103 protein-coding genes, 6 pseudogenes and 1 riboswitch (1 of these 110 cut by a window edge) are annotated in these 112,366 nt (G+C 72.5%); of the genes and pseudogenes, 57 read left to right on the plus strand and 52 right to left on the minus strand.

All coding sequences use genetic code 11. The features are described from left to right. Positions 1–291 precede the first annotated feature (291 nt). The 3 genes from ACZ4Z3_RS25195 to ACZ4Z3_RS25205 all read right to left on the minus strand — a co-directional run bounded on the left by ACZ4Z3_RS25195 (position 292) and on the right by ACZ4Z3_RS25205 (position 5,041). The gene (locus ACZ4Z3_RS25195; protein WP_468503120.1) at positions 292–2,250 is read right to left on the minus strand and encodes an ABC transporter permease subunit; all 1,959 of its coding nucleotides are present in this window, start codon (positions 2,248–2,250) and stop codon (positions 292–294) included. 5 nt (positions 2,251–2,255) lie between these two features. Further along, complete coding sequence (locus ACZ4Z3_RS25200; protein WP_468503121.1) at positions 2,256–3,761, minus strand: ABC transporter substrate-binding protein; 1,506 nt, start codon at positions 3,759–3,761, stop codon at positions 2,256–2,258. A gap of 1,067 nt (positions 3,762–4,828) precedes the next feature. Continuing rightward, the gene (locus ACZ4Z3_RS25205) at positions 4,829–5,041 is read right to left on the minus strand and encodes a hypothetical protein (protein WP_468503122.1); all 213 of its coding nucleotides are present in this window, start codon (positions 5,039–5,041) and stop codon (positions 4,829–4,831) included. Between the two features lie 127 nt (positions 5,042–5,168). Here ACZ4Z3_RS25205 and araB point away from each other — a divergent pair, with 127 nt between their 5' ends. From araB to ACZ4Z3_RS25230, 5 genes are all read left to right on the plus strand, one after another. Continuing rightward, entirely contained in the window at positions 5,169–6,851 is a 1,683-nt protein-coding gene (gene araB / locus ACZ4Z3_RS25210) for a ribulokinase (protein ID WP_468503123.1), read from the plus strand. Between the two features lie 63 nt (positions 6,852–6,914). After that, the gene (araA, locus tag ACZ4Z3_RS25215) at positions 6,915–8,432 is read left to right on the plus strand and encodes an L-arabinose isomerase (protein WP_468503124.1); all 1,518 of its coding nucleotides are present in this window, start codon (positions 6,915–6,917) and stop codon (positions 8,430–8,432) included. Between the two features lie 49 nt (positions 8,433–8,481). Continuing rightward, complete coding sequence (araD, locus tag ACZ4Z3_RS25220; protein WP_468503125.1) at positions 8,482–9,207, plus strand: L-ribulose-5-phosphate 4-epimerase AraD; 726 nt, start codon at positions 8,482–8,484, stop codon at positions 9,205–9,207. 948 nt (positions 9,208–10,155) lie between these two features. After that, positions 10,156–10,821 (plus strand): hypothetical protein, encoded by a 666-nt coding sequence (locus tag ACZ4Z3_RS25225; protein WP_468503126.1) that lies wholly within the window; start codon positions 10,156–10,158, stop codon positions 10,819–10,821. A 582-nt stretch (positions 10,822–11,403) separates the two neighbouring features. Further along, positions 11,404–11,610, plus strand: coding sequence for a hypothetical protein (locus ACZ4Z3_RS25230; protein WP_468503127.1), 207 nt, complete (start codon positions 11,404–11,406; stop codon positions 11,608–11,610). Positions 11,611–11,677: 67 nt separating this feature from the next. Here ACZ4Z3_RS25230 and ACZ4Z3_RS25235 read toward each other — a convergent pair whose 3' ends face one another. Beyond that, entirely contained in the window at positions 11,678–11,968 is a 291-nt protein-coding gene (locus ACZ4Z3_RS25235; RefSeq protein ID WP_468503128.1) for a hypothetical protein, read from the minus strand. A gap of 211 nt (positions 11,969–12,179) precedes the next feature. Here ACZ4Z3_RS25235 and ACZ4Z3_RS25240 point away from each other — a divergent pair, with 211 nt between their 5' ends. After that, on the plus strand, positions 12,180–14,258 hold the full coding sequence (locus ACZ4Z3_RS25240; protein WP_468503129.1) for a SpoIIE family protein phosphatase: 2,079 nt from the start codon (positions 12,180–12,182) through the stop codon (positions 14,256–14,258). 24 nt (positions 14,259–14,282) lie between these two features. Here the strand turns inward: ACZ4Z3_RS25240 and ACZ4Z3_RS25245 are convergent, their stop codons facing one another. Further along, positions 14,283–14,693 (minus strand): winged helix-turn-helix transcriptional regulator, encoded by a 411-nt coding sequence (locus tag ACZ4Z3_RS25245; protein ID WP_468503130.1) that lies wholly within the window; start codon positions 14,691–14,693, stop codon positions 14,283–14,285. A gap of 149 nt (positions 14,694–14,842) precedes the next feature. On the opposite strand from ACZ4Z3_RS25245, the gene ACZ4Z3_RS25250 reads away from it, so the two are divergent. Next, the gene (locus ACZ4Z3_RS25250; RefSeq protein ID WP_468503131.1) at positions 14,843–15,688 is read left to right on the plus strand and encodes an SDR family oxidoreductase; all 846 of its coding nucleotides are present in this window, start codon (positions 14,843–14,845) and stop codon (positions 15,686–15,688) included. Positions 15,689–15,791: 103 nt separating this feature from the next. Next, positions 15,792–16,361 (plus strand): AMIN-like domain-containing (lipo)protein, encoded by a 570-nt coding sequence (locus ACZ4Z3_RS25255; RefSeq protein ID WP_468503132.1) that lies wholly within the window; start codon positions 15,792–15,794, stop codon positions 16,359–16,361. A gap of 80 nt (positions 16,362–16,441) precedes the next feature. Here ACZ4Z3_RS25255 and ACZ4Z3_RS25260 read toward each other — a convergent pair whose 3' ends face one another. From ACZ4Z3_RS25260 to ACZ4Z3_RS25275, 4 genes are all read right to left on the minus strand, one after another. Continuing rightward, positions 16,442–16,678 carry a hypothetical protein gene (locus ACZ4Z3_RS25260; RefSeq protein WP_468503133.1) on the minus strand — a complete coding sequence of 79 codons (237 nt, stop codon included), beginning with the start codon at positions 16,676–16,678 and terminating at the stop codon, positions 16,442–16,444. A 341-nt stretch (positions 16,679–17,019) separates the two neighbouring features. After that, the gene (locus ACZ4Z3_RS25265; protein ID WP_468503134.1) at positions 17,020–17,823 is read right to left on the minus strand and encodes a rod shape-determining protein; all 804 of its coding nucleotides are present in this window, start codon (positions 17,821–17,823) and stop codon (positions 17,020–17,022) included. Then, positions 17,820–18,188, minus strand: coding sequence for a TraR/DksA family transcriptional regulator (locus ACZ4Z3_RS25270; protein WP_468503135.1), 369 nt, complete (start codon positions 18,186–18,188; stop codon positions 17,820–17,822). The genes ACZ4Z3_RS25265 and ACZ4Z3_RS25270 overlap by 4 nt, the downstream gene beginning before the upstream one ends. A gap of 54 nt (positions 18,189–18,242) precedes the next feature. Beyond that, entirely contained in the window at positions 18,243–18,572 is a 330-nt protein-coding gene (locus ACZ4Z3_RS25275) for a TraR/DksA family transcriptional regulator (RefSeq protein WP_468503136.1), read from the minus strand. 235 nt (positions 18,573–18,807) lie between these two features. On the opposite strand from ACZ4Z3_RS25275, the gene ACZ4Z3_RS25280 reads away from it, so the two are divergent. From ACZ4Z3_RS25280 to secD, 4 genes are all read left to right on the plus strand, one after another. Next, positions 18,808–19,788, plus strand: a complete 981-nt coding sequence (locus ACZ4Z3_RS25280) for a HAMP domain-containing sensor histidine kinase (RefSeq protein ID WP_468503137.1) — start codon at positions 18,808–18,810, stop codon at positions 19,786–19,788. After that, positions 19,763–20,566 carry a response regulator gene (locus tag ACZ4Z3_RS25285; protein WP_468503138.1) on the plus strand — a complete coding sequence of 268 codons (804 nt, stop codon included), beginning with the start codon at positions 19,763–19,765 and terminating at the stop codon, positions 20,564–20,566. Before ACZ4Z3_RS25280 ends, ACZ4Z3_RS25285 begins: the two co-directional genes overlap by 26 nt. A gap of 158 nt (positions 20,567–20,724) precedes the next feature. After that, positions 20,725–21,147 carry a hypothetical protein gene (locus tag ACZ4Z3_RS25290; RefSeq protein ID WP_468503139.1) on the plus strand — a complete coding sequence of 141 codons (423 nt, stop codon included), beginning with the start codon at positions 20,725–20,727 and terminating at the stop codon, positions 21,145–21,147. 72 nt (positions 21,148–21,219) lie between these two features. Continuing rightward, the gene (gene secD, locus ACZ4Z3_RS25295) at positions 21,220–23,499 is read left to right on the plus strand and encodes a protein translocase subunit SecD (protein ID WP_468503140.1); all 2,280 of its coding nucleotides are present in this window, start codon (positions 21,220–21,222) and stop codon (positions 23,497–23,499) included. Positions 23,500–23,983: 484 nt separating this feature from the next. On the opposite strand, the gene ACZ4Z3_RS25300 is transcribed toward secD, so the two are convergent. Continuing rightward, entirely contained in the window at positions 23,984–24,622 is a 639-nt protein-coding gene (locus tag ACZ4Z3_RS25300; protein WP_468503141.1) for an HAD family hydrolase, read from the minus strand. Between the two features lie 278 nt (positions 24,623–24,900). Between ACZ4Z3_RS25300 and ACZ4Z3_RS25305 the strand changes: the two genes are divergently transcribed. After that, entirely contained in the window at positions 24,901–25,551 is a 651-nt protein-coding gene (locus ACZ4Z3_RS25305; RefSeq protein WP_468503142.1) for a restriction endonuclease, read from the plus strand. 127 nt (positions 25,552–25,678) lie between these two features. Here the strand turns inward: ACZ4Z3_RS25305 and ACZ4Z3_RS25310 are convergent, their stop codons facing one another. Next, positions 25,679–25,939 carry an inner-membrane translocator gene (locus ACZ4Z3_RS25310; RefSeq protein ID WP_468503143.1) on the minus strand — a complete coding sequence of 87 codons (261 nt, stop codon included), beginning with the start codon at positions 25,937–25,939 and terminating at the stop codon, positions 25,679–25,681. Between the two features lie 325 nt (positions 25,940–26,264). On the opposite strand from ACZ4Z3_RS25310, the gene ACZ4Z3_RS25315 reads away from it, so the two are divergent. Next, complete coding sequence (locus ACZ4Z3_RS25315; RefSeq protein WP_468503144.1) at positions 26,265–26,825, plus strand: snapalysin family zinc-dependent metalloprotease; 561 nt, start codon at positions 26,265–26,267, stop codon at positions 26,823–26,825. A gap of 240 nt (positions 26,826–27,065) precedes the next feature. Here the strand turns inward: ACZ4Z3_RS25315 and ACZ4Z3_RS25320 are convergent, their stop codons facing one another. Next, positions 27,066–31,229 carry a hypothetical protein gene (locus ACZ4Z3_RS25320; protein WP_468503145.1) on the minus strand — a complete coding sequence of 1,388 codons (4,164 nt, stop codon included), beginning with the start codon at positions 31,227–31,229 and terminating at the stop codon, positions 27,066–27,068. Between the two features lie 740 nt (positions 31,230–31,969). On the opposite strand from ACZ4Z3_RS25320, the gene ACZ4Z3_RS25325 reads away from it, so the two are divergent. After that, the gene (locus ACZ4Z3_RS25325; RefSeq protein WP_468503146.1) at positions 31,970–32,773 is read left to right on the plus strand and encodes a VOC family protein; all 804 of its coding nucleotides are present in this window, start codon (positions 31,970–31,972) and stop codon (positions 32,771–32,773) included. A 23-nt stretch (positions 32,774–32,796) separates the two neighbouring features. Here ACZ4Z3_RS25325 and ACZ4Z3_RS25330 read toward each other — a convergent pair whose 3' ends face one another. Further along, on the minus strand, positions 32,797–34,044 hold the full coding sequence (locus ACZ4Z3_RS25330; RefSeq protein ID WP_468503147.1) for an MFS transporter: 1,248 nt from the start codon (positions 34,042–34,044) through the stop codon (positions 32,797–32,799). A gap of 219 nt (positions 34,045–34,263) precedes the next feature. Between ACZ4Z3_RS25330 and ACZ4Z3_RS25335 the strand changes: the two genes are divergently transcribed. After that, a complete protein-coding gene (locus ACZ4Z3_RS25335) occupies positions 34,264–34,875 on the plus strand; it encodes a calcium-binding protein (RefSeq protein ID WP_468503148.1) in 612 nt (203 codons plus the stop codon). Positions 34,876–34,988: 113 nt separating this feature from the next. Here the strand turns inward: ACZ4Z3_RS25335 and ACZ4Z3_RS25340 are convergent, their stop codons facing one another. Then, positions 34,989–35,645, minus strand: coding sequence for a DUF4389 domain-containing protein (locus ACZ4Z3_RS25340; RefSeq protein WP_468503149.1), 657 nt, complete (start codon positions 35,643–35,645; stop codon positions 34,989–34,991). Between the two features lie 277 nt (positions 35,646–35,922). Here ACZ4Z3_RS25340 and ACZ4Z3_RS25345 point away from each other — a divergent pair, with 277 nt between their 5' ends. Beyond that, the gene (locus tag ACZ4Z3_RS25345; protein WP_468503150.1) at positions 35,923–36,234 is read left to right on the plus strand and encodes a DUF1876 domain-containing protein; all 312 of its coding nucleotides are present in this window, start codon (positions 35,923–35,925) and stop codon (positions 36,232–36,234) included. A 116-nt stretch (positions 36,235–36,350) separates the two neighbouring features. After that, positions 36,351–37,280 (plus strand): pyridoxamine 5'-phosphate oxidase family protein, encoded by a 930-nt coding sequence (locus tag ACZ4Z3_RS25350; protein WP_468503151.1) that lies wholly within the window; start codon positions 36,351–36,353, stop codon positions 37,278–37,280. 246 nt (positions 37,281–37,526) lie between these two features. Here the strand turns inward: ACZ4Z3_RS25350 and ACZ4Z3_RS25355 are convergent, their stop codons facing one another. The 8 genes from ACZ4Z3_RS25355 to ACZ4Z3_RS25390 all read right to left on the minus strand — a co-directional run bounded on the left by ACZ4Z3_RS25355 (position 37,527) and on the right by ACZ4Z3_RS25390 (position 43,878). Continuing rightward, the gene (locus ACZ4Z3_RS25355; RefSeq protein ID WP_055542578.1) at positions 37,527–37,877 is read right to left on the minus strand and encodes an ArsR/SmtB family transcription factor; all 351 of its coding nucleotides are present in this window, start codon (positions 37,875–37,877) and stop codon (positions 37,527–37,529) included. A 289-nt stretch (positions 37,878–38,166) separates the two neighbouring features. Further along, complete coding sequence (locus tag ACZ4Z3_RS25360) at positions 38,167–38,592, minus strand: ATP-binding protein (protein ID WP_468503152.1); 426 nt, start codon at positions 38,590–38,592, stop codon at positions 38,167–38,169. After that, the gene (locus ACZ4Z3_RS25365) at positions 38,589–40,223 is read right to left on the minus strand and encodes a SulP family inorganic anion transporter (RefSeq protein WP_468503482.1); all 1,635 of its coding nucleotides are present in this window, start codon (positions 40,221–40,223) and stop codon (positions 38,589–38,591) included. The genes ACZ4Z3_RS25360 and ACZ4Z3_RS25365 overlap by 4 nt, the downstream gene beginning before the upstream one ends. A 232-nt stretch (positions 40,224–40,455) precedes the next feature. Next, complete coding sequence (locus ACZ4Z3_RS25370; protein ID WP_468503153.1) at positions 40,456–41,037, minus strand: Rv1733c family protein; 582 nt, start codon at positions 41,035–41,037, stop codon at positions 40,456–40,458. A 396-nt stretch (positions 41,038–41,433) separates the two neighbouring features. Then, the gene (locus tag ACZ4Z3_RS25375) at positions 41,434–42,012 is read right to left on the minus strand and encodes a universal stress protein (protein WP_468503154.1); all 579 of its coding nucleotides are present in this window, start codon (positions 42,010–42,012) and stop codon (positions 41,434–41,436) included. Between the two features lie 99 nt (positions 42,013–42,111). Beyond that, a complete protein-coding gene (locus ACZ4Z3_RS25380) occupies positions 42,112–42,429 on the minus strand; it encodes a hypothetical protein (protein WP_468503155.1) in 318 nt (105 codons plus the stop codon). Positions 42,430–42,624: 195 nt separating this feature from the next. After that, positions 42,625–43,518 carry a universal stress protein gene (locus ACZ4Z3_RS25385; protein ID WP_468503156.1) on the minus strand — a complete coding sequence of 298 codons (894 nt, stop codon included), beginning with the start codon at positions 43,516–43,518 and terminating at the stop codon, positions 42,625–42,627. A 153-nt stretch (positions 43,519–43,671) separates the two neighbouring features. Then, entirely contained in the window at positions 43,672–43,878 is a 207-nt protein-coding gene (locus tag ACZ4Z3_RS25390; RefSeq protein ID WP_468503157.1) for a hypothetical protein, read from the minus strand. 348 nt (positions 43,879–44,226) lie between these two features. Here ACZ4Z3_RS25390 and ACZ4Z3_RS25395 point away from each other — a divergent pair, with 348 nt between their 5' ends. The 3 genes from ACZ4Z3_RS25395 (at position 44,227) to ACZ4Z3_RS25405 (ending at position 46,445) form a co-directional block, all read left to right on the plus strand. Next, positions 44,227–44,469, plus strand: coding sequence for a hypothetical protein (locus tag ACZ4Z3_RS25395; protein WP_468503158.1), 243 nt, complete (start codon positions 44,227–44,229; stop codon positions 44,467–44,469). Between the two features lie 137 nt (positions 44,470–44,606). Beyond that, the gene (locus ACZ4Z3_RS25400) at positions 44,607–45,515 is read left to right on the plus strand and encodes a universal stress protein (protein WP_468503159.1); all 909 of its coding nucleotides are present in this window, start codon (positions 44,607–44,609) and stop codon (positions 45,513–45,515) included. Positions 45,516–45,635: 120 nt separating this feature from the next. Next, complete coding sequence (locus ACZ4Z3_RS25405) at positions 45,636–46,445, plus strand: universal stress protein (protein WP_468503160.1); 810 nt, start codon at positions 45,636–45,638, stop codon at positions 46,443–46,445. Between the two features lie 148 nt (positions 46,446–46,593). Here ACZ4Z3_RS25405 and ACZ4Z3_RS25410 read toward each other — a convergent pair whose 3' ends face one another. After that, positions 46,594–47,298, minus strand: coding sequence for a CBS domain-containing protein (locus tag ACZ4Z3_RS25410; RefSeq protein WP_468503161.1), 705 nt, complete (start codon positions 47,296–47,298; stop codon positions 46,594–46,596). 375 nt (positions 47,299–47,673) lie between these two features. Between ACZ4Z3_RS25410 and ctaD the strand changes: the two genes are divergently transcribed. Together ctaD and ACZ4Z3_RS25420 are read left to right on the plus strand one after the other, a co-directional pair. Beyond that, complete coding sequence (gene ctaD, locus ACZ4Z3_RS25415) at positions 47,674–49,374, plus strand: aa3-type cytochrome oxidase subunit I (protein WP_468503162.1); 1,701 nt, start codon at positions 47,674–47,676, stop codon at positions 49,372–49,374. Between the two features lie 3 nt (positions 49,375–49,377). Beyond that, a complete protein-coding gene (locus ACZ4Z3_RS25420) occupies positions 49,378–49,959 on the plus strand; it encodes a hypothetical protein (protein ID WP_468503163.1) in 582 nt (193 codons plus the stop codon). A 12-nt stretch (positions 49,960–49,971) separates the two neighbouring features. Here the strand turns inward: ACZ4Z3_RS25420 and ACZ4Z3_RS25425 are convergent, their stop codons facing one another. Further along, positions 49,972–51,546: an oleate hydratase gene (locus ACZ4Z3_RS25425; RefSeq protein WP_468503164.1), complete on the minus strand. Its 1,575-nt coding sequence runs from the start codon at positions 51,544–51,546 to the stop codon at positions 49,972–49,974. A gap of 291 nt (positions 51,547–51,837) precedes the next feature. Between ACZ4Z3_RS25425 and ACZ4Z3_RS25430 the strand changes: the two genes are divergently transcribed. Both ACZ4Z3_RS25430 and ACZ4Z3_RS25435 read left to right on the plus strand, forming a co-directional pair. Beyond that, positions 51,838–52,461 carry a hypothetical protein gene (locus ACZ4Z3_RS25430; RefSeq protein WP_468503483.1) on the plus strand — a complete coding sequence of 208 codons (624 nt, stop codon included), beginning with the start codon at positions 51,838–51,840 and terminating at the stop codon, positions 52,459–52,461. 60 nt (positions 52,462–52,521) lie between these two features. Continuing rightward, positions 52,522–53,010, plus strand: a pseudogene (locus ACZ4Z3_RS25435) (pyruvate formate-lyase-activating protein); the annotation flags it as partial. A gap of 102 nt (positions 53,011–53,112) precedes the next feature. Here ACZ4Z3_RS25435 and ACZ4Z3_RS25440 read toward each other — a convergent pair. The 6 genes and pseudogenes from ACZ4Z3_RS25440 to ACZ4Z3_RS25465 form a co-directional block, all read right to left on the minus strand. Next, a complete protein-coding gene (locus ACZ4Z3_RS25440; RefSeq protein WP_468503165.1) occupies positions 53,113–53,823 on the minus strand; it encodes a CBS domain-containing protein in 711 nt (236 codons plus the stop codon). A 51-nt stretch (positions 53,824–53,874) separates the two neighbouring features. Then, positions 53,875–56,568, minus strand: coding sequence for a pyruvate, phosphate dikinase (gene ppdK, locus ACZ4Z3_RS25445; protein WP_468503166.1), 2,694 nt, complete (start codon positions 56,566–56,568; stop codon positions 53,875–53,877). Positions 56,569–56,623: 55 nt separating this feature from the next. Continuing rightward, positions 56,624–57,634: an alcohol dehydrogenase AdhP gene (gene adhP / locus ACZ4Z3_RS25450; RefSeq protein ID WP_468503167.1), complete on the minus strand. Its 1,011-nt coding sequence runs from the start codon at positions 57,632–57,634 to the stop codon at positions 56,624–56,626. Between the two features lie 205 nt (positions 57,635–57,839). Next, positions 57,840–58,163, minus strand: coding sequence for an HAD family hydrolase (locus ACZ4Z3_RS25455; protein ID WP_468503168.1), 324 nt, complete (start codon positions 58,161–58,163; stop codon positions 57,840–57,842). A 36-nt stretch (positions 58,164–58,199) separates the two neighbouring features. Beyond that, entirely contained in the window at positions 58,200–59,210 is a 1,011-nt protein-coding gene (locus ACZ4Z3_RS25460; protein ID WP_468503169.1) for an LLM class flavin-dependent oxidoreductase, read from the minus strand. Positions 59,211–59,321: 111 nt separating this feature from the next. Beyond that, positions 59,322–59,600: pseudogene (locus ACZ4Z3_RS25465) on the minus strand (hypothetical protein); the annotation flags it as partial. 175 nt (positions 59,601–59,775) lie between these two features. Here ACZ4Z3_RS25465 and ACZ4Z3_RS25470 point away from each other — a divergent pair. After that, positions 59,776–60,537, plus strand: a complete 762-nt coding sequence (locus tag ACZ4Z3_RS25470) for a DeoR/GlpR family DNA-binding transcription regulator (RefSeq protein WP_468503170.1) — start codon at positions 59,776–59,778, stop codon at positions 60,535–60,537. Positions 60,538–60,553: 16 nt separating this feature from the next. Here the strand turns inward: ACZ4Z3_RS25470 and ACZ4Z3_RS25475 are convergent, their stop codons facing one another. After that, positions 60,554–61,129: a hypothetical protein gene (locus ACZ4Z3_RS25475; RefSeq protein WP_468503171.1), complete on the minus strand. Its 576-nt coding sequence runs from the start codon at positions 61,127–61,129 to the stop codon at positions 60,554–60,556. A gap of 87 nt (positions 61,130–61,216) precedes the next feature. Here ACZ4Z3_RS25475 and ACZ4Z3_RS25480 point away from each other — a divergent pair, with 87 nt between their 5' ends. Further along, on the plus strand, positions 61,217–61,765 hold the full coding sequence (locus ACZ4Z3_RS25480; RefSeq protein WP_468503172.1) for a YciI family protein: 549 nt from the start codon (positions 61,217–61,219) through the stop codon (positions 61,763–61,765). A gap of 65 nt (positions 61,766–61,830) precedes the next feature. Here the strand turns inward: ACZ4Z3_RS25480 and ACZ4Z3_RS25485 are convergent, their stop codons facing one another. Both ACZ4Z3_RS25485 and ACZ4Z3_RS25490 read right to left on the minus strand, forming a co-directional pair. Continuing rightward, the gene (locus ACZ4Z3_RS25485) at positions 61,831–62,496 is read right to left on the minus strand and encodes an SDR family NAD(P)-dependent oxidoreductase (RefSeq protein WP_468503173.1); all 666 of its coding nucleotides are present in this window, start codon (positions 62,494–62,496) and stop codon (positions 61,831–61,833) included. Positions 62,497–62,758: 262 nt separating this feature from the next. After that, complete coding sequence (locus ACZ4Z3_RS25490) at positions 62,759–63,457, minus strand: helix-turn-helix transcriptional regulator (RefSeq protein WP_468503174.1); 699 nt, start codon at positions 63,455–63,457, stop codon at positions 62,759–62,761. 63 nt (positions 63,458–63,520) lie between these two features. Here ACZ4Z3_RS25490 and ACZ4Z3_RS25495 point away from each other — a divergent pair, with 63 nt between their 5' ends. Next, complete coding sequence (locus ACZ4Z3_RS25495; RefSeq protein WP_468503175.1) at positions 63,521–63,955, plus strand: hypothetical protein; 435 nt, start codon at positions 63,521–63,523, stop codon at positions 63,953–63,955. 31 nt (positions 63,956–63,986) lie between these two features. On the opposite strand, the gene ACZ4Z3_RS25500 is transcribed toward ACZ4Z3_RS25495, so the two are convergent. Together ACZ4Z3_RS25500 and ACZ4Z3_RS25505 are read right to left on the minus strand one after the other, a co-directional pair. Next, the gene (locus tag ACZ4Z3_RS25500; protein ID WP_468503176.1) at positions 63,987–65,192 is read right to left on the minus strand and encodes an MFS transporter; all 1,206 of its coding nucleotides are present in this window, start codon (positions 65,190–65,192) and stop codon (positions 63,987–63,989) included. A gap of 101 nt (positions 65,193–65,293) precedes the next feature. Beyond that, positions 65,294–65,971 (minus strand): class I SAM-dependent methyltransferase, encoded by a 678-nt coding sequence (locus ACZ4Z3_RS25505; protein ID WP_468503177.1) that lies wholly within the window; start codon positions 65,969–65,971, stop codon positions 65,294–65,296. Between the two features lie 125 nt (positions 65,972–66,096). On the opposite strand from ACZ4Z3_RS25505, the gene pgm reads away from it, so the two are divergent. Next, positions 66,097–67,737: a phosphoglucomutase (alpha-D-glucose-1,6-bisphosphate-dependent) gene (gene pgm / locus ACZ4Z3_RS25510; RefSeq protein ID WP_468503178.1), complete on the plus strand. Its 1,641-nt coding sequence runs from the start codon at positions 66,097–66,099 to the stop codon at positions 67,735–67,737. Positions 67,738–67,824: 87 nt separating this feature from the next. Here pgm and ACZ4Z3_RS25515 read toward each other — a convergent pair. After that, positions 67,825–68,433: pseudogene (locus ACZ4Z3_RS25515) on the minus strand (zinc-binding dehydrogenase); the annotation flags it as partial. 149 nt (positions 68,434–68,582) lie between these two features. On the opposite strand from ACZ4Z3_RS25515, the pseudogene ACZ4Z3_RS25520 reads away from it, so the two are divergent. Beyond that, positions 68,583–68,786, plus strand: a pseudogene (locus ACZ4Z3_RS25520) (winged helix-turn-helix transcriptional regulator); the annotation flags it as partial. A gap of 378 nt (positions 68,787–69,164) precedes the next feature. Next, complete coding sequence (locus ACZ4Z3_RS25525; protein ID WP_468503179.1) at positions 69,165–70,130, plus strand: Rieske (2Fe-2S) protein; 966 nt, start codon at positions 69,165–69,167, stop codon at positions 70,128–70,130. A gap of 72 nt (positions 70,131–70,202) precedes the next feature. On the opposite strand, the gene ACZ4Z3_RS25530 is transcribed toward ACZ4Z3_RS25525, so the two are convergent. Continuing rightward, positions 70,203–71,366 (minus strand): PP2C family protein-serine/threonine phosphatase, encoded by a 1,164-nt coding sequence (locus ACZ4Z3_RS25530; protein ID WP_468503484.1) that lies wholly within the window; start codon positions 71,364–71,366, stop codon positions 70,203–70,205. Between the two features lie 213 nt (positions 71,367–71,579). Next, entirely contained in the window at positions 71,580–71,909 is a 330-nt protein-coding gene (locus ACZ4Z3_RS25535) for a WhiB family transcriptional regulator (protein ID WP_420823707.1), read from the minus strand. A 329-nt stretch (positions 71,910–72,238) separates the two neighbouring features. Between ACZ4Z3_RS25535 and ACZ4Z3_RS25540 the strand changes: the two genes are divergently transcribed. From ACZ4Z3_RS25540 to ACZ4Z3_RS25555, 4 genes are all read left to right on the plus strand, one after another. Next, positions 72,239–72,697: an SRPBCC family protein gene (locus tag ACZ4Z3_RS25540; RefSeq protein ID WP_468503180.1), complete on the plus strand. Its 459-nt coding sequence runs from the start codon at positions 72,239–72,241 to the stop codon at positions 72,695–72,697. Between the two features lie 471 nt (positions 72,698–73,168). Next, a complete protein-coding gene (locus tag ACZ4Z3_RS25545; protein WP_468503181.1) occupies positions 73,169–73,744 on the plus strand; it encodes a hypothetical protein in 576 nt (191 codons plus the stop codon). Next, entirely contained in the window at positions 73,741–74,382 is a 642-nt protein-coding gene (locus ACZ4Z3_RS25550; protein WP_468503182.1) for a vitamin K epoxide reductase family protein, read from the plus strand. The genes ACZ4Z3_RS25545 and ACZ4Z3_RS25550 overlap by 4 nt, the downstream gene beginning before the upstream one ends. Before the next feature lie 72 nt (positions 74,383–74,454). After that, positions 74,455–76,839 carry a glycoside hydrolase family 65 protein gene (locus ACZ4Z3_RS25555; RefSeq protein WP_468503183.1) on the plus strand — a complete coding sequence of 795 codons (2,385 nt, stop codon included), beginning with the start codon at positions 74,455–74,457 and terminating at the stop codon, positions 76,837–76,839. 66 nt (positions 76,840–76,905) lie between these two features. On the opposite strand, the gene ACZ4Z3_RS25560 is transcribed toward ACZ4Z3_RS25555, so the two are convergent. Then, a complete protein-coding gene (locus tag ACZ4Z3_RS25560; RefSeq protein WP_468503184.1) occupies positions 76,906–78,633 on the minus strand; it encodes a SulP family inorganic anion transporter in 1,728 nt (575 codons plus the stop codon). A gap of 681 nt (positions 78,634–79,314) precedes the next feature. Here ACZ4Z3_RS25560 and ACZ4Z3_RS25565 point away from each other — a divergent pair. The 5 genes from ACZ4Z3_RS25565 to ACZ4Z3_RS25585 all read left to right on the plus strand — a co-directional run bounded on the left by ACZ4Z3_RS25565 (position 79,315) and on the right by ACZ4Z3_RS25585 (position 83,837). Continuing rightward, positions 79,315–79,869: a TMEM175 family protein gene (locus ACZ4Z3_RS25565; RefSeq protein ID WP_468503185.1), complete on the plus strand. Its 555-nt coding sequence runs from the start codon at positions 79,315–79,317 to the stop codon at positions 79,867–79,869. A 221-nt stretch (positions 79,870–80,090) separates the two neighbouring features. Next, positions 80,091–80,996: a universal stress protein gene (locus ACZ4Z3_RS25570; RefSeq protein WP_468503186.1), complete on the plus strand. Its 906-nt coding sequence runs from the start codon at positions 80,091–80,093 to the stop codon at positions 80,994–80,996. A 39-nt stretch (positions 80,997–81,035) separates the two neighbouring features. After that, positions 81,036–81,929, plus strand: a complete 894-nt coding sequence (locus tag ACZ4Z3_RS25575; protein ID WP_468503187.1) for a universal stress protein — start codon at positions 81,036–81,038, stop codon at positions 81,927–81,929. A gap of 41 nt (positions 81,930–81,970) precedes the next feature. Next, complete coding sequence (locus tag ACZ4Z3_RS25580; protein ID WP_468503188.1) at positions 81,971–82,495, plus strand: flavodoxin domain-containing protein; 525 nt, start codon at positions 81,971–81,973, stop codon at positions 82,493–82,495. 328 nt (positions 82,496–82,823) lie between these two features. Further along, positions 82,824–83,837 carry a 2-hydroxyacid dehydrogenase gene (locus tag ACZ4Z3_RS25585; protein WP_468503189.1) on the plus strand — a complete coding sequence of 338 codons (1,014 nt, stop codon included), beginning with the start codon at positions 82,824–82,826 and terminating at the stop codon, positions 83,835–83,837. A 26-nt stretch (positions 83,838–83,863) separates the two neighbouring features. On the opposite strand, the gene ACZ4Z3_RS25590 is transcribed toward ACZ4Z3_RS25585, so the two are convergent. Beyond that, the gene (locus ACZ4Z3_RS25590) at positions 83,864–84,328 is read right to left on the minus strand and encodes a cyclic nucleotide-binding domain-containing protein (protein WP_468503190.1); all 465 of its coding nucleotides are present in this window, start codon (positions 84,326–84,328) and stop codon (positions 83,864–83,866) included. Positions 84,329–84,412: 84 nt separating this feature from the next. Between ACZ4Z3_RS25590 and ACZ4Z3_RS25595 the strand changes: the two genes are divergently transcribed. The 3 genes from ACZ4Z3_RS25595 to ACZ4Z3_RS25605 all read left to right on the plus strand — a co-directional run bounded on the left by ACZ4Z3_RS25595 (position 84,413) and on the right by ACZ4Z3_RS25605 (position 87,319). Beyond that, positions 84,413–84,853, plus strand: a complete 441-nt coding sequence (locus ACZ4Z3_RS25595) for a hypothetical protein (protein WP_468503191.1) — start codon at positions 84,413–84,415, stop codon at positions 84,851–84,853. 132 nt (positions 84,854–84,985) lie between these two features. Then, entirely contained in the window at positions 84,986–85,441 is a 456-nt protein-coding gene (locus ACZ4Z3_RS25600) for a DUF4383 domain-containing protein (RefSeq protein WP_468503192.1), read from the plus strand. A 363-nt stretch (positions 85,442–85,804) separates the two neighbouring features. Next, positions 85,805–87,319: a glycoside hydrolase family 43 protein gene (locus tag ACZ4Z3_RS25605; protein ID WP_468503193.1), complete on the plus strand. Its 1,515-nt coding sequence runs from the start codon at positions 85,805–85,807 to the stop codon at positions 87,317–87,319. A gap of 130 nt (positions 87,320–87,449) precedes the next feature. Here ACZ4Z3_RS25605 and ACZ4Z3_RS25610 read toward each other — a convergent pair whose 3' ends face one another. After that, entirely contained in the window at positions 87,450–87,920 is a 471-nt protein-coding gene (locus ACZ4Z3_RS25610; RefSeq protein ID WP_055512289.1) for an Lrp/AsnC family transcriptional regulator, read from the minus strand. A 126-nt stretch (positions 87,921–88,046) separates the two neighbouring features. Here ACZ4Z3_RS25610 and ACZ4Z3_RS25615 point away from each other — a divergent pair, with 126 nt between their 5' ends. The 4 genes from ACZ4Z3_RS25615 (at position 88,047) to ACZ4Z3_RS25630 (ending at position 93,791) form a co-directional block, all read left to right on the plus strand. Beyond that, positions 88,047–89,432 carry a pyridoxal phosphate-dependent decarboxylase family protein gene (locus tag ACZ4Z3_RS25615; protein WP_468503194.1) on the plus strand — a complete coding sequence of 462 codons (1,386 nt, stop codon included), beginning with the start codon at positions 88,047–88,049 and terminating at the stop codon, positions 89,430–89,432. A gap of 338 nt (positions 89,433–89,770) precedes the next feature. Then, positions 89,771–91,204: a glycoside hydrolase family 43 protein gene (locus ACZ4Z3_RS25620; RefSeq protein WP_468503195.1), complete on the plus strand. Its 1,434-nt coding sequence runs from the start codon at positions 89,771–89,773 to the stop codon at positions 91,202–91,204. Between the two features lie 128 nt (positions 91,205–91,332). Continuing rightward, the gene (locus tag ACZ4Z3_RS25625) at positions 91,333–92,490 is read left to right on the plus strand and encodes an ArsR/SmtB family transcription factor (protein WP_468503196.1); all 1,158 of its coding nucleotides are present in this window, start codon (positions 91,333–91,335) and stop codon (positions 92,488–92,490) included. A 53-nt stretch (positions 92,491–92,543) separates the two neighbouring features. Continuing rightward, on the plus strand, positions 92,544–93,791 hold the full coding sequence (locus ACZ4Z3_RS25630) for an MFS transporter (RefSeq protein WP_468503197.1): 1,248 nt from the start codon (positions 92,544–92,546) through the stop codon (positions 93,789–93,791). A gap of 79 nt (positions 93,792–93,870) precedes the next feature. Here ACZ4Z3_RS25630 and ACZ4Z3_RS25635 read toward each other — a convergent pair whose 3' ends face one another. After that, the gene (locus ACZ4Z3_RS25635; protein WP_468503198.1) at positions 93,871–94,113 is read right to left on the minus strand and encodes a hypothetical protein; all 243 of its coding nucleotides are present in this window, start codon (positions 94,111–94,113) and stop codon (positions 93,871–93,873) included. Between the two features lie 282 nt (positions 94,114–94,395). Here ACZ4Z3_RS25635 and ACZ4Z3_RS25640 point away from each other — a divergent pair, with 282 nt between their 5' ends. Next, a complete protein-coding gene (locus ACZ4Z3_RS25640) occupies positions 94,396–95,706 on the plus strand; it encodes a phytase (protein ID WP_468503199.1) in 1,311 nt (436 codons plus the stop codon). Here the strand turns inward: ACZ4Z3_RS25640 and ACZ4Z3_RS25645 are convergent. From ACZ4Z3_RS25645 to ACZ4Z3_RS25660, 4 genes and pseudogenes are all read right to left on the minus strand, one after another. Continuing rightward, positions 95,699–96,095, minus strand: a pseudogene (locus tag ACZ4Z3_RS25645) (FadR/GntR family transcriptional regulator); the annotation flags it as partial. The gene ACZ4Z3_RS25640 and the pseudogene ACZ4Z3_RS25645 overlap by 8 nt on opposite strands. A 2-nt stretch (positions 96,096–96,097) precedes the next feature. Beyond that, positions 96,098–97,138 (minus strand): ABC transporter permease, encoded by a 1,041-nt coding sequence (locus ACZ4Z3_RS25650; protein WP_468503200.1) that lies wholly within the window; start codon positions 97,136–97,138, stop codon positions 96,098–96,100. Positions 97,139–97,140: 2 nt separating this feature from the next. Continuing rightward, positions 97,141–98,832 carry a sugar ABC transporter ATP-binding protein gene (locus ACZ4Z3_RS25655; protein ID WP_468503201.1) on the minus strand — a complete coding sequence of 564 codons (1,692 nt, stop codon included), beginning with the start codon at positions 98,830–98,832 and terminating at the stop codon, positions 97,141–97,143. A gap of 53 nt (positions 98,833–98,885) precedes the next feature. After that, on the minus strand, positions 98,886–99,938 hold the full coding sequence (locus ACZ4Z3_RS25660) for a sugar ABC transporter substrate-binding protein (protein ID WP_468503202.1): 1,053 nt from the start codon (positions 99,936–99,938) through the stop codon (positions 98,886–98,888). A 439-nt stretch (positions 99,939–100,377) separates the two neighbouring features. Here ACZ4Z3_RS25660 and ACZ4Z3_RS25665 point away from each other — a divergent pair, with 439 nt between their 5' ends. The 6 genes and pseudogenes from ACZ4Z3_RS25665 to ACZ4Z3_RS25690 all read left to right on the plus strand — a co-directional run bounded on the left by ACZ4Z3_RS25665 (position 100,378) and on the right by ACZ4Z3_RS25690 (position 104,960). Further along, positions 100,378–101,229, plus strand: a complete 852-nt coding sequence (locus ACZ4Z3_RS25665; protein WP_468503203.1) for a fumarylacetoacetate hydrolase family protein — start codon at positions 100,378–100,380, stop codon at positions 101,227–101,229. Positions 101,230–101,240: 11 nt separating this feature from the next. Further along, positions 101,241–102,578, plus strand: a complete 1,338-nt coding sequence (locus tag ACZ4Z3_RS25670; protein ID WP_468503204.1) for an L-fuconate dehydratase — start codon at positions 101,241–101,243, stop codon at positions 102,576–102,578. Beyond that, positions 102,575–103,330, plus strand: coding sequence for an SDR family NAD(P)-dependent oxidoreductase (locus tag ACZ4Z3_RS25675; protein ID WP_468503205.1), 756 nt, complete (start codon positions 102,575–102,577; stop codon positions 103,328–103,330). Before ACZ4Z3_RS25670 ends, ACZ4Z3_RS25675 begins: the two co-directional genes overlap by 4 nt. Next, on the plus strand, positions 103,327–104,397 hold the full coding sequence (locus ACZ4Z3_RS25680; RefSeq protein ID WP_468503206.1) for an aldo/keto reductase: 1,071 nt from the start codon (positions 103,327–103,329) through the stop codon (positions 104,395–104,397). The genes ACZ4Z3_RS25675 and ACZ4Z3_RS25680 overlap by 4 nt, the downstream gene beginning before the upstream one ends. Beyond that, a pseudogene (locus ACZ4Z3_RS25685) lies at positions 104,394–104,743 on the plus strand (L-rhamnose mutarotase). Before ACZ4Z3_RS25680 ends, ACZ4Z3_RS25685 begins: the two are co-directional and overlap by 4 nt. Before the next feature lie 61 nt (positions 104,744–104,804). After that, positions 104,805–104,960 carry an amidohydrolase family protein gene (locus ACZ4Z3_RS25690; protein WP_468503207.1) on the plus strand — a complete coding sequence of 52 codons (156 nt, stop codon included), beginning with the start codon at positions 104,805–104,807 and terminating at the stop codon, positions 104,958–104,960. Positions 104,961–104,980: 20 nt separating this feature from the next. Here the strand turns inward: ACZ4Z3_RS25690 and ACZ4Z3_RS25695 are convergent, their stop codons facing one another. Genes ACZ4Z3_RS25695 through ACZ4Z3_RS25710 form a run of 4 tightly spaced genes read right to left on the minus strand, consistent with a single transcriptional unit; the run spans position 104,981 to position 107,648 of the window. Further along, positions 104,981–105,838 carry an energy-coupling factor ABC transporter ATP-binding protein gene (locus ACZ4Z3_RS25695; RefSeq protein WP_468503208.1) on the minus strand — a complete coding sequence of 286 codons (858 nt, stop codon included), beginning with the start codon at positions 105,836–105,838 and terminating at the stop codon, positions 104,981–104,983. After that, positions 105,835–106,584, minus strand: coding sequence for a cobalt ECF transporter T component CbiQ (gene cbiQ, locus ACZ4Z3_RS25700; RefSeq protein ID WP_468503209.1), 750 nt, complete (start codon positions 106,582–106,584; stop codon positions 105,835–105,837). Before cbiQ ends, ACZ4Z3_RS25695 begins: the two co-directional genes overlap by 4 nt. 6 nt (positions 106,585–106,590) lie before the next feature. Next, positions 106,591–106,953, minus strand: coding sequence for an energy-coupling factor ABC transporter substrate-binding protein (locus ACZ4Z3_RS25705; RefSeq protein WP_468503210.1), 363 nt, complete (start codon positions 106,951–106,953; stop codon positions 106,591–106,593). Next, entirely contained in the window at positions 106,950–107,648 is a 699-nt protein-coding gene (locus tag ACZ4Z3_RS25710; protein ID WP_468503211.1) for an energy-coupling factor ABC transporter permease, read from the minus strand. Before ACZ4Z3_RS25710 ends, ACZ4Z3_RS25705 begins: the two co-directional genes overlap by 4 nt. Before the next feature lie 30 nt (positions 107,649–107,678). Beyond that, positions 107,679–107,862, minus strand: a riboswitch (cobalamin riboswitch). 239 nt (positions 107,863–108,101) lie between these two features. On the opposite strand from ACZ4Z3_RS25710, the gene ACZ4Z3_RS25715 reads away from it, so the two are divergent. Together ACZ4Z3_RS25715 and ACZ4Z3_RS25720 are read left to right on the plus strand one after the other, a co-directional pair. Next, positions 108,102–108,839, plus strand: a complete 738-nt coding sequence (locus tag ACZ4Z3_RS25715; protein ID WP_468503212.1) for a DUF1775 domain-containing protein — start codon at positions 108,102–108,104, stop codon at positions 108,837–108,839. Positions 108,840–108,908: 69 nt separating this feature from the next. Further along, positions 108,909–109,172, plus strand: coding sequence for a hypothetical protein (locus ACZ4Z3_RS25720; RefSeq protein ID WP_468503213.1), 264 nt, complete (start codon positions 108,909–108,911; stop codon positions 109,170–109,172). Between the two features lie 52 nt (positions 109,173–109,224). Here ACZ4Z3_RS25720 and ACZ4Z3_RS25725 read toward each other — a convergent pair whose 3' ends face one another. Then, positions 109,225–110,541, minus strand: a complete 1,317-nt coding sequence (locus ACZ4Z3_RS25725) for an MFS transporter (RefSeq protein WP_468503214.1) — start codon at positions 110,539–110,541, stop codon at positions 109,225–109,227. A gap of 232 nt (positions 110,542–110,773) precedes the next feature. On the opposite strand from ACZ4Z3_RS25725, the gene ACZ4Z3_RS25730 reads away from it, so the two are divergent. Then, entirely contained in the window at positions 110,774–111,133 is a 360-nt protein-coding gene (locus tag ACZ4Z3_RS25730) for an ArsR/SmtB family transcription factor (RefSeq protein ID WP_055540448.1), read from the plus strand. Between the two features lie 26 nt (positions 111,134–111,159). Here the strand turns inward: ACZ4Z3_RS25730 and ACZ4Z3_RS25735 are convergent, their stop codons facing one another. Further along, a protein-coding gene (locus tag ACZ4Z3_RS25735) for a glycoside hydrolase family 43 protein (protein WP_468503215.1) crosses the window boundary here: on the minus strand, positions 111,160–112,366 show its 3' portion. It continues 884 nt past the right edge of the window; only the last 1,207 of its 2,091 coding nucleotides appear in the window; its start codon lies off the right edge, out of view; the stop codon is at positions 111,160–111,162.

Consider the following 112,366-nt stretch of genomic DNA (forward strand, 5'->3'; position numbering starts at 1 on the left):
GCGCATCGTGTCGTTGATGCTGAACTTGATCAGCGTGCCGTTCATGTCGAACGTCACGAACTTGGGCTTGGCATCGAATACCACTGGGTCCTCCTAGTGCTTCAGAGCGGAGCAGCGTGCCGCTTTGTCGATTGTCGACCAGATGTAATAAGAGTGGAGTAGATGGAAACGATTGTCAATACTTTACGTCGAGCGCCCTCGAACCGCATGCGCCTCTGTCCATCCTGGCTCCTGGACGAAGTGCCGAACGAAGACGATCGAGGCGAGGCATTCGCGGTCAACCGTCACCCGTCATCCGTCGGCCGCCAGGCCTGCGGGCGTATGACCTCCCTCGGTGGAGCCACACGCCTGAGCAGTGTCCATAGCGCATCTGGCACCAGCTGTGGGGGAGGCGGATACGGCGGTGAGAGTGGCGTCAGCACGCGGCGGCTCCGTGCCCGGCGTCACCCGCGGGGCGGCGGAGCCGGGCCGTGCGCCCGGCGGACGATTCGGATTCCGCCGGGGCAGACGCACACCGCCCGCCGCGGTCACGGCGAGCGCGCCGAGGAGGGCGAGGGCGGCGGCCGGGGCGAGGACGGCCCAGGGGGCACGTTCGACGTACGGCTGGTTCTCGGCGAGCAGCAGGCCCCATTCGGGGGACGGCGGCTGGGAGCCGAGGCCGAGGAAGCCGAGGGCGGCGAGACTCAGGGCGATGCCGGGCAGCCGGAGCAGGGCGTGGCGGACGACGGGTGGCAGGACGGCGGGGAGCAGGTCGTGCCGGAGCAGGTACCAGCGGCCGGCGCCGAGGGCGCGGGTCGCGGTCAGATGGAGGGTGGCGCGCTCCTGTCGCAGGAGGGAGGAGGTGTGGGTGGCCAACGGGGACCAGGCGACGACGACGACCGCGAGGGCCGGGGTCCACGGGCCGCTGCCCGTGATGCCGGTGACGAGGAGGCCGGCGAGGACGGGTGGTACGGCGTTGACGGTGTCGACCAGGGGCCCGGACAGGCGGGGCAACAGGCCCAGCAGGACGCCGGTCAGGAGGGCGGCGGCGCTCACCACGAGGGCGATGCCGAGGGTGTCGAGTGCGCCGTGTGCGACGCGGGCGAGGACGTCACGGCCGAGCGCGTCGGTGCCGAACGGGTGTGCCGTGGAGGGGGCTTGGAGTTTGGCGGTGGTGTCCAGGGCGAGCGGGTCGCGTGGCAGGCCGAGCCCGATGACGGTGGCGAGCACCAGCGCGTGGACGACAGGTACGACGCGCGGGGCGGGCCGGGCGGGCCGGTGCAGGGAGTGCAGGGCGCCGTCGCGCAGTGCGGGCCCCGTCAGCCACCGCACTCCCAGCCGGGCCAGCAGAGCCGCCGCTGCCGCTAGCGCGACGAGGGCGAGCGTGCCGGTCTGCAGGACGGGCAGGTCCTGGGCGAGCGCGGCACGCAGGGTGAGCCGGCCAAGTCCCGGGATGTCGAAGATCTGCTCGATGGCGACCGAGCCACCGGTCAGGCCGACCACGAACAGCCCCAGGTTGGGCAGCAGCCCGGGTACACAGCGGCGCAGCGCCTGCCGGGCCACGGATGCGGGTGGCACTCCGCGCGCGGCGGCGGCCAGAGCCCAGGGCTCGGCGAACGCCGCGGGCAGCAGATCGTCCAGCATGCGCCCGAGGAGGGCACCGGCGGGCAGGCCGAGGGCGAGCGAGGGCAGGACCATCCACTGGGGGCCGTACCAGCCGAGGGCGGGCAGCCACCCCAGCTGCACGCCGACGACCGAGGCCAGCACGGAGGCGATGAGGAACTCGGGCAGCGCGGCCAGCACCGCCGATCCGGTACCGCCCGGGCCGCCCGTGCCGAGGCGGCGGCGGGAGCCGAGCCTCAGAGTGCGGGCGCACACCACCGTGACGGTGGCCAGGGCGACCAGAACGGCCCCCGCCATCAGCAGCAGGGACACACCGAGTGCCTGTGCGGCGGCGGGCAGCACCTCGGTGTCGGACACCCACGACCGGCCCGCGTCCCCCTGCAGCAGCCCGCCCAGCCAGCGGCCGAGCAGTGCCACAGGGCCGTCGTCCAGGCCGAGTTGGTCCCGGATGGCCCGCAGCGTCTCGGGGGTCGGGTCGCGCTCCGCCGAACGGGCCTTGAGGACGGTCAGCGCGGGGTCGGTGCGTGCCAGCCACGGCAGCAGGCCGATCGCGCACACCAGCCCGGCGGTCAGCAGGGCCCGCCACAGCAGCGTGGGGGCGCCGCCCCGCGCGAGCGCGCGCAGGGCGGCGGGGATGGGTCTGGCCATGGGGTTCAGCGCCGGGTACCGGTGCCGACGAGCTGCCGCTCGTACGGATCGAGTACGACTCCCTCGACGGACGTACCGATCCCCGTCACGGCCTTCAGGTGGGCCAGGGGGACCACCGCGTCGGCGCCGAGGATCGCGGCCTCCGCCTTCATCGCGGCGTCCTGCCGCTTGCCCGGGTCGGACTCGGCCTGGGCGTCGGCGACCAGCTCGTCGACCTTCTTGTCGCACAGGAACGACAGGTTGTACGAGCCGTCGCAGGTGTAGTCGCTGGCCAGGACGGTGACCGGGTCGCCGGTGTCGAGCATCATGTTGCGGGTGGCGACAACGGCGTCGAACTTCTTGGCCAGCAGGTCGCTTTCGAGGCGTGCGTAGGTGCGCACCTCCAGCTTCACCTTGAACCCCGCCTTCCGGAGCTGCTGTTGCAGCACCTGGGCGGTCTCGGGCAGTTCCGGCCGGTCGTCGTAGGTGGCGATGCTGATGCTCCTGCCCTTGGGGCCGGTGGCCTTCGCCCGGCCGGTCGGCTCGGACCGCTTGCCGGACGCCCAGGTCAGCGCGGGGCCGAACAACCCCTTGGCGGGCTCGGCGTACCCGTCGTACACACCCTTGGCGACGGCGGAGCTGTCGAGCGCCTCGCGTACGGCGGCCCGCAGCCCGGCGTCGGTGAAGGCGCCCTTCTGTGTGTTGAGGTGGAGGCCGATGTTCCGGGCCGTGTTGACCTCGTGGGCGGTGCCCTTGTCCAGGGAGGCGACCTGGGCGACGGGGATCGATTCGGCGATGTCGACGTCACCGGTCCGCAGGCCGTTGGCGCGGGCAGTGCCGTCCGAGACGAACTTCACGTCGATGCCGGACGCCTGGGCGCGGCCGCCCCAGTAGTCGTCGTAGCGGTCGAGGGTGGCCGCCGTGTCACCGGTGATCCTGGTGAGCTCGAACGGGCCGGTGGCGGTGCCGACCGGGTTCACCTTGCCGTCCTTGCCGTACGCCTTCGCGGAGAACACCGCCAGGCTCGGGTTGGACAGCCGCAGGGGCAGCACCGGATCGGCGGCGGCGGTGGTGACCCTGACCTGGCGGTCGCCGACGGCCTCGGCGGTGAGCTTCACACCGGAGATGGCCGGCGGGGCGGGCTCGGCTGCGGTGGCGTGGGTCAGCGCGGAGGCGACGGCCTTCGCGGTGACGTCCGTGCCGTCCTGGAACTTGGCGTCCCGCAGGTTGAACACCCAGCTCTTGCCGCCCTCTTCACTGCTCCAGGACTCGGCGAGCGCGGGTACGGCGGTGCCGTTGGCGTCCAGGCGGGTCAGGCCCTCGGACACACCGAGCCGGGCCAGGCTGAAGGCGTCCTGACCGTACGGGGAGTAGTTCTGCGTGGGCGGGAAGGCGAGCGCGACCCGCAGGCGTCCGCCCTCACCGGAGCCGGGGGAGTCCGAGGACGAGTTCTCGCCCAAGGAGGAGAAACAGCCGACGAGCAGCGGGGTGAGCAGGAGGCCGGCTATCAGCCGAAGGCGAGGTGTTCTCATGATGTCGCGGCGTACTTTCGAGCTTGTCGTTGCATGCGAAGATCGGCCACTAGCGTAAGTGGTTATCGTTTCCATTTGAAGGGTCAAGGGCCTCGAAGTCAGGCTTCGCTTCCTGGAGTCCGGGTGGGGCCCGTCACCTTCGTGGTCTGCGTGGACGGCTTCCGTCTGCACGGGGCCCTTGATCCTTGGTGCCGCCGACGTCCTCGAACGCCGTCGGGCTGTTCCCGCCGAGCTGACCGCATGGGCGAGGGAGGGAGCAAGGCCGTGTCGTTTTCTCCCGTTGTTTCATCCCGGAACCCTGTTTGGTCTGCGGTGTCGGCATAGCGATATGGATCATGACTTCGGAGCGGGCGGGCCGGGTTTCGTAGTCGCGGGCCAGGCGGCGGTGGAGCGTGAGCCATCCATGTCGATGCCCATGCCGCGGCGTGCTCGACGAGGTGCTGGCGGTAGCCGCCGTCGACCTGCCTCCCGCGGATGCGGGGATGTCCGGCCGTGACGTGGTGCAGGAGCTGAGTGCCGGCGATGGAGTCCTGCACGCTCGCTGCGGTGACCGGCACGGCAGGGGCAAGGCCCATTGTGTCTGTGGCGATGCTCCGCTTCCTCCCGTTGCCTTGAGCTGTTGCGACTTGTGACTTGCGGCCTGCTGACCTGGGGCGATGTGTGGTGAACGGTGTCCGTGACGCTGTCGGTCGACGGGGCCCGATGACGGCGGAAGATTTCTTCTTCGGCGTGTCTCGGTTTCCCATTGCTGGTTCCGTTTGGTGGCGGCCCCCAGGCGCCGCAGCGGAGAGGCGGTGTGTCGGTCACGAGGAGCCGGTCGTCTCGGCTGGCGGCCAGATGATCCCCGGCCGGGCCGGCCGGGCCGGCCGGGCCGGGGGGAGCGCCGTCCTCATGAGGTGTGAGTGCTGCCCGGGTAACGGGTGTGGCAGGAACCAATCGGAACTTACTGGCCGGTTCCATTGACGGGCTTATGGCTGAAACTTATCTTTTCCCTCACGGTTCGAAGTTACGCACGCTGTTCGACATATCGGACAGCGCCGAAGGGGGCGGTACGTGTTCAGTGCCCGTCACTGGTCCACCAGTGTCACGCTCTGGCGTATGTCTCCGGCGGGGGTGGGCGGATGGCGGTCTCCCGGCTGGCGGCGGTACTCCTGGGGCTGCTCGAACTTCTGGGGCCTGGCGGTCCCGGTCGCGATCAACGCCGGCAACAGCATCATCACCTTCTTCAACTCCTCCACCTTCGCGCCCGGCGTCGACAAGGTGGCCGTCGCGCCGCTCAATGGTGGACGCCGTGCCGACAGGGGTGTGGCCTGGGCCCCGGTCGGCTTCCCGCCTTCCCGGATCTCACTTCTTCGCTTTGTCCGTCAATTCGAACGACGTACGAAATACCGAATAGAAAGACGATAGATGGTGACCGTCGAACACACGCAACAGCCGCAGTCCGACACCTACGTCATCGGAGTCGACTACGGGACGCTGTCCGGACGGGCCGTCGTGGTTCGCGTGTCCGACGGCACCGAACTCGCCTCAGCCGACCACCCCTACACCCACGCCGTCCTCGACCGGGAGCTGCCCGACGGGACCCCGCTGCCGCCCGACTGGGCCCTGCAGGTGCCCTCGGACTACATCGACGTCCTGCGTGTCGCCGTACCGCAGGCGCTGGCTCGAGCGGGTGTGCGGCCGGAGCAGGTCATCGGGATCGGCACGGACTTCACCGCCTGCACGATGCTGCCGGTACTCACCGACGGCACCCCGCTGTGCGAACTGCCGCACCTCACCGGCCGCCCGCACGCCTACGTCAAGCTGTGGCGCCACCACGCGGCGCAAGCCCAGGCCGACCGGATCACCGACCTGGCCGCGGAGCGCAAGGAGCCGTGGCTGAAGCGGTACGGCGGGAAGATCTCCTCGGAGTGGGAGTTCGCCAAGGCACTGCAACTGCTGGAGGAGGACCCCGAGCTCTACGAGCTGACGGACCGCTGGATCGAGGCCGCCGACTGGATCGTGTGGCGGCTGTCCGGCACCTACGTCCGCAACGCCTGCACCGCCGGTTACAAGGGCCAGTACCAGGACGGCACCTACCCTTCCCCCGAGTACCTCGCCGCGCTCAATCCCGGCTTCGCCGACTTCGTGACCACCAAGCTGGACCACCCCATCGGTCAACTGGGCGACCTGGCAGGCACGTTGACGGCCGAGGCCGCCGCGTGGACGGGTCTGCCCGAAGGCATCGCGGTCTGCGTCGGCAACGTCGACGCCCATGTGACGGCGCCCGCCGCCACGGCCGTCGAACCGGGCCGGATGGTGGCCATCATGGGCACCTCGACCTGCCACGTCATGAGCTCCGACCAGTGGGCCGAGGTCCCGGGCATGTGCGGGGTCGTCGACGGCGGCATCCTGCCGGGCCTGTGGGGCTACGAGGCCGGGCAGAGCGGCGTCGGCGACATCTTCGGCTGGTTCATCCGCACCGGCTTCCCCGAGTCGTACGCCAAGGACGCCGCCGCGCTCGGACGGAACGCACACGAACACCTGACGGCCCTGGCGGCCGAACAGGAGATCGGCCAGCACGGACTGATCGCTCTGGACTGGCAGAGCGGCAACCGCAGCGTCCTGGTCGACCACGACCTCAGCGGAGTCCTGGTGGGCCTGACCCTTTCCACCCGCCCGGAGGACGTCTACCGGGCGCTGCTGGAAGCCACCGCCTTCGGCACCCGCACCATCATCGAGACCTTCGAGACCGCGGGCGTGCCGGTCCAGGAACTGATCATCGCGGGCGGCCTGACGAAGAACGCGCTGCTGATGCAGATCTACGCCGACGTCACCCGCCGTCCCCTCGGTGTGATCGACTCCGCCCAGGGACCCGCTCTCGGCTCGGCGATGCACGCGGCTGTCGCGGCGGGGGCGTACCCGGACATCCGGGCCGCCGCCCAGGCCATGGGCAAGGCGCGTGCGGGCGTCTACCAACCCGACCCGGAGCGGGCCGCGGCCTACGACCGTCTGTACGCCGAATACCAGCTCCTGCACGACTACTTCGGGCGCGGCGCCAACGACGTCATGCACCGACTGCGCCGGATCCGCGCCGAGGCGTCCGCCTGAGCGACTCCCTGTGCCCGACGACCCCCGCCTCCCCGGTGGTCGTCACCCTGAAAGGAAACCCTCATGAACACCAGCACCACCCCCTACCCCGAGCACGAGATCTGGTTCCTCACCGGAAGCCAGGGCCTGTACGGCGACGACGTCCTGCGTCAGGTGGCCGACCAGTCCCGGAACATCTGCGAGACCCTCGGCCGCCCCGACAAGCTGCCGGTCAGGATCGTGTGGAAGCCGGTCCTCACCAACGCCGAGTCGATCCGGCGGATCTGCCAGGAGGCGAGCGCCTCCGACACCTGCGTGGGCGTGATCGCGTGGATGCACACCTTCTCGCCCGCCAAGATGTGGATCGGCGGACTCAGCGTCCTGGACCGGCCGCTCCTGCACCTGCACACCCAGTACAACCTGTCGCTGCCCTGGCCGAGCATCGACATGGACTTCATGAACCTCAACCAAGCCGCGCACGGCGACCGCGAGTTCGGCCACATCGAGTCCCGGGTGGGCATCGACCGCAAGATCGTCGCCGGGCACGCCACCGACCCGCGAGTCATCCGACGCGTCTCGGCCTGGGCCCGCGCCGCCGTCGGCCGTCACACCGCGCGCACCCTGCGCCTCGCCCGCTTCGGCGACAACATGCGCGACGTCGCCGTCACCGAAGGCGACAAGGTGGAGGCCCAGCTGCGGTTCGGCTTCTCCGTGAACACCTACGCCGTCAACGACCTCGTCGCAGTCGTGGACGCGGTCGAGGACAAGGTGGCGGCCGAACTCGCGGAGGAGTACGTCGAGTCGTACGACGTGGTCGCGGCGCTGCGCCCCGGCGGAATCCACCACGACTCCCTGCTCTACGCGGCCCGTATCGAGGCCGGCTTGCGGACCTTCCTCACCGAAGGCGGCTTCACCGCCTTCACCACCAACTTCGAGGACCTCGGCGGCCTGCGCCAGCTGCCCGGCCTCGCGGTCCAGCGGCTGATGGCCGACGGCTACGGCTTCGGCGGCGAGGGCGACTGGAAGACCTCCGCCCTGCTGCGCACGATCAAGGTCATGGGCGCCGGGCTGCCCGGCGGCACCTCCTTCATGGAGGACTACACCTACCACCTCGGCCCGGGCACCCCACGCGTCCTCGGCGCCCACATGCTGGAGGTCTGCCCCTCCATCGCATCCGCCCGCCCCAGCTGCGAGATCCATCCCCTCTCCATCGGCGGCCGCGAGGACCCCGTCCGCCTGGTCTTCGACGCGGCGCCCGGAGAAGCGGTCGTCGTCGGCCTCTCCGACCTCGGCGACCGGTTCCGGCTGACCGCCAACGCCGTGGACGTCATCAGCCCCAGCGAGCCGCTGCACCGTCTGCCGGTGGCCCGCGCCGTGTGGAAGCCCCGTCCCTCTCTCGCGGAGTCCGCCGAGAGCTGGCTGCTCGCCGGAGCCCCGCACCACACCGTGCTCAGCTCGGCCGTCGACATCGAGACACTCACCGACTACGCCGCCATGTCCGGCGTCGAGCTGCTCACCATCGACGAGAACACCAGCATCGAGCAGTTCGCCAAGGAAGTCCGCTGGAACGCCGCCTACCACCGCCTCGCCCAGGCCCTGTGACAGCGGTGCAGCCCAAGAACCGGATCCGTATCCAAGGAGACGACGACCGATGACCGTACGAGTCCGCGACGGCCTGCGCCAAGAGGTGCTGCACGCCAACCTGGCCATCCCCCAGGTCGGCCTGGCGACGCTGACCTGGGGCAATGTGAGCGGCGTCGACCGTGAGGCGGGCGTCTTCGTCATCAAGCCCTCCGGCGTGCCCTACGAGGATCTCGCCCTCGACCACCTGGTGACCGTCCGCCTCTCCGACGGCGAGGTGGTCGACGGAGACCTGCGCCCCTCCACCGACACCGAGACCCACCGCTGCCTCTACCTGGCTTTCCCCTCCATCGGCGGCGTCACCCACACCCACTCCACCCACGCCGTCGCCTTCGCCCAGGCCCGCCGGGAGATACCGGTGCTGGGGACCACCCACGCCGACACCTTCAACGGCCCCATCCCCTGCACTCCCGACCTCACCGCCGAGCAGTGCGCGAAGGACTACGAGTACAACACCGGCCGCGTGATCGTGGACATGCTTCAGGAGGACGACCAGAAGGCCGTGGAGGTACCCGCGGCCCTGGTCGCGGGCCACGGCCCGTTCACCTGGGGCGCCACCGCCCGCAAGTCCCTCGAACACGCCATCGTCTGCGAGGCCGTCGCCGACATCGCCCTCCACACCCTGGCCCTGTCTCCGACCGCCCCGCCGCCCCCGCACCTCCTCGACCGCCACTACACCCGCAAACACGGCCCCGACGCCTACTACGGCAACCCCACTCCCGCACCGGCCGGATGAGCGCAGCGGCCGTCCCCGCACGCCGGTGGACGTCGTCCGCCCTCGCCGCGGCCAGCACCGATCGCCCGGCCGGCCCTGTACGCCCCCATCACCGGGTCGTACGGGGCGGGAGGCCGGCCAGAGCCGAGGCCGCGAGGCCCGTAGGAAGCTCAGGTCGAACGTTGCGACAGCACCACCCTCCACAACGCCCGGCAGACACCCCGTCACCGGCGCCCAGCCATGTGAGAACAGCGCGCTGAAGAAGCCCTGAGCCAGGGGGAGTACCGAGCCGACCTCCACCGACCTCGAATGGACCGAGCTGGACAAGCGGGCCGTCGACACCGCCCGTGTCCTGGCCATGGACTGCGTGCGGAAGGTCGGCAACGGCCACCCGGCAACTCTCTCCGGGGGCGACAGCTGCGGCTGACGCCCGGTCGACGGTTCCGACGGCTCCTCAGTCCGAAGTATCGAGGTCGACTGGCGCCCTTACGCAGTACGAGTGAATGAACCGACGGTTTCGTACGGGGCCGGTGCCGGGTCATTACGGTTGCCGAAACGGACCCTGGGGTTGAGTGGGAGGCCCCGGGGCGGCAGACGGATGAAAGGGCGCGCCTGATGCCGGGGTTGGGGAAGGCACTGGGCGCGCTCAGGCCCTGGTCGGGCCGCCGCCGTCGGACCTGGGGCGCGGTCGGTGTGGCATGCCTCGTGGGAACGGCGCTGACGTTCGGCGGGTTGTGGGCCGCCGCCAGCGGGACGGCGCGGATGCTGGGTTTCGGGCCATCCCTCGCGTGCTGGGGGTTGGCAGCCTCCATGGTGCTCCGGGCGAAGGGAGCGGGCGGACGGGTACGAACGCGCCTGCTGTTGTTGGGGGGTTCCGCGGTCGCCGCGGGTATGTACCGGGGAGCGGTCGCCGTGCTGTCGTCCCGGCCCTCGGCTTCGGGATGGGACGCGCGATCGCTCCTGGGTTCGGTGGTCGTCACCGGAGTGACGCTGACGGTCGGCCTGGGGATGGCCGGCCTGGTGGTCGCGGCCGACGCCGGCACAGGCCGGCACGTACTGCTGCGCCGTGTGCTCGACGGGGTCGTCACCGCCGGAGCCGTCTTCATGACGGGATGGGTACTGTTGCGCGGAGCCGGTGACGGCTGGCGGCTGGGAACGGGACTGGTCGGTGTCCTGTGGACCGCGGAAGTCGTCTTCCTCAGCTTCCTGTTCGCCCTGCGCCGTCTCGTACGCAGCGACAGGAGAGCCACCCTGTGGGTCTCCATCGCCGGGTTGTCCCTCACCCTGGCCGGCGACACCCTGCGACTGTGGGCCGGCGGGCCGGACGGCAGCGGGCTGATGTCCGGCCCGCTGGTCGACGTCTGCGTCACCGTGGGACTTCTGGTGGTCGCTGTCGGCCCGTGGGTGCCTGGGGGGTCGAGCGCTCTCGGCACCGCTCAGCCAGCGCTGCGATGGGGGATGGAGGGAGCGGCGGCGTTCGTTCCCCTGACGGTGTGCACGGCCACAGCGCTGGGATACGTGCTGGCTCCGCTTGCCCAGGACCCGGTGCCGCTGCTGGCCGGCGGGACGGCACTGCTGTGCCTCTGGGCTCGCCAGAGGTTCCTGCCGAGCGAGAACGCCAGAAACGACGACTGACCTGTCGTACCCCGCCGCCGGCAGCACGCAGGAGCCCCAGCCCTGACCCGGACCGTCGGGCCGAGCTGGGGAAAACTCCTTCGTGGCGGTCCAATACTGCTCAGGGGGAGTTCGGGCTTCAGCCCGGACTCCTCCACGACCCGGGCGTACTCGGCGTCGATGTCGGGCACCTCGAAGTTGAGCAGGACGCCCTGGGCGGGGCGGCGGTAGGCGTCCGGGATCGTCTCGTGGGCCGCGTCGACCAGGGCGAGCTCGTAGTACGGGGGCTCCGGTCGGCGGAGGCCGACGTACCAGTCGTTCTCGAATCCGAGCAGGCCCACGTTCACGTCGGTACGCATAGGCGCCGGCGCGGGATGCCGCCACTGCGGACGCATCGCCGCAGGGGAGCGGCGACGGGCGGCCGGCCGGGCGCAGGCCGAGGCCGACATGCGCGCCGCGGGCTTCGAACCGCTGGAACCGTACCCGGGGGCCAGGGTCCGGTGGCCGTGCCCCCACGTCGTGTGCGGCCCTACCGTCCAGCCGAGGCTGTTCGGGATCCGCGCAGGCAAGGGCGGCTGCCGAGCCTGCGCCGGGCGGGCCCCGGTGGACCGCGCGGCGGCCGAGGCGGAGATGCGGGCGGTCGGCATGGAGTCGCTGGAGCCGTTCCCCGGACGGGTGCGGGACCCATGGAGGTGCCGCTGCCTGACCTGCGGTCACATCGGCACACCCGCGCTCAACAACATCCGCCGCGGTCAGGGCGGCTGCTACGCCTGCGCACACCGCGCGGGCCGTCCCCTCGACGTGGCCTGACCGGCCCGCCCGCCCGCACCAGCGAGGTGCCCCGCCGCGTGCGCGCGCGGCGGGGCACCGGCCCGTTTCAGGTCACCCGGAGGGCCTGCAACATCGCCACCAGGGCGTTCTGCGTGTCGTCGAGGTCGGCGGGGTCCTTCGAGGCGGCCAGCCACAGTGCCGCCTCGTTCATCGCGCCCGACAGCAGATGGGTGAGGGCTCGACCGGCTGCGCGGTGATCGCCCCCCTCGATCAGCCGCCCGAGCACCTGCGCCAGGTGCCGCCCCGACGTCGTCTCGTTCATGGCCCGCCACTCGCTCCAGCCCAGCACGGCAGGACCGTCGACGAGCATGATGCGCTGGATCGCCGGGTCCGTCATCCGCTTCCCCCGTCGTTCACGTACTGAAGGTACGTGGACTTTCCCCGCATGGTGATCCACCCTCCGGACCGTTCCGATCCTCGCGACGGTGCCGAGCCCGCTCGGCATGGACGGTGATGGCGTGCGGTGGCGCGGGGTCGGAGGTATGACTGACAGGGGGCCCGGCAGCAGGGGACCGGTTCCCGTGCTGCCGCCGGAAGGAGCGTCCGGTATGCCCGAGCGAGAGACCCGGGCCGACAGCGGCTGGCAGGACGGCGTCACGGCCGCGCCCGGCGGGCTGCTCGACGTACTGCGCGTAGCGGCGCTCGTCCTGGGCAGCGACGGCCGGATCGCACTGTGGAGCCCCGAAGCGGAGTCACTCCTCGGATTTCCCGCCGAGGAGGCGCTGGGCCAGGACGCGGGCGCGCTGCTCGTCGCCCCGGAGAACCAGGAGCGGGCGCGAGAACTGTTCAGAAGCGTCCGCACCGGGGCGCGCTGGGCGGGGGTCTTCCCGGTGCGGCACAAGGACGGCTCAACCCGCCGTGTCGAGTTCCGCACCATGCAGCTGCGCGACGCCGAGGGCGACATCTTCGCCCTCGGCCTGGGCGCCGACGCGGAGACCGTCCGCAACGTCGAACGCGACCTGGCGATCTCGCACATCCTGGTCAGTCAGTCGCCGGTGGGGATCGCCGTCTTCGACCCGGACCTCCGATGGCTGCGCGTCAACCCGTCGCTGGAACGCATCAACGGAGTGCCCGCGGAGGCCGTGCTGGGCCGCCGCGTCGGCGAGGTGCTGCCCGCCCTCGATGTCGACGCCATCGAGTCGCGGATGCGCTACGTCCTGCGAACGGGTGAGCCGCTGTTGGACCAGCAGACGGTCGGTCATACGGAAGCCGACGCCGAGGAGCACGCCTTCTCGGAGTCGTACCACCGCATCGAGGACCCGAACGGGCGGGTACTGGGCCTGGCGATCTCCGTCCTGGACGTCTCCGAGCGGGAGCGGGCGGCGGCCGAGGTCGCGCAGGCGCGCGAGCGGCTGGCGGTGATCGCCGACGCCGGCGTCCGCATCGGCACCACGCTCGACCTGCGCCGGACGGCACGCGAGCTGGCGGACGTGGCCGTGCCCCAGCTCGCCGACCTCGCGGCCGTGGACGCCCTCGCCGCCGTCGTCAACCCGGGCGGCTCGGCCGCGCCCCGCGCGGACGGTTCCCTCGACTTCTGGGCCCTCGCCCTCAAAGCGAGCCACCCCACGGACGCGGTCGAGGCCGCCGATCCGGTGGGGCAGCCCGCTCTGTACAGCCCGTCCCGGATCGTCACCCAGTGCGTCCGCGAGGCACGCCCCATCCTGCGGGAACACGTCGACGACACGGTGCTGCGGCGCATCGCCCGCGACGACGCCGCGGCCGAGACCCTGCGGAGCGCCGGCGTCCACTCCTATCTGGCCGTGCCCCTGATGGCCCGCGGCGAGGTCCTGGGCACCCTCAGTCTGTGCCGCACGGTCAACCCCCGCCCGTTCGACGACCAGGACGTCACCCTCGCCGTCGAACTGGCGGCGCGCGCCGCCATCAGCATCGACAACGCGCGGCTGTACGGACGGGAACGGGACATCGCGCTCACCCTCCAGCGCAGTCTGCTGTCCCAGGCGCCGCCGCACCACGGCGGCATGGAGGTCGCCTCGCGCTACCGGCCCGCCATCAGCGAGGTGGGCGGGGACTGGTTCGACGTGCTGCCTCTCCACGACGGCAAGATCGGGCTCGTCGTCGGGGACGTGATGGGCAAGGGGGTGCACGCTGCGGCGATCATGGGCCAGCTCCGTACGGCCACCCGCGCCCTGGCCCGGCTCGACCTGCCCCCCGCGGAGCTGCTGCACCACCTGGACGGCCTCACCGCCTCCCTCGGCGACTCCGACACCCTGGCCACCTGCCTCTACGTCGTCTGCGACCCTCGCCGCGGCCGCTGCGAACTCTCCCGTGCGGGCCATCTCCCGCCGGTCCTGGTGGGCCCGCACGGGAAGGCCGAACTCCTCGACATCGCCGCCGGTGTCCCCCTCGGGGTGGGCGGCGTCCCCTTCACCGTCGGCGAGCACGAACTCGCCGAGGGGGCCCTGCTCGCCCTGTTCACGGACGGCCTGGTGGAGAGTCACGAGATGTCCGTCGACGCGGGACTGCACAACGTACTGCGCGTCCTCGACGACACCCGGCTCCCCCTGGAGCAGACCTGCGACCTGCTGCTCGCGGCGCTCACCCCCGAGCCGGACGACGACGTGGCCCTTCTCCTGGCCCGCCGCGCGAACGGCCAGCGACAGGGATAGCGGTCACATCGCCGGAGAGAGCCGTCAAGGGGACCAGTGAGCGCCCCGCGACGGGTCGGTGTCGAAGTCGTGGCGGGCCTGTTCGACCTTGTCCAGGTTGCCGGCGGCCCACGTGGCGAGGTGTGCGAAGAGGGGGGCCAGGCTGCGGCCCAGGTCGGTGATCTCGTACTCCACCCTGGGGGGCACCTCCGGGTGGTACGTGCGCTCGACCAGGCCGTCGCGTTCCAGTTGCCGCAGCCGCTGGGTCAGCACCTTCGGGGTGATCGTGCCGATCCGCCGTTGCAGTTCGACGAACCGCTGCCGGCCCTCCGTGTGGAGGGTCCACAGGATCGGCGTGGTCCAGCGGCTGAACACGATGTCGATGACCGCGCTGGTCGGGCAGGCGAGTTCGGGGTCGGTGGTGGCCGCTGCCACCCAGTCGGTGTCGCCCGCCATTGAACGCCCCTTCGGGATAGCCACTTTCCTCTAGGTACCTACTATACCGACGGTGTTAGCGTCCCCATGTCGCCCGGAGAGCAGCTCCCGGGCGACGGCCCCGCCCATTCGGGCGGCGACAACCTGACTCATCGACAAGGGAGTTGTTCATGTTTGTTGTGACGGGGGCGACCGGCAACGTGGGCCGATCACTGGTGCGGACCCTCGCGGCGTCCGGTACACGGGTGACCGCGACATCCCGCGGGATCTCCGATGCCGATGTGCCGGAGAAGGTCGAGCACGTACGGGCCGACCTGACCGATCCCGAGAGCCTTCGGCCCGTGTTCGACGGCGCCGACGCGCTGTTCCTGCAGAACGGCGGCCCCAGCGCGCACCTGCTGAGCACCCGGGACGTCCTCGACGTCGCCAAGGCGGGCGGCGTCGAGCGGGTCGTCCTGTTGTCCTCCCAGGGAGTGGCGACCCGGCCCGGTTCGGCCTCCCACGGTGACGTCGCGCGCGCCATCGAGGACGCCGTCCGGGAGTCGGGCATGGCCTGGACGATCCTGCGCCCCGGCGGCTTCCACTCCAACGCCTACGCGTGGGCCGAGACCGTCCGCGCCGAGCGGACCGTCAGCGCGCCCTTCGCCGACGTCGGCCTGCCGACCATCGACCCCGACGACATCGCCGAGGTCGCCGCCGCAGCCCTGCGGGAGGACCACCACACCGGACGGGTCCACGAGTTGACCGGACCCGCGCTCACCACGCCCCGCCAACGGGCGGAGGCGCTGGCCGGCGCACTCGGCGAACCCGTCCGCTTCGTCGAGCAGACCCGTGAGGAGGCCCGCGCGCAGATGCTGCGCTTCATGCCCGAGCCGGTGGTGGAGACGACGCTGACGATCCTCGGCGAGCCCACCCCGGCCGAACAGCGGGTCAGCCCCACCGTCGAGCAGCTCCTCGGCCGCCCCGCCCGCACGTTCGACGACTGGGCCCGACGCCACGTCGCCGCCTTCCGTTAGTCCTGGCGCGGAGTTTCCACTTTCCGGTAAGCGGAGTGCAACCGTCGGGCCGATCCGAATGTCTCCCCTGATGTCCGACATTCGTACCCTTGGGGGGAACAGGATGATCAGAAGCAGAACGGTCTGTGTGACCGCCGCCCTCGTGACCGCCGCACTGGGTGCGGCCGTGGTACCGAGCGTGGCCGCCCCCGCCGCCGCCCCGCGCGCGGCGGCCGCGTGCCCGACCGGTTGGGGCAGTCTCGCCAAGACGGGCTGGTCCAGCACGGCGGGCGAGTACATCACGAACGCCAGGACCGGCCGCCACGAGTGCTACGACCGGTTCGTCGTCGACGTCCCCGGCGCGTCCGCCGACCAGCTCGGCTACACCGTGCAGTACGTGGACCGGCTGATCCAGGACCCGACCGGCGAGGTCATCCCGGTCACCGGCGGCGCCATCCTGGAGGTCGTGGTGCGCGCACCGGCCTACGACTCCGGCGCTCCCACCTACCCCGGCAAGGTCGGGAAGCCCCTGCCGGGTGTGAACCTCACGGGTTACCGCACTTTCCGGGACGCGAAGTTCGGCGGCTCCTTCGAGGGCCAGACGCAGTTCGGACTCGGAGTGCGGGCCCGTCTGCCCTTCCGGGTGCAGCAGTTGGACGGGCGTCTCGTGGTGGACGTGGCCCACACCTGGTGAGCCACCGCCGCTGACCGGCCGCCGGGCGCACCGCCTCCCGACGGCCGGCGGCCGGGGCCGGCTGCGCCTCGGCTGCCGGGCTACTGGCTGTCGGCGGCGACGAGCTCCTTCACCACCTCGGTCCGGCCCTTGTTGAACGCCTCCGTGTACAGGCGCAGAACCAGCGCCTTGTTCCGCTTCTCCTCGGCGCCGGACGGAGCGTCGGCAGCGGAGGACGTCGTCGACGAGGCGTCGGTGCCGGAGGCGGACGTACCGCCGCAGGCGGTCGCGAGGAAGGCGACGGCGGCAAGCCAGGGCAGAGTCTTCCGGTATCTCACGTGGGTCTCCCGCGTGTGGTCAGTCGGCCGGCAGGTCGACGGGCGTCGGCGATGCGTCACTCGGGGCCGGCGCCCCGGGGGGCGTGGTCCTCACGCCCATCTCGGTGCCCTGGCCTGCGCGTTCATCCCACCGCGGACACCCGCGGCCAGGCACTCCGCCGACCAGCGGTACGACCCCCGCCGACAGGCCGGACCCGGCCCCTCCGGTCCTGGCGTCCACACCCCCGCCCCCGGCGCCACTCGGTGCCTCCCCCTCAGCCTCGGCGACCTCGCGCTCCACTGCGCGCGTCCACCGCGCTTCCCGCGGTGCCGGCTCCCGGAAGACGCCGGTCCACCGCGGACTACGCGTCGTCCGCCGACGGGTGGGCGTGCGCGGACCGGAGAAAGGCGGCGGCGCCGCGGAGGGCAGCCGTGTGCGGCGCCGGGACCACCCGCATCGACGTGCGGAGGCTGCCGCCGAGCCGGTAGGTGATGTCCCGGCGCAGAGCACCACCACCCGCCAGCAGCACGCCCCCGCTCAGCGCGTCGGCGGTGAGGGAGGTACGGTCCTGCCGGAGCATCGAGGTGACCATCGTGGTGATCGCTTCGACGATCGCCTCGGGGCCACCGGCGCGGGAGATGTCGGCGGTGCCGAGGGCCGTGCGGCGGGCGTCGAAGACGAGGCCGTCGCAGAGGAGGACGACCTCGGTGAGATGCGCACCGATGTCCACGACCAGCAGCGGACGCGACAGGTCGGCCCGGGCGGCGCGGGCGACGGCGCGGGCCGTGGGCACGGTCAGCACGGCGCGTGGCCGCAGCACCTCCACGGCGGTGCGGGCCCGTTCCCGGTAGACGGGACCGCCCAGCACGGGTGTCGTGACCACCACCAACGGGCGGGTGACGGCGGGCAGGCGGTGACCGAGCAGCCGGTCGAGCATGCGGGCCGTCCCGGGGACGTCCACGATCGTGCCGCGCTGGATCGGGTACATCGCGTCGGCGCCCGGGCAGGTCACCGTGGGCACGTCGAGGATCACGCCGCGGCCGGCGATCCACGCGCGGGTGCGCAGGCTGCCCAGGTCGAGGGCGAGGCCGCAGCACCGCCGGCACTGCGGCCACGGCCGGTGCCCGGCCGGGAACGCGGCGCGGGGACGGCGGACGACGGTCATCGCCCGGCCTCCCACACCTGCTGACACCGCCCGCAGTAGCGGGCCTGCGGTACGACCGTCAGCCGTTCGCGCTCGACGGGGCGCCGGCACAGGTGGCAGACGCCGTAGCGGCCCTCGGCGAGGCGCCGCAACGCCGCCTCGACGTCGGCGAGGACCATACGCGCGGACGCGGTGAGCTTCACATGGACTTCGTCCTGCGCCGGGCAGCGGCGCCGGCGCAGGTCCTCGGTGCGGGACGCCGCGGCGATCTGCCCCAGCTGTTCTCGACGGAACAGGAGTTGCTCGTGCAGGTTCTCCTGCAGCGCGGCGAGGTCCTCGGGCGACAGATGCGTGGCCTGGACGCCGATGGTCTGGTGGTTCACCACTTCACCCCTTGTGAGCAGGGCGGGAGACTGTTACGGGCGGGACGGCGGGGTGGATCAGGCGGTGGCGCGGCGCTGGCAGGTGACGCAGTGCCGCGTGTACGGGAGGATCTCCAGGCGCTCCGCGGGGACCGGCGCGGAGCAGCCCACGCATGTGCCGTAGGTGCCCTCGTCGATGCGGGCGAAGGCCGCGTCGATCTCCTTGAGGACCTTGCCGATCGCGTCGGCCTGCGCCGACATCAGGGGGTCCTCCGCGCTCTGCCCACTCTCACGCAGTGCCCGGAGCTGGGCGATGCGGCTGGTGCGGGCGTGTTCGAGACGTTGCCGCGCGTCGTGCGCGGTCAGGCGTGCGGGACGGGAATCGGTCCGGGAGGGGTCCAGGGGCACGGGAAGGGTCCTTCCGAAAGAGGGCCGACGACTCGGTCACCTTCGACTCTGCTCGTCCGCGTGCCGAGATCCCATCGGGCGCGGGCTCCATTTCCCGGAATCGCGGTATCCATGGGCATGGGTACCCGGCGACCTCCGATATGGGTGCCGTTCCCCCTCGATTCCTCCTGCAATTCAAGGCAGAGTGGGGGGAACGGTCATAATCACAGACTTCGCGGAGGGAGGCGTTTTCCCGGTGTCGCTGTTCTGGCGGATCTTCGGGCTCAACGCCCTGGTGCTGGGCACCGCTACGGCACTGCTGCTGTGGGCTCCGGTGACCGTCTCCGTACCGGTCCTGCTGACCGAGGCGTTCATCCTGGTGGGCGGCCTCGCCGTCATGCTCGTCGCCAACGCCGCCCTGCTCCGTCTGGGCCTGGCCCCGCTGGACCGGCTGACCCGGCTGATGGCCACCGTCGATCTGCTGCGGCCCGGCCAGCGACTGCCCGTGCCCGGCGCCGGCGGCGAGGTGAGCGAACTGATCCGCACGTTCAACGCCATGCTCGACCGGCTGGAGCACGAGCGCGCCACCTCCAGCGCGCGGGTCCTGCTCGCCCAGGAGGCGGAACGCCGCCGTATCGCCCAGGAACTGCACGACGAGGTCGGACAGAGCATGACCGCGATCCTGCTGGTGCTCGAACGGGCCGCCGACGACGCCGACGAACCGCTCCGTGACGAGCTGCGGCAGGCACAGGAGATCACCCGGGACAGCCTTGACGAGGTCCGCCGCCTGGTACGCCGGCTGCGCCCGGGCGTACTGGACGACCTCGGCCTGGTCAGCGCCCTGACCTCGCTCACCCAGGACTTCGCCACCCACACCGGTCTGCACGTCGTGCGTCGCTTCGGCACCGACCTGCCCGCCCTCCGCCCGGAGACCGAACTCGTCCTGTACCGGGTGGCGCAGGAGAGCCTGACGAACGCGGCCCGCCACGCCGACGCCCGCCGCGTCGACGTGAGTCTGCGCCGCGAGGGAGAAGCGGCCGTGCTGGAGATCACCGACGACGGCCGCGGCATCGAGGCCCCGTGCGAGGGCGCCGGTATCCGCGGCATGCGCGAACGGGCCCTGCTCGCCGGAGCCGCCCTGCACCTCACCTCCACTCCCGGCACCGGAACCCGGATCCGCCTCACCACCCCGTCCCCAGAGAGCAGCGACCATGCCCGCCCCGGCCCCGCCGCCTGACCCCGCCACCGCCCTGCCGCCTGACCCCGCCACGGTCCTGCCGCCCGAGGCCGCCGCGGCCTCGGGCCCCGAGTCGACGGACAGCACCACGGCCTCGGCCCCCTACAGCCCCGGCCCCGCGGCCTCGGCGACGCCGATCCGGATCCTGCTGGCCGACGACCACGCCCTCGTCCGGCGTGGCGTCCGCCTGATCCTGGAGCGGGAACCGGATCTGCGGGTCGTCGCGGAGGCCGGGGACGGTGCGGAGGCCGTCGAGGCGGCCCGCGGCCAGGACATCGACCTGGCCGTCCTGGACATCGCCATGCCACGGATGACCGGCCTGCAGGCGACCCGCGCGCTGGCCACGCTCAAGCCGGGCCTGCGCATCCTGATGCTCACCATGCACGACAACGAGCAGTACCTGTTCCAGGCCCTCAAGGCAGGTGCCGGCGGCTATGTCCTGAAGTCCGTCGCCGACCGCGATCTGGTCGCCGCGTGCCGTGCGGCGATGCGCGACGAGCCGTTCCTCTACCCCGGCGCGGTCACCGCCCTGATCCGCAACTACCTCGACCGGGTCCGCCACGGCGAGGAGAACGCCGACAACCTCCTCACACCACGGGAGGAAGAGGTCCTCAAACTCGTCGCCGAGGGCCACTCCTCCAAGGACATCGCCGACATCCTCGTCATCAGCATCAAGACGGTGCATCGCCACCGGGCCAACCTGCTGCACAAGCTCGGCCTGCGCGACCGGCTGGAACTGACCCGGTACGCGATCCGCGCGGGACTCATCGAACCCTGACCTCCGCCGTCCGTCACCGGCCCGGCCAGGGCGGTGACCGAGCCGGGACGCCGCGTCCTGCCCGACCTCCCGACCCACCGGGGACCCGGACGAGGGCGGCACCTCCGTCCCGGCCCGTCACCCGACTCCGACCACCCAGAACCAGAAGGGGACGACGCATGCGCCAAGCCGTCCGCGCCGTCCCGGCCACCGGTCAGCGGTTCGCCGCGGTACTGGTGCTGCTCCTCGCCGTCCTGACGACGGCGATGTCGGCGACCTCCGCGCTGCCCGGGCCCACCTCGCTCTCCGCACCTTCCGCGCTCGCCACGCCTTCGGCGCCCTTCACACCTTCCGCGCCCTCCGCGTCTCCCCGCGCGGACGCCTCCTGTGCCTTCGACTGCGCGGTTCAAGTCCTGGCCCGGCAAGGACATCTCGGCGAGCGCCCCACACTCCCGGAACACCACGCCACCGACCCCCGCGATCCCCACCTCCTCCCGGCCGAGGAGACGTACGACGCCGCCCCGTCCACGTACCCGGCCGTTTCTCCCGGCCGGTCGGCCGACGACCGGGGCCGGGCGCCTCCGGCTGCCACCGGCAACTGAGCAACTTCCTTCCTTCCTCTTTCCGTCGCGGCCGCGCAGCGGCTGCCGCGGCATGCCTGCCGGAGGCTCGTCTTGAAACGCCACAACCGCTTGCTGCGCACGCGTCCGTCGCGCACCCGTGCGTTGCTCGCCCTCGCGGTGATCGCCGGATCGCTGGCCATCGCGCTGACCGTGCCGGTCCGTCTCGGACTCGACCTGCGCGGGGGCAGCCAGATCGTGCTGGAGACCCGTTCCACGCCTGCCGCCGGGGCGAGTCCTGAGGCCACCGATCGCACCGTGGAGGTACTGCGCGGCCGTATCGACGCGCTCGGCGTCGCCGAACCCACCCTCGTCCGCTCGGGCGACCACCGCGTCCTCGTCGAACTCCCCGGCGTCCAGGATCCGAAGAAGGCCACCGACGTCCTGGGCCGTACCGCGCAACTCACCGTTCACGAGGTCCTCGGCCAGACCGAGGACGCCGAGACCACCGCGATCCCGGCCGATCCCACCGACGCGCGGGTGCTGCCGGACGAGACCGGACAGCCCCTGCGACTGAAGGCCGCCGAGCTGACCGGTCGCGACGTCAGGAGCGCCGACGCCCGCGTCGACCAGCAGACCGGCGCCGGATGGCACGTCACCATCGACTTCACCGACACCGGCCGCGACCGCTGGACCGGGATCACGGCCGACGCCGCCTGCCACCCGGCGGGCGACCCGAAGCGCCGTGTCGCCATCGTCCTCGACGGCAAGATCATTTCGTCGCCGCAGGTCGGGTCCGCCGTGACCTGCGGGGCCGGCATCGCAGGCGGCACCACGCAGATCACCGGCTCCTTCGACGCCACCGAGGCCCGCGAACTGGCCCTGCTCATCTCCGGGGGCGCCCTCCCCGTACCGGTGGAGGTCATCGAACAGCGCACCATCGGCGCCACCCTCGGCGACGCGGCCATCACCGCGGCCGCCCGGGCCGCCGTCATCGGCACGTCGCTGACCGCGCTGTTCGTCATCGCCGTCTACCGGCTCATGGGCCTGCTCGCGACCCTCGCCCTGACCTGCTACGGACTGATCTCGTACGCCGCCCTGGCCGCGCTCGGAGCGACGCTGACCCTGCCCGGTCTCGCCGGGTTCGTCCTCGCCATCGGCATGGCCGTCGACGCCAACATCCTGGTCTTCGAACGCGCCCGCGAAGAACACGCCCACCGCAACCGCCCCAGTACCCGCTCGGCGCTGGCCGCCGGGTTCCGCGGGGCGCTGAGCGCCATCGCCGACTCCAACATCACCACGCTGATCGCCGCCTGCCTGCTGTTCGCCTTCGCCTCCGGCCCGGTGCGCGGCTTCGGTGTCACCCTCGGCATCGGCGTCCTCGCCTCCATGGTCAGCGCCCTGCTGATCTCCCGCGTGCTCGCCGAGTACGCCGCGAGCCGCGCCGCCGTCCACCGCCGCCCCCACGTCACCGGCATCGCGCACACCGGCTGGGTCCGCGACCGTCTGCTGCGCCGCGCTCCGCAACTGATGCGGCATCCGCGCCGCTGGCTGGTGGCCTCCGCCGCCCTCCTCGTCGTGACGGCCTCGGGCATCCTGGTGCGCGGCCTCGACTTCGGCATCGAGTTCACCGGCGGCCGCCTCGTCGAGTACACGACCAGCGCCCCCGTGGATCCGGACCGGGCCCGCGCCGCCCTCGCCGACGCCGGATTTCCGCGCGCACTCGTCCAGTCCTCCGGTGACGGCCGGCTCACGGTCCGCGCCGAGGACCTGACCGACGCCGACACGGCCGCCGTCACCGACACCATCGCCGGGCTCGGCGGTGACGCGGAGAAGGGCCGCGACGAACTGATCGGCCCCACCCTGGGGGACGAGCTGCGCCGCGACGCCCTCATCGCCCTCAGCCTGGCCCTCGGTGCCCAACTGGCCTATCTGTCGGTCCGCTTCCGTTGGAGGTTCGCCACCGCGGCCGTCGGCGCACTCGCCCATGACGTGCTGATTCTCGTCGGCGTGTTCGCCTGGCTCGGCAAGCCCGTCGACGGCGTCTTCCTGGCCGCCCTGCTCACCGTCATCGGCTACTCGGTCAACGACTCCGTCGTCCTCTTCGACCGCGTACGCGAACTCCTCGCCCGCGACCGCACCGCCTCCCTGGCCCGCCTGACCGACCGGGCGATCCTGCAGACCCTGCCCCGTACCGTCAACACGGGGACGGGCGCGGCCCTCATCCTCACCGCCCTCGCCGTCCTCGCCGACGACGCCCTGACCGACTTCGCCCTCGCCCTGCTCGTCGGCCTGGCCGTCGGCACGTACTCGTCCGTCTTCACCGCCGCCCCGTTGGCCGTGGAACTGCACCCACGCCCCCTGACCAAGCGGGCGGCCCCCGAGCCCGCATGACTGCCGACGTGTCAGAACCGCGTGAGACGGCCACGGGGACACCGATCCTCGGCGAACGGCCGTCTCATGAGGGAGGATGGCCGACATGACGATGTGAAGAGCACCTGACGACAGGTACCGGTGGCGGAAGGTCGGAACCTGGGAGACGGTCCAGGACGGTGAGCGACGGATCTGCGCGACCTGCGGAACACCCGTTCGCTCGTACCAGTACCGCCACTACCCGTCCGAGTCCCCCATGTTCGAGCGCTGCGTAGGACTGGCCTGGTGCCTCGGCTGCCGGGTCTACGCGGGGGCGATGGTGCACGTCCCCAGAGAGCGGTTCCTGGTCGACGCCTTGGGGTCACTGCCTCGCGAGCAGCGGGAGCGCCTCGAACGGAGCGAGGTCAAACTGATCGAATTCCTGGCGAGGCAGCGCGGCTGACGCGGTGCTCGCCCACCCCGAGAAGACACGACCAGGCCCCTTCGCGCAACCCGGCGTCCGGACTCAGACCGCGGCATTCCTCTGCGGCCCGGCCGCCCAGGCGAGGATGTGGGGAACTGCTTCACTCAGCGTGACGAAGTGGCGATGAACGCCCTCCACCGCGGCGGCGGCGTTCACGCCCCACACGGTCATCCCGGCGCGCAGCCCGGACCGCACCCCGGACGGGGCGTCCTCGATGACCAGGCAGTCCGCGGGCCGGGCGCCCAGCCGTGCGGCGGCTCGCAGATAGGGCACGGGAGAGGGCTTGCCCTCTTCCACTGCGGCCGCGTCCACGATCACGTCCGGCACGGGCAGGCCCGTACGCGCGAAACGGCCGCGCACCCGGTGCTCGTAGTTGGAGGTCACCAACGCCCAGGCACCCGGCGGCAGACCGTGCAGCAACTCCGACGCGCCTTGGAAGGCCGCGTAGACGCCGGACCGTACGTCCTCGTCCTCCAGCTCGTGCAGCAGGGCCAGGCACTCGCTCGGCTCACGGCCCGCGGCTACCTGAGCGAACGTCTCCATCGGCCGCGTCCGCAGCGCCACCCGGTAGACCTCGTCGGCATCCAGCCCGTAACGCGCCGCCCAGGTCTCCCAGACCCGGCGCTGGTTGCGCACCGCGTCGATCAACGTGCCGTCGACATCGAACAGGACTACCTTCATGCGGCCAGGCCCCCCAGCTTCAGTGGTCACGTGTCGATCATGACAGGTGCGGCCGAAGCCGGTGCGGACGATGAAGGCTGCGATCTTGGGCAGACGGTGGGGAGTGATCATCCCATCGGTCCTGAGGGGGGCTTGGCGTGACCGTACCCGCGCGTCGAACACTGCCCGTGCGTCAGACACTGCGTACACGAACTCTGTCCCGACGCCGAACATCGGCTGCGCACCGCCGGCATCGGTTCGACCTTCGCTCGACCGCTCTGTTCTTCGTCATCCTGGCTGTGCTGATCAGCGTGCTCGGCTGGGTGGCCCGCATGGTGGCAGGCGCCGTCGAGAGGCGTCCCGGCTGGGTGTCGGTGCTGGTCGTCATAGGCGTCGCCGCCCTCGTGGGCCTGCGGCGCCGCCTGCACGTGGTGAGGGCGGCGCGCCGGGCCGCGGCGGCGCTCGACGAGGCGGCGAGGGAGGCGGCCGAGGAACTGGACACCGACCTGATCCCCCGACAGCGCCCGGCCGTCGAGGTCGACCCCGGCCACGAGTCCCTGACACCGGAGGAGTTCGAGGAGGCGATAGCCGCCCTCTGCGAGCGCGACGGTTGCGCGAACGTCGAAGTCGTGGGAGGGGCGGGAGACTTGGGCGCCGACGTCGTGGCGGTGACCCCGGACGGGCGCCGGGTCGTCATCCAGTGCAAGCACTACGGAGAATCGAACCGCGTCGGCTCCCAGGACCTCCAGCGCTTCGGCGGCACTTGCTTCACGGTCCACGAGGCGGATGTGGCCGTACTGGTCACCACCAGCGACTTCACGGCGCCGGCGGCGGAGTACGCCGACCAGTGCGGGATCGTGTGCGTGGACGGGGAGAAGCTCAGGAGTTGGACGGACGGCACCGGACCGTGTCCGTGGGAGGCGGTCCCGGAGAGTTGGGTGGGCGGATAGCGGGGTGGGGGAGTGTCGAGCACCCCTGACCACCCTCCACCTCGACAAGCGACGGCTGGGCGAACTGGCCGTCCACCAGGTCGACCGACTCCTCGCAGTGCCGCGATCACATCCGGCATCTTCCTGGTCATGGCCAGAACCCCAGTGTGTGGACGGCCAGGACGGCGCAGAGCGTCAACTGCACGGCGCCGATGACCCGGTGCCCGATCCGCAGTAGGAGGACGGCTGTCAAGCCGACCAGCAGGGCCAAGGCGCCGAAGCCCACCACTGGCCCCCAGTCCGGGGGCGGAACACTGCTTCCCTGCTGTCCGGCGCCGGGCTCCATGTGGCCCAGTGCCCGGACGGAGAGCACGATGACGACCAAGAACGTGGCCGCCGCGTCCGCCACCAGTACGAGAAGCAGGAGACAGCCTGCGGTGAGGGCATCCTCGAGGCCGGAGGGCTGCCTGTCGGTAGGTTCGGGCGGGGCTGAACGATCGCCGGGAGTACCCCCTTCCGAAGGGGCAGCCGCCGACGATGCCTCACCGTCCGTCTTGCGTCGCCGTCTCCAGTTCTTCCTCACGACGCGAACTCCTCACCGATCGCTGACAAGGCCCCGGACGAGAGCCCGGCCGAGTGCCGCTCCAGATTGACGGATTCACCTTCACCGCCACCGGGCAGTGACCTCCAGAATGTCATGAGCACGACTACCTTCCCCCACAAGGAGGTCGAACATGCACATCCGTAAGCTGTCCGGCGGCTTCGCCGCCGCCGTGGTGGTGTCCCTGTCCCTCACGGGCGGCCAGGCCGCGGCCGCTCCCCTCGCCGTGGCGGACGCCCCCGTCGCCCGCGTCCTCACCTACGACGCCAGCGGCTCCGCCGAGTTCAGGAGCGCGGTGGACCGGGGCGCGGCGATCTGGAACGAGAGCGTCGACGCCGTCGAACTGCGGCCCGCCGCCACCGGGCAACGCGCGAACATCCGGGTCGTCGCGGACAACGGCTGGCCACGCGCCCTCACCACCTCCCTCGGCAACGGAACCGTCTACATGGGACGCCAGGCCGTCGACCAGGGCTACAACACGATTCGCATCTCCGCCCATGAACTGGGGCACATCCTGGGCCTCCCCGACCGCAAGCCCGGACCGTGCTCCAGCCTGATGTCCGGGTCCAGCGCGGGCACCGCGTGCACGAACCCGTATCCGAACGCCGCGGAGAAGGCGGAGGTCGAGGGCAACTTCGGCGCCGCGCCCGTCGGACCGGCCCCGGCGGTGCGGGCGGGGGTCGTCGTGGACTGACGACTGCCCCACCACTCGGGAGGAGCGCCGCCGGCCCGCCGTCCACGCACGCGGGTGACCGCGAGCGACAACGCGCCCGCAGCCGTACGCCCGCCGGTGCACATGCGGCGGGCGTACGCGCTCCCGCCGCACCTCCTCACGAGGAGACCCGGACGACCCGCGCGACCGGACGACCCGCGCGACCGGGCGGGCCACGCATGCGGAGCGGCGCGAACGACGCCGTGACGCCCGTTGCACCCGCTACGCCTCGCCGTCGGCCAGTACGGCGCGGACCGCCTCCGCCAGGGCCTGCGGCGCGGCGGAGCGCGTGGCGCGCAGGCAGCGGTGCCAGGGGCCGAGACTGAGCGCTTCGACTGCCGCCGAACGCCCTCGCGCGCTGTCGCCCCATCCTTCGGCCGCAGCGGCCTTGAGGCCGCAGCGCCACACACCGGTCCCGTCCTCCGGGTCCGTGGAGCCGGACGCTTCGGGCTCGAACTCGCCGCTCACCACATCGGCAAAAGTGTCCTCGCCGTGTCGGCGCGCCGCGGCGTCGATGCCGCACAGCGAGCGCACCCGGGTGCGCGGTTCGGTGAGGGTGCGGGCGGCCTCGACGGCCTCGGTGTACCGGTGCTCGCGCACGGCGCAGCCGACTGTCGCCAGGAGCGCCCAGTCCTGATGCTCACTGTGCCCGATGGCGGCGCCGGTGCGGACGGCTGTACCGAAGTCGCCGCGCCGGGCGGCCCAGTGGGCGATGTCGGCGAGGACCCGCCCCTTCAGCAGAGGCTCCGGCAGGCTGTCGGCGAGTTCGACGCCCTCCTCGTAGCGCCCGGACGCCGCCATCGCCTCGGCGACGGCCGCAATTGCCACGTCCCTCGCGTGCGACTCGATCAACTGCCTTGCCAGGGTTCGGGCTTGATCCAGCTCCCCGGTCCAGGCCAGTCCCGTCGCGGCCGCGGCGACGCTGTCCGGGTCGTGCCACGGGGGAGTGGTCAGGGTGGCAGCCAGGGAACGCGCGTGGGGTGCCAGGGCGGCGGCCCGTGCGGCGTGGCCGTCTCGGGTCAGGGAGGACACGGCGAGGGCAAGCGCCTCGGCCTGGGCCGCCGCGTCGGGCAGAGCCCCCAGGGCCGCGAGCGCCTGCGGCACCGAGCCGGCCGCCGTCCACGCGGCGGCCACCGGGGCGAGGGCCCGCGGCGCGTGGGGGGAGGCGGCGACGTCCCGCACGAGACTGAGGGCCCGTTCGTCCTCGCCCCGTGCGAGGAGACCTCGCGCCATGGCGGCCCGCAGTTCCGCCCTGGTCCAGGCGTGCGGCGCGGCCTCGGTCAGGGCGTCCGCGGCGTCGTCCCGGCCGGCGTCGGTGAAGGCCCTGACCAGCGCGGTCAGGGCCGCCTTGCGATGGTCGTACGAGCGAAGGGGACGCGGAGGCTGCTCGTCCTCCGCCTTGTCCATCTCCCGCAGCAACGTCTCGGCGAGTTCCAGCGACCCGGACCGGGCCGCCGAGGACGAGACCCATCCCAGCGCCCGACCACGCCGGCACGGATCGGCGATCGCGCGCGCGACGTCGGCCCCCGCGCTGTGCAGCCCGCGGCGGGCCGCACCGCACGCGGCCTCCACCAGGGCGTCGGCCCGCGCGTCCGGGTCGCCGATGCCACGGGCGACACCGACGGCGAGATCCGGGACGTCCGACTCGGCCAACACCGTGCACAGCCGGCCGAGGTGATACGGCTCGCCCAGCGCGGTGTCCTGCCTGGTGGCGTCGGACGCCTCACGCGCCAGTTCCGCCGCCTGCTCGTGCCGTCCCGCACGCAGATGGGCCGAGGCCACGTGGGCCAGTGCCCGGCTCCGGCTGGCGGACAGCGTGAGGCTCCGAGCCGTTCCGTCGGCGGGGGCGAGGCCCTCGGGTGTGGACGCCAGGGCGGCGACCACGTCCGCGACGGCCTCTTCCCGCTCCCGTGGCGACCTGAGGGGCTGCAGCAGTTCGACCGCCTGCGCCGGCCGACCGGCGAGAGCCAACGCCTGAGCCGCCATGGTCAGTCCACGGGCCCTCAGGTTGTCCGCGGTCACCTCGTCGGCGAGGGCGGCCGCCTCCAGCGCGAGCGTCCGAGCGGCCTCGGCACGCGCGCCGGTGCCCGTCCGTGTGCGGGTGCCCGTACTACCGCTGCTCGCGCCGGTACTCGTACCGCTGCTCGCGCCGGTACTCGTACCGCTCCCCGCGCCGGCTCCCGTACCACTCCCCGTACCGCTGCTCCCCGTACCACCGCTTCCCGCGCCGGAGGCGACCAGAGCCGCCGCGACGCCCGCCAGGGACACCATCCGGGTGTACGGATCCGCGGGCGACCGGGCCAGTTCGACTGCCTGCTCAAGGGCTCCGGCGTGCGCCAGGGCCACCGCACCGGCCGTCGGCGCGGCGCCGGCCCCCTCCGCGAGCACATTCCAGGACACCGCGACGGCGTCGGCGGACAACCCGTTCTCCGCCATGGCCGCGGCGATGTCCCGCAGGAGGTGGACCCTCAGTTCGGTGTCGCCGACGGTGCCGGTCTCGGTGACCGCCTCCGTGTACCGGCCGTTCATGATCATGAGCATCGCGGTCGAGACGGCCGTGATGTCGGGAACGGACGAGGCTGCCGCACGGGCGAGGGCAGTCCCCGACGCCCGCTGTCCGGCCTGGAGCGCGGAGACGGCGGCGCCCGCCAGCACCTGGTCCCGCACGGCAGGTGAGGGCAGCGTCCGTGCGAGGTCGATCGCCCGGTGGTGGTGACCGGACACGGCGAGCAGGGCCACGGCGAGTTCGGTCGCCTCCTCACCACGCTGTCCGGGAACGGCGGCCGCCAGTTCCGCCGCCTCGACGGCGACCTCCGCGGCCTGCGTCGGATCGCCCGCCGCGACCAGGGTCTGGACCACTCCACCGAACGCCCGCAACTGGGCCGACACGTCCTGCCGGGCCCGGGCCTGGCCGACGGCTCGCCGTACGTGCCCCAGGCCCGCCCACACGGCGATCAACGCGTCCGGGAGGCTCTCGCTGCGGGAACGCAGGGCGTCACGCCGCATGGCGAGCCTGAAGGCATCGCTGACGTCGCTCGGTTCGCACCTCCCGTCGGCCCGCAGGGAGTCGAACGCCGCCGCCAGTTCCGACAGCGCGTCCAGATCGGAACCGCTGCGCTGCCAGAGGCGGTTGTGGCGGTGCGCGTCCCCCGCCAGCCGCACGAGCCGGGCGGTGTCCCGCTGGGCGCGCAACAGCTGGCTGTATCCGCGCAGCAGATACTCCGGCGTACGCGCGGGCCACCGCTGTTCCTGGAAGGAGGCCGCCCAAGCGTGCAACCGCTCACGGTAGGCGGTCAGTTCGTCGTCGCTCATCAGGTCGAGTGCGCTGCGCTGGATCTCCTCGTGGGCCAGGACATAGACGCGGTCGGCCGGGCGACCGTCCTCCCCCGAGGACCAGTGTGGAGTACGCGTCCGGAAGGTGCGCCCTGTGACGGAACCCAGTTCCCGCTCCACGAGCCGCGGTCGTGTGAGCGCCAGCGCGGAGAGGTCGGCGGCGGTCAGACCTCCTCCCGCCGCGGTGACCAGTCCGAGGAGATCCCGTGCCAGACCGCCGCCGTCCAGCATGCGCAGGAGGCTGTCCTCGGCCTCCTGCCGGATCGCCTCGGCGAACGGCGAAGGCCGCAGCCACCGGTCTATGGAGCGGTCCCGCAGCGGGTGGCCGGCGGGCACGTCGGCCGGAACCGGGGGATGCGGCCGCCCCGCCACGATCACCCGCATCCCGTGCGAGGGATCACGCGGCAGCAACGCGGCGATGCTGTGGCTGTCCGGGCCGGCCAGCACCCCCCGGTCCTCGTCCAGGCCGTCGACCACCAGCACCAGCCGCCGGCCACGCGCCGCGCAGGAGGCCGCCGCCCGCTCCATCGCCGCCCGGACGCTCTCCTCCCGCGTGTACTCCGTCACGGCGGGCTCCTCCTGGCCCAGCAGCGCGTAGAACTGACGGTGCACCACCTCACAGAACGCGGCACGGTTGTTCTGCCGGTTCAGACGTGAGGTGATGAAGAACGACACCACGTCGACGTTCGGCGGAGGATCAAGGACGAACTCGGCCATCAGAGCCGTCTTGCCGGCCCAAGCGGGAGCGAGCCAGCGCCAGTACGCGGACGCGGACGAGCCCGTCACGTCAGGGGCCCGGCAGAAGGCCGCCATGGCCGCCAGCTCCTCCTCCCGCCCATGGAACTCGGCGGCGCCGACGGACACCACCTGGTACCGGTAGTCGGAGACGGCGACACGCGGCTCACCGCCCACGTACACGTGGTTGCCGTTGCCCGTCACGGCAACGCCGATGTCACCGCCGGCAGCGACCGCCCCCGGTCCGGCGGCGACAGCAGTGCCGCCGACCCCCACGGGCTCACGCCGCCCCGCGCGGTTCCACCACTTGCCGAGCACCGGTGCCGTTCCCCTTCCCTCCCCGATCCCGGGCGGCTGCCCGCACCGATCGGGAACGATCCTGGCACACCTCGGCGTGACCCCGTTCCCTCGGAAGCGAAGACCACCACCGCCGACCCTCCGCAGCCGCGAGCGTCAGGAACCCTTGGAGCTCTCTTCCCCCGAACATGGCGAACGCGCCGCTCGGAGCGCGCGCGAGGTCGTCAACTGACGCTCACCGCCGACGGCCCGGAAGGTTCCGGCGTCAGCCCCTCGGGTGCCGTCACCGCTTGGTGCATCGTCGACCGCGACGGCCGTACGTTGGCCGAGCGCGCGGAGCACAGGGACATAGAGGCGGCGCGGGTCTGGCCGGTGTCCCCGACCGTGCCGTCCACCTCGCCGTCGACCGGAGGCCTCGCGGACGGGCGGGTGCTCGTCGGTGACGAAGGCGGCCGTCACAGGCTCGCCACCGACCCACGAACACCACCTTCCGCCAGTTGAGGACTCCGGCGAAGTTCAGGTCCTTCGCCGTCGACGGCACGACGCTCCACGGGATCGCCGACGCGACGACACCGTCGTACGACCTGGTGAAGGGCGAAGGGCCGTGGATCTCCGGGGACGGCGGACGCACATGGAGGCGCCAGAGTGGTGAGGGGCAGCGGGGGGTCGGCGGCCGTTGCCGGTGCCCCGCTGCGGTCGACGCGCGCTCGGCCGCGTCAGGTGTCAGGGTGAGGCCCAAGGACTCGAGAAAGGGACTTGCCGTGATCACCACTGACCTCACCCCGGGCTCCCCCTGCTGGCTGGACCTCGGCGCCCCCGACGTCCGGGCCGCAGCGGCCTTCTACGGGGCGGTGCTCGGCTGGGAGTACGAGCCCATGGGGGAGGTCGAGGGGGAGGACATGGAGGGCGGCATGTTCCGGAAGGACGGCAAGGTCGTCGCCGGACTCGGCAAACTCACCGAGGAGGGTGCCCGCTCCGCCTGGATGATCTACTACACCGTGACCGATGCGGACGCGACGACCCGCACGGTCGAGGAGGCCGGCGGCACGGTGCGGGTGGCGCCGAGGGACCTCGGCGACTGGGGCCGGATGGCCCAGTACACGGACCCCCTGGGCGGTCAGTTCGCGGTGTGGCAGCCGGGGAAGAACGCGGGCTTCGAACTCGCCGACGAGCCCGGCTCGCTGTCGTGGACCGAGCTGTACACGAGCGACGCCGCGGCCGCCAAGGAGTTCTACGGCAAGGTGTTCGACTGGCGGTTCGGGGAGATGGAAATGCCGGGCGGCGGAGGCACGTACACCCTCATCACGCCCGCCGGACTCCCCGAGGAACGCATGCAGGGCGGCCTCATGCAGCTCGGTAAGGGGGATCTGACGCTGACGGACGGGCGGCCGTACTGGCACCCGGTGTTCGCCGTGGCCGACTGCGACGCGGCGGTCGCCGCGGTCACCGCGAACGGCGGCAGCGTGCAGATGGGGCCGGAGGACGCGCCGGGCGTGGGCCGTCTGGCCGTCTGCCTCGACCCGTCGAACGCGGACTTCGTGGTGCTCACCCCGGCCCAGAGCTGATCGCGCCGGGCGGGCCGACTCGGTCAACCCACGGCTCTGGCCTGGTCCAGCGGGGGCAGGTGCCGGATCGTGCGGCTCCAGGTGGCCCCCAGGGCCACGAGCCCCATGACGGACGCGATCGACAGCAGGGCGGCCTGCACACCCCAGTGCTCCAGGACGAGTCCCGAGGCGAGCGGCCCGACCGGGGCCGCCGCGCCGCCGATGAGCGCGAGGCTGCTGAGCACCCTGCCCTGCAAGTGATCCGGCGTGATGGTCATCTGGTAGGTGTACAGAATCGCGTTGGCCGCCGGAGCCAGGAAGAAGGCGGCGGCCAGCAGGGGGCCGAGGATCCAGGCGGTCGGCCGGACGGCCATCGCGGGAATCGCCGCGGCGGCGACCCAGAACATCGCCAGCACGACGGACGTGGGGCTGAGACGTTGCAGCCGGGGGGCGGCCAGCGCGCCCAGCAGCCCGCCGGCACCGGAGATCGCCATCATCAGGCCGACATCGGCCGGTGCGGCGCCGCTCCGCCGGGCGGCGACGATCGCGGTGAAGGTCAGTGCGGAGAACACGAGTCCGAAGCCCGCGGCCGTCACCAGCAGGACACGCAGGAACCGTTGCCGCCACGTCCAGCACAGACCGTCGGCGATGTCGCGCAGGAGGGAGTGCGGGCGGTCCGGGGGCGAGGGGACGGTACGGGCGATGGGGGTGGTGGCCGGGGCCGGGGATTTCACGGCGAGGACCGCCGCGAAGGACAGCAGATGGGCGAGGAGCTCACCGGCGAGGGGGACCGTTCGCCCCAGGTTGAACAACAGGCCGCCCAGCGGGGGGCCGGCGATCGTGGCTCCGTACTGACGTGCCTCGTTGTGCGCGAGCGCCTGCGGCAGGTGCTCGGCGGGAACGACGCGCCGTAGCAGTGCTGTCTCCGCGGGCTCGAAGAACACCCCGCAGACACCGCTGACCACCGCCGCGCCCAGCAGCATGCGCCAGTCGAGGAACCCGAGCAGCGAACCGGTGACCGTGGCGGCTATGAGGGCGGCTCGTACGAGATCGCAGACGAGCATCGTGCGCCGCCGGTCCCACCGGTCGACCAGAGCGCCCGCGGGCAGACGCATCGCGATACCGGCGGCCATCGCCGCGGAACCGATCAGACCGGCGTGTACGGCCGAGCCGGTCAGTTGAAGGGTCAGAAGGGGATAGGCGACCGAGGCCACCTGGGCGCCCAGCGTCGAGGACAGGGTGGCGCTCCAGAGCAGGACGAAGTCACGGTTGAGGCGCAGCGGCTCACTCACGATCCGGATTATGTACAGAATATAAAGAACGTACAACTCCGTTCGGTGAGGTGAGGGCCTCGGAGGGCATGGAGCTCGGGGGCAGCGAGGGCGCGTGACGCAGGCCCGCTAATTGGGGGCCGGGCCCCCATGTCTCGCCCCCCGCTCCCGCCCAGGATGGTTCACGGCTGGACCAGCCCAGATTCATCAGGGGGAACAGGAGGAGCATTGAAGATCTCCATGCGCAACGCGACGCAGGCCGGCGTCACGGCCCTGGCGCTCGGCGCGGCCACGGTGCTGTCGACGGGGCAGGCCCATGCCGCGACCGGTGTACGGGCGGACTCGGTCCGCATCCACGTCAACGCCGTGGCCGGAAAGGCGAACGACCTCTCCATCACCCGGTCCGGCGGCACGGTGACCATCAGCGACGGCGGAGACGCCGTCACCGCGGGATCCGGCTGCACCCAGGTCGACCGATCCACCGTCACCTGCCCGTACGGCAACCGCACCCTCACGCTCGACATGGGGGACCTCGGCGACATCGTCCTCGTGACCGGGGGTATGCCCGCCGACATCAGCGGGGGCTCGGGCGACGACATCATCACGATCGACTACAGGGCCACCGCGAGGACCTTCCTCAACGGTCAGGCCGGACACGACACGATCTTCGGTGGGGCCGGGGTCGACAACATCACCGGTGGCGCCGGGGACGACGTCATGTTCGGCAGGGACGGCGACGACCGCCTGGACGCCGGCGACTTCTCGGCCGGCAACGACCGCTCCTTCGGAGACGCCGGCACCGACACCTGCACGGGGGACGTCAACGACCTGAAGGACAGCTGCGAACGCTGAGGGGCGCGGTCGCGGTACGGGGGATCAAGGGTTGGCCGGCGATGGGTGCGGTGTGTCTCGTCGCCGGCCCGCCTCGACGCGCACGACACCGCACGGGCGGCGAGCGGCGGAGGTCAGGGACGCGGAGCGGGCTCCTCGCCGCCCTGGTCGAGCCGGAAGGGCGGATACACATCCGTGAGCAGGGCGACATAGGCGGCAACCCGCAACACCCAGCGGTTCAGCCCCATCACCAGGTCGAAGAGGCCCCGCGGATACCGGTCCGTCGCGGCCAGCGCGATGCCGGCGAACAACACCAGCAGCCCGATGAGGCCTCCCGAGAACCACGCCATGTGTACGCCGCCCAGCAGGAACCCCAGCACCAGATAGTGCGGGATCGCCAGCAGCCACCACTTCACCAGGACCAGACCACGGGAGAGCTGCTCCGGGTACGCCACGTCCCAGTGGGTCGGATAGTCGGGGACGTCGGCGAGGGTGAACGGCGGGTAGCGGTCCGTGCCCAGGCCGCCGTACGCGTAGTAGGCCACCCGCCAACTCCAGCGCAGGACACCGACGTTGAAGTCGAACAGCGATCGTGGGTAGCGGCCGGTGAACAGGATGGCGAAGAACGCGACGACACCGACCACGGTGAACGCCACCCAGAGGAACGTCAGGACGACGTAGTGGGGGAACGCCAACAGCCACTTCACCAGCCACAGCCAGCGCGAGAGCGGGGTGTCAAGCCGCGCGCTCAGTCGGGCGGGGTGAGGGGACGCGAAGAACTCCGTGCTCATGAGGACCGATCCCTTCGTCGTTCGGCGACGGGCACGTCCGGTACTCCCGGCGGTGGCGAGATCGGATGCCCCGTCCGGGGCCTCCACTCCAGCTTCCGGTCACGGGCCGACACGCGCACTTGGGCTGACGCGGGCTGAGAGGGCAGGACGGCGCGCCGAGCAGCCGTCGAGAGCGCGAGTGGCCGCCGTCGCGCGGCGCGCCGATGCTGGAGACGGTGATGGTGGCGGTTGACCGCACTCGCCGAGGAGGTCCCGCGCCGAGATGAGGAGGACCGTGATGGCCCATACCGTGGAATGGAAAGTCCGTCTCCATCTCTTCGAGGAGGAGGGGACGACGAAGGCGCGCGTGATGCTCGACACCGGGACCACGCAGCTCGTCGGACATGGCGTGGCCCATCGCAGCCCCGACGACATGGACGTGCCGGAGATCGGTGACGAGCTCGCGGCGGGCAGGGCCCTGCACGACCTCGGCAGGCAACTGGTGCGCGTCGCCGCCCAGGACATCGAGGGCGTGGGCGCGGCCGGGACCGGGCGCGGCGACCTGCCGGAGACCGGCTGGCCGCTGCCCGACCAACCGCCGACAGGGTGACGACGGCCACGTCGGTCCGCTCGGCGGGGCCGCCCGCCCGGCCCGGCCCTGTCGCACGGGCGGGCCGGGCCGAACACACCGGCGCACGACCGGCATACGACGAAACGGCGGCCATCATGCGAGCTCAACTCGGTGATCGACTCGTGGTCGAGAGCACCACCGGAGCCACCCGGCGCGACGGCGAGATCGTCGGACTCCACCATGAGGACGGGACACCCCCCTACGACGTGCGCTGGTCGGACACGGATGAGGTGACCCTCGTCTTCCCCGGCCCGGACGCACACGTCCACCACAGCGAACACCGGCCCGGCGGCGGACCAGAGCCGTCCCGGTCACCCGCGCCGCCCACGCATGAGCCGCGCACGGGCACGGGCGCTTCCGAGACCCCGTCGGGCATGCCGCCCAACCCCGGTGACATCGGCCGCCGTGTCGCGGCCCAACGCCTCCGCCGGGGGCTGACCCGCGAAGAGGCGGCCCGCCGTGCCGGAATGGCACCGGAGTACCTGGCCTACCTGGAGGAACAGCCGGCCGACCCGACCAAGGCCAGCCTCATCGCCCTGGCCGACGCCCTGGGCACGACCGTCGCCGCCCTGCGCGGCGCCGGCGTCGATGCGCCGCCCGGCCAGGGCCAGGCGTTGCCGCACCCCCGGTTGGTGGACCTCGACCCCGACCAGTGCCGTGCCCTGCTGTCCACCCACGGTGTGGGCCGGGTGGCGGTCTCGTCGGCGGGGGGCCCGGCGGTGGTCCCGGTGAACTACGAGGTCGTCGGCGACACGATCGCGTTCCGGACCGCGCCGGAGTCCCTCCCGGCGGCGGCCGTCGGGTCGGAGGTGGCCTTCGAGGTCGACCACGTGGACGAGGCGATGAGCCAGGGCTGGAGCGTCCTCGCCGTCGGAACCGCGCGGGTGGTCACCGAACCCGACGAGGTGCGTCGGCTGGTGGAGGGCGCCCACTCCGCGCCCTGGGCCGGAGGCGTCCGGGAGATGTGGGTGGCGATCCACCCCACCCGCGTCACGGGGCACCGCATCGTCCCGGCGGAGCAGTGAGACGGGACCGCCGACGGTCCCCTGAACCCCCGCGGAACCGCCGCGAAACGGTGCGCGTGCGGACGCCCGCCCGCTACGGGCTGACCCGGCCCCCGTGCGGAGGCCGCTCGCCCACGGGCCGACCCCGGCCCCGCGTACGCTGGCCCACGGGCCGAGCCGGGCCCTCGTGCGTCCGCCCGCCCACGGGGCGACCCCGGCTGCTGCGCTCTTGCCTCCGTTCCACGGCTCACGACCGCGAGACCACTGTCAGGAGGGTGGTTTTCCCTCGCTCTGCGCGGCCTGGAGGTCGGCCAGCAGTTCGGCCTGCCCGGCGAGCACTCCGGAGAGGATGGTCCGTGCCACCCGCAGCAGCTCGGCGACGTCGGGGCTGGTCAGCGAGTAGTACACCGTCGAGCCCTCCTTGCGGTTCTTGACCAGGTTGGCGCGGCGCAGCACCGCGAGCTGCTGGGACAGATGGGCGGGCTCGATGCCCACCTCGGGCAGCATCTCCGCGACCGCGTGCTCACGCTCGCTCAACAGTTCCAGGACCCGGATGCGGGCCGGGTGGCCCAGCGTCTTGAAGAACTCGGCCTTCAGTTGGTACAGCGGCGTACTCATCGTGCCGTCGCCTCCTCGACGCATCCGCACGGTCTCACCGGCAGGGGCGCGGTGGGTCGCATCCACTCACTCGTCAGGAACATGCGGTCCATCCTCGCCTGCCGCGCCGACCACGCCGAAACCGCGGGGAGGAAACAGAGCAGCCGGACGCGGCGACGCCGACTCCCCGCCCGGCCGCCGAGCCCCGGTCGCTGAGCCCCGGTCGCTGAGCCCCGGTCGCCGAGCCCAGGTCGCCGAGTACGCCGTCCCCTCTGCCGCAGCCGCCGAGTCGGCCCGCCCGCACCGGCGCTCACAGGGGCAGGGTGATCCATATGCTCTTGCCGTTCCCGTCGGTGTCCGGGTCGATGACGGCGGTGCCGCCCAGGCCGAGCGTCAGTTCCATGACGGTGGCCAGCCCTCCGGTGCCGCCGCCGGCGAGCGCGCCGTACAGCGGGGGCTGGTACGGGTGGCGGTCGTGGACGGCGAGGGCCAGCCGGTCCCGGTCCGCCGCGTAGATCACGGTCAGCTGCGGTGACAGGAGTGCGGCGTGCCGGACGCTGTTGGCCACCAGTTCGCCGAGGATCAGCAGGGCCGGGTCCACGGCGGGGTGCCGCAGCCCGATCCCCCATTCGGTCAGGGCCTGCTCGGCGGTCTCCCGGGCCAGGCGCACGGCGGCCGGCATGGTCGGGAGGGTGAGCACGTGCCGGTGCGGCAGCGCGTCCAGTGGCGTGGTCATCCCCGTACCGTCCGTCCCTGGCCCATGTCCGCGGGCAGGATCCCGGCCGTCTCCAGGTGGTGACGGGCCGCTCGGATCGCCTCCGGGGTGGAGGCGTACTCCCGGCCGTCGTGCCGCAGCGGCTCCAGCGCGCCGACGGAGTCCAGGACCCGGCGCTGACCGGGCCGTATCCCGGAGGCCAGGACGAGGATGCCGCGCCGCGTCAGCCTCTCCACCGCGTCCTTCAGCACGAGGGCACCCGTGGCGTCCATCGTGGACACGCGGGACATGCGCAGGATGACGACCCGTACGTCGGCCACCTCGGTCAGCTCCAGCAGGAAGCGGTGCGCGGCGGCGAAGAACAGTGGCCCGTCGATGCGGTACGCGACGATGTGCTCGGCGAGCAGGGCGTGTTCCTCGGCGCTGTGGTCGCCCCGGTCGAGCGGCACCCGGTCCAGACGGGCCTGCTTGGCGACGGCGCGCAGGGCGAGCGCTCCCGCCACCGCCAGACCGATGATCACCGCGTACACGAGGTCCAGGGCGAGGGTCGCGACCGCGGTGAGGACGAGGATCAACGCGTCCGAGCGGGTCGCGCGGGCCATCGCCCGGAGCGAGCCGACCTCGACCATGCGGATCGCGGTCGCCAGCAGCACCCCGGCCAGCGCCGCGAGCGGGATCCTCGCCACCAGGGGTGCCGCCGCGAAGACGATCACGGCGAGGATCGCGGCATGGGTCAGGGCCGCCAGCCGGGAACCGGCGCCCGTGCGGACGTTGACTGCGGTCCGCGCTATCGCTCCGGTCGCGGGCACCCCGCCGAACAGCGGGGCCGCGAGATTGGCCAGCCCCTGGCCGAACAGTTCACGGTCGGGGTCGTGCCGCCGCCCCACCGTCATGCCGTCCGCCACCGAGGCCGACAGCAGGGACTCCAGGGCCGCGAGCGCCGCCACGGCCACGGCCGGGGCGAGCAGGGAGCCGAGCGAGCCCGGGTCGAGGAAGCCGAGCGAGGGCGCGGGCAGTCCGGACGGAAGGTCACCGATGGGCGCGGCGTCGAGGTCCGCGACCTGGGCGACGACCGTGGCCGCGACGACGGCGACGAGGGAGAACGGGACGGTCGGCCACAGACGGGCGCCCACCAGCATGATCACGGCGACGGACACCGCGAGGCCGACCGCAGTCCAGTTCGGGTGCCCCGCGAACTCCGCGACGGCTCGCCACGCCACCACCAGCACCCGGTCGCCGTCGGGCGCGGCCACACCGAGCGCCTGGGGCACCTGCTGGAGCCCGATGACGCAGGCGATGCCGAGGGTGAAGCCCTCCACCACGGGCGCCGGTACGTACCGCATGCAGGTTCCGGCCCGCAGCGCGGCCAGAGCCATGAGCATCACGCCGGCCATCAGCCCGACGGTGAGCACGCCCGTCGTCCCGTACTGGCCGACGATCGGCACCAGCACCACGGTCATCGCCCCGGTCGGCCCGGACACCTGGAGGTCGGAACCGCCGAACAGGGCGGCGAGCGCACCGGCCACCACGGCGGTCGCCAGTCCCGCCTCGGCCCCGAGACCCGAGGAGACACCGAAGCCGAGCGCGAGCGGCAGGGCCACGATCGCCACGGTGAGCCCCGCGAGCAGATCCCGTCTGGGGGAGCGCCCCATGGCCGCCAGGTCGGCGCGCGAGGGCAGCAGCGCGGTGAGCCGGGCCGCGGCCTGGTACAGCGGAACGGACACGACCCCTCGGCTTCCCTGCGGCGCCCCGTCTCGGAGCGGACCCCATGCGCCGCGCCCGGCGGACCACGGGCACGGCAACACAGCATCTAGTGAATTGCTAAATTTTGCAATTCCGCAGGTGGGAGTGGGGGAGGGAGATGGAGGCGGCGACTGCGGGTTGTCAGCTCGTCTTGTGGCCCCACCACGGGCCGACCAGGGTCCATTCCCTGCCCCACTGCTCGACACGGCGCCGGTCGAGCCACCACCGTCCGGCACGGCCGACGCCGTACGTCAGGCCGCTCAGGGCGAGCGCCGCGGCCGTACCGAGCGCGCCGGCCTCGATCGCCGCTTCGTTCGGGGTGGGCGGCTCACTGGCCAGGGCGCCCTTCCCGTCGATCCAGACCGTGACCCGGGTGTCGGCCTTCCGGCCGCCCTCCACCATCGTCCTTCCGGTGCGCGGGGTGCCGTCCGGGGCGGTCCAGCGGACCTCCGCCGAGGAGCGGTCGCCCGCGCTGTACGGACCCGAACTCGGCGCGGGGACGTCGGCGAGGAGTACGGCCGGGACCGAACGCCGCTCGGCGCGCTGGTGGGCGAAGACCTCCTGCGCCGCCTGCGCGGTCAGGAAGCCGACGAGGGTGCCTCCGATCACCATGACCGCCCAGACGGCGAGCACGACCCACGCCTCCAGTACGTCCTCGTGGCGCCGCAGCGGATTGCCCCGCCATCGCCACAGGAGCTTCTTCCCTCGCCTGCTGCCGGCCATCGGTCCGCACCTCCTCCTCGTCGTCCCTGTGGAAGGTGCCAGTCGGAACACCACCGTCACATGGGCCGTTCAGGTGCCGTCGTCTGGGCCGATCGGGGCCGACTCGCCACCCGGCGAGGGTCGTTCGGCCCTGGCCGAGGCGGGCGGAGCGCGGGCGGAGCACTTCGGGTCGGGTGCGGTTGACGACCGTCGCACGGCGGCGCCCTGCGATGGGTCGGCGGCACGGGAGGCCGGGGCGCAGGACGGGAAGGGCTCCACCCGCTTCTCGCGGATCCTGATCGCGCGGTGCGCGACCTCGCGGGTCGCTTCTCCGCGTCTCTCCTACGGGGCCCTTCCCATCGGTTTCAGGACAACACGAGGAGGGCGAACGCGCCAGGGCCGAACGCCCCCGACGTGTCACCTCCGCACGGGAGCCGTCACCCGTGCCACGAGAGCGCGGACGTCGTCACCGTCCTGACCATCGCCCGCGTCCCGCAGGAGCGGTCCTCCGCCGGACGTCGCCGGGGACGGCTCCGGGGCGGGCACCGCGACCACGGGAACCGTCGCCTGGAGCAGGCACTCCCGGCCGACCGCCCCGATCGGTGGCAGCCCGAACGCGCCATGGGCCCGGCGTCCCAGAACGAGCAGGCGCGCGCCGCGGGCATGTCGCAGAAGCACCCGAACGGGTGGCCCGTGCGTCAGGACGGCGTGGACGTCACCGTCGATCCCCGGGCCGAGGGCCTCTCGCAGCGTGTCGGCGAGCAATCCCGCGGCTCTCACCCGCTGTTCGGTGACCGTCGGGCGGGCCGACGGGGGAGCGTACGGGGCGAGCGTGGGCCCGGCCGGCTCCCAGGCGTGCACGGCGACGACCTCCGCGTGGACCGAGTGGGCCTCCCGGACCGCCCAGCGCAGCGCGGACACGGACGCCTCGGAGCCGTCGACGCCGACGACGATGACGTTCTCGCCGGGGACTTCCTCGGCGGTGACTTCCGGCATGGCGGCCTCCCTCGACGGCCTCTGGAACCACCATGCGGTGCCGCAGGAGGACAGGGCTTGGGCCGAGGGGCTCGCCCCGTCAGCCGAACGGCCCCCGGCTCACCCTCGGGCGGCTCCGGCTCCGGCTCCGGCACCGGCACCGGCACCGGCGGCAGCGCCGGCACTGGTTCCGGCGACGGACTCGGCCCAGGCGGCGTGGGTGAGTAGTCGGTGGGCCAGATCGCGTGCCTCCTCGGCCGTCAGCGCGGCCCAGACGCCGGGTTCGTCACCCTGGTCCGGCCCCACACGCAAGGTCACCCGGGTGATGGGCCGGGCGGCCATCAGCGTCAGGCATTTCACCGTGATCCTGCGCCCGCAGGAGGTCACCAACGGGGGCTCGTCACCCGGTGAATGCCGCTCCTGCCCTGGAGCCGTCATGGGTCTCACACCTTTCTCCGCGCCGCGATGGGGGCCCCTTCCGCGCGGGCTTCACCGTGAAGGTCGCGACACCGGCGGGGTATCAGGAACAGCGCCGCGCGGAGGTGTCTTGTTCCCGCGCGGGCCCGTCAGTTCGGCCGCTGTCATGCCTCTCGTGCGGACTGCCGTCGGCGCGAGCGGTCGCACGGTCGCGGTTCAGTCGTGCGGGACGATCGCCACGGGGCAGGGCGCATGGTGCAGTGCCGCGTGGGCGACCGGGCCCAGTCTCCATGGGCCGGGCCGGTGGCGGTGGCGCCCCACGACGAGGAGGCGGCCGGCGACCGCGGCCGTCAGCAGCGTCTGGGAGGGATGGCCCGTGGTGACCTGCTCCTCGACGGGTGTGTCGGGGAACGTCTCCCGCCAGGGCTTCAGCCCGGCGGTCAGCCGTACGCGTTCCTCCGCCTCGAAGGGGCCGACCGGCTCGGTGACGAGCTTCCCGTGCGGGTGGGCCGCGAGCGAGGCCAGCAGGGGCAGGACCCGTACGACACGGACGGGGGTTCCGCGCGACGCGGCCTCGGCGAAGGCGAAGTCGAGCAGCGCGTCGGCGCCCGGACCGGGCTCCTGGACGCCCACGACGACCGCGTCCTGGCTCGCCACCGCGGGCCCGCCCCGGCTGTCGTCGGCGGACGGATCGCCGGCCCGCACGGTGACGGCCGGACACCGGGACTGGCCCAGCACGTGCAGGCTGATGGAGCCCAGCAGGAAGCTTGCCAGGGAGCCGTGGCCGCGGGAACCGACGACGAGCAGGGCCGCGTCGGCGCTCCGGTCCACCAGCTCATCGGCGGCGGGGGCCGACACCAGCTCCGTCGACAGGTCCAGGTCCCCGTAGCGGTGCAGCACCTCCGCCTCGGCCCGGCCCAGCGCGTCCCGGCCGTACTGACGCTTGCTGCGGGCCTCTTGCGGAAGGGTCGGCACATCAAGCGGCTGGGTGGTCCACGAGTGGATCAGCACGATCGGCAGGCGCCGGGCGGCGGCCTCGCGAACGGCCCACCAGACGGTGGTCATACCGGCGGGGGTGCCGTTGAAACCCACGGTGACAGAGCCGGTCATGGCCCACCTCCGCCGTCGGCGTGCCGGCCGTCGCATCCTCACGCGTCCGCCCACACTTCCGTCCCCTCCATTCTCTCCCCGCCAGGGCGCGGGGGTCAGGGGCCGGACGGCACGCGCCCCGGGCCCTCAGGCCCTGCGCGGGCCACGAATCCGTCAGGACGCGAACAGCAGGTCCGCGTCCAGCACCTGCCGGGCGGGACGGCGCGGGGACGGCGGGCCTTCCGGGCCGTAGCCCAACCGGATCACCATCTGCGCGTGGGCGCGGAGGGCGTCCGCCGGGGGTACGACCCGCGCTCGCAGATCCGGCCACTCCAGCGCCTGGTGCACGAGCGACGCCCGCAGCCCGTGGTGGGTGGCCACCAGCAGGACGCGCTGGAGGCGCCGCGGAGCCGGTGGGCCTGGGTGGTGGACCCTGCCCCGCAGTGGTGGCGCCGCGCCGGACGCAGTAGGGGCCGTACGGCATCCGACGGGAGCCCTTCGGCACCCTCCGCCGTGGCACGCCGGGCGTTTTCCTGAAAGAGGGGGACCGAGACCCGGAAGGGGTGCGCCGCAATGGTCACGACGGCATCGGCATCGAGACGGCGAACGGCAGCGACGCCGCGAGCGGCAGTGACGCTGCGGTCGGCATCGGCATCGGCATCGGCATCGAGGTCGAGATCGACCTCGCTCGTTCGGAAGCGGTACGCCGTCCTGCTGGCCGGCTCCGCCGTGGCGGCCTTCGTCCTGCGGGCCGTGCGCGACGCGCTGGCACTCCGCGCGCTGCGCCGCCGTACGGACCGCCGCGCGAGCCGTCGGCTGCCGACGACGCCGGTGGTGCCGGTGACGCCGGGGGCTCCGGCGAGTCCGGTCCCGCCGACAGGTCTGTCGACGACCGTGCCCTCGCCCTCGCCGACGGGCTCGCCGACGGACGTGGACGCCCGTCGCCCCGGCCCGGCTCTTGTGTCCCGCTGAGCCGTTCGGCCCGTGTCGAGGGGGGTGTTGGGGCCTAAGGGCCCAGGGGAAGGACTTGCGGCCCCCTGCGCACCGCCGTCTCCCTCCCCGATGCTCGGCTCAGGCCCACCGCGGCCGGGACACAGGAGGTGCGCACCATGGTTCGGCACGTGATCGCGGGAGTCGATGGATCGACCGAGAGTCTCGCCGCCGCCCACTGGGCGGCCAGGGAAGCCCTGCGCAGGGGCATGGAGCTGCGGCTCGTGCACGCCTGGGAGTGGCATCCGCGTCCGCCGGCCTCCGTCCCCCTCGGTACCGGTCAGCGCGCGTGGGCCGAACAGATCCTGGACGAGGTGGTCCGCAGCGTCAGGGCCGCGCACCCCGGCCTCGGCATCGAGGACCGGCTCGTGCGGGAAGCCCCGGTCGCCGCCCTGCTCGGCGCCACCGACGAGGCCGAACTGCTGGTCCTCGGGTCCCGTGGACTGAGCGGTCTCGCCGGGTTCGTCGTCGGCTCGGTCTCCCAGCGGGTCGTGGCGCGGACGACGCGCCCCGTGGTGCTCGTCCGGTCCGGGGAGAGCGCCGCCGGTGAACACCTCCCGGCCCCGGACGGGGTGTCGCCGGACGAGATACCCGAACTCCCGTACAGGGACGTGGTCCTCGGGCTCGACGTCTCCCACCCCTGCGACGAGTTGATCGAGTTCGCCTTCGCCGCCGCCCGGCGCTACGGCACCCGGCTCCGCGTGGTCCACGCCTACCGGCTCCCGACGGCGTACGCCGTCGACTACACCCACGACCCGGATCCCGGAACCGAACTGCTCGCGGAACGGGAACGCGCCGTGGTCGCGGCACTCCGCCCGTGGTGCGAGAAGTTCCCCGAGGTCACCGTGGCCGAGACGGTCGTCGAGGGACGGGCCGCGGGCGCGCTCGTCGACGCGTCGGCCGATGCCGCGCTGGTCGTCGTCGGACGCCGGATCCGGGACGCCCGGCCCGGCCCGCACACAGGGCCCGTCACCCACGGGGTCCTGCACCACGTCGGCTGCCCGGTGGCCGTCGTACCGCACACCTGAGCCCAGCACACCTGGGCCAGCACGCCTGGGCCCAGCCGCCTGGTCCCCGTGTACCTGGGCCACCGCGCACTGAGCGGCCGCCCGAGAGCCGTCCGGAACCCCCCGACAGGAGGAACAACCATGAGGAACCGTCACGTCACAGTCGGTGTGGACGGCACGATCACCGCCGTCCGCGCCCTCGACCGCGCCGCGGATGAGGCAGCCCTGCGCGGCGTCGGGCTGGAGATCGTCCACACCGTGCCGGACCTCGACGAGGCCGGCCCCGTGCTCGCGTCCGCCGCCGCCCGCGTGCGCGCCCGTCGGCCCGGCACGGCCGTCACCACCGTCCCGGTCCAGGGGCACTCGGCCGGCGTCCTCGCCGAACGGGGACGGCACGCGGACCTCACCGTCGTCGGCTGCCGGGACCTCGGCGGGATCCTCGGCGCGGTGGTCGGCTCGGTGAGCGCGCGCCTGGCCGCGCACGCGCCGGGACCGCTGCTCGTCGTGCGCGGCGACTCACCGATGAACAGCCACGACGAGATCATCCTCGGACTCGACGACGCCACCGACGCGGGCACGGCGGCCTACGCCTTCCAGGAGGCCGAACTGCGCCGCGCACGCCTGCGGATCCCCCCGTTCACCACGCATCACCCCGTGCTCTCCGTGGCGTCCCACAGGGCCAACGGACGGTCGACCGGGGGCTCCGCGCTCGACGCGGCGCTGGCGGACCTCGGTGAGCGGCACCCGACCGTACGTGTGGACGCCCCCGAGCCGGGCTCAGCTCCGGTACGGGCCTTGGTGGACGCCACCCGCACCGCCGACCTCGTCGTGGTCGCGGCCGGCCACGCGACGCACGGTCCCGGCCGCCATCTCGGCCCCGTGGCCCGCGAACTGCTGCACCGCTCCCACTGCCCGGTCCTGATCGTCCCCGCCGGGAACGAAACGGCGTAGAGAAGGGCGCAGGGAAGAGGCAGAACGGGGGAGAGCGGCGAGAACTAGCGGAGCGGGGAGAGCGGGAGGGGGAAGCAGCAAGGGCCGGGTCGCTGTCCCAGCCCGACGGATCCGGCGTCACAGCCCGGCCCCTCGTCCCCGCTCCTGGTCAGTTCGCCAGCTGGGCGCGGCGGGTCATCCCCTGGTCCGACGGTGCCTCGGCGGTGTCGTCGATCCGGTGATCCAGTTCGGCGGAGACATCGACGACGCCGTCCACACCCCGGCACAGCCGAAGCATCACGGGGACCGTGGACGCGCGCTCGACGGTGCCCCGCAGCGCGACCCGCCCTCCGACCACCCGCACGGTGATCGTGTCGGGCGCGAGGCCCAGGGTCCGTACCAGGACCTCCCCGGCGATCTCCTCCCGGATCGCGCTGTCGCCGCGCAGGAAGACGCGCAGCAGATCGGCGCGGCTGATCAGCCCCACGAGTCGTCCCGCCTCGTCGACCACGGGCAGTCGTTTGACGTGGTGTCGCTCCATGACCTGGGCGGCCTCCACCACCGTCCACTGGGGTCGCGCGGTCACGGCGGGGCTGTTCATCAGCCCCTCGGCGGTGGACGCCTCGGCCTTCGCGCCGGCGGCGTCCATCGGACGCGGCACCGGCAGCAGCCCGGCCGGGTCGAGTTGCGCGGCCTCCTTGCGCAGGAGGTCGGCCTCGGAGACGACGCCGAGGGGACGGTCGTCGTCGTCCACGACGGGTACGGCCGTGATGTCGTACTCGGCGAGCAGTTTCGCGATCTCCTTGAAGCCGGTGTCCCGCCGCACCCGCACGACGTCTGTGGTCATGAGGTCACTCACCATCCGGTGCCGCATGCCTCTCGCCTCCTGACGACGTTCACGCTGCGTTGCTCTGCTGTGCTCTGCGCTGCTCAACTCCTTCTACTCCCACTCTTCGCCGCCGCCGGGCCCGCCCCAAGGGCCGTTCGGCCCCCGGACCTGGACCGACCAGCCCGTATGCCCCGCGGGCGGGCGCGTGTCCCGCCGCAGCTCCGCGGCGCCCTGGCCCGCAGCCGACAGGGGACCGTTCGACCCCGTCGCGGGACGACGTGGGGACCGTTCGACCCTATCGGCGCGGGGGGCCGGTCCGACGATCATGTGGCGGCGCCGGGAAGCGCCGCGTCTCCCACTCGTACGCGCGGGCGCTTCCCGGCCCTTGAGCACATGAGCAGATGGGGAGGACGCCGTCCGATGGACGAGGCGCAGCTGGACCAGATGAAGCACACGGCGGGGGCGCGGTCGGGTCCCCCGGTCCGTGAGGACGCCGGGGCGGCCGTCCCGGCGGCGGGGCGGTCGACGTGGGTCGACTGGCTGACGACCACCGATCACAAGAAGATCGGGACGATGTACCTGGTCACCGCGTTCGCGTTCTTCGTCGTCGGCGGTGTGATGGCCCTGATGATGCGGGCCGAACTCGCCCGCCCCGGCCTGCAGATCATGTCGAGTGAGCAGTTCAACCAGGCGTTCACCATGCACGGCTCGATCATGCTGCTGATGTTCGCCATGCCGCTGTTCACCGGCTTCGCCAACTGGATCATGCCGCTGCAGATAGGTGCCCCGGACGTCGCCTTCCCGCGGCTGAACATGCTCGCCTACTGGCTGTTCCTGTTCGGCTCGTCGATCGCCGCATTCGGCTTCCTGACGCCGGGCGGCGCCGCCGACTTCGGCTGGTTCCTGTACGCCCCGCTGTCCGACGCCGTCCACTCGCCGGGACTCGGCGCCGACATGTGGATCATGGGCGTGGCGCTCTCCGGTTTCGGCTCGATCCTCGGCGCGGTCAACTTCATCACCACGATCATCTGCATGCGCGCCCCCGGCATGACCATGTTCCGGATGCCGATCTTCACCTGGAACGTGCTGCTGACCGCCCTGCTGATCCTGCTGGTGTTCCCGGTGCTGGCGGCGGCGCTGTTCGCGCTGGAGAGCGACCGAAAGTTCGGCAGCCATGTCTTCGACGCGGCCAACGGCGGAGCACTGCTCTGGCAGCACCTGTTCTGGTTCTTCGGGCACCCGGAGGTGTACATCCTCGCGCTGCCGTTCTTCGGCATCGTCTCCGAGGTCATCCCCGTCTTCTCCCGCAAGCCGATGTTCGGCTACATGGGCCTGATCGGCGCCACCATCGCCATCGCCGGCCTGAGCGTGACGGTGTGGGCGCACCACATGTACGTGACGGGCGGGGTGCTGCTGCCGTTCTTCTCCTTCATGACGTTCCTGATCGCGGTGCCGACCGGCGTGAAGTTCTTCAACTGGATCGGCACCATGTGGAAGGGCAGCCTCTCCTTCGAGACGCCGATGCTGTGGACCACCGGCTTCCTCATCACGTTCGTCTTCGGCGGCCTGACGGGGGTGATCCTCGCGTCACCGCCGATGGACTTCCACCTGTCCGACTCGTACTTCGTGGTGGCCCACTTCCACTACACGGTGTTCGGTACGGTCGTGTACGCGATGTTCGCCGGATTCCACTTCTGGTGGCCGAAGTTCACCGGCAGGATGCTCGACGAACGCCTCGGCGGGATCACCTTCTGGACGCTCACCGTCGGCTTCCACCTCACCTTCCTCGTCCAGCACTGGCTCGGCGCCGAGGGCATGCCCCGCCGGTACGCCGACTACCTCGCCGCGGACGGCTTCACCGCCCTCAACTCCCTGTCCACGATCGGCTCGTTCCTGCTGGGCCTGTCGATCCTGCCGTTCCTCTACAACGTCTGGAAGACCGCGAAGTACGGCAGGAAGGTCGACGTCGACGACCCCTGGGGGTACGGCCGTTCCCTGGAGTGGGCGACCTCGTGCCCGCCGCCGCGCCACAACTTCACCTCGTTGCCACGGATCCGCTCCGAGTCGCCGGCGTTCGACCTGCACCACCCGGAGATCGCCGCGATCGAGAGGACGGCCTGAACCGTGACACACCCCGTCCCGGCCCTGGGAGCCGCACTGGTGACCGCCTCCGGCTGCGTGTGGTGGTTGCCTGCCCTCGCGACGCTGAGAGCGGGTGCCGACCGTCTGGATTCCGTGCGCGGTACGGCGGCGGCCTGCCTGGGCGGCTGGACGACGGTCGCGGGAGTCGCCGTACTGCTTCTTGTGGCCGACCCGTGGTGGGCGCCCGGAGTGCTGGCCGCGGCGGGCGCCGCCACCACGGCCGGCCTGGTGATCCGCGCGGCCGGACGGCGGCGGAGCGAGGCACGGGAGGTCCTGGCGACCCAGGCGGCCCACCCGCACCACCTCGGCCGGGCCGACACGCGCCCATGGCTACCGCCCCGGGCACGGATGTACCGCGCCCGGAACCGTTTCGTCACCGTCCTCGGAGTCGGCCTCGGCGCGGCGGTGGCCTCCGCGCTCCTGCCGGTGGCCGTCGGCGCCGGACATGGCGCGGCCGGGGCGGCCGTCGCGGTGCCCGTCCTGCTGACGGCGCTGTTCCTCGCCGTGGCGGCCGGCAGGGCCCGCGTGGCCCGCCGCATCCCGGGGAGCCGTCCGGGGAGGTGACGGCGCTCCCCGTCACCGCCGGTGCATGGTCTCCAGCGCGGCGACCAGCACATGCGGGTCGTGGTGTCCCTTGTAGACGGCGGGCGGCTGCCGGTCGAGGGCCAGGAGCCCGGCCACGGCGGTCCACGCCGTCCGTACGGAGTACTCGACCGTGAAGGTCGCGTCGGCCGGGACCTCGGCGAACTGCCCGATGAACGCGAGGTTGACCGACCCCTTGGGCACCACGTCCGGCCGGTCGTCGCGCCGGCGGGCCAGGAACTGGCTGGTGGCGTACGGCATCAGGCAGGGCACGACCGTCGAGGTCGCCAGCACGCGGGCCGCCACCGCCTCGTCGAGGCGCAGATGGTGCAGGACCTCTTCGAGGATCTCCCGCCCGGAGCACATCGTCATCGGCTTCGGCGTCCGGTTGCCGGCCCGGCCGGGGTGCAGGGCGTACCCCCACCACACGCCGACGCCCCCGGGCTGGTCGGGGTGGACCGGCCTGCCGTCCGCGACGATCGTGAGCAGCCAGTCGGAGCCGGTGAACGTCATCGGCCCGCCGTGCCCGGCCCCGTGCCCGCCGAACTTCGCCAGCGCGTCCAGGAACACGCCGGGGTCCTCCGTGGTCACGGTGAACGACTCCACGCGGGACTCCTGGACGCGCTTGTCGAACGCGTCCGGATTGCCGAAGTCGTCGCGCCCGCGGGCCAGCCGGTGCCAGAGCAGCCAGGCGTCCGAGCGGGGGCGCGGCGGGCGCGGCGGTGAGGTGTGCGAGCCGACGCTGAAGGAGTCGGCCATGGAGCCGTTGGACACCAGGACCAGATCGTCGGGCGCCACGGCGATCTTCTCGTCCCGTCCCCGGCGGGACAGGGAGAGGGCCGCGACCGTGATGTCCCGGTGCCCCGGCCCGAACTCGAGGTCGACGACCCGGCACCCCGTGTGGACGGTCACCCCGCGGTCGAGCAGCCAGGCCGTCAGGGGCCGCACCACGGAGTCGTACGCGTTGTAGCGGGGGCGGTGCGCACCCGACAGGGTCGCGAACTCCGGGAGCAGGTGGAGGAAGCGCTTGAGGTGGCGGCGGAACTCGATGGCGCTGTGCCAGGGTTGCAGGGCGAACGTGCTGCACCACAGGAACCAGAAGTTGGTGGTGAAGAAGTGCTCGCCGAAGCATTCGCTGATCCGCCGGCCGTCCAGGTGCGCCTCGGGTGTCGCGAGGCAGCGGGCCAGGTCGAAGCGGTCGCGCTCGGAGAGACCCGTGGAACGGGTGTCGACGATCCTTCCGTCCCCGTCGACGAGACGCGCGAGGCCGTCCCAGGCGAACCGCTCGTGCTCGGCGAGGATCTCCCGCGTCACCGACACGGAGGGGTCGTCGAGGGAGGGGATGCCGGAGAGCAGGTCGTAGGTGCACCGGTACTCGGCCTCGAACATCAGCCCACCGCGCAGGGAGTAGCCGGTGTCCGCCGTGCCGTCGGCGTCCAGACCACCGCCGATCCGCCGCCGCTCCTCGAACAGGTGGATGTCCGATCCGTCGAGACCGCCGTCGCGGATCAGGAACGCCGCCGCGGCGAGCGCCGCGATGCCGCCGCCCACCAGATATGCCTTCGCCATCACACAACTCCTCGCGCTCGCCCGCCCGTCGGGAACGGAGCACCCCCAGCTTCCCCGGTGCCGAAGCCGGCCGTCATGGGGCCATAGGTCACTCGTCGGGCGCCCGGCGGCACGCGGGACGAATGGCCGCGCACGAGACGTCCGACCGCCGACAGGGCCTGGAAGGCGGGACGTTCGGCCTGTGTCCAGGCCCGTGGGGCCTCTCCGGTGGGCGTCGACGTCGCGGGACATTGAAGACGCAACGACAGGTCGCACCCTCCGCGCGTCGCACCCTCGAAAGGGATGAGCATCATGGCCGTGCACCACCACCCCCAGCGTCACTCCCCGTTCCGCTTCCCGTCCCTGCGCCGCACCGGGACGGCACCCGCCTCCGCCGACGAGACGACCGCCGTGGCGACGACGGCCGTCCCGTACGTGTTCGCCGGGCTCCGCATCCTGACCGGGTTCGTCTTCCTCTGGGCGTTCTTCGACAAGATGTTCGGCTTCGGCTACGCCACCCCGTCCGGCAAGGGCTGGATCGACGGCGGTTCACCGACCGAGGGCTTCCTCAGCCACGTAGCCGTCGGCCCGATGGAGTCCACGTTCCACGACTGGGCCGGTGCCGCCTGGGCGGACTCGCTGTTCATGCTCGGGCTGCTCGGCATCGGGCTCGCCCTGATCACGGGCGTCGGCCTGCGGGTCGCCGCGGTCGCCGGCACCCTGATGATGGCCCTGATGTGGGTCGCGGAATGGCCACCGGCGAAGCACCTGTCCGACGGCTCGGCGAGCATGTCGACCAACCCCTTCGCCGACTACCACCTCGTCTACGCCGTCGTCCTCGTGGCCCTGGCCGCCGCGGGAGCCGGCGTCACCTGGGGCCTGGGCAAGGCGTGGGCACGCCTGCCCTTCGTCAGCCGCCACCGCTGGCTCCTCTGAAGGCCGACGGCTGACGGACGAGGGGGTGAGGGCTCGTCGCGCCGGGGGCGCCTCCGTGCCCTGCTGCAACCCGCGTGCACCGCAGGGATCCTCCGCCGTTGCAAGGAACTCGGCCTGCACACGGCGCTCGACACGTCCGGCTTCCTCGGCGCCCGCGCCCGCGACGACCTGCTCGCCGACACCGACCTCGTCCTGCTGGACATCAAGTCCTTCGGCATCCGCACCTACCGGACGCTGACGGGCGGGGACCTCTCGCCGACCCTCGGCTTCGCCACCCGCCTGGACCGGCTCGGCGTCCCCGTGTGGATCCGTTACGTCCTCGTCCCCGGCTGGACCGACGACCCGGCGGCCGTCGCCGGGCTGGGTGCCTTCCTCGCCGGGCTCGGCAATGTCGACCGGGTGGACGTCCTGCCGTTCCACAAGCTCGGCACCCACAAGTACGAGGCGCTCGGCCTTCCCTTCCCGCTCCGCGACACACCCACCCCGGACCCGGCGCTGACCGAGCGGGTCCGCGAACAGTTCCGGGAACACGGCCCGCGGGCCCTGTGACCCGGACGGAGCGCCGGCCGAGCGGAGACTCGGCCGGCGCTCCGTCGTCATGCCCGGATCCGGGAGAGCACCGCGCCCCCCGCACCCCCGCACCGGCGAGGATCACCGTGCGGGGCGGGTTCCCAGGGGCCGCGGATCGACGGCGGCGATGTCGTCGACCCGGAACGTCAGCTCGCTCACCACGCCGACCACTCCGTCCACCCGCCAGGTCAGCCGGACGGCGACCGGGACGTCACCGCGCCGCTCCAGCCGACCCCTCAGCTTCACCACGCCGTCCCGCACCGACACGGTAAAGGCCCCCGGCGGCATGCCCAGCGCACGGGCCAGGACCTCGTCGGTCACGTCCCGGCGGATCTCCTCGTCCGTGCGCAGGAACACCCGCAGCAGATCCCGCCGGGTGGCGATGCCGATCAGCCGGTCCTCCTCGTCCACCACGGGCAACCGGTCGACCCGGTGCCGCTTCATGACACGCGCGGCGTCCGCGACACGCTGCTCCGGGTGCACCGTGACGGCGGGCGACGACATCAGGTCCCCGGCGGTCACGGCCGAGGCCAGGGCAGCGGCTCGTCGGCCGGAGCGGTGCAGCGCCGGCCCGAGGAACCGCCGGGTCCGGCCCCGACCGGCCCCCAGCGCCGCCTGACGGCGGATCAGATCGGTCTCGGAGACCACTCCCACGACCTTGTCGTCGTGGTCCACCACCGGCAGACCGCTGATGCGGTACCGGTGCAGCAGACGGGCCACCTCCTTGAACGACGTGTCCCGGCGCGCCTCGACGACCTCACGGGTCATCACCTCACCGACGATGCGGGTCATGACGCCCACTCCTTTTCTCACCGGGTGTCGCCTCTCACCGGGTGTCGCCTCTCACCGGGTGTCGCCGCCCTCCGTCCCCGGCAGGGCGGCCCGCCCGGCCTCCAGGCGGGCGACCGGCACGCGGAAGGGGGAGCAGGAGACGTAGTCGAGGCCGGCGGCGTGGAAGAAGTGCACGGACTCCGGGTCGCCGCCGTGCTCGCCGCAGACGCCGATCTTCAGGTCCGGGCGCACCGCGCGGCCCTCCGCCACGGCGATCTCGACCAGCCGGCCCACGCCCTCACGGTCGATCGTCTCGAACGGGGACACCGTGAAGATGCCCTTGTCGAGGTAGGCGGAGAAGAACGCCGCCTCGACGTCGTCACGGGAGAAGCCCCAGGTCGTCTGGGTCAGATCGTTGGTGCCGAAGGAGAAGAACCGCGCCTCCTCGGCGATCCTGCCCGCGGTGAGCGCGGCCCTCGGCAGCTCGATCATCGTGCCGACCGGGCACGAGAGGGCGACGCCCGACCGGTCGGCGACCTCCGCCAGGACCTGCTCCACCTCCTCACGGACGATCCGCAGCTCCTCGACGGTGTCGACGAGCGGCACCATGATCTCCGCCTGCGGGTCGCCGCCAGCCCGCTTCCGTTCCACGACCGCCTCGGCGATCGCCCGCACCTGCATCGCGACCAGCCCCGGCGCGACCAGACCCAGGCGTACGCCGCGCAGGCCCAGCATGGGGTTCTCCTCATGCATACGGTTCACCGCGTCCAGCAGCTCCGCGTCGTGCGCGCTGGGCGGGCTGCCCTGCGCCTCGGCGGCCGCCAGACGGACGGCCAGCTCCGTGCGGTCGGGCAGGAACTCGTGGAGGGGCGGGTCGAGTAGCCGGATGGTCACGGGCAGCCCGTCCATGGCCTCCAGGATGCCGACGAAGTCCTGCCGTTGCAGTGGCAGCAGCGCGTCCAGCGCCTGCTCGCGCGCGGCGTCGGTCCCGGCGAGGATCATCGCCTCGACCAACTGTCTGCGGTCGCCGAGGAACATGTGCTCGGTACGGCACAGCCCGATGCCCTCGGCACCGAACCGCCGGGCCCGCGCGGCGTCCTCGGGCGTGTCGGCGTTCGCCCGGACCCCCAGCCGCCGTACGCCGTCCGCCTGCCGCATGGCCCGCGCCACGGCGGCCACCAGCCCCGTCGACTCCTCGTCCCGCCCACCGGTCTCGAAGTACCGCATCACCGCGGAGTCGACCAGCGGAGCCGCCCCCGGATACACGGCGCCCTCGGACCCGTCGACGGAGATGACCGTGCCCTCCTCGACGGTGGTGCCGTCCACGGTGAAGCGGCGCCCGCGCGGATCCACCTCGATCTCCTCCGTGCCGCAGACACAGACCTTGCCCATGCCGCGCGCGACCACGGCCGCGTGGCTGGTCTTGCCGCCGCGGCTGGTCAGCACGGCCTGGGCGGCGACCATGCCCGGCAGGTCGTCGGGGGTCGTCTCCTGCCGTACGAGGACGACCTTCTCCCCGGCGGCGGCCCGCCGTACCGCCTCCGCGGAGTCGAACACGGCCGCGCCCACGGCGGCGCCGGGCGAGGCCGGGATGCCGTGCGCGAGGGCCTCACCGACGGCCGAGGTGTCGAAGCGGGGGAACATCAGCCGTGCCAGCCCGCTCCCGCCGACCCGCGTCAGCGCCTCGTCCTCGCTGATCAGCCCCTCCTCGACCAGCTGGCCCGCGATGGCGAACGCCGCCTCCGCCGTCCGTTTGCCGACCCGGGTCTGGAGCATCCACAGGGTGCCGCGCTCGATGGTGAACTCGATGTCGCACAGATCCCGGTAGTGGGTCTCCAGGGTGCGCATGAGGTCCCGCAGCCGGGAGAACGACTCCGGGTCGATACGGCCCAGCTCGTCGAGCGGGACGGTGTTGCGGATGCCGGCGACGACGTCCTCGCCCTGCGCGTTGGGCAGATAGTCGCCGTACAGGCCGGGCCGGCCGGTGGCCGGGTCGCGGGTGAAGGCGACACCGCTGCCGGAGTCGGCGCCGAGGTTGCCGAACACCATCGTCTGCACGGTGACGGCCGTGCCCAGGTCGTCGGGGATGTGCTCGCGGCGGCGGTAGATCCGGGCGCGCTCGCCGTTCCAGGACTCGAAGACCGCGAGGACCGCCCGGCGCAGCTGCTCGGCGGGCGACTGCGGGAAGTACTCACCCGTCCGGTCGCGGATCAGCTCCTTGTACGCCTCGACCAGCTCGCCCAGGTCGGCCGCGTCCAGCCCCAGGTCGTCGGCGGCTCCCCGCCGCTGCTTCAGACGGGCCATGACGTCCTCGAACAGCGCGCCGTCGACCCCCATGACCGTACTGCCGAACATCTGCAGAAGACGGCGGTAGGAGTCCCAGGCGAAGCGTTCGTTCCCGGACACTTTGGCCAGGCCCAGCACGGACTCGTCGTTCAGTCCGACGTCGAGGATGGTCTCCATCATGCCGGGCATGGAGATACGGGCCCCGGAGCGGACGGACAGCAGCAGCGGATCGGTGGGCTCGCCCAGTCGGCGTCCCGCCGCCTCTTCCAGGGCGGTCAGGTGCTCGGAGATCTCGCGGTCCAGACCGTCCGGTGCTGAGCCGGTGGTCAGGAAGGCCCGGCAGGCCTCGGTGGTGACGGTGAAGCCGGGCGGCACCGGCAGGCCCATCCGGGTCATCTCCGCCAGGTTGGCGCCCTTGCCGCCGAGGAGACCGGCCATCTCCCGGCCGCCCTCGGCGAACTCGTACACGTAACGGCCCATGGCGTCGCGCTCCTTTGTCCGGCTTCCGGGGGAGGTGTGCGGCGGTGCGGCGGAGTCACATCTCGAAGACGATGCGCGCCTTGACCCGACCGTCGATTACCTCGGCGATCGACTCGTTGACCGTCTCCAGCGGGCGGGTCTCGTAGATCACCTTCGTGCGTCCGGCGGCGTGGAGCCGGAACACCTCGTCCAGGTCCTGGCGGGTACCCACGATCGAACCGATCACGGACGTGCCGTTGAGGACGGTGTCGAAGATCGGCACCCGGATGGTGCCTCCGGCGGGCAGGGCGACCATGACGAGCTTGCCGCCACGCCTGAGGCCGCCGTACACCGAGGCGAAGGCGCCCTCGTCGACGGCCAGCGCGATCGCCGCGTGGGCGCCGCCGTGCCGCCTGAGCACCTCCGCCGGGTCCTCCTTGCGGGCGTCGATCAGGATGTCGGCGCCCAGCTCACGGGCGAGGTCGAGCTTGTCGTCGGTGACGTCGATCGCGGCGACGGTCGCTCCGGCGATCTTCGCGTACTGCACGGCGAGGTGACCGAGACCGCCGATCCCGGAGACCGCCACCAGCTGGGTGGGACGCACCTCGGCGACCTTCAGGGCCTTGTACGTGGTGACACCGGCGCAGGTCAGCGGGGCGGCGTCGCGCGGGTCGACGCCGTCGGGCACGGGGGCCGCGAAGTCCGCCCAGGCGAGCATCTTCTCCGCGTAGCCGCCGTCCACGCCGTAGCCGGTGTTCCGCTGCCGCTCGCACAGCGTCTCCCAGCCGGACAGACAGTGCTCGCACCGCCCGCAGGCCCAGCCCAGCCAGGGCACGGCCACCCGCTGCCCGACCTCCAGGTGGGTCACCCCGTCGCCGAGCGCCTCGACGAGCCCGACGCCCTCGTGGCCGGGGACGAACGGGAGGGTGGGCCTGACCGGCCAGTCGCCGTGCGCGGCGTGGATGTCGGTGTGGCACAGCCCGGACGCCTCCACCCGGATACGGACCTGACCGGGGCCGGGCCGCGGATCGGGCCGCTCCTCGATCACCAAGGGCCTGCCGAACGACGTGACCACTGCTGCCTTCATGGAATGCTCCCGGAACTGTGTCGACGCGATGCCGTTCCAGGCTCGGCCGCGCCCGGACGCGGCGGCAGGTGCTGGACGTCCTCGCGGGTGGGGCCGACCGGCCCCCGTGGACCCGGTAGGGCCTTCAGGCCCTGGCCCTTCGGCCCGGGATCGCGGAGGATCTGCGATACCCCAGCGCCACCGCCCGGCTGATGGCGCGGCTGCGTCAGGGCCAGGAGCCGGACCCCGAGCCGGACGTCCTGCCGGGCCTGACCACGCGGGACCAGCTCTCGATGTCGGTGAGCCGCAGCTCCTCGATCGTGCCCGCGTCGGCGGGGCGGGACAGCGCGTGCAGTACGTCGGTCCAGTACGCGGACGCGGTCTGCCGACCGGCGTCGTAGGGCGGGCGATGGGTCCAGTAGGCCGTGGTGAAGGCGTCGTGGGAGGTGCCGCAGCGGGCGGCCATCTTCTCCAGCGCGCCCGGGCGTTGGTGGCGGGCGATGACCCCGAAGAGGTCGAACAGCACGATGCGGCGGCGGTCGGTGGACATGAGGGTCGGTTCCCTTGGGGTGTCGGGGCGTTCGGGTCAGTGCCGGTGGGGCAGGGCGCGGGCGAGCGAGTCCAGGGCGGCCAGACGGTCGGGGCCCGCCGGGGCGAGCACGACGCTGGTCGCGCCCGCTGCGTGGCGGGCGTCGATCGCCGCGCGGGCCCGGGCGGGAGTGCCCGCGATGCTCAACGCGCGGACCCAGTTGGCGGGCATCGTCCGGGCGAAGTGCCGGGCGTCGGGGCTGGCGGCGCGGTGTGCGCGCAGTTCCCCGGCGAAGGGCAGGGGGTCGATGTGCGCGGCCCACTGCGGCTCACCCACCGATTCCAGGGCCGCGCGGACACGGGCCAGGGCGGCTTCCTCGTCGTCGTCCACGGCCGCGGCGTCGTACACGACGATCTCCGGGGCGCTCGCGGAGGCGGCGGGGCCCAGGTGGCGCAGGGAAGCGGTGATGTAGCCGGGTGCGGCGGGCTCGGCGAGGAGGAGCCCGTCGGCGACCTCGCCCGCGACGGCCTGCGACTTGGGGCCGCGCACCCCCAGGATCACCGGGGGCACGATGTCCGGGATCTCGGTGAGCACCACGCCCTCGCAGCGGACGTACCGGCCGTTCTCGGGACCTGGCTCGCCCGCGATGAGCAGGCGCAGCGCTCTCGCGTACTCCTTGATCAGCGTCAGGGGGCTCTCCGGCCAGGACCCGGCCTGGCGCATCCAGCCGGGCATGCCGTGCCCGATGCCCGCGATGAGCCGGCCGGGGTGGAGCTGGGCGAGGGTGGCCAGTTCCATCGCGGCGAAGCACACGTTGCGGGCGCCGGCGGGCATGATCCCGATCCCGACGGTGAGGTTCGTGGTGGAGGCCAGGACCGTGGCCGCCTGGGCGACACCGCCGCGCCAGCCGAGGTCCTCCACCACCCAGACCTCGTCGAACCCCAGCTCCTCGGCGCGCCGGACATAGGGCAGCACCTCGCCGGCGGGGAGGTCGAGCGGCAGCATGACACCGACACGGCCGCGGTCGGGGGCGGCGGGGGACTCCGGCACTGCGGGGGACTCGGACATCGGGGCTCCTTCGGTCGGCCAGAGTTCGGCCGGTGGCTTCCTCCCGGCCCTGGCGACCGGGGGAGAGGGGCTTGTGCGGCACGGTTGTCAGGGACCGTGCCGCACAAGCGGTCATGGGCTGTCGGCTGTCGGCTGTCGGCTGTCGGCTGCCGTCTCGGGCTCGCGGGTGCGGTCGGCCGACCCCTCGCCGCGCCGGACGCGGACGGGGTCGGTGCCCAACACGCGGGCCTCCACGGCGGTGGTCACGCACAGCAAGGTCAACAGGACGAAGGCGTGGTCGAGGGCGACGAGGTGGGTCAGCCGGCCGATCACGGAGAGGCCGGCCAGCATGCCGACGTAGCCGAGTCCGGCGACGCGGGAGACGTTGGCCCCGGCGGCGGAAGGGTCGGCGAGCAGTCGGGGTGCGGGGCGCTCCAGTCGCTGGCGGCGCCCTCGCGCAGAGCCACGCGGGCGGTTCGCAGGGAACGTTCCATGCCGACCAGCGTAACGAACATAACTAGTGTTCGGAACGTGCGATAACGAACGGGTGTGTTGTTCATTTCGTGCGGTGGTGTTCAATCGCGGCATGAGCAACGCAGACCGGCACGGGCTGATCGCGAAGGTCATCAGGGACTCCGGAGCGGCCACGGTCCAGGAGCTGGCCGAGCTGACCGGCGCCTCGGAGATGACCATCCGCCGCGACCTCGACGTCCTCGCCGCGCAGGGGCTCCTCCAACGCGTCCGCGGCGGGGCGCGCACCCTGCTGCTCCGAGGCGAGGAGCCCCCCTTCGCGCTGCGTGCCCGCGAGGCGGTCGACGCCAAACGCCGGATCGCCGCCGAGATCTCCGCACTCGTCGCCGACGGCGAGACCGTCCTGCTGGACAGCGGCACCACCTGCCTGGAGGTCGCCCGGCTCCTGCGCGAGCGGCCCGTCACCGTGATGCCCCTGTCCCTGCAGGCCATCCGACTGCTCGCCGAGACGCCCGGCCCGGCCACCCTGGTCGTGCCCGGTGGCCAGCCCCGCGCCGCCGAGGGGGCCCTCACCGGCCCCCTCACCCTCGCCTCCCTGGCCGCCCTGCGCTTCGACACCGCCGTCGTCGGCTGCTGCGGGCTGACCGCGGCCGACGGCCTGACCGCCTACGACCTCGACGACGCCGCGGTGAAGAAGGCGGCCATCGCCTCCTCCCGCCGCGTCATCGCCGCCGCCGACGGCACCAAGCTCGGCCACACCGCCTACGCCCACGTGGGCCCCGCCGCCCTCGTGCACACCCTGGTCACGGACACCACCGCGGCCGCCGACGAGGTCACCGCACTCGAAGCGGGGGGAACCGTCGTCCGGACCGTCTGACCTCGCGCCCCCGGCGTCAGTCCGCCGACGCACGACCGCGACGCCGCGGGCCCCTGGGCACAGGTGCCGGCTCAGCGCGCGGCCCGCCCCGTCGGGCCCTCCCCGCCAGGCTCGGGGCACAGCTCCGCGTACACCGGTGCGCACTCGAAGGGGTACTCCACGCAGCTCCGGCCCGCGAAGCACCGGTTCGCGTCCGGCGCATCCGGGGGCCGTACGTCTCGTGGTCCATCAGCTCCGGGTAGCCGTCGAGTTCGCCCTCGCGGGGAAGCAGCCCCGCCGTGTCGGCCAGGTACACGTCGAAGCCCGGATACATCAGCCCCAGGAACGGCATGTCGTCGAGATCGAGGGCGAACACCGGGTACTCGCCCTCGTCGTCCGGTTCGGTGACGGCCAGGATCCGTCGTGAGTCCGACCCACCGGGCAGCGGGAAGCACTCCGCGAAACGTCCGGACAGCCAGCCGAACAACTCGCCCCAGAAGTCGCCCATCTCGTCCGCCACCAGCCGGTCGAGCGGCCGCGGCGCGGACGCGCCGTCCGGGGTGAACCACCCTGGCGCGCCAACAGGCTGGTGTCGTACGGGGGCTCGGCGCATCGGGGGAAGCGTCATCGCGACCGGGACCCGCCCGTGATCGCGAAAGTCGGTTGAGACGGCGCCTGATGTCGGCGAGGGTCTGTGCCCATGGAGTTCCTCTGCTACCACCGCGACCGGCCCGGCTCCCTCCCCCTGCGGGAGGAGCTGGTGGAAGCGCACTGGTCCTACATGGACCAGTACGCGGAACAGCTGATCGCCCGCGGCCCGACCTTCGCCGAGGACGGCGAGACCCCCACCGGCAGTGTCCACATCGTCGACCTGCCGGATCCCGCCGCCGCCCGCGCGTTCGCCTTCGACGAACCCAACTACCAGGCGGGCGCCTACCGCGACGTCCTGCTGCGCCGGTGGCGCAACCTGCTGGGGCGCACCATGTGGGAGTTCCCCGGTGGCCGGACCGGCGGCAACCGGTATCTGGTGCTCGGCCTCGGCTCGGGCGGGCCCGCCGACCTCACCGTGCCGCCCGGCCACGACGGGCTGATCGCGTACGGGCCGCTGCTGTCCGACGACGGCGAGACCTGGCTGGGCACGGCCGTGCTGGTCCGGGCCACCGACCCCGACGCGGCCCGCGCGGTCCTGACCGAGGACCGGTACGCCGACATCGAGGTCCACGACTGGGAGTTCGGCGGACGCCGCTGAACCGGGGCCCGCCACCCCGCCACCCCTCGGGTCTGCGTGCGTCGGGCTGCGTCCGTCGGGGCGGATCAGTCGGGCAGGGCCTCGGCGTAGTGGCGGAAGCCGTCCCGCTCGATGTGCATGGCGTAGAGGCGTCCTGCCAAGGTGTCGGGGTTGCTGTGTTCGGAGTCGGGATGAATGGCGCCGGGGACGATCAGCTGGGCGGCGTGGATGTTCTCCGGGGCGAGCGTGTCGTGGAGCATGCGCGCGTAGGCGCTCTCGGCGGCGAAGGCGACGGAGGTGCCGGCGCGTTCCGGGTGGGGGCGTACGGCACTGCCCCCGTTGACGAACAGGAGCGTGCCGCGGCCGAGTTCGCGCATGCCGGGCAGGACGGCGTTCACCGCGGTGACGGGGCCCTTGACGGAGAAGGTGAGGGGCGCGTCGAGGTCGTCGGCGGTGGTGTCGAGGACCGGCTTCATGAAGTCGGCGCGCACCGCGGGGCTGTACTGGAGGATCTCGACGGGGCCGAGGGTGTCGGCGGCGGCCCGCAGGGCCGTGGCCAGCGACGCGGGGTCCAGGGCGTCGGCGGTGAAGCCGCGGGCCCGGACGCCGTCGCGCGCGAGTTCGGCGACCAGGGCGTCGAGGCGTTCGGCGCCGCGGGCGATGAGGGCGACGGTGTGACCGGCGGTGCCGAAGCGGCGGGCGGCGGCCAGTCCGAGGCCGGCACCGGCGCCGATGAGGGCGAAGGTCGTCATGGTGGGTCCCTGAAAGGTGTGGGGAACGGGGGGCGGGGTCCGCGGCACCGAGTGTGACCGATGCGCTCGGCCGCTCCCTCGCCGGGCTGTCGTACGGTGCGTTGAACATCGCATCCGCCACGAGGGCATCAAGCGGCTACGGCATCCCGAGGTGGGCCGCCTGGAGTGGGCGTACCGCGCCCTGGACCTGCCTCTGTCACCGCGCGTCGTCCACGACCTGACCCGCTGATCCTCGGTGTGTCCTCTCTCCGGCGCGCGGCGGTCAGGCGACGGGCAGCAGGCGGACGCAGCAGTGGCCCGGGGAGGGCATGAGGCGGGCCTCCCAGCCGTCCTCGCCGAGCGTGCTCAGCACGCCCCGCAGCAGATGCAGGTTCATTCCGCACACCGTCTCGGTGTGCTCGCGGGCCAGCACATGGAACGGGCAGTTGCCGAGCACGATCGCGTCTCCGTCGAGGCGCGGCTCGAAGCCGTGGCGTTCCAGCAGGTCGATCACCCCGGCGGTCTCCCGCTCGCCCAACTGCTCGCCCAGCTCCGTCGCCTTGCGGTGCAGCACCTCGCGGACCGCTTCGCCCGTCGCGTCGGACTCCTCCACCGCCTGCGCCAGCAGCCGCCCGGCCAGCTCGTAGCGCCGCTCGGGCACGGTGACGCTGATCTGCTTCCCGGAGCGCCGGTACAGCTTCGCGGGCCGCCCGGCGCCCGGGCCGCTGCGTCCGCTGCGCCGCTCGTACACCACCTCCAACAGCCCCTCGGCGGCCAGCCTGTCGAGATGGAAGGCCGCCGTCTGCCGCGCCAGCCCCAGGGCCCGGGCGGCGTCGTCCCGGCCGACCGGGCCGGACTGCCGCGCCACGTGGTCGTACAGCCGCCGGCGCGTCGGCTCGTCCAGCGCCGCGACGGCGGAGACGTCACCGCCGGGTGCTTCGTTCGAGTGGTCCACGCGCACCAGTGTAAAACCAACAGTCATTGACTTAAGAGCCGAGCGGGGCTTCTATTGACAGTGAACCTTGTCGATAGAAGGAGGGGCGTCATGCCGTCCACCCTCATCACCACACCGGTCACGCCTCGGCGCGGCCTGGCCGCCGACCCCGCCTACCAGGCGTTCTGGATCCTGCGGACGGGATTCGCCGTGGCGCCGATCCTGTTCGGCCTGGACAAGTTCGCCAACCTGCTCGTGGACTGGCCGACTTACCTCGCCCCGTGGATCGACGACCTGGTCCCGGGCAGCGCCCAGGCCGCCATGTACGCCGTCGGCGGCGTCGAGATCGTCGCCGGCCTCACCGTCGCCCTCGCCCCGCGGTTCGGCGGCTGGCTCGTGGCTGGCTGGCTCGCGGGCATCATCGTCAACCTGCTGACCATTCCCGACTACTACGACGTCGCCCTGCGGGACTTCGGTCTCCTGCTCGGCGCCGTCGCCCTCGCCCGCCTCGCCGAGCGCTACCGCCCCGCGCGGACGCCGGACTGAGACCGCGCCCCGCCGAGGCCGGACCGGACGCTCACCGCACCCCGTCGGCCTCCGGCGCGGGTGCCGGGCGGCGCAGGAGGTAGAGGCCCGCGGCTGACACCAGGAGCGCCATGCAGGCGATGAACACCAGGCCGGCGCTCTCCAGGCCGATCGGCTCCGTCAGCAGCCCCATCCCGATGACAGGAAGGGAGATGCCTGTGTAGGCCACCACGAAGAGCGCGGAGATCGCGGCCGCGCGACGGTCCGGCTCGGCGGCGCGGGCCACGGCCGACAGCGCTCCCCGGAACGCCAGCCCCTGCCCGGCGCCGCCGACGAGCGCGCTCAGCACGACCAGCGGCAGCGAGTCCCACCGCAGCGCACCCGCCAGCAGCGCCAGACCGGTCAGGAGCGCGGCACACCCCAGCGGCAGCGACCGGCCGCCGCCGACCGGGCCGACGGCCAGCTGCCCGCCGGTGGACGCGAAGAAGGCCAGCGCGACGACCAGACCGCTCACCGCGTGGTCGCGCACGTCCAGGGACTGCGCGAGGAAGGCCGGGCTGACCGAGGTGAACACCCCGAACAGCGCGAATCCCACGAAGGACGCGGTCGCCGCCGGCGCGAACACCGCCCGGACACCCGGGGTCAGGCCCGGCCGCTCGGGCCGTACGGCGCTCAGCGGTCGACGCTCCCGCACGGTCTCCGGGAGCCGCAGCAGGACGACGGCCGAGCAGGCCACCAGGGCGAGGTGAACGGCGAACGGCAGATACAGCGGCCAGTCGGCGTACTCGGCCAGCACCCCCGCGAGCAGCGGGCCGCAGCCGAGGCCGCCCATGTTCGCGGCGGTCGCCACGAACGTCGCACGCGAGGCACCGCCGGGCGGCGCCAGCTCCATGACGTACGCCGTGGCGGCCCCGGTGAAGAGGCCCGCCGACAGGCCCGACAGCAGCCGCCCCGCGTAGAGCCAGCCCATCGCGGTGGCGCACAGGAAGCAGACGGCGCTCGCGGCGGCGAACCCCAACCCCCACAGCAGCACCGGACGGCGGCCCACGGAGTCAGAGACATTGCCCGCCAGGAGCAGTACCCCGATGACCCCGACGGCGTAGACGGCGTAGACGACGGTGACCGTCAGTTCGGAGAAGCCGAACTTCTCCTGGTAGAGGCCGTAGAGAGGGGTCGGCAGCGTCGTGCCGACCATGCACACGGCGAACACCGCCCCGCCGAGCAGGCACCGCCGCCAGCCACCAAGATCACTGCTCATACCGCCGACGGTAACCGCACCCGCGGGCGCACGCGCCCCGGCGCGGCCCGCCCCCCACGAGCTGTTCGACGGGGGTGTCGCCCACATCCCGCGTCCTCGGATCAGCGGTCGGCCCCGTTGCGCCGGCAGTGCAGGAAGAGGTGCGGCTCGGGGCCGGCGCCCGGGTGGTCCGGGGTGAAGAGGGTGGTGTGCCGGGACAGCACCGTCAGGCCCGCCGCCTCCACCGTGGCGACGACGTCCTCCTCGGCGAAGCTGGTGGCGCGGACGGGTTGGCCCATGAAGACGACCTCGACGTCCTCGACGTCCGCCGGCACGGTGGCCAGCGCCAGATGCCCGCCGGGCCGCAGGGCCACGGCCAGCCGCCGCAGCACGGCGGACTGCTCGGCGCGGGTCATCTGCAGCAGCGAGAAGAACACGCACACACCGTCGAACGAGTCCGCCTCCAGCGGGAGTTCGCGCACGTCCGCGTGGCGGAACTCTGCCTCGGGGACCTGTCGTCGGGCGAGCTCCACCATGACGGGGGAGACGTCGACCCCCAGCACCGTGTGCCCCGCCTTCACCAGCGCCGCCGCGGTGGGCCGCCCGGTGCCGCTGCCCACGTCCAGCGTCCGCGCGCCGGGAGGCAGCCGCTCGACCAGCCACTCCAACGCCGCCAGATGCGCCGGGGCATGGGCGAAGGCCCTCTCGTAGTCGGCGCCCAGGGCGTCGAACAGTACGGCCGCGGGAGGCCGTTGGTGCTCCTGCGTCACATCGGTGTCCCTTCGCCGGCCGACCCGCATCGTCGCACTCGCGGGACGTGCGCCACAACGCCCGCCACAACGTCCGCCCGGTGCGCGTTTCGACGGGCCCGGCAGGGGAGAATGAGGGCCGTACCCAACGGTCGACCCTTGCGGAGGAGCGGGAAATGCAGGACGCGCGAGCGGGGCAGGTCGCCGGACCCGACGACCTCGTCGATGTGGCCCGCCTGGTCACGGCGTACTACGCGCTGCACCCCGACCCGGCCGAGCCCGGGCAGCGGGTGGCGTTCGGCACCTCGGGACACCGCGGTTCGTCCCTCGCGGCGGCGTTCAACGAGGACCACATCGCCGCCACCAGCCAGGCCATCTGCGAGTACCGCGCCGCCCAGGGCACCGACGGCCCCCTCTTCCTCGGGGCCGACACGCACGCCCTGTCCGAGCCGGCGCGGATCACGGCGCTGGAGGTGTTCGCCGCCAACGACGTGACCGTCCTCATCGACCAGGCCGACGGCTACACGCCCACCCCGGCGGTCTCGCACGCCATCCTCACCCACAACCGCGGCCGCACCTCGGCCCTCGCCGACGGCGTGGTGGTCACCCCCTCGCACAACCCGCCCGCCGACGGCGGCTTCAAGTACAACCCGCCGAGCGGCGGCCCCGCCGGTTCCGAGGCGACCTCCTGGATCCAGGACCGCGCCAACGAGATCATCACCGGCGGCCTGAAGGACGTACGGCGCATCCCGTACGCCCGTGCCCTCGCCGCCCCCGGCACCACCCGCTACGACTTCCTCGGCACCTACGTCGCCGATCTGCCCGCCGTGCTGGACCTGGACGCGATCCGCTCCGCGGGTGTGCGCATCGGCGCCGATCCGCTGGGCGGCGCCTCCGTCGCGTACTGGGGGCGGATCGCCGAACAGCACCGGCTCGACCTGACGGTGGTGAACCCGCTCACCGACCCCACCTGGCGGTTCATGACGCTGGACTGGGACGGCAAGATCCGCATGGACTGCTCCTCGCCGTACGCCATGGCCTCGCTCATCGAGCGGCGCGACCGGTTCGACATCGCCACGGGCAACGACGCCGACGCCGACCGGCACGGCATCGTCACCCCGGACGGCGGCCTGATGAACCCCAACCACTATCTGGCGGTGGCGATCTCCTACCTCTTCTCCCACCGGGAGCAGTGGCCGGCCGGTGCCGGAATCGGCAAGACCCTCGTGTCATCCAGCATGATCGACCGGGTCGCGGCGGACGTCGGCCGGGAACTGGTCGAAGTCCCCGTCGGCTTCAAGTGGTTCGTGGGCGGCCTGTCCGACGGCACGCTCGGCTTCGGCGGCGAGGAGTCGGCGGGCGCGTCGTTCCTGCGCCGCGACGGCTCGGTGTGGACCACCGACAAGGACGGCATCATCCTGGCGCTGCTCGCCTCCGAGATCACGGCGGTCACGGGAAGGACCCCGTCGCAGCATTACGCGGGGCTCACCGAGCGGTTCGGCGCCCCCGCCTACGCGCGTGTGGACGCCCCGGCCACCCGCGAGGAGAAGGCCCTGCTCGCCAAGCTCTCCCCGCGCCAGGTCACCGCGGACACCCTCGCCGGCGAGCCGGTCACCACGGTCCTCACCGAGGCCCCCGGCAACGGCGCCGCCCTCGGCGGCATCAAGGTCGCCACCGCCAACGCCTGGTTCGCGGCCCGCCCCTCCGGCACGGAGGACGTCTACAAGATCTACGCCGAGTCCTTCCACGGCCCCGACCACCTGACCCGGATCCAGGAGGAGGCCAAGTCGGTGGTGCTGGCGGCGCTGAACGCGTAGAGGCTTCGCCGGTCCAGGACTGTCCTGGTCCTGCGGGACAGGCGCCGGTACGGCCGGCTCACCGCGTGACACCCGCAGGACCGCCTTTCCGGCGACCCGGCGCCCGCGCAGGGCCTCGGCGGCTTCGGTGATGCGGTCCCAGGGGCCCTGCCAACCGATCTCGACGGTGACGGCTCCCTCAGCGGCGAACTCGGTGAGGGCGGCCAGGTCCGGTCCGGCGTCGCCCTCGATGACGAAGGACGTCAGCGACTTGGACGGGCCGACGGTCGCATACGGAGGAAAGACCGCCGGCTCACCGGAAGTCCAGCCGACGCTCTGCACGCTGCCTCCCGGGGAGAGCAGGTTCCATGCGGCGACCAGTTGGGGGCCGCCGACGCTGTCGATGACCCCGTCGACCGGTCGGTCGAGTCCCTCCAAGCCGGTCAGCACCTCGTCGGCGCCGGCCTCGACGAGCCCCTCCCCGGGGGCCGGTGAGCCCACGGACGCGATCACGTGGGCGCAGGCACGCGCCGCCAACCGGACGGCGAACCGGCCCACCCCACCGGAGGCCCCGGTGATCAACACCCTTTTGCCCGGCCCGAGTCCGGCGGCGCGCAGCGACGGAGCGCCGCGAGTCCGGCGACCGGCAGAGCGACCGCATCGCCAGGTCCAGGTTCTTGGGCACCTCGGCGAGCGCACCCGTATCGATCGCGACACGCTCGGCGAACGCCCCCGAGGTCAGGGCGACCACGCGGGTGCCCACTGCCGGGCCGGTTTCGCCGGCGGCTTGTAACTGCGGTAATCATCCGCTTGCTGTGCGGAGGAAGGAGGCACATTCATGTCACGCAGTCACATCCGTGCGCGGCAGACTCGAGCGGGACGGGCTGCTCACCCGCACCGTGCACCCGACCGTGCCGCCCAAGGTCGAGTACGACCTCACTCCCATGGCCCGGGAACTCCATGCCTCGCTGACCGAACTGGTGGGCTGGGCCGAGCGGCGCCGGTCCTCCATCGCGGAGGCCCGCGGCGCCTATGACGCCGCGGCGGAGCGGTCGCCCGAGGTGGGTTGAGACGGCGCCGACGGCTGTCTGATGGCCCGGACCGCGGGAGCGCTGACGTCCTCACGGGGTCCGCGCCGGGCTCTGGCAGGCAGGACAGAGTTCGAATTGTCCCTGTTTGATCACGCTTCCCCAGCCGCGACAGTTGTCGCAGTCACGGGCGCGGGCGATGTTCACGTGGCGGGTTGAGACAGGAGCGTTCGGGTGGGCTCCGTGGATCATGCGGCCGTACTCCCTCGGGTAGAGGTCTCAGGCATAACTATTACATATTCCACAAAGGTATCCAATCGGTTGAATGGTGCATGCCGGGATCGGGCGTGCGATCGGCCCGCCACCGGCCCCGGACCGGCCCGGCTGTTTGCCGTCGTCGACGGCGGGGACCCGCAGGTCATGAGCGCAACATCACGTCGTCAGACGGCGCAGAACCGGGTCCTGTGGCTGCTGGACCGGCTGGAGCGGGAGCCACGGGGCGATGCGGTGATCGGCGTGCTCCGCGAGCGGGTGCGGTCCCTGCCGCTGGGGCGCGGCCGGGACGTGCTGCACGGCCGCTGGCTGGGGCACCCGGTCCATCCGCTGATGGTCCAGGTGCCGATCGGCAGCTGGCTCTCCGCCGCCGTCCTGGATCTGCGGCCCGGCCGCTCCCGTGAGGCCGGCCTCCTCGTCGGCGTCGGACTGGCGGCCGCCGCTCCGGCCGCCCTGGCCGGCGCCGTCGACTGGGCGGAACTCCACCGCCAGCAGCAGCGCGTCGGACTCGTGCACGCCGCGGCCAACGTGGCGGCGGTCGGCCTGTACGCCGCCTCGCTCGTGTCACGCGCCCGGGGCCGTACGCTCGCCGGCCGAGCCTTCGGCTTCCTGGGGCTGACGGCGGTCGGCGCAGGCGGCATGCTCGGCGGCCACCTCGCCTACCGCCAGGCGTCCGGCGCGAACCACGCCGAAGAGGTCCCGCACGTCGTGTCGCAGGGCTGGCGCAGGATCGGCACCGTCGACGAGTTCCCGGTGGGTCAGGCCGTACGGCGCGCCGTGGACGACGTGCCCGTCCTGGTCGTACGCGAGATCGGCGGGACGCTCCACGCGCTGGCCGAGCGGTGCAGCCACCTCGCGGGACCGCTGTCCGAGGGCACCGTCGCGGACGGATGCGTCCAGTGCCCCTGGCACGGCAGCGTCTTCCGTCTCTCGGACGGCTGGAACGTACGGGGCCCCGCCACCGCGCCCCAGCCCGCCTTCGACACCCGGATCACCGACGGTCACGTCGAGATACGCCTGCGTCAGCAGGACGGCGCGGAGCCGGGGGCGAACGGCCGGGCGGAGGATGGGCAGGTGGCGCCGACCGGCAGTGGCACAGCGGAGCCGGGGTAGCGGGCCGGGGCCACCGGCACGCGACCCGTCGGCGCGGCGACTGACGGCCACCCCCCAGGGTCCCGGATCGCGTCACTGCGGCGCGATGCCGTGCCATTCGCAGCACAGGACCGTGGCGTCGTCGGCCAGGAAGCCGTCGTGGTAGTCGAGGACCGCGTGGACCAGTCGGCGCAGCGTCTCGGGCAGCGGGACGCCGTCGGCGTGGTGGCGGACGACGAAGTCGACGAAGCGGTCGCGGCCGAACTCCTGCCCGCCGGTGTCGCGCGCCTCGGTGACGCCGTCGGTGTAGAACAGCAGCCGGTCGCCCGGTTCCAGCTGCTCCCGGCAGAGCTTGGTGGACAGGCCCAGCGCGGTGCCGAGGGGGTGGGTGGGCGGACAGGCCAGGGTGGTGACCCAGCGGCCGCCCCGGATGAGCACGGGCGGGGGGTGCCCGTAGTTGACCCAGCTCAGGTAGCCGGTCGTGACGTCGAGGTCGGCGAGGATGCCGGTGGCGTAACGACTGTGGTGGAACTGTTCGAGGAGCGCCGCCTCGATGGCGCTGCCCGCCTCGGACAGTCCGGCTCCCCGGCGGCGGTGACTGCGGCAGGTGGCGATGGCGAGGTTCGCGGTGAGTCCCGCGGCCGTGTCGTGGCCCATGGCGTCGAAGATGGCCAGATGGGCGGTGTCCGCGGCCAGGGCGTAGTCGAAGGCGTCCCCGGCGGTGTCGTACGCCGGTTCCATCGCGGCCGCGATCGTCACCCTGCCGTCGGAGAACGTCTGCGGCGGCATCAGGGTCCACTGCATCTCCGCGGAGGGGCTCATCCGCCGGGTGCGGGTGAGGCGGGCGTAGGAGTCGCTGTAGCTCCGCTTGGACACCAGCATCAGCCCCAGCAGGGATGCGAGGTCCTGCATCGCCTCCCGGTCCGGGTCGGCGGCGGTGACGTCGACGCGCAGCACTCCGAGGCGTTCGGTGCCGTCCACCACGGGGATCCAGTGCCGCCCGCGTCCGTCGGTCACCGCGCCGCCCAGGCCCTTCTGGAAGGCCCGGCCCGCGAGAGTGGCGTCGACGCGGAGTTCCTCGCCGCCGTCTCCGGCGTCGATGCCGCGGCCGGTCACCTCCCGCAGTACGTCCTGCTGCAGATCGGCCAGAAAGATACTGGTCCGGCCGAGTCCGGCACGCTCCGCGTGCGTGGCGACGAGGGCGGGCATCGCCTCGAAGGTCGTGAGATGGCTGGCCCGAGTGAGCGCCACGAGCATGTGCGCCGGATCTTCGTACACCGTCACATCAAGCCCCGTCGCAAGGGGACTGCCCGGTTCCGTCCGTCGACCTCGTTCGTTCACGGTGGTCAGGAACGGCTGACGGCTGACGAAGACGAGAAGCCCGCATGGCTGTTACGGCCAGCGTACGGCAGCGGTCGGACGGGGGTGCCCACGGGCGACGAGGGCACGCGGCCGGCCCGGGCCACCGTTTCACGCCGAGCCCGTGACGCCGAGCGCCGATTCTCCCTGGGCCCTGCCCCGGAGCAGCCCGCGCCGTTCCTCCTCGCACGTTCCGCCCCACACTCCCTGCGCGCCCGTCGCCTGGAGCGCCCACGTCAGGCAGGGGTGGATCACCGGGCAGCGCCGGCAGATCGCCTTCGCCCTGGCCTGCTGATCCCGCAGGGCGGCCCCGGTGACGGCCACGGGGAAGAAGAGTTCGGGGTCCTCGTGGGCACATGCCGCGTCCCGCCACCAGTCCATGGCTGCCGCCTTCCCGTCCGCGTCGGCGACCAGCGGATCGGTCCCGCCACCGGCGGCCACCGCCGCCGGTGCCCCGGCGTCCGCTGGACCCCTGCCAGCGGAGTGCGCTGTCCCACCGGGGGAGCCCGACCTCGTCACGAAGCAGACACATCGCGCGGGCCCATTTTCACGCCAAACCCGGCGTTCGCAACCGTGACGACGTGACCTTTTGCCGACCGTCCACGGTGACGGGGGCCTCGGTCTGCGCGGTCGCGACCGTCCCGGACGGGATCCGATCGCGTCTTCGGTCGTAGGCGAGTGATCCACGGGTACTCGGACGCCGTGCAGAGGCCCCGGCCCGGCTCCGTGACGGTCCGGTCGGGGTGAGAACCGCATCGAGGAGGTCTCAGATGAGCACGGTCAAGGAAGCGGTGGAAGTCGAGGTCCCCGTCCACACCGCTTACAACCAGTGGACTCAGTTCGAGGAGTTCCCGCAGTTCATGGAAGGGGTGGAGGAGGTCCGGCAGATCGACGACCGCCACAACCACTGGACGACCAAGGTCGGCGGGGTGAAGCGCGAGTTCGACACCGAGATCGTCGACCAGCTTCCGGACGAGCGGATCACATGGCGCACGACCTCGGGTGACACCAAGCAGAGGGGCACGGTCCACTTCGAGCGCGTGGACGACACGCACACCCGGGTGGAGCTCGTCATGGACATCGAGCCCAGCGGCATCGAGAAGGCGGGCGACATGCTGGGCATGATCGACCGGCGTGTGAAGGGCGATATGCAGCGCTTCAAGGAGTACATGGAGAAGCGCGGCGGCGAGTCCGGAGCCTGGCGTGGCCGCATCAGGCCCGGCGAGTGACCCCGCCCCACCCCTGAGACGCGTCCTCGTCGGCGCCGACCGCCTGCCCGGCGGCCGGCGCCGACGTATGCGCGGCCCCGGCCGCCCGACTCCACCGCTCCCGCCCTCCCCTGGCGGGTCGGAACCGCCCGGCGCTCCCACCCTTGGCGGGTCGAAGCCGCCCGGCGCTCCCGCTCTGGCTGCCCTCGGTGGGTCGGAATCGCCCGGCCCTCCTGCTGCTGGCTGCCCTTCGTGGGTCGAAGCACCCTCGGCCCTCCCGCTCCCAGCCCCTTCTCCGTGCCGCGTCCGCCCCTCCCGCTCGCTCCCCCCGCCCTCCCCGCACGCCACGTGACCAGGGCGGGATCGCCCTGTCCGTAGGTCCGTTCGGCCCTACCCGCGGGTGATCGGCGCGGGCTTCACTGCATCCCATCGGTTGCTGAGGAGCGGAAGGACACGCATGTCCGGCAAGAGGACGGCTGGGGAGGGTGAGCGGTGATCGTCGCGGTGGGGCACGATGATCTGACCGAGCCCGCGCTGGAGTTGGTGCAGGCCGAACTACGGGACCACCTGGACCGGCTGAGCGACGGCGCCGCCGGGCTCGTGCGCGCCGGGGCCGGGGTGCCCGTGGTGTTCGGGCGGGCGGTGCGCGCGGCGGGCAGGAGGCTGGTGGTGCTGCTGCCGACGCAGCGTGCCGTGCCCGCCGTCCTGCCCGAGCCCGATCGGTCGGGGGCCGCGGAGCTGCTGACGCTGGCCGAGGAGGTCCGGCTGCTGGGCTTCGACCCCGCGGACCGGGACGCCCGCGTGAGCGCCGACGAACGTGTCGTCGCGGCCGGCCGGAAGGTGTACGCGGTGTGGGACGGTTCACCGTCCGACGGCACGGACGCCACCGCTCACCTGGTGGCGTTCGCCCGCTCCCGCGGCATCCCCGTCGAGGTCGTCTGGCCGGCCGGCGCCGCCCGCGGGACGCGGCCGAGAGACGCCGACGGCGCGTCGACCGGAGAGGTGGGCACCCGCCCGGCGGCCATGTCCCACACGGCTGCCCGCGTGGTGAAGGGCGGTGTCAGGTGAGCGCGACGAGTCTCACGCCCGGCCAGGACGCCCCGCCGCGGGGCGGCGGCTCGCGGACGGGGGCCCGGCCCGCCTTCGCCTGGCTCCTCGTGATCACGGGGGCGCTCGGGCTCCTCGGTTCCTTCGTCATCACCGTCGACAAGTTCCGGCTGCTGGAGAACCCCTCGTACGTGCCCCCGTGCAGTCTCAGCCCCGTGGTGTCCTGCACGAGCGTGATGCGCAGCGAGCAGGCGGCCGTGTTCGGCTTCCCCAACCCGGTGATCGGCCTGATCGCCTTCGGCGTCGTCACCGGCATCGGGTTCGGGCTGCTGGCGGGGGCCCGCTACCGGCGCTGGTACTGGCTCGGCCTCAACGCCGGCACCCTCGGCGGGGTGGTCTTCAGCATGTGGCTCATGACGCAGGCGCTGTACGACATCGGCGCCCTCTGCCTGTGGTGCGTGCTCGTGTGGGCCGCCACCATCGCCATGTTCTGGTACACGACCGTGCACAACCTCCGCCACGGCATCATCCGCGCACCGCGCCAACTCGTCGCCGCCGCCTGGGAGTTCCACTGGGCGGCCCCCGTCACCTGGTACGCCCTGATCGGGATGCTCATCGCGACCCGGTTCTGGACCCACTGGCAGGCCGTGCTCTCCTGACCGGCCGAGCCGCCCGGCACCCCCGCGCCGTCCCGACGGGACGCGGGGCCCGTTCTCTTCGATACTGGCGGAGTGACCGGCTGGACATGGGAGTACGAGGGCTACGAGGCCGCTGACGAGCGGCTGAGGGAGTCACTGTGCACCCTCGGCAACGGCTGCTTCGCCACCCGAGGGGCCCTGCCCGAATGCGCCGCCGACGGCGTGCACTACCCGGGCACCTATGTCGCCGGCTGCTACAACCGGCTCACCTCCGACGTCGCGGGGCGCCGGGTCGACAACGAGGACATGGTCAACCTCCCCAACTGGCTGCCGCTGCGCTTCCGCCTGCCCGGACAGCGGTGGCTCACCCCGGACACGGGCACCGTGCTCGACCACCGCCAGGTCCTCCACCTGTCCACGGGCACCCTGGAACGCCGGACCACGTACGCGCTCGACGCACGTCGCACCCTGGAGGTGCGGCAGCAACGCCTCGTGCACATGGCCGACGCCCATCTCGCCGCGCTGCGCACCGAGTTCACGGTCGACGGGGTGCCGGACACGACGGAGCTGGAGGTGGAGGCCCGGCTCGACGGCGGGGTCACCAACGCCGGCGTGCCCCGCTACCGCGACCTGGACGGCCACCACCTCACCCATGTGCACACCGGTCCCACCGGCACGGACACGGTGTGGCTGCGCTGCCGCACCCGCACCTCCGACATCCGCGTCGGCATGGCGGCCCGCCTGACCGCCGGGTCCCCGGTCCGCGACCGGCACACACCCCCGTACGCCGTCCAGGCAGTCCGGCTGCGTCTGGCGCCCGGCACCACCCGCACCGTCGACAAGACCGTGGCCCTGCACACCTCCCGTGATCCGGCGATCAGCGACCCGCTGCGCGCCGCGATCGACCGGGTGGGCCGCGCCCCCGGCTTCGACGGCCTGCTCGCGGCACACACCACCGCCTGGGCCCAGCTGTGGCGCCGCGCCGACCTGGAGGTGCCCGGCGAGGCGGGCACCATCCTGCGGCTGCACCTCTTCCACGTCCTGCAGACCCTGTCCCCGCACACCGCCGACCTCGACGTCGGCGTACCCGCCCGGGGGCTGCACGGGGAGGCCTACCGGGGCCATGTCTTCTGGGACGAGCTGTTCGTGCTGCCGTATCTGAACCTGCACTTCCCGGAGGTGTCCCGCGCCCTGCTCCGCTACCGCCACAGGCGCCTGGACCAGGCATGCGCCGCCGCGCGCGCCGTCGGACGGCGCGGTGCCCTGTACCCGTGGCAGAGCGGCAGCGACGGACGGGAGGAGACCCAGGAACTGCACCTCAACCCGCGCTCCGGGCGCTGGCTGTCCGACCACTCCCGGCTCCAGCGCCACGTCGGGTCGGCGATCGCGTACAACGTCTGGCAGTACTGCCAGACGAGCGGCGACGCAGAGTTCCTGCACACCAAGGGCGCCGAGATGCTGCTGCAGATCTCCCGCTTCTGGGCGGACTCCGCCACGTACGACGAGAGCCTCGGCCGGCACCGCCTGCGGGGTGTCGTCGGCCCCGACGAGTACCACGACGCCTACCCCGGCGCGACGGAGCCGGGCCTCGACGACAACGCGTACACCAACGTCACGGCGGCCTGGGTCCTCACCCGCACGCTCGACGTGCTGCGCGCCCTGCCCGAGCCGCGCCGCCGCGAACTGGCCGAGCGGACCGGCCTGGACGGCGGTGAACTCGAACGCTGGGAGGACGTGTCGCGTACCCTGCACGTGCCCTTCCACAGCGGCGTCATCAGCCAGTTCGAGGGCTACGGGGACCTCGCCGAACTGGACTGGCCGCGGTACCGCGGACGGTACGGTGACATCCGGCGCCTCGACCGGATCCTGGAGGCCGAGGGCGACACCGTCAACCGCTACCGGGCGTCCAAGCAGGCCGACGTGCTGATGCTCGGATACCTCTTCTCACCCGCCGAACTGCACCGCCTCTTCGCCCGGCTCGGCCACCGGCTGGACGACGACATCTGGCGGCGGACCGTCGACCACTACCTCGCCCGCACCAGCCACGGCTCCACTCTCAGCGGCCTGGTGCACGGCTGGGTCCTGGCACGGGCCCGACGCGCCGAGGCATGGGCGTTCTGCCAGGAGGCCCTGCGGGGAGACATCGCCGATCTGCAGGGCGGCACCACCGGCGAGGGCATCCACCTCGGAGCCATGGCCGGCACCCTCGACCTCGTCCAGCGCGGACTGACCGGTCTGGAGACCCGCGAGGGCGCCCTGTGGCTCGACCCGGTGCCGCTGCCGGAGCTGTCCTCGTACGGGTTCGCCCTCCGCTACCGGGGCCACTGGGGCGTACGGCTGCGCCTGGAGCGGGGTCGCCTGGAGATCACGGTGCCCGCCTCGGACCGCTCCCCGATCGACGTCCGGCTGCCCGGCCGCGAGGCGCGCCTCCACCCCGGGCAGAGCAGACACCTCGACCTCCCCGACCGGCCCGCCTGACCGGGGCCCGCACGCGGGATCCCGGCGTTCACCGCTCCCGTCTCAGCCCCCGTGACCGCTCCCGTCTCAGCCCCCGTGTCCGCTCCCGTCATCGCTCCACTCCCGGTACGCGGCCACGGCCGTCGGCAGCGTGGGGAAGATCCGGTCGGCGCCGACGGACTCCGCGAGGCCGTAGGCCCTCAGGTCGTCCATCAGGTCCTGCTTGACGCGGGCGAGCGCGAGGACCACGCCCCGCCGGGTGAGTTCGCGGCGCAGCTCGTCCACGGCGTCCAGGGCGGTGATGTCGACCTCGACGTTCGCCTCGGTGTTGAGGACGAACCAGCGCACCGGGTCCGCCTGCTCGTCCACCGCGGCCAAGGCACGGCGGCGGAAGTCCTCCGCGTTGGCGAAGAACAGCGGCGAGTCGTAGCGGTACACCAGCAGGCCGGGGATGGTCCGGGCATCGGGGTAGTCGTCGATGTCGTGCATGCCGGCCACCCCGGGCACCAGTCCCTGGACGGCGTCGTGCGGACGCGCCACCCGGGTCAGCAGCTCCGCGATCGACAGGCCGACCGCGACGAGCACCCCGTACAGGATGTCGAGGGCGAGGACCCCGGCGAGGCAGCCGAGGGCCAGCAACAGCTCCCGCCTGCGGAACGACGCGAGCCTGCGGAAACCCGCCAGGTCGATCATGCGGACGGCCGCGTACACGACGAGGACGCCCAGGACGGGCCTCGGCGTGCGGGACAGCAGCGGGCTGAGGAAGAGCAGCACGGCCAGCACCGCCGCCCCGGCGACCAGCGAGTACGCCTGACTGCGGGCACCCGCGGTGGACGCGAGCGCGGTACGGCTGGCGCTGCTGCTCACCGGGAAGCCGCTCAGCGCACCCGCCCCGAGGTTGGCGGCTCCCAGCGCGAGGAACTCCTGGTCGGCGTCGAGCGCCTCCTCGCCGTCACGGCCGGCGAAGGCCCGCGCGGTGAGGATGAAGTCGGTGTAGCCGACGAGGAGCACACCCAGCGCGGGCAGCACCAGCCGCGGCAGCTCGCCAAGGTCCGGCGAGGAGAACCCGGGCAGACCGATCGGCACGTCACCGATCACCTCGACGCCGTACCGGTCGTCCAGCCCGAAAGCGGCGACGGCCGCCGTGCCCAGGACCAGCACCAGCAGAGGGCCGGGAACGGCCCGGACGTACCGGGCGGCCGTGAAGAGGACAGCCAGCGCGACGGCGGAGAACACGACGGTCGCCGTGTGCGCCTCCGACACGTTCCCGAGAAACGACCACAGCTGCGGGAAGAACGAGGACCCCGTCGTGTCGACACCCGTGAGCTTGGGCAACTGGTCCACCGTCATGATCAGCGCCACGCCCGCCAGATAGCCGATCAGCACCGGCCGGGACAGCAGGTCCGCGACGAAGCCGAGCCGCGCCAGTCGCGCCACCACGCACAGCAGGCCCACCGTGATCGCGAGCGTCGCCGCCAGGGTCGCGTACCGGTCCGGGTCCCCGGCGGCGAGGGGAGCCACCACCGTCGCCGTCATCAGCGCCGTCGTCGACTCCGGGCCCACCGACAGCAGCCGGGACGAGCCGAGCAGGGCGTACGCGCCAAGGGCCGGCAGGATCGCCCACAGCCCGACGACCGGCGGCAGCCCCGCCACCCCCGCGTACGCCATCACCTGCGGCACCAGATACGCGGCGACCGTCACCCCGGCCAGGACGTCGCCCCTCAGCCACGCCCGCCGGTAGCCGAGGAGCGTGCCGAGCCCGGGGGCCAGACGGCGCCACCCCGGAACGTGCCCTCTGCCCGAGCCCTGGACCATGGGCCTCCCTCCACCGAATGGAGATCAGCATCCACCGCGGAGCGGCGCGGGCGCGAGCCGCACGGCGGGACTCCGCACCGAACCCGTCGTGTCAGGGACGTTCGGCCCCTGCCGGGGACTTGCGGCCCCTCCACCACCGGCCCCCGCGGCACGCCGCTGGGAGCACACCCCCCGTCATGCGGACGGGGGGTGTGCACGACGAGGACACCCAGGGGCCGCGAGGGCCCAGGTTCTAGGCGCCTTCGCGGTCGCGGCATGTGGTGGGCCGGACATCGTCCGTGCGAGGGCCGGGGCGGCAACCCACCAGGAGCCACGCCCGATGCGGGCCCGTCCAGCCGCCGACGACGGCTGGACGGGCCTCACGGACATCTTCGGCTGACGGCCGGAAACGCACGAAGACGCTGCTGGCGGCGGGGCAGCGCACCCGCCGGAGCGATCGGCGTGGCGAACCCGGCGGACCCGGCGGAGATCATCCTGGGGGACATCGACGTGTCCCTTGGCCGACGCTGCCCTCCGGCCTCCAGGAACAGGACGCCACCCGCGTGCGGCCGCCCCCTGTCGTACCCGCGCGCGTCGTTGACCGCCCGCACAGGGGCGGGGCTGCTACCACAGGGTGCTATGAACTCAAGCCCGGAGCGGCGACGAGCCCGACCGCAAGCGGATCTCATGCCGAGAGACAGGATGCTCGCCCTCACCGACGGTGTGACGGCCATCGCCATGACGCTGCTCGTGCTGGACGTCGAGCTACCCGATGGGCTCGACGGGGCCGAGCTGCGCCAGGCGCTCGACGAGGTTCAGTCGCAGGTGGGTGCCTTTCTGCTGAGCGCGGTGGTGATCGCGCTGTTCTGGAGGGCCCACCATGCGGCGGTGCGGAACGCGGACGGGATCGACCTCTACGCGTTCTGGCTCCATGTCGCGTTCCTGGCGCTGGTGTCCCTGATCCCGTTTCCCACCCACGTCCTGGAAATGTACGGCGACCGCTTCCTCGGTCCTGGTCTGTACGGGGCTGTCATCGGCGCGGCCGCACTGGTGCTGTACGGGCTCGATCTGCACGTCAGCCGTTCGGCGGGCGTGAATTGGCGCAACGTCCCGCTCCCCGCCCAGGCGATCGTGTTTCTGGCCTCGGTGCCCATCGCGCGCATCTCGCCCATCGCCGCCATCTACAGCTGGGCGGCCAGCGTTCCTCTGTCCGTGCTGGCCGACCGAATCGCCGCTCGCCGTAGCGAACCGTCGTGACCGGAGCCCTGATCCCGCCGCGTTCGACCATGGGCCTCCCTCCACCGAATGGAGATCAGCATCCACCGCGGAGCGGCGCGGGCGCGAGCCGCACGGCGGGACTCCGCACCGAACCCGTCGTGTCAGGGACGTTCGGCCCCTGCCGGGGACCTGCGGCCCCTCCACCACCGGCCCCCGCGGCACGACGCTGGGAGCACACCCCCCGTTCAGGAGGCAGAACCATGGTGAACACGGTTGTCGCAGGGCTCGACGGTTCGGCAGAGAGCCGGGCCGCCGCCGAGTGGGCGGCCCGCGAGGCGAAGCTGCGGGACCTGCCGCTGACCCTCGTCCACGTCTGGGAACCGGTACCCGACCCCATCGCCCAGGCACCGCTGCTCGCCGCCGAGACGCTCCAGCACTGGAGCGAGCGCATCCCGCGCGAGGCGGCCGAAGGACTGCGGCTGCGGCATCCCGGCGTGGACGTCACCGTGGAACAGATCAGCGGCCGGCCCGGCGAGGTCCTGACCCGCGTGGCGAAGGACGCCGCGCTGCTCGTCCTCGGCTCCCGGGGGCTCAGCGGCATCGGCGGCTTCCTGGTGGGCTCCGTCGGCCAGCTGGTCGTCGCACACGCCGAGCAGCCGGTCGTCCTCGTCCGCGCCGGGGAACAGGCCGCCGACGAGCACCAGGCCGACCCGGTCGGCATCCCGTCGGCCGCCACCCCCTTCCGGCCCGTCGTCCTAGGCCTCGACACCGAGAACCCGCACGACAGCGTGATCGAGTTCGCCTTCGACACGGCCTCCCGCCGCGGAACCGCCCTGCGGGTCGTCAACGGCTGGAACCCGCCGCCGTACTACGCCTACGCCATCCCCGCCGACCCGGAACTCGGCCCCGAGCTGCGCACCAACCAGGTCACCGCCCTGACCGAGGTGCTCAAGCCGTGGCAGGTGAAGTTCCCCGACGTCGACGTCACCGAGGTGTGCCGCTGGGGCAGCCCCGCCCACCACATCGTCGACGCCTCCCGGGAGGCGTCCCTCGTGGTCGTCGGCCGCCGCATCCGCCGCAGCCCCGTGGGCACGCACATCGGCCCGGTCACCCACGCCGTCCTGCACCACTCCGCCGCCCCCGTGGCCGTGATCGCCCACCCCTGACGGGGCGCCGCGCTCCCCGCACTCCGAGGAGGACCACCGATGGAACATCCCCTGGTCGTCGGCGTCGACGGCTCCGCGCCGAGCCTGCGGGCCGTCGACTGGGCGGCCGACGAGGCCGCCCTGCGCGGGGTGCCGCTGCGGCTGGTGCACGCCTCGCTGTGGCAGCGCTACGAAGGCGCCGCGCTCGCCGAGGACCTCGGCAAGCCGTCCGAGGAGACACTCGCCGAGGACATCGTCGACGCCGCCGCCCGGCGGGTGAGCGACCGCCGCCCGGACGTGAAGGTGACCACCCTGATCGTCCCGGAGGAGCCCGAGTACGCGCTGGTCCGGGAGGGACGGGAGGCCACCGCACTGGTCCTGGGCACGCGGGGGCGCGGCGGCATCGCCGAGTTCCTGCTCGGCTCCGTCAGCCTGGGCGTCGCCGCGTACGCCACCTGCCCCGTGGTCGTGCTGCGCGGCCACCCCGACGGACAGCCCCGGCCCGCGACGCACGGGCGGATCCTGCTGGGCGTCGGTGAGGAGGCGCACGGAGCCGAGGCCGTCCGCTTCGCCTTCGAGGAGGCGGAGCGCCGGGGCGCCGTACTGGAGGCCGTGCGCGCCTGGCGGTGCCCCGCGCACGAGACCACCGACCACCCCCTCCTCGCGGGCGAACCCGCCCGCCTGCACGAACAGCACGCCGCCGAGACCCTGGAGGCCGCGCTCGACGGCGTGGCAGCCCAGTACCCGACCGTGCGGGTACGTCGGCGCACCGCCGAGGGCCCCGCCCGCAAGGTGCTGCTCGACGCCTCCACCCAGGCCGACCTGCTGGTCGTCGGCGCCCGGCGCCGCCCTGAGCACCGCGTGGGGCTCCAGCTCGGCCGCGTCGCCCACACCGCGCTCCACCACGCCGCCTGCCCGGTCGCCGTCGTCCCCCACCGGGCGCACGACGACTGACACCGCGCACCCACCACGGCTTCCGAGAGGAGGCGGACCACATGTCCACCCACGTGCTGGTCGCCTATGGAACGACCAACGGATCCACCGCGAGGATCGCCGAGACCGTCGCGGACACCCTCAACGAGGCGGGACTCACCGCCGAGGCACTCCCGGCCCCGTCCGTGGCGAGCCTCGCGCCGTACGACGCCGTCGTTGTCGGCGGCGCGCTCTACGCGGGACGCTGGCACAAGGACGCCCGGCGCTTCCTGCGCCGACACCGTCAGGCCCTCGCCGAACGCCCCCTGTGGCTGTTCAGCAGCGGCCCCCTCGACCCCTCCGCCTCGGAACGGGACATCCCGCCCGTCCCCGGCGTGCGGAAGGCCATGCTCCGCCTCGACGCCAACGGGCACGTCACCTTCGGCGGCTGCCTCGAGGAAGGGGCCAAGGGGTGGGTCGCCGGCATGATCCTCCGGTCCGGGAAGGGCGGCGACTTCCGAGACTTCCCCGCGATCCGGGCATGGGCCGCAGACCGGGCGGCGGAACTCTCGGGAGTCGCGCAGGGCGGGAGCCGCGCCGCCCCGTGAGCGCCCATGGGCTCTCCACCGGGACCGGGCCACCATCGGCCCAGCATCGGCCCTCCGCCGGCCCGACCGGGCGGACGGCGGGCCGCCAGCCACACCTCGCGGCTGCTCGCCGGCGGGCACGGCGGGCACGCACCCGTGTGTCCCAGCGGCCGCGAGGTGCCCAGCGAGCCCTCCTGACAGGGGAGAGCAGGAGGACTCGCGCCACGGCCGCCGCCCTCACCGGCGCACAGGGCGGCGGCCGTCCGGACGCCCGAAGCCGTCGAGCCCGTCGCGACGTCCGTCGCGACCTACGGTGGGAGTGATCACTCGCCTCATGGGAGGAAAACACGTGGAGATCGTCGCGTACGGCGTCCAGTCGGACGAGGAACCCCTGCTGCGGGCGGCCTTCGACCGGGCGTTCGCCGACCGGCACCGGCTGCGCTGCCTGTCGCTGTTCCTGGACCAGGACACCGCCCCGACCGCCGACGGCCACGACGTCGTCCTCTGCGGCGTCAACGACACCCTGGACGCGGGAGTGCTGCGCACCCTGGCCGCGGGCGGCACCCGGATGATCGCCCAGCGTGCCACCGGCTACAACAACATCGATCTGACGGCGGCCGGGGAACTGGGCCTGACGGTGGCGCGTGTCTCGTACTACTCCCCGTACGCGGTGGCCGAGTTCGCGTGGGCGCTGGCCCTGGCCGTCGACCGGCGCATCGTCCGGGCCGCCCATCGCACCCGCGAGTTCGACTTCCGGCTGGCCGGGCTGATGGGCCGCGATCTGCACGGCCGGACCGCGGGCGTCGTCGGCACCGGCAAGATCGGCACCGCGTTCGCCCGGATCGCCCACGGCTTCGGCATGCGGCTGCTGGGCTGGGACGCCGCCGAGAACCCCGACTGCCTGGCGCTCGGCATGCGGTACGTCTCACGGGAGGAGCTGTTCGCCGAGGCGGACCTGGTGAGCCTGCATGTGCCGCTCATGGAGAGCACCCACCACCTGGTCGACGCGGCCGCCCTCGCCCTGATGAAGGACGACGCGCTCCTGGTCAACTCCAGCCGGGGCGGTCTGATCGACACGGACGCCCTGCTGGACACCCTGCGCGCGGGACGGCTGAGGGGGGTCGGCCTCGACGTGTACGAGGAGGAAGCCGGACTCTTCTTCCTCGACAAGTCGCTGGAGGTGATGACCGACGAGCGCCTCGCCCGGCTGATGACCTTCAACAACGTGCTGGTCACCTCGCACCAGGCGTACTTCACCCGGGAAGCCGTCGAGCAGATCGCCGCCACGACGATCGCCAACGTCGAGGACTACTTCGCCGGCCGCACCGGCGCCAACACCCTGGTCGGCCCCGCGACGACGTGACAGCGGGCCGGTCAGGGTGCCGGCTGTCACCGGAGGCTGCCGCTGCCGTAGGGCGCGTACAGGTCCAGCAGCCGGGTGCGGGCCGAGTGCAGACGGTGGGCGAGGATGCAGCCGACCCATTGGGCGACGGCGAACCCGAGCGCGGGGTCCTCCCGGCACATCAGACGGATCGCGGTGGCGTCGAACTCGTGGGCGCGCACCGGGCTGGTGGCCTCGGCCCCCAGGTGCCAGACGTGCGGCGTGAACAACCAGGACCAGCCGAGGAGCTCGTGGTGTCCCAGGGTCTCGATGACGGCCGGGCGGCGGCCGGGCACCCGCATGTCGAGGGCGACCGTGCCGGTCCGGATGATCCAGAACCGGTCGGCGGTGCCCCCTTCGTCGAAGATCCGGGCGCCCTGGGGGAACGACACCTCGCGCGCGAACCGCATGAGCCGCTGCCGGTGCTCGGCGGGCAACGCCCGCAGCATGCCGGGTGTGGGGGGAGCGTTCATGACGACCTCCGAAACGGGCGTACGGACCCTGTCACCTCCAGCGTCGTCCCGCGCCCCGCACCGGACCATGGGTCACCCGGCCCCATGGCCGGGACCACCGGGCACACCGGGAGAGCCCTTCGGTACCCCGAGGAGGATCCGTGGCGCCGAACGAGTGGACTCTCCGCAACGCGCCCGGACGGTTCGGTCGAGCCGCGCGGCGCCGGAGACCACTGCACGGACAACGTCCTCACCGGTGAGGTCGTGGACGACGGCCTGGAACCCCAGTGGGGCCTGGACCGGCGGCGCGATGATCTCGGACCTGCACGACCCGCGCCGCTGGGCGGAGATCGTCGCCACCGGGAAGCTCCTCGCGCGGCGACCCAGCGCGAGCGGCTCACGTTCCTGCCGACCGGCTTCCCCGGCACCCGGTACGGCCTCGGCATCACCCATGAGGGCCAGGAACCCTCCTCGCTGGTCGCCCGCGCGATCACCGAGGGCGTCACACCGGACAACATCCACGACCGCCCGGCCCCGCTGGGCTGACGCCCGCCCGAGGTCGGCGGCCAGAGGGTGTGCCCGGATCAGCCGGTTTTGTCCGGCGTCAGCCGGGGCGCCGGGGGTACTCGGCGCGCACAGGCGCTCACCGTGACGCGCCCCGAGAAGAAGGCCACCGCCATGACCACGCACACACGCGCGACACGATCCCGTACCCCGGTCCAGCAGGCGGCGCTGCTGGTCGGAGCGGTGTTCCTGCTGGTCGGGATCCTCGGATTCATACCGGGCGTCACCACGGACTACGACGCGATGGAGTTCGCCTCCCACGAATCCGGCGCCGAGCTGCTGGGCGTCTTCCAGATCTCCATCTTGCACAATCTCGTTCATCTGGCGTTCGGCGCGGCGGGACTTCTCCTGTCCCGCACCGCGCCGGGCGCCCGCAGTTTCCTGCTCGTCGGAGGCGCCATCTATCTGGTGCTGTGGGTGTACGGCCTGATCGTCGACCACCACAGCGACGCCAACTTCGTCCCCCTGAACACGGCCGACGACTGGCTGCACTTCGTCCTCGGCATCGGCATGATCGCGCTGGGCGCGCTTCTCACCCGCGGCCACACCACCCACCGCGCCCGCAGGTGACGCCGAGGGCGGGTGAACCGGTCACCGTACGTCGCCTCCATGGTCGCGAGCATGTCGCCCCGGCATCGCGTCGGTACGCTCAGGCCGTCAGAGCAACTTTCGCGATGAGCGGTGGAGAAAGCAACATGAAGCCGCGGCAGGGGTCCAGCTGTGACGGGCGGTTGGATCTCGATCGACTCCAACAGGTCTGACGAGAAAGGTTTCTTGCGCTTCCGTGGTACACGAGGGTCCATTGACCCCACCGACGACCCCTGGCTAGCCTCTTTCGGAAAGTATCCAGAGGATGTAGCGAAAACTTTCGACACCGCCGCCGGGTACGGCACCCCGCGCGGCACCGGCCGTCGGTGAAAGGACTCGACCAGGGTGTCCAACCTGCCTGATACCGGCAACACCTTCAGAAACCCGGTGATCCCCGGCTTCCACCCCGACCCGTCCATCTGCCGCGTGGGCGGCGACTACTACCTCGCCTGCTCCAGCTTCGAGTACTTCCCCGGCGTCCCCCTCTTCCACAGCCGGGACCTGGTCCACTGGACCCAGATCGGCAACGCCCTCGACCGGCCCAGCCAGTTGCGCCTCCCCAAGGAGACACCCGCCTCGGGCGGGATCTACGCACCCACCCTCCGCCACCACGACGGCCGCTTCTGGCTGATCGTCACGAACGTCAGCGGCGACGGCAATCTGCTGTTCACGACCACCGACCCGGCCGGCCCCTGGTCCGAGCCGGTACGACTGCCCGGCGTCCACGGCATCGACCCCGACCTCGCCTGGGACGACGACGGCACCTGCTGGTGCACCACCGCGGGCGTCGGGCAGATCCGCATCGACCCCCACACGGGGGAGACCCTCGGCGCCTCCCACCGTCTGTGGTCCGGCACACCCGGCGCCAAGGCCCCCGAAGCACCGCACCTCTACCACATCGGTGACCACTGGTACCTGCTCATCGCCGAGGGCGGCACCGAACGCTGCCACGGCGTGTCCATCGCCCGCGGCCCCAGCCCCACCGGCCCGTTCGAGCCCTGCCCCGACAACCCGATCCTCACCCACCGGGGCACCGACCACCCCATCCAGAACACCGGCCACGCCGACCTCGTCCAAGGCCCCGACGGCTCCTGGTGGATGGTCCTCCTCGGCGTACGCCCCGGCGGCGGCACCCCCGGCTGGCACGTCCTCGGCCGCGAGACCTACCTCGCGCCCGTCGAGTGGGTCGACGGCTGGCCCGTCGTCGGCGAGGTCTCCCTCACCATGCCCGCACCCGCCTGGCCGCTCCTGCCCCCTGCCACCGCACCCGAGGTCCGGGACGACTTCGACACGAGCGAACTCGCCCCGCACTGGATCTCCCTGCGGCACCGCTCCCCGGAGGACTGCACCACGAAGGAACGGCCTGGGTGGCTGACCCTTCGCGCCCGCGGCGGATCGCTCGACGAGCCCGATGTGACGTTCGTGGGACGACGGCAGCAGCACATGGCCTGCCGGGTGCGCACCTTGCTCGACGCCGCGGACGGGCACGGCGGCCTCGCCGTTCGCCTCGACGAGCAGCACCACTACAGCGTCGAGGTCTCCTCCGGCGAGGTGCGGGTCCGGGCCCGCGTCGGCCCGTTGAGCACGATCGTCGCCTCCCGCCCCGCGTCGGCGGAGCCCGTGGTCCTCCGCGCCGAGACGGGGGTCGAGCGGACCGCGCGCGGTCCGCTCGCCGGCCCCGACACCGTCACCCTCGGATTCGAGGAACCCGACGGCACCTTCACCGCACTCGCCTCGCTGGACGGCCGCTACCTGTCCACCGAGGTCGCCGGCGGCTTCACCGGCCGGGTCCTGGGAATGTACGCCTCGACAGACTCCGCGCACTTCGACTGGTTCGACTACGAGCCGCTCGACGACTGACGGCGCGCACCCCGGTGGGAGCGGCCAGGAGACCGCCCCCACCGCCAACCGCCGCGGACGACGCTCCCGTCTCACGTCGGCGGGCACCGCCGCGCCGCGCATCCGCTCCGTCGCGCGCGCCGGTGCCGCGTCAGTCCCCGGCGTGCCGTCGCAGCAGCGACCGGACGCTGAACGGCTGTACCTCCTGCAGCACGATCGTGGTGTTCGACCGGACCACTCCGGGTGCTTCCAGCAGCAGGTTCGTGATCCGGTGCAGGTCGGTGGTGTCCCGCGCGACGACGCGGGCCAGCAGATCGCCGTCGCCGGTGGTGACGAGCAGCTCGACCACCTCGGGGATCCGCAGGATCGCCTCCTGCGTCGGCTGCCCCACGCGCTGGCTGATCGACATCGTGATGAGGGCCGTCAACGGATACCCGAGGGCCGCCGGTGCCACGCGCCGACTGTGCTCCCTGAGAAGACCGCTCTCCTCCAGCCGCTTCAGGCGTGCCTGCACGGTGTTGCGGGCGAGGCCCAGCCGGTCCGCGAGGGCGACCGTCGTGGCCCGAGGATCCGTGTCGAGCGCCAGGAGGATCCGGGCGTCGAGGTCGTCGACATGTCGCATGGTGCTCAGTATGACAGGGCGCGCACCGGCTGTCGTTAAGCATTCTGCTCAACCTTTACGACACATATTGCGCATTCCGATGGCCGTCCCTACCTTCACGCCATGCAAAAAGCGCAATGCGACAGCATGTCAGCAAAGAAGGGGTCCCGTGCCGACCACCGTGTGTGGGGCGACGAGGCCGAGATCGTCGACGCCGCCATCGACTACGCGTGGCGGCGCATCACGGAGGCCCCGGACCCGGTGTCGGGCGCCCGCCCCGCCGTCGACCTCGCCCTCGCGGCCGGTACGGCCGTCACCCGCGAGGGGATCGGTGTCGCGGCAGCCGTCAAACTGTTCGATCAGGTCCTGTTGCCCGCCACACGCTCCCAGAACGCGCCGACGAACCTCGCCTACATCCCCGCGGCCCCCACCCGTGCCGCGCTCGCCTTCGACGCGGTCACCGGCGCGGCGAACATCTTCGCGGGCACCTGGGAGTCGGGAGCCGGCGCCATCCACGCCGAGAACGAGGCGCTGGCCTGGCTCACCGGACTGCTCGGATGGCCGAGCACCGCGGCGGGATGCTTCGTCAGCGGCGGAACCATGGGCAACCTCTCCGCGCTCATCACCGCCCGCGCCGCCGCGGCCACGTCAAGGCCGCGCCCCGCGGGCGGCTGGAAGATCGTGTGCGCCGACAGCGCCCACTCCTCGATCAGGTCCGCGGCCCAGGCGATGGACGTCGCCGTCGTCACCGCACCGGTGGACCGGCGGGGGCACCTCACCAAAGACGCCGTGAAAGCCGTGCTCACCTCCACGTCCGGGGTGTTCGCCGTGGTGGCGACCGCCGGCACCACCAACGCCGGACTGATCGACGACCTCGACGACATCGCCGACGTCTGCGCACGCCACGAGGTCTGGCTGCACGTCGACGGCGCCTATGGCGGTGCGGGCCTCGCGGCACCCAGCGTGCGGCACCGCTACGCCGGCATCGAACGCGCCGACAGCTTCATCGTCGATCCGCACAAGTGGCTGTTCGCCCCCTACGACTGCTGCGCGCTGCTGTACCGGGACCCCACGCCGGCCCGCGCCGCGCACAGTCAGACGGCGAGCTATCTCGACGCCATCGACCGCGAGGTCCACAATCCGACGGACCTGGCGCTCCACCTCAGCCGCCGGGCCCGCGGACTGCCGTTCTGGTTCAGCCTCGCCGTCCACGGGACCGAGCGGTATGAGCGAGCCGTGGAGCAGACCCTGACCACCAGCCGCCTCGTGGCCGACGCCATCCGCGCCGACGACGGGCTCCGTCTGCTGGTCGAACCCGAGCTGTCCGTGCTCCTCTTCGACCGTCCGGGCTGGGGCCCGCGCGACTACGCGGCCTGGTCCGCCCGCACCGCCGAAACGGGCGCGATGCTGTGCGTGCCGACCCAGTGGAACGGCGCGACGGCCCTCCGCCTGGCCTTCGTGAACCCGGAGACCGACGCGGAGGAGGTCATCGAAACCCTCCGCACGCTCGGTCGGGGCGAGCCGAGGGGGTGAGGCTGGGGGTGGCCGGGCGCCCCCGCGGCCGCGGCGGTCCCCATGCCGGGGCCGGAGCGGTGCCCCTCGCCGCGGTGCTCGGTGTGGCCGTAGTGGCCCTCGGGGGTGTACCCGGCGGGGGAGCCCGCGGGATTCGCCTGACCCGCGTCGCCCCGGCCCCCTGAGAGGGGGCCGGGGCTTCGTCGTGAAGACGCGTCATGTGAGAAGTGTTGACGCCTCGTTGGCCCCGCCCTTAACGTCTGGCCGGTCTCACGAACGCTGTTCGAGAAGTCGAACGGTCGGGGCGGGGTTCGTCGGGTCTACAGGGTGGTGCCCGCAGAACGAGACAGGAGATGTACATGTCCGCTGTTCTCTCCCGGCTGGCGGCGATGCTGGTCGCTGTCGCCCTCCTCTTCACCGGCCAGGTGTTGACGGCACAGGACCGGGCGGCCGCGGCCGACCCGGGCTATCTGATGACGCACTTCATCGGGGAGGGGGCGACCGGGCAACAGATCTACTTCTCGCACAGCACCGACGGCCTGCACTGGAACGACCTCAACGGCGGCGGGATGACGCTGCGTTCGACGGTGGGCACCCGCGGTGTGCGCGACCCCGCTCTGGTGCGCTCCCCCGACGGGAGCAAGTACTGGATCATCGCCACCGACCTGTGCATCGACTGCGGCCAGACCTGGAGTCAGGCCATCAACGACGGCAGCCGCAACCTCGTCGTGTGGGAGTCCACGGACCTGGTCACCTGGTCGCAGCCGTGGCTGCTGAACGTCGCCGGCGCGATCCCCGACGGACGCAACGCCTGGGCACCGGAGGCGATCTGGAACCCGGCCACCAACGACTACGTCCTGTACTGGGCGACGAACAAGCCCCTCAACGGCGCGACGAAGCACCGCATCTACTACGCCCGCACCAGCGACTTCCGCTCCATCACCACTCCGCAGACGTACATCGAGCGCCCCGGCACCCAGGAGATCATCGACACGCAGATCGTCGAGATGCCGGCGGGCGTCGGCGCGTACCGCTACGTCCGGGCCTCCGGCGACGGCCAGATCACGCTCGAGGGCAGCAACTCGATCCTCGGGACGTGGACCACCATCGGCAACCTGTCCGGGATCGGCCTGACCGGTGCCCAGGTCGAGGGTCCGATGTGGATGAAGTTCCGTGACCGCAACGAGTGGACGCTCTACCTCGACCAGTACGCCTCCGGCCGCGGCTACCTGCCCGTCTTCACGACCGACCCGACCAGCACCTCCACGTACCGGCTGCCGGCGTCGGGAAGCTACAACCTGGGCGGCACGAAGAAGCGCCACGGCTCGATCCTGACCTTGACGGCCGCCGAGGAGAGCCGGGTCCTCACCCGGTACGCGAACACCCCGGCCAACCGGCTCCAGTCGTTCAACTTCCAGGACCGGTACGTGCGGCACGCCGATTTCGACGTGCGGATCGACCCGAACGTCAGCCCCGCCGACGACTCCCGGTTCCGGCTCAGGCCCGGCCTGACCGGTTCCGGCACCGTCTCCTTCGAGTCGGTGAACTTCCCCGGCTACTTCCTGCGCCACTCCAACTACGACTTCCAGCTCGTGTACAACGACGGCACCGCCCAGTTCGCCGCCGACGCCACCTTCCGCCGGGTCGCCGGCCTCGCCGACGCGGGCTGGTCCTCGTTCCAGTCGTACAACCACCCCGACCGCTACATCCGCCACTACGCCTACCAACTCCGCCTCGATCCCATCACCAACGCGACGGGACGCGGTGACGCCACCTTCCGGGTGACGAGCTGACCCACCGGCCCGACCGTGGCACCCCGCGCCCTCCCGACCGGTGCTCCGCCGGACGGGAGGGCGCACGCCCACGCCACCGGCGCGTGTCCCGGTTGACGGGCGGGGCCGCACGACGAGGATGACGGGTCATGACGATCGTGTTCCGGGTGCCCGCCGACGGGGCCGAGCGGGTGGGCTTCGCCTATTCGCCGGCGATGGAAGCCGTCCTCAGTCTCCATGTGCTGGTGGAGCCGAAACACCACCCCGTCCAGCACGGCTGGGTGCGCGGGATGCGGAGACTGTCACCCGCGCTGAAGAGGGAGATCGAGGCGTTCGCGTACGCGGTGCGCTCGTACTTCCCCGAGTTCCTCTTCCCCCGTCCCACCGGCGGACTGCCGGACTTCCGGGCGGAGTTGGCGGCCCTGCGCACGGCGGACCCGGACCTGATCCGCCTGGAGTTCGCCGTCCCCCTGCTCACCCCCTGGCCGGACGACGACGGCGGGGGCAGGGACCCGGGGCTGCTGCACCGCCCGGACGTCCGCGAACGGCTGCGCGCCCTGGCCCTGCGGGACAGCGACCCCGCGATGGCCGCGATGCTCCTGGACGACCCCCGCGCCCTGCTGGAGCGGTTCCTGGACATGCTGGAGCGCTACTGGCGCGAGGCGTTCGAGGAGGAATGGGTCCGCGTCGAGCCCGATCTGGCCGCCGGCGTCAGCGAGGCGGGACAGCAGATCGCGCGGAGCGGCCTGTACGGGATGCTCCGCGGCCTGTGGCCTGAGGTGCGCAGCGACCACCGGGCCGAGCGGTTCTGGCTGGAGCGCCCCCACGACCACGAGGTCGTCATCGGCGCGGACGACACACTCCTGCTCGCCCCGAGCACCTACGTCTGGCCGCACGTCCGGGTGAACTGCGACGGTCCGTGGCCCCTCGGCCTGGTCTTCCCCGTCTCCTCCATCGCCAGGGAGGCCCGCCCGCGGATCCCGCCGGCCCGGCTCGTCGGGATCCTGCGGGCCCTCGCCGACGACACCCGCCTGCGCGCCCTGCGGCTCATCGCCGAACGCCCCCGCAGTACCCAGGAGTTGGCGCCGCTCGTGGGCGTGAGCGAGGCCGCGCTGTCGAAGCATCTGCGGGTGATGGCGGACGCCGGCCTGCTGGAGCGCCGACGCGAGGGCTACTACGTCCTGTACCGGCTCGTGCCCGGTCAGGTGGCGGGCCTCACGCCCGGCCTGGAGAGCTTCCTGCGCCACGACGACGGCCCGGACGACCACCGGCCCGACCGGCCCGCCCGACCGGCCCGGAGTGATTAGCCATTTGCCTAATAAGTGGATCACTGTCCGGCGGCGGGCCGACAGTGGGCGCCATGTCACTGCTGAGAGACCGCGACTTCCTGCTTCTCTTCGTCGGCCAGGGCGTATCGCGTTTCGGCGACGGCCTGTACACCGCCTCGACCGCCTGGCTGGCCTGGACCCTGACGAAGGACCCGGCCGCCGTGGCCCTCGTGGGCGTCTCCGCCTTCGCGCCCGCGTTCCTCGCCACCTTCGTCGTCGCCTCGTACGCCGACCGCCATGACCGCCGGAAGCTGATGATCGCCACCGATCTGGCCCGGGTCGTGGTGGTCGCTGCGGGCGCGGTCCTGCTGTACCTCGGGCTGCTGAACCTGCCCGTCCTGGTGGCGACCACGGCACTGCTGGCCCTGCTCGGTGCCCCGTTCGCCCCCGCCCGCAACGCCATCGTCCCGCAGATCGTGCCCACCGAACGCCTCCAGCAGGCCAACGGCCTCCTCCAAGTGGCCTTCAGGGCGGCCTTCTTCGTCGGCCCGCTGATGCTCGCACCGCTGCTCGACCACGCCTCGCTCCAGTGGGCGCTGGTGGTCAACGGCATGACGTTCCTGGCGTCGGCGGCCGCCCTCGCCGGCCTCCGCGTCCGGCGCCCCGCACCGGCCGGCGATCGGACGGGCCTGTGGTCCGATCTCGCGGCGGGGTTGCGGGCCGTGCGCGCCGCCCCCGACGTCCTGGTCGTCATCGTGACCTTCGTGCTCGCACTGGCCCTGGCCAACGGCTTCCTGACGGTGGGTCTGGTGACCGTCGTGGGACAGGGCGGCCAGTACGGGCTGCTGCTGGGCGTCGCCGGTGTGGCCGAGGTGGCCGGTGCCCTGCTGCTGGCCCGGCTGCCGATCCGCCGGGCGGCCCTGGCGGCGGTGCTGGCCTGGGCCGTGCTCGGGATCTTCCGCGCCCCGCTGGGAACCGTCACCTCCACGGCCGTGGCGGCCCTCCTCCTGGCCGCGACGGGGCTGGCCTCGGCCCTGACCGACATCCCGCTGATCGCGCTGGTGCAGCGGCGTGTCCCCGACCGCCATCTCGCGAAGGCGCTCGGCCTGTGGGAAGCCGGTATCGCCGGTGCCCTGACGGTCTCGCCCTTCGTGGCCTCCACCGCCATCACCCTCGTCGGAGCGGCCCACGCCTTCGTCCTCTCGGGCGCCGCCCTCGTCGTCCTGGCCACGGCGGCCGCACTCGTCCTGAGGCGGGTCGGCGCGGACCGGCCCGACACGGCCGGCACCGTTCCGGGTACGGACGAGCAGTCCGGGGTCGCCGCGGAGACAGTCAGGTGAGCCGGCGCGAGCACCGGCGTCGCGCGCCACGCGACGAAACGCGACGGGTGCCCCTCCGGCCTCACGACCCTGGTCGGCGTCAGCGGGCGCAGCCGACGTCCAGCACCTCGATCACGTCGCCGTGGACCGTGTAGACGAGCCAGCACCAGTCACCGAACACCGCGGCCAGCTCCCTGACCTGGATCCTCGGTTCCTCGGCCACCGCCTCGATGAGCGCGACGATCTCCTCGTGGACGGTGTCCGGGACGGCGAACAGCGCGTCGGCGGCCTGTTGAACCAGTTCGACCTTCATGGGGTCCCCCGCGGAGGGCAGGAGCAGCACGCGGCGAAACTGTGCTTCTTACACGATAGGTCCGCCGTGCGCCCCGTGCCGAGGGGTGTACGGAAACCAGCGGCCGATCGGACCGTCGGTGAAGGCGCACCGGGGCGCAACGGCGGGCCCCACGGGGCTTTGGTCATGGCATGGCCAGATCATGTCTGCCCGCGCGCAAGCTTCCCTCCGCACTATCGGCATGGGCTATCTGCATGTCCCCGACAAAAAATCGGCAGTGGTGTGAGCACGCTCTGCCGACCCCCGATCGACGGTAAGGAAGCGCCTGTGAGAATGCCCCGCACCACTCGGCTCGTTGCGGTCCTCGCCACCGGTACCGCGCTGACCGCCCTGCTCACGGCGGCTCCCGCCGGTGCGGGCACGCCCGCCCTGCCCGTGGTGACCGCCACCGGTGAGACCGCCGCCCTCCACGACGACGAGGCCGGCGGCAACTCCGACGCCGACGACCCGGCGATCTGGCGGAACCCCGCCGACCCCGGCCGCAGCCTCGTCGTCGCCACCGCCAAGGAGGGCGGCCTGCGGGTCTACGACCTCGACGCCCGCATGGTGCAGTCCCTGCCCGCCCCGAAGCCCCCGGCCGAGGACGACGCGCCGGGCCGGTACAACAACGTCGACCTCGTCACCGGCCTGCGTACCACCGCCGGCCGCGCCGACGTCGCGGTGGTCAGCGACCGGGGCAACGACCGGCTGCGCGTCTACCGCATCGACCCAGCCCGGCCCGGCGGCCCCCTCACCGACATCACCGACCCGGCCGCCGCCCCCGTGTTCTCCGCCGACCAGGCCGAGATCAACGACCAGCGCACCGCGTACGGCCTCGCCACCTGGACCGACCGGACCAGCGGCCGGGCCTACGCCCTGGTCAGCCGACGCGAACGCACCCGACTCGCCCTGCTGGAACTCGTACCCGCCGCCCACGGCACGGTCGGCTACCGCACGGTCCGCACCCTCGACCTGCCGTCCGGGTTCCGGCTGCCCGACGGCACGACCTGGAGCCCCTGCGCCGAGCCCGGTGAACTCCCACAGGTCGAGGGCATGGTCGTCGACCCGGCCACCGGCACGCTCTACGCCGGCCAGGAGGACATCGGCATCTGGCGGCTGCGCGCCGACCTCACCGGCAGGCCCGTCCTCGTCGACAAGGTGAAGGAGTACGGCGTCCCCGGCACCTACGACGAGGAGACCGAGGAGTGCGTGCCGGGCACCGACCCCGGCTACGGCGGGAGGCGGCTGTCGGCCGACGTCGAGGGCTTGACGCTCCTTCAGAAGCGGGACGGCGAAGGCCACCTGCTCGCCTCCAGTCAGGGCGACGACACCTTCGCCCTGTACGACCGTGAGGTGAGCGAGGACAACGAGTACGAGGGCGGCTTCCGGATCGGGTCCGCGACACCGACCCTCGACGGCGTGCAGGAATGCGACGGCGCCGCGATCCTCGACGCCCCGCTGGGCCGACGCTATCCGCGCGGCCTCCTCGTCGTCCAGGACGGACAGGAGACCCCGGCGGTGCCGGACGGCGACGGCGGCAGCCGCACGGCCACCGGCTTCAAGTTCGTGGACCTCGGCGACGTGGTGGACGCCGCCGACCTGTGACGTCAGTCCTCCGCCGGGTGCGGGTGGACACCACCCGCAGCGGCATCGACAGCACCGGGTTGCCGACTGCCTCGGCGATCCGCTGACGGAACACGGCGTCGTGTCCGACGAACTCCTCGACCGTCGCCGAGGCCCGGGACCGTTCCAGGACGGTCCCCAGCCCACGGAGGTCCTGCGGGGTGAGCAGGGCGGCGGCCGGCCCCGTCGCCCTGCCGGGTGACCAGGATCCGCATCGCGGTCAGCGCCCGTACCTCCTCCCGCAGTGAACTGCGGGACAGCCCGAGCTGACCGGCGAGGACCTCCTCCTCGGGGAGCCGGGGGCCCGGCGCGAGCCCACCGGCGACGATCATCGCCTTGATCTTGTCCATCGCCTCGTGCGTCAGTGCCACGGCTACTCCTGCTTCTCGCCCGAGGCGAAGCGGGAGATGATCAGCGCGACGATGATGATCGCGCCGTTGAGGAACTGGTTCCACAGCGGCGGCACACCCGCCAACGTCATCACGTTCACCACGAGTTGCAGTGTCAGCACACCCGTGAGCGCGCCGAACACGGAGCCCTTGCCGCCGTTCAGGCTCACCCCGCCGATGACGGTCGCGGCGAACACCTGGAAGATCCAGCCGCTGCCCTGGGTGGCGGAGATGGAGCCGTAGTGGCCGCTGTAGAGGATGCCGGCGAACGCGGCGAGGACGCTGCCGAGGATGAGGACGATCCACACGATGCGGTCGACGCGGATGCCCGCGGTGCGGGCGGCCTCCGCGTTGCCGCCGATCGCGTACAGCGCCCGGCCGTGCCGCAGCCAGGCCAGCGCGCTCCCGCCCGCCGCGAACAGCACCACGCAGATCCAGATCGCGGCCGGTACGCCCAGCCACGACGCCTTGCCCAGATAGGTGAAGGAGGAGGGGAGCTCGACGATGGACTGGCCCTCGGAGAGGGCGACCTGGAGGCCCCGCAGCATCGTCAGCATGCCGAGGGTGACGATGAAGCCGTTGAGGCGGAGCTTGAGGATCAGGAAGCCGTTGACCGCCCCGATCACCACGCCCACCAGCAGACACAGCGGGACGGCCGTCCACTCCGGGAGCAGCCCGAGCCCCGTGAACCGGGCGCCGCTGGTCGGCAGGACCAGCCAGACGGCGATCACCGGGGCCACGCCGATGGTGGACTCCAGCGACAGGTCCATCCGTCCGGCGATCAGGATCAGGGCGGTGGCCAGGACCAGCAGGCTCAGCTCGGTGGACTGCTGGGCCACGCCGATGAGGTTGTCGGCGGTCAGGAAGGCCGGGGAGACGATGAACCCGATCAGCCCCAGCACGAGGATGGCGGGGACCAGGGACAGCTCACGGAAGCGACCGAGGTCGAGCCCGCGGCGCTCGCCGCCCGCGGTCTCCCTTGCCACCCCCGTCGCGGGGTCGGTGACATCAGTGGTGGCGGACATGGCTACCTTCCGTGCTCTTCGGTGGTGTCGGATGCCGCGGTGCGGTCGGTCCCGCCCCCGGGCGCCTCGATGCGGTCGCCCGCGCCCTCGTCGGAGGTTCCGGTCCGGTCGGCCCCGTCCTCGTCGGACGTCCCGGTCCGGCCGGCCACGCCCTCCATGGCCGCGACCACCTGCTCGTCAGTCCAGCCGCGGTCGAACTCGGCGACCGTACGGCCGTGGAACATGACGACGACCCGGTCGCAGACCCGGAGGTCGTCCAGCTCGTCGGAGACGATCAGCGCGGCCTTCCCGCCGTCCGCGACCTCGCGGATCCGGCGCAGCAGGAACTCCTTGGACTTGACGTCCACGCCGTTGGTGGGCCGGATCGCCACCAGCACCCTGGGGTCGGTGGCCAGCGCACGGGCCACGACGACCTTCTGCTGGTTGCCGCCGGAGAGGGCGGAGACCGGGGTGGCCGCGCCCGGCGTCTTGATGTCGAGGGCCCGGATCATGCGCTGCGCGAAGACCCGGATGCGGGCCGGCAGCACGGTGCCGTACGGGCCGAGCTGGTCGGTGACGGTGAGCGTCGCGTTCTCCGCCACGCTGCGGTTGTTCACCAGGCCCTGCAGATGCCGGTCCTCGGGGACCAGGCCGACGCCCACGGCGAGCGCGGACGGGACGTCGCCGGTGCGGACGCCCCGGCCGCCGACCGAGACGGTGCCCTCCTCGGCGGGATGCAGACCGGCTATGGCCTCGCCAACCCGTACGTTGCCGCTGGCCGTCGCGCCGGCCAGGCCGACGACCTCACCGGCCCGCACGGTCAGCGACAGGTCCCGGCAGGCGCCGGGCAGGGTGAGCCCGCGCACGGCCAGGAGTTCGGCGGCGTCGGACGCGACCGGGCCCCGGTTCTCCACGATCTCCGCGGCCGTCGTCGTGGACTCCCCGGTCATCGCCTCCACCAGCGCCCGATGGCCGAGTCCCGCGACGGGCGCGGTCAGGATGTGCGCCGCGTCGCGGTAGACGGTGACCGTGGCGCACAGGTCGTACACCTCCTGGAGGTGGTGCGAGATGTACAGGAAGGCCACGCCCTGCCGCTGGAGGTCGCGAAGCTTGTCGAACAGCCGGTTGATTCCGCGGGCGTCGAGCTTCGCGGTCGGCTCGTCGAGGATGATGAAGCGCGCGCCGAACGACAGGGCCCGGGCGATCTCCACGAACTGCCGCTGCTCGACCGTGAGGTCCTTCGCCCGCGCGGCGGCGTCGACCTCGACGCCGTACTCGCCGAGCAGTTCCTCCGCCCGCCGCCGCAGCTGCTTCCAACGGATCGGCTGCAGCGGCCCGGCGCTCTGCCGGTTCAGGAAGAGGTTCTCGGCGACGGTCAGGTCCGGGATGATCGTCGACTTCTGGTAGACGCAGGCGACCCGTGAGCGCCAGGCGTCGATGTCGCCGACGGCGGGCGCCGGTGCGCCGGAGAAGCGCAGGGTGCCCGTGTCGGCGTGCTGGAGTCCGGTCAGGATGGACACGAGCGTCGACTTGCCGGCGCCGTTGCGGCCGACGAGCGCGTGCGACTCGCCCGAGGCGACGGTGATACGGGCGTCGCGCAGGGCGACGGTCGCGCCGAACCTCTTGGTGATCCCGGTGGCCTCGGCCACCGGAGCGGGGTTCCGGCCGGCCGCGGGCCCGCCGCCGTTCGCCGGGGCGGGCGCGGTGTCCGCCATGGTCAGTACCGTCCTTCGTCGGGTGCGTACGAGGGGTCGCCGGTCGGGCCGGGTCACTTGCCGACGGTGTTGCCCCAGAGGGTCTTGTCGTCGACGTTGTCCTTGGTGACCAGCGGGGCGGCCAGCTGGTCCTCGAGACCGTTGGGCAGCTTGATGATGGTGGAGTCGTGGTCGGTCGGCCCCGGCTTGAAGGTCTTGCCCTCCGCCGCCGCCTGGGCGTAGTACAGCGCGTACTTGGCGTAGAGGTCGGCGGGCTGGGAGACGGTGGCGTCGATCTGGCCCTTGCGGATGGCGTCGAACTCCTGCGGGATGCCGTCGTTGGAGACGATCGAGATGTGGCCCTTCTGCCCGGCGGGCTTGAGCAGCTTCTTCTGCTCCAGCAGCGCCAGGGTGGGCTGCAGGAAGGCACCGCCGGCCTGCATGTAGATGCCGTTCAGGTCCGGGTGCTGGGCCAGCAGCGACTGGAGCTTGGCTGAGGCGACGTCGCCCTTCCAGTCGGTGGGCAGCTCGAAGACCTTGATCTTCGGGAACTTCTCCTTCATGCACTCGGCGAACGCCTCGGAGCGGTCGCGTCCGTTGATGGAGTCCAGGGAGCCCTGGAACTCGGCCACCTTCCCCTTGCCGCCGAGCTGCTTGCCGAGGAACTCGCAGGCCTTGGTGCCGTACGCCCGGTTGTCGGCGCGGACCACCATGTAGACGTCGCCCTTGTCGGGTCTGGTGTCGACGCTGACCACGGGGATCTTCTTGGCCGCGAGGGTGTCGAGGGTGGAGGCGATGGCGCCGGTGTCCTGGGGGGCCATGACGACGGCCTTGGCTCCGGTGTTCTGGAAGACCTGCACATTCGCGACGAGCTTGGTGACGTCGTTCTGTGAGTTGCTGAGCGGCAGGGCGTTGACGCCCTCGGTCTTGATGTCCTTCCTCATGTAGTCCGCGTAGGAGTTCCAAAAGTCCGAGTCGGACCGCGGCAGGTCGATGCCGATGGCGGGCTTGTCACCGCCCGAGCCCGCCGAGCCGGAGGAGCTGTCGCGGTTGCAGGCGGTGAGCAGACCGAGGACCGCGACGGCACAGGCCGCTACGGCGGTGGAGCGGGTGCGAGCGAACTTCATGGCCGGGTTCTCTCCTTAGCCAGGACGGGGGGAGCCCACCTGAGGGCATGCGCGGACCGATGGGAGGGGAGGGGCGAGGGTCAACCGGTGTACGGGCGGCGGAGTTTGAGCAGCCACGACACCGTGGAATCCGTGGGAATCCGCAGTGATTCCTCCGATGTATCTCGGGCGATGAGGACGTTACGACGGCATTGCAGACACTGACAAGAGGTTGTTCGCAGCGATTTCCGTCGACTGTCGGACGGCCGTCCCTCAGTGTCCCCAGGGCTGTTTCACCCGTGAAGGACCTTCGACCTGCGGGAAGCGGCTGCATTCGGCCAATACATCGGAGGAATACGTTGTCAGCCCGCCGCTCGACCTCTACAGTCCACGGTGCGTCATTCCTCCGATGACTCCTGATCTCCTGATCACTGATCTTTTACGGCAAGGGAGCTGCTCAGTGAAACTGCTACGCGTCGGTGCCCCCGGCGAGGAGCGCCCCGCGGTCCGCACCGATGACGGGCGGCTGCTGGACCTGTCCGCCGTGACCGGCGACATCGACGGCGCCTTCCTCGGCTCCGGCGGCATCGAACGGGCCCGCGCCGCCCTCGAAGCGGGCGGACTGCCCGAACTCGACCCGGGCGGCCTGCGGATCGGCGCCCCCGTCGCCCGCCCCGGCAAGATCGTCTGTGTGGGCCTCAACTACCGCGACCACGCAGCCGAGACGGGGGCCGCGATCCCCGAACGCCCCGTCGTCTTCATGAAGGACCCGGGCACGGTCGTCGGCCCCCACGACGAGGTGCTCGTCCCGCGCGGCTCGGTGAAGACCGACTGGGAGGTCGAGCTCGCCGTCGTGATCGGCCGCCGCGCCCGCTATCTGGAGGGCCCGGACGAGGCGGCCGAGGTGATCGCGGGCTACGCGGTCAGCCACGACGTCTCCGAACGCGAGTTCCAGCTCGAGTACTCGCCCCAGTGGGACCTCGGCAAGTCCTGCGAGACCTTCAACCCGCTGGGGCCCTGGCTGGTCACCGCCGACGAGATCGAGGACCCGCAGGACCTGGAGCTGCGCCTGAGCGTCAACGGCGTCAAGCGGCAGCACGGCCACACCCGCGACATGATCTTCCCGGTCGACCACATCGTGTCCTACCTCAGCCGGTACATGGTCCTGGAGCCGGGCGACGTGATCAACACGGGGACGCCCGCGGGCGTGGCCCTCGGCCTGCCCAACACCCCCTATCTCCGCGCCGGCGACACCGTCGAGCTCGAGATCGACGGACTCGGAGGCCAGCGCCAGACCTTCGGCCAAGCGTGAAAGGCACTCCCTTGACTGCAACCACCGCCCGGATCACCGCGGTCGACACCTACGACATCCGGTTCCCCACCTCACGGGAGCGGGACGGGGCCGACGCCATGAACCCGGATCCCGACTACTCCGCCGCCTACGTCGTGCTGCGCACCGACGCGGGCGACGGGCTCGAAGGCCACGGCTTCACCTTCACCATCGGCCGCGGCAACGACGTCCAGGTCGCCGCCATCGGTGCCCTCCGCCCGCACCTCCTCGGCCGCTCGGTGGACGCCCTGTGCGCCGACCCCGGCTCCCTCAACCGCGACCTGATCGGCGACAGCCAGCTGCGCTGGCTCGGCCCCGAGAAGGGCGTGATGCACATGGCGATCGGCGCCGTCGTCAACGCCTTGTGGGACCTCGCCGCCAAGCGGCAGGGCCAGCCGCTGTGGCGACTGCTCGCCCACGCCGACCCCGAGTGGCTGGTCTCCCAGATCGACTTCCGCTACATCGCCGACGCCCTCACTCCCGAGGACGCCCTCCGTATGCTCCGCGAGGGCAGGAGCGGGCTCGCCGAGCGCGAGGCGGCACTGCTGGAGCGCGGCTACCCCGGCTACACCACCTCTCCGGGCTGGCTCGGCTACTCCGACGACAAGCTCACCCGCCTGGCCGAGCAGGCCGTCGCCGACGGCTTCACCCAGATCAAGCTCAAGGTCGGCGCCGACCTCGCCGACGACGTCCGACGCATGCGCACCGCACGGGCCGCCGTCGGCTCCGAGGTCCGCATCGCCCTCGACGCCAACCAGCGCTGGAACATCGGCGAGGCCGTCGAATGGACCCGCGCCCTCGCCGAGTTCGACCCGTACTGGATCGAGGAGCCCACCAGCCCCGACGACATCCTCGGCCACGCCGCCGTCCGCGAGGGCGTCGCCCCCGTGAAGGTCGCCACCGGCGAACACGTCCAGAACCGCATCGTGTTCAAACAGCTCCTCCAGGCGGGCGCCATCGACGTCCTGCAGATCGACGCCGCACGCGTCGGCGGCGTCAACGAGAACCTCGCCGTCCTGCTGCTCGCCGCGAAGTTCGGCGTACCGGTCTGCCCGCACGCCGGCGGAGTGGGCCTGTGCGAGCTGGTGCAGCACCTGTCGATGTTCGACTACCTGGCCCTCTCCGGCACCACCGACGACCGGGTCATCGAGTACGTCGACCATCTCCACGAGCACTTCACCGACCCGGTCGTGCTGCGCGAGGGCCACTACCTCGCACCACGCACCCCCGGTTTCTCCGCCACCATGCACCCCGGGTCGCTCGCCGAATACCGTTACCCCGACGGCACGTTCTGGGCCGCCGACCTCGCTGAACGGGAGGAAGTCGCATGACGGATCTGACAGGGCTGCGCGCGATCGTCACGGGTGGCGCGTCCGGTATCGGACTGGCCACGGCCCGGCTGCTGGCCGCGCGGGGCGCCGGCGTCGCCGTGTTCGACCTGAACCCCTCCGACGTCCCGCCGCCGCTGCTGGCCCTCAAGGCGGACGTCACGGACGACGCCTCCGTACGGGCCGCCGTGGGCGACGCCGTCGCACAGCTCGGCGGTCTGGACATCGTCGTCAACAACGCCGGCATCGGCGCCATCGGCACCATCGAGGACAACCCCGACGAACAGTGGCACCAGGTCCTCGACGTCAACGTCCTCGGCATCGTGCGAACCAGCCGCGCCGCCCTGCCGCACCTGCGGAACTCGGACCACGCGGCCATCGTGAACACCTGCTCCATCGGCGCCACCGCCGGCCTGCCGCAGCGCGCCCTGTACTGCGCCAGCAAGGGCGCCGTCCTCTCCCTGACCCTCGCCATGGCCGCCGACCACGTCCGTGAGGGCATCCGCGTCAACTGCGTCAACCCCGGCACCGCCGACACCCCCTGGGTCGGCCGCCTCCTCGACGCGGCCGACGACCCCGACGCCGAGCGCGCCGCACTCAACGCCCGCCAGCCCATGGGACGCCTCGTCGCCCCCGACGAGGTCGCCGCCGCCATCGCCTATCTGGCGAGCCCCGCCGCGGCCTCCGTCACCGGCACCTCCCTCGCCGTCGACGGCGGCATGCAGGGACTCCGGCTCCGACCGGCGGCCAAATGAGGACCAGAACCCTCGGCCGCACCGACGTCGAGGTCACCGAACTGTCCTACGGCGCCGCCGGCATCGGCAACCTCTACCACCCCGTGACCGACGAGGAGGCCGCCGCCGCGATCGACGCCGCCTGGGACGCCGGGATCCGCACCTTCGACACGGCACCCCACTACGGCCTCGGCCTGTCCGAACGCCGCCTCGGCGAGACCCTGCGCGACCGCCCCCGGGACACCTACACCGTCTCCACGAAGGTCGGCCGCCTGCTCGTGCCCGCCGACGGCGACGGTGACGGCGACGACCTGGCCAACGGCTTCGCCGTCCCCGCGACCCTGCGCCGTGTCTGGGACTTCAGCGCCGACGGCGTCCGCCGCTCCCTCGAAGCCAGCCTCGACCGTCTGGGCATGGACCGGGTGGACATCGTCCTCCTGCACGACCCCGACGACCATGCCGAGCAGGCCCTCGACGAGGCGTATCCGGCGCTGGAACGCCTCCGCGGCGAAGGTGTCGTCGGCGCGATCGGCGTCGGCATGAACCAGTCCGCGCTCCCCGCCCGCTTCCTGCGCGAGACCGACATCGACGTCGTCCTCCTCGCCGGCCGTTACACCCTCCTCGAACAGGAGGGCCTCACCGAGCTGCTCCCCGAGGCCGCCGCCCGCGGCAGAAGCGTCCTCATCGGCGGCGTCCTCAACTCTGGCCTCCTCACCGACCCCGCCCCCGGTGCCACCTACGACTACGCGCCCGCCCCGGAGCCCGTCCTCGACCGGGCCCGCCGGCTCAAGGCGGTCACCGAACGCCACGGCGTGCCCCTGCGCGCCGCAGCCCTCCGCTTCCCGCTCGGTCACCCGGCGGTCGCGAGCGTCCTCACCGGCGCCCGCTCCACCGACGAGGTGCGCGACACCGTGGAGCAGCTGAGAGCCCCCGTACCGGCCGCCCTCTGGGACGAGCTGCGCGCGGAAGGTCTGCTCGCCCCGGACGTCCCGGTGCCCACGCCCCGGACGACGCCACTGGACACATCCCTGGACACGCCGCTGGGCACGCCCGTCGAGGGAACCCCGTCGCCGAAGGAGCCGTCGTGAGGGTCGCCCTGCACACCAAGGTCCGCGCCGACCGCGTCGCCGAGTACGAGGCGGCGGCGCACCGCGAGCTACCCGAGGAACTGACCGCCGCGATCCGCGCCGCCGGGGTCAGCGCGTGGACGATCTGGCGTTGGGGGTCCCCCGCGCGAGCGGAGCCGAGCGTGGGGGAGGCACCGACCTCTTCCACGTCCTGGAGGTCGAGTGCTACCCGGCGATGATCGCGGAGCTGGAGAAGCTGCCCGTCAACATCGCCTGGCGGGCCCGCATGGCGGAACTCCTGGACGTCGTCCACGACTACTCCGCGGACGGCTCCCACGCCTCACTGCCCGTGGTGGGGGAGCTGTGAGCGGGACGGACCCCGGCACGCCCTACCGCCCGGCGCCCGCCCCGGCTCACCTTCGTCCTCGATGATGTTCGGCTCCGACTGGCCCGTCTCCCGGCTCGCCTCCGACTACCGCGAAGTCCTGGACACGGCCGAGGCATTGGTCTCCGGCCTCAGCCCGGCCGAACACCACGACGTCTTCGCGGGCTGCGCCGTCCGCACCTACGGCCTGCGGATCTGACCCCGGCCGCACGGCCCAGGTCAGCCGTCGGCCGGTACCGGGGGAGTGGCGCCCGTCAGCGCGGCCAGCTCGTCGGGGGTGCGCGGACCGGGCGCGTCGTCCGTCAGCAGGCCCCGTTCGCGCAGGAGCCGGGTGACCGCGATGCCCCAGGGGAGACGCAGCCCCGCCTGTTCGAGGAGGTCCGTGCGGGCCAGCATCGCGGCCACCGGGCCCGTCCGCGCGCCGGACGGGGTGAGCAGCGCCGCGTCGTCGGCCCACCGCAGCGCCAGATCGACGTCGTGGGTGGCCATCACCACGGTCGTGCCGGACCGGCGGAGCCCGTCCAGGGTGGCGAGCAGCCGTTCCTGGCCGTCGGGGTCGAGGCCCGCGGTCGGCTCGTCGAGGATCAGCACCCGGGGGCGCATCGCCACGGCTCCGGCGATCGCGGTCCGCTTGCGCTGGCCGTAGGAGAGCAGATGGGTGGGCCGGTCCGCGAGGGCGGAGATTCCGAGCGCGGCGAGCGCCTCGTCCACCCGTATCCGTACCTGGTCGTCGGGCAGCCCGAGGTTCAGCGGCCCGAACGACACGTCCTGGGCGACCGATGCCGCGAACAGCTGGTCGTCGGGGTCCTGCACCACCAGCTGGACGGTCGTCCGCAGCCCGGTCAGACCCTTGCGGTCGTACGACACCGGCCGCCCCTCGACGGTCAACTCGCCCGAGCGGGGCCGCAGTCCGCCGCTGAGTAGCCGCATCAGCGTCGTCTTGCCGCTGCCGTTGCGGCCCAGCAGGGCGAGCGCGCGGCCCTCCCGCACCTCGAAGTCGAGATCGCTGAGCACGGTCGGGCCGTCCTCGTACGCGAAGGACACGCCCCGCAGGGCGACCAGCACGGGCTCGCTCATGTCAGCGGCCTTTCCAGGACGAAGGTGAGAGCGGCCACGGCCGCGAGGAGGACCACACTGGCCGTGGTGAAGCGGACGGAGACCCGTGCCTCGGGCACCAGGACACGCAGGGTGCCGTCGTAGCCCCGCCCGGCGAGACCCGTCTGGAGCCGCGCCGCCCGGTCGAAGGCCCGCACGAACGCGGTCGCGCCGAGTCCGGCGAGCGACCGCCAGGTGGCGGCCCGCGTGGTGTGCCCGAGCCGGGCCGCCTGCGCGTCGCGGATCCGGCGTACGGAGTCCAGGAGCAGGAAGCTCATGCGGTACGTCACCAGGGCGACGTCCACCACCGGCGCGGGCACCCCGGCCCGCGCCAGCCGGGGCAGCAGATCCGACATGGGGGTGGTGAACGCGAACAGCAGCACGCCCAGGGAGGCGGCGGAGGTCCGCAGCAGCAGTTCCGCCGCTCGGACCGGACCGCCCTCGGCGAGGGTCACGAAACCGTCGGGCCCGCCGACCTGGACGAGCAGGGGCAGCGCCCCGGTCACACAGAACCCGAGCGGCACCCGGTAGGCGCGCCACAGCCGGCGACGCGGCACGCCGGCCGGTCCCAGCAGCGCGACGAGCGACGTCAGCAGGACCAGGGCCGCGCCGGGCCAGGGCGGCAGCGAGATCGCGAGGACGGTGAGACCGAGCCCGAGCACGGCCTTGTCCACGGGATGGCGGCGGCGCCAGCGACTGCTGTGCGCCGCCTCGTCGATCGGCAGCACGGGGCGTCAGACCTCTTCGGCGCCGGACCCGGCCGGCGTCTTCGCGGTCTCCTGCTGCTTCGCCAGCGCCCGCGCCTCACCCTGGCGGCGGCCCCGGTGCAGGCCGAAGTAGTAGGCGAGGACGCCCGCGCCGAGGGCGGCCTGGAGGGAGAACAGCGCGGACTCGATCTCACCGGAGGGCGGCTCGTACAGGGGGGAGAACCACGGCTTGTAGTCCGGCTCGATCTCGGTGATCGCGCTCTCGGCCTCCCCGTCGGCCCCCGTGAACGGTTCCTTCTTGTGGTCGCCGAGGCCGAGGGCCAGCGGCAGCACCGCGAGCGCGGCCACGACCGCCAGCAGCAGGAGGTTGATCTTCGTGTTCCGGCTCATCGCGCCACCGCCTCGGTCGTCGTGTCCCGCTTGCCCGCCACGAGCACCCCGAGCCGCGTCAGCTCGCCCTTGCTCGACTGCGTCAGAAGCCGCATCACGAGCACCGTGAGCAGACCCTCGCTCACCGCGAGGGGGAGCTGGGTGATGGCGAAGATGGAACCGAACTTGCCGAGCGCGCCCAGGAATCCGCTGCTCGGGTCGGGGAACGCGAGCGCCAGCTGGACGCTGGTGACGCAGTAGGTGGACAGGTCGGCGAAGAACGCGCCGAAGAACACCGCGACCATCAGCGGCACGTCGTAGCGCCGCAGCAGCTTGTAGACGGCGTATCCGACCCAGGGGCCGACGATCCCCATGGAGAAGACGTTCGCACCGAGCGTGGTCAGGCCGCCGTGGGCGAGCAGCAGGGCCTGGAAGAGCAGGGTGATGGTGCCCAGTACGGCCATGATCGGCGGCCGGAACAGGATGGCGCCCAGTCCGGTGCCGGTGGGGTGGGAGCAACTGCCGGTGACGGACGGCAGCTTCAGCGCGGACAGGACGAAGGTGAAGGCCCCCGAGGCACCGAGCAGCAGCGTGCTCTCCGGGTGCTCCCTGATTTCACGGGTGAGTGACCGTACTCCGTGGACGACGAACGGCGCGGACGCGACACCCCAGGCGATCGCGTGCGCCGGAGGAAGGAAACCCTCGGCTATGTGCATGGCTCAGCAGACCCTCTCCAGCACCTCGTGGATGGTTGACGTGCCTTGGCCGGTCTCCTGGCTGACGGGTACCACCGCCCGTGCTCCGCCTTCCCGGGTCACAAGGACCCAGTGGCTGTCCGCGAGGACTGGAGCCGGACTTCCCGATCACAGTGGCGAGGGCCGCACCGGCATCACACCGGATTTCCCGTTCACCAAGGCGTGGTGACAGTAGTGCCCGCACAAGGGCGCTGACAAGCGCAGACGGGGGCGTGAAGACGGTGGTGAACAGCACACACCCCGGCGCACACCCCAGCAGCCCCACGCGGCGCACACCACGGAGGCCCGACGCCCCTGCCCCCTACGACGGATGTGCCGTCACGGCGGCCCCCGGTGCCGAGGGCCGCTCTTTGCCGGTGCGCGGGCCCTGCGCTTGAATGCAGGCTTCACACCTTCGGCACAAGGGAGTCAGCTGTGCACCGCCCGACCCTGGCACGCGGCACGCGCCGTCTCGGAGTCTTCACCGCGATCGCGCTCGCGGTCGCCGTCGCCACCGCTGCACCGGCCGCGGCCCACGCGGAGGTCGAGGCGGAGGGCGCCCGCGCCCTCGACCAGAACGTCGAGCTGACCTTCTCCGCCGAGTCGGAGTCCGCCTCGGCCGGCATCACCAAGCTGGAGGTCATCCTGCCGAAGGGCATCGCCCCCGCCGACGTCACCTACGAAGAGGGCCCCAAGGGCTGGAAGTTCGCCGCCACCGACCGGGGCTACACCGTCTCCGGACCGAAGCTCGCGGTGGGGGAGGACGCCGAGTACGAGGTCACCGTACGGCAGTTGCCCGACGCCAAGTCGCTCGTGTTCAAGACCCTGCAGTCCTACAGCGACGGCAAGGTGGACCGCTGGATCGAACTGGACGACTCCGGCGGTGACGGGCACGGCCACGGCCACCCCGCGCCCCGACTGGACCTGAAGCCCGCCGCGCCCGGCGCGAAGCTCGTCAGCCCCACCCCCAGCCCCTCTAAGGAGCCCTCGACAGCGGCCCCTTCGGCGGAGCGCGGCGCCGAGAAGACCCCGGCGCCGTCGGCGAAGCCCGCGGCGGACGACACCGACGACGACGGCATCCCCCTGGCCGTCCCCCTCGGCATCGGCGCGGCCGTCCTCGTCCTCGGCGGCGGCCTGTGGTGGTGGCGAAGCCGCCGCGAGGGCTCCGCCTGACCCTCCGTCGACGCGAACGAGAACGGCCTTGTGCCTGCTGTCGGGTGGGCACACCGGCCAGGGCGCTGGGTGCCCGCTACGCCGTACGGACCCTGCGTCGAGCGCTTACGGCCTTGGGCCTTCTTCGGCCGCCGGCCCTGCCGCGACCTGACCGAAACATGGCACGGGCTTTACTGCGACCTAGTTGCAGCTGCCGATTACCGGCACAAGGCTGAGGAGGCCGACCGCTCGACGACAGAAGGCGCACGTGTCGCTCTCTTCTTCGCGACCTGGGTGATCGCCCTGCTGGTGTGGCGCCTCGCCCGGATCGAGGAGAAGTGGATGACGGGCTGAACTCCCGGCGTTCGTGAACGAGTTGCCAGGGGAGCCGTCTGTTCCGGAGTCATCAGAGGCCCGCGTGGAGTCCGTCCGTGAGTCGTCCGTGGCTGTGGCGCCAGCCCGTCGGCACCCGTAGGGCGTCCGCCAGATGTGGGTGGCCGAGGGGCAGGTCGGAGTGCACATGGGTCGCGGGCGGCGCCGGCCAGAGCCGTACGGCCAGCAGCGCGGCGGCCAGCGTGATCGACCCCAGGGCGAGCGTCGTCCAGTCGAGTCCGGCCGTCGCGCCGAGCCAGCCGGCCAGCGGGTAGGTCAGCAGCCAGCAGCCGTGCGAGAGGGAGAACTGGGCGGCGAACGCGGCCGTGCGCTCCCCGGCCGGTACGGACCGCCGGATCAGCCGCCCGGTCGGCGTGAGCACCGCCGAGCACGCCGCGCCGAACGCGGCCCACAGGCCGAGCAGCGCGGGCACCCGCCACGCGCCGCCCGAGGCAGCGGTGACGGCACCCAGCCCGGCGAAGACGACCGTCAGCAGCAGCGCGGCCGGCAGCATCACCGCCCGGTCCGGCACCCGGTCCAGCAGCCGCGGCAGTGCCAGCGCCACCACCATCGACCCGGCCCCGTACGCGCCGAGCGCCAGCGGTACGGCGCCCTCGGACAGGCCCAGCACATCGCGGACGTAGACCACGGAGTTGACGGTGACCATCGCGCCGGCCGCGGCGACCGCGAGGTCCAGGGCGAGCAGCGCCCGGAGCCGGGGGACGGCGAGGAACCCGCGGACGCCCGAGCGGCGACCGCCTCCGGGCCCGGGGCGTGCCGCGCGTTCGGGCAGCACGGTCGAGACCACCAGCGCGGCCGACGCGAGGAAGCCGAGAACGGTACCGCTGAACAGCCAGTTGTAGGTGATGACGGACAACAGCGCCGCCGCGAGCGCGGGGGAGAAGAGGCTCTCCAGGTCGTAGGCGAGACGGGACATCGACAACGCCCGTGTGTAGGCGCGCTCCTCGGGCAGCACGTCAGGGATCACGGCCTGGAACGTCGGCGTGAACACCGCGGACGCCGACTGGAGGAGGAACACCAGGACGTACACCTGCCAGACCGAGTCCACGAACGGCAGGAACACCGCGACCCCGGCGCGTACCAGGTCCGCCGTCACCATGAGTGCCCGGCGTGGCAGCCGGTCGGCGATCGCGCCGACGGCCGGGGCGACCACCACGTACGCCACCATCTTGATCGCCAGCGCGGTGCCCAGCACGGACCCGGCGGCGGCGCCCGCCAGGTCGTAGGCCAGCAGCCCCAGGGCGACGGTCGCGAGGCCCGTGCCCACCAGCGCGATGACCTGGGCGGCGAACAGATGCCGATAGGTGCGGTGACGCAGGACGGTGAGCATACGGGCGGCTCCCCTCTGCACGAAGGCTCGGCGTGACGGCCTCGGGCGACGGCGCGGCGTGACGGGTCGGCGTGACGGGTCGGCGTGACGGTCGAAGCGACGACGCGCGATGTTCTCCGAGTGTAGCCATCATGTGCGCATCTGCGCACATGATGGCTCAGGAGTCGCCGTCGCGACTGTCTCGACCGACACGAGCGGCCCACGACCCGGCCGATGGCTCTAGGCTGGCCTCATGCCAGAACGCCACGCTGTGTCACCTGCACCTGGTGCGCATCTGCGCGCTCCCGACAGCGCGCGGCTCACCGAGGCGACCGGGGTGTTCGCGATGCTCTCCGACGTCACCCGGCTGCATCTGCTGTGGCTCCTCGCGCAGGGCGAGTCCGACGTCGGATCCCTGGCCGAACGCTGCGACGCGTCCCGGACCGCGGTGAGTCAGCACCTCGCGAAGCTGCGGCTCGCGGGGCTCGTGCAGACCCGCCGCGAGGGGCGCCACATCCACTACAGCCTCAGCGACGGACATCTGCGGCGCCTGGTCGTCGAGGCGCTCAGCCACGCCGACCACCGCGTCAGCGGACAGGCGCCCCACGACTGACATCCGCGCGTGTGCTCGGAAGAGGCTCAGACGGGGTCGATGGACCCGAGGGTGGGGACGACCTCCTCGATGGAGCCGTCGGCCGCGAACACCAGCCGGTCCAGGGTCGACTCGCGGTGCGTGCCGTCGCCGCGCGGGGTTCCGGGGCCGGGAACCGCGAACCGGTGGTAGCAGATGAACCAGTCGTCGGTGCCGGGGACGTTCACGACGGTGTGATGGCCCGTCGCGAGGATCCCGTACTCGGGGCGCTTGCGCAGGATCACCCCCTTCTCGGTCCACGGCCCGAGCGGCGAGGGCCCGGTGGCGTAGGCGACCCGGTAGTCCTCGCTGCGGGTGTCGTCCTCCGACCACATGAAGTAGTAGACGCCCCGCCGCTTGATGACGAAGGCGCCCTCGCGAAAGCCCTCGGGGGTGAACCGCCGCACCCGCTCCGGGTCGAACGACACCATGTCGTCGCGGAGGGGCACCCCGTACGCCTCGGTGTTGCCCCAGTACAGGTACGTGGTGCCGTCGTCGTCCCGGAACACGGCCGGGTCGATCATCTGGCCGGCGTAGTCGTCCCGTGCGATGAGGGGCCGGTCGAGCGCGTCCCGGAAGGGGCCCGTGGGGCTGTCCCCGACGGCGACGCCGATCTGCTGGTTCGCGCAGAAGTAGAAGTAGTACGCCCCGTCGCGCTCCCCGGCGGCCGGCGCCCACGCGTACCGGTCCGCCCAGCTCACGTCGGTCTCCAGGTCCAGGACGACCCCGTGGTCCTGCCAGGTGACGAGGTCGTCGGAGGAGTGGACCGTGAACTTGGTGCCGCCCCAGCCCTTGAAGCCGTCGGTCGTCGGGTAGATGTAGTAACGGCCGCCGAACTCCTGGATGTCGGGGTCGGCGGTCAGCCCCGGCAGCAGCGGGCTGCGCATATGGAGGGCCTCGACCGTCCAGGTGCGCCGGGTGCCGTCGGCGGCCGTGACCGTGTACGTGCGCGGGGTGCGGAAGTCGCGAGGGGTGCCGGACGGCGGGTCGATGCTCGAGCCCGCGGCGAGGTCGAAGTCGGGTGCGAGCGCGTCGAGTTCGGTTTCCGGATGCAGCGGCAGCACGACCTTCGAGGTGTGCTCGTCGACGAGGGCGTACGCTTTCAGCCCCGCCGGCACATGGGCGTCGACGACGGACGTGCCCGGCGCGTACGCGGCCAGCAGCCGCTCGTACTCCGCCCGGGTCACCGGCAGGACGGAGCCGTGCCGTGCGCCG

Source organism: Streptomyces sp. NPDC030296 (assembly GCF_055572815.1).

Bases quoted from the DNA above. Each gene is read 5' to 3' on its own strand.
- ACZ4Z3_RS25195 (WP_468503120.1), bottom strand. From the start codon at position 2,250: ATGGCCAGACCCATCCCCGCCGCCCTGCGCGCGCTCGCGCGGGGCGGC.
- ACZ4Z3_RS25200 (WP_468503121.1), bottom strand. From the start codon at position 3,761: ATGAGAACACCTCGCCTTCGGCTGATAGCCGGCCTCCTGCTCACCCCG.
- araB (WP_468503123.1), top strand. From the start codon at position 5,169: ATGGTGACCGTCGAACACACGCAACAGCCGCAGTCCGACACCTACGTC.
- araA (WP_468503124.1), top strand. From the start codon at position 6,915: ATGAACACCAGCACCACCCCCTACCCCGAGCACGAGATCTGGTTCCTC.
- araD (WP_468503125.1), top strand. From the start codon at position 8,482: ATGACCGTACGAGTCCGCGACGGCCTGCGCCAAGAGGTGCTGCACGCC.
- ACZ4Z3_RS25235 (WP_468503128.1), bottom strand. From the start codon at position 11,968: ATGACGGACCCGGCGATCCAGCGCATCATGCTCGTCGACGGTCCTGCC.
- ACZ4Z3_RS25240 (WP_468503129.1), top strand. From the start codon at position 12,180: ATGCCCGAGCGAGAGACCCGGGCCGACAGCGGCTGGCAGGACGGCGTC.
- ACZ4Z3_RS25245 (WP_468503130.1), bottom strand. From the start codon at position 14,693: ATGGCGGGCGACACCGACTGGGTGGCAGCGGCCACCACCGACCCCGAA.
- ACZ4Z3_RS25250 (WP_468503131.1), top strand. From the start codon at position 14,843: ATGTTTGTTGTGACGGGGGCGACCGGCAACGTGGGCCGATCACTGGTG.
- ACZ4Z3_RS25255 (WP_468503132.1), top strand. From the start codon at position 15,792: ATGATCAGAAGCAGAACGGTCTGTGTGACCGCCGCCCTCGTGACCGCC.
- ACZ4Z3_RS25265 (WP_468503134.1), bottom strand. From the start codon at position 17,823: ATGACCGTCGTCCGCCGTCCCCGCGCCGCGTTCCCGGCCGGGCACCGG.
- ACZ4Z3_RS25285 (WP_468503138.1), top strand. From the start codon at position 19,763: ATGCCCGCCCCGGCCCCGCCGCCTGACCCCGCCACCGCCCTGCCGCCT.
- ACZ4Z3_RS25290 (WP_468503139.1), top strand. From the start codon at position 20,725: ATGCGCCAAGCCGTCCGCGCCGTCCCGGCCACCGGTCAGCGGTTCGCC.
- ACZ4Z3_RS25300 (WP_468503141.1), bottom strand. From the start codon at position 24,622: ATGAAGGTAGTCCTGTTCGATGTCGACGGCACGTTGATCGACGCGGTG.
- ACZ4Z3_RS25315 (WP_468503144.1), top strand. From the start codon at position 26,265: ATGCACATCCGTAAGCTGTCCGGCGGCTTCGCCGCCGCCGTGGTGGTG.
- ACZ4Z3_RS25335 (WP_468503148.1), top strand. From the start codon at position 34,264: ATGCGCAACGCGACGCAGGCCGGCGTCACGGCCCTGGCGCTCGGCGCG.
- ACZ4Z3_RS25340 (WP_468503149.1), bottom strand. From the start codon at position 35,645: ATGAGCACGGAGTTCTTCGCGTCCCCTCACCCCGCCCGACTGAGCGCG.
- ACZ4Z3_RS25345 (WP_468503150.1), top strand. From the start codon at position 35,923: ATGGCCCATACCGTGGAATGGAAAGTCCGTCTCCATCTCTTCGAGGAG.
- ACZ4Z3_RS25350 (WP_468503151.1), top strand. From the start codon at position 36,351: ATGCGAGCTCAACTCGGTGATCGACTCGTGGTCGAGAGCACCACCGGA.
- ACZ4Z3_RS25355 (WP_055542578.1), bottom strand. From the start codon at position 37,877: ATGAGTACGCCGCTGTACCAACTGAAGGCCGAGTTCTTCAAGACGCTG.
- ACZ4Z3_RS25360 (WP_468503152.1), bottom strand. From the start codon at position 38,592: ATGACCACGCCACTGGACGCGCTGCCGCACCGGCACGTGCTCACCCTC.
- ACZ4Z3_RS25365 (WP_468503482.1), bottom strand. From the start codon at position 40,223: ATGGGGCGCTCCCCCAGACGGGATCTGCTCGCGGGGCTCACCGTGGCG.
- ACZ4Z3_RS25370 (WP_468503153.1), bottom strand. From the start codon at position 41,037: ATGGCCGGCAGCAGGCGAGGGAAGAAGCTCCTGTGGCGATGGCGGGGC.
- ACZ4Z3_RS25375 (WP_468503154.1), bottom strand. From the start codon at position 42,012: ATGCCGGAAGTCACCGCCGAGGAAGTCCCCGGCGAGAACGTCATCGTC.
- ACZ4Z3_RS25380 (WP_468503155.1), bottom strand. From the start codon at position 42,429: ATGACGGCTCCAGGGCAGGAGCGGCATTCACCGGGTGACGAGCCCCCG.
- ACZ4Z3_RS25385 (WP_468503156.1), bottom strand. From the start codon at position 43,518: ATGACCGGCTCTGTCACCGTGGGTTTCAACGGCACCCCCGCCGGTATG.
- ACZ4Z3_RS25400 (WP_468503159.1), top strand. From the start codon at position 44,607: ATGGTTCGGCACGTGATCGCGGGAGTCGATGGATCGACCGAGAGTCTC.
- ACZ4Z3_RS25405 (WP_468503160.1), top strand. From the start codon at position 45,636: ATGAGGAACCGTCACGTCACAGTCGGTGTGGACGGCACGATCACCGCC.
- ACZ4Z3_RS25410 (WP_468503161.1), bottom strand. From the start codon at position 47,298: ATGCGGCACCGGATGGTGAGTGACCTCATGACCACAGACGTCGTGCGG.
- ctaD (WP_468503162.1), top strand. From the start codon at position 47,674: ATGGACGAGGCGCAGCTGGACCAGATGAAGCACACGGCGGGGGCGCGG.
- ACZ4Z3_RS25425 (WP_468503164.1), bottom strand. From the start codon at position 51,546: ATGGCGAAGGCATATCTGGTGGGCGGCGGCATCGCGGCGCTCGCCGCG.
- ACZ4Z3_RS25430 (WP_468503483.1), top strand. From the start codon at position 51,838: ATGGCCGTGCACCACCACCCCCAGCGTCACTCCCCGTTCCGCTTCCCG.
- ACZ4Z3_RS25440 (WP_468503165.1), bottom strand. From the start codon at position 53,823: ATGACCCGCATCGTCGGTGAGGTGATGACCCGTGAGGTCGTCGAGGCG.
- ppdK (WP_468503166.1), bottom strand. From the start codon at position 56,568: ATGGGCCGTTACGTGTACGAGTTCGCCGAGGGCGGCCGGGAGATGGCC.
- adhP (WP_468503167.1), bottom strand. From the start codon at position 57,634: ATGAAGGCAGCAGTGGTCACGTCGTTCGGCAGGCCCTTGGTGATCGAG.
- ACZ4Z3_RS25455 (WP_468503168.1), bottom strand. From the start codon at position 58,163: ATGTCCACCGACCGCCGCCGCATCGTGCTGTTCGACCTCTTCGGGGTC.
- ACZ4Z3_RS25460 (WP_468503169.1), bottom strand. From the start codon at position 59,210: ATGTCCGAGTCCCCCGCAGTGCCGGAGTCCCCCGCCGCCCCCGACCGC.
- ACZ4Z3_RS25470 (WP_468503170.1), top strand. From the start codon at position 59,776: ATGAGCAACGCAGACCGGCACGGGCTGATCGCGAAGGTCATCAGGGAC.
- ACZ4Z3_RS25475 (WP_468503171.1), bottom strand. From the start codon at position 61,129: ATGCGCCGAGCCCCCGTACGACACCAGCCTGTTGGCGCGCCAGGGTGG.
- ACZ4Z3_RS25480 (WP_468503172.1), top strand. From the start codon at position 61,217: ATGGAGTTCCTCTGCTACCACCGCGACCGGCCCGGCTCCCTCCCCCTG.
- ACZ4Z3_RS25485 (WP_468503173.1), bottom strand. From the start codon at position 62,496: ATGACGACCTTCGCCCTCATCGGCGCCGGTGCCGGCCTCGGACTGGCC.
- ACZ4Z3_RS25490 (WP_468503174.1), bottom strand. From the start codon at position 63,457: ATGACTGTTGGTTTTACACTGGTGCGCGTGGACCACTCGAACGAAGCA.
- ACZ4Z3_RS25495 (WP_468503175.1), top strand. From the start codon at position 63,521: ATGCCGTCCACCCTCATCACCACACCGGTCACGCCTCGGCGCGGCCTG.
- ACZ4Z3_RS25500 (WP_468503176.1), bottom strand. From the start codon at position 65,192: ATGAGCAGTGATCTTGGTGGCTGGCGGCGGTGCCTGCTCGGCGGGGCG.
- ACZ4Z3_RS25505 (WP_468503177.1), bottom strand. From the start codon at position 65,971: ATGCGGGTCGGCCGGCGAAGGGACACCGATGTGACGCAGGAGCACCAA.
- pgm (WP_468503178.1), top strand. From the start codon at position 66,097: ATGCAGGACGCGCGAGCGGGGCAGGTCGCCGGACCCGACGACCTCGTC.
- ACZ4Z3_RS25525 (WP_468503179.1), top strand. From the start codon at position 69,165: ATGAGCGCAACATCACGTCGTCAGACGGCGCAGAACCGGGTCCTGTGG.
- ACZ4Z3_RS25530 (WP_468503484.1), bottom strand. From the start codon at position 71,366: ATGCTCGTGGCGCTCACTCGGGCCAGCCATCTCACGACCTTCGAGGCG.
- ACZ4Z3_RS25540 (WP_468503180.1), top strand. From the start codon at position 72,239: ATGAGCACGGTCAAGGAAGCGGTGGAAGTCGAGGTCCCCGTCCACACC.
- ACZ4Z3_RS25560 (WP_468503184.1), bottom strand. From the start codon at position 78,633: ATGGTCCAGGGCTCGGGCAGAGGGCACGTTCCGGGGTGGCGCCGTCTG.
- ACZ4Z3_RS25565 (WP_468503185.1), top strand. From the start codon at position 79,315: ATGCTCGCCCTCACCGACGGTGTGACGGCCATCGCCATGACGCTGCTC.
- ACZ4Z3_RS25570 (WP_468503186.1), top strand. From the start codon at position 80,091: ATGGTGAACACGGTTGTCGCAGGGCTCGACGGTTCGGCAGAGAGCCGG.
- ACZ4Z3_RS25575 (WP_468503187.1), top strand. From the start codon at position 81,036: ATGGAACATCCCCTGGTCGTCGGCGTCGACGGCTCCGCGCCGAGCCTG.
- ACZ4Z3_RS25580 (WP_468503188.1), top strand. From the start codon at position 81,971: ATGTCCACCCACGTGCTGGTCGCCTATGGAACGACCAACGGATCCACC.
- ACZ4Z3_RS25590 (WP_468503190.1), bottom strand. From the start codon at position 84,328: ATGAACGCTCCCCCCACACCCGGCATGCTGCGGGCGTTGCCCGCCGAG.
- ACZ4Z3_RS25595 (WP_468503191.1), top strand. From the start codon at position 84,413: ATGGCCGGGACCACCGGGCACACCGGGAGAGCCCTTCGGTACCCCGAG.
- ACZ4Z3_RS25600 (WP_468503192.1), top strand. From the start codon at position 84,986: ATGACCACGCACACACGCGCGACACGATCCCGTACCCCGGTCCAGCAG.
- ACZ4Z3_RS25610 (WP_055512289.1), bottom strand. From the start codon at position 87,920: ATGCGACATGTCGACGACCTCGACGCCCGGATCCTCCTGGCGCTCGAC.
- ACZ4Z3_RS25615 (WP_468503194.1), top strand. From the start codon at position 88,047: ATGTCAGCAAAGAAGGGGTCCCGTGCCGACCACCGTGTGTGGGGCGAC.
- ACZ4Z3_RS25620 (WP_468503195.1), top strand. From the start codon at position 89,771: ATGTCCGCTGTTCTCTCCCGGCTGGCGGCGATGCTGGTCGCTGTCGCC.
- ACZ4Z3_RS25625 (WP_468503196.1), top strand. From the start codon at position 91,333: ATGACGATCGTGTTCCGGGTGCCCGCCGACGGGGCCGAGCGGGTGGGC.
- ACZ4Z3_RS25630 (WP_468503197.1), top strand. From the start codon at position 92,544: ATGTCACTGCTGAGAGACCGCGACTTCCTGCTTCTCTTCGTCGGCCAG.
- ACZ4Z3_RS25640 (WP_468503199.1), top strand. From the start codon at position 94,396: ATGCCCCGCACCACTCGGCTCGTTGCGGTCCTCGCCACCGGTACCGCG.
- ACZ4Z3_RS25650 (WP_468503200.1), bottom strand. From the start codon at position 97,138: ATGTCCGCCACCACTGATGTCACCGACCCCGCGACGGGGGTGGCAAGG.
- ACZ4Z3_RS25655 (WP_468503201.1), bottom strand. From the start codon at position 98,832: ATGGCGGACACCGCGCCCGCCCCGGCGAACGGCGGCGGGCCCGCGGCC.
- ACZ4Z3_RS25660 (WP_468503202.1), bottom strand. From the start codon at position 99,938: ATGAAGTTCGCTCGCACCCGCTCCACCGCCGTAGCGGCCTGTGCCGTC.
- ACZ4Z3_RS25675 (WP_468503205.1), top strand. From the start codon at position 102,575: ATGACGGATCTGACAGGGCTGCGCGCGATCGTCACGGGTGGCGCGTCC.
- ACZ4Z3_RS25680 (WP_468503206.1), top strand. From the start codon at position 103,327: ATGAGGACCAGAACCCTCGGCCGCACCGACGTCGAGGTCACCGAACTG.
- ACZ4Z3_RS25690 (WP_468503207.1), top strand. From the start codon at position 104,805: ATGATGTTCGGCTCCGACTGGCCCGTCTCCCGGCTCGCCTCCGACTAC.
- ACZ4Z3_RS25695 (WP_468503208.1), bottom strand. From the start codon at position 105,838: ATGAGCGAGCCCGTGCTGGTCGCCCTGCGGGGCGTGTCCTTCGCGTAC.
- ACZ4Z3_RS25705 (WP_468503210.1), bottom strand. From the start codon at position 106,953: ATGAGCCGGAACACGAAGATCAACCTCCTGCTGCTGGCGGTCGTGGCC.
- ACZ4Z3_RS25710 (WP_468503211.1), bottom strand. From the start codon at position 107,648: ATGCACATAGCCGAGGGTTTCCTTCCTCCGGCGCACGCGATCGCCTGG.
- ACZ4Z3_RS25725 (WP_468503214.1), bottom strand. From the start codon at position 110,541: ATGCTCACCGTCCTGCGTCACCGCACCTATCGGCATCTGTTCGCCGCC.
- ACZ4Z3_RS25730 (WP_055540448.1), top strand. From the start codon at position 110,774: ATGCCAGAACGCCACGCTGTGTCACCTGCACCTGGTGCGCATCTGCGC.